At 62.4% G+C, this 115343-nt stretch carries 96 protein-coding genes and 1 pseudogene (2 of these 97 cut by a window edge); 58 read left to right on the plus strand and 39 right to left on the minus strand.

What is annotated here, in order from left to right:
- From EOB80_RS05285 to EOB80_RS35825, 11 genes and pseudogenes are all read left to right on the plus strand, one after another.
- Positions 1-241, plus strand: partial view of a c-type cytochrome gene (locus EOB80_RS05285; RefSeq protein ID WP_245466250.1) — the 3' portion only. It extends 809 nt beyond the left edge of the window; only the last 241 of its 1050 coding nucleotides appear in the window; the start codon falls outside the window, past its left edge; its stop codon occupies positions 239-241.
- Between the two features lie 38 nt (positions 242-279).
- A pseudogene (locus tag EOB80_RS05290) lies at positions 280-1612 on the plus strand (sorbosone dehydrogenase family protein).
- 441 nt (positions 1613-2053) lie between these two features.
- A complete protein-coding gene (locus EOB80_RS05295; RefSeq protein WP_127317809.1) occupies positions 2054-3034 on the plus strand; it encodes a helix-turn-helix domain-containing protein in 981 nt (326 codons plus the stop codon).
- 103 nt (positions 3035-3137) lie between these two features.
- Entirely contained in the window at positions 3138-5165 is a 2028-nt protein-coding gene (locus EOB80_RS05300; RefSeq protein WP_127326902.1) for a hydantoinase/oxoprolinase family protein, read from the plus strand.
- A 3-nt stretch (positions 5166-5168) separates the two neighbouring features.
- The gene (locus tag EOB80_RS05305) at positions 5169-7136 is read left to right on the plus strand and encodes a hydantoinase B/oxoprolinase family protein (RefSeq protein WP_127326903.1); all 1968 of its coding nucleotides are present in this window, start codon (positions 5169-5171) and stop codon (positions 7134-7136) included.
- A 162-nt stretch (positions 7137-7298) separates the two neighbouring features.
- Positions 7299-8150 (plus strand): FAD binding domain-containing protein, encoded by an 852-nt coding sequence (locus EOB80_RS05310; protein WP_127326904.1) that lies wholly within the window; start codon positions 7299-7301, stop codon positions 8148-8150.
- 50 nt (positions 8151-8200) lie between these two features.
- Positions 8201-8626 carry a (2Fe-2S)-binding protein gene (locus EOB80_RS05315; protein ID WP_245466251.1) on the plus strand — a complete coding sequence of 142 codons (426 nt, stop codon included), beginning with the start codon at positions 8201-8203 and terminating at the stop codon, positions 8624-8626.
- A gap of 9 nt (positions 8627-8635) precedes the next feature.
- Positions 8636-10984, plus strand: coding sequence for a xanthine dehydrogenase family protein molybdopterin-binding subunit (locus tag EOB80_RS05320; RefSeq protein ID WP_127317795.1), 2349 nt, complete (start codon positions 8636-8638; stop codon positions 10982-10984).
- 12 nt (positions 10985-10996) lie between these two features.
- Positions 10997-11728 (plus strand): LamB/YcsF family protein, encoded by a 732-nt coding sequence (locus tag EOB80_RS05325; protein WP_127326905.1) that lies wholly within the window; start codon positions 10997-10999, stop codon positions 11726-11728.
- A 94-nt stretch (positions 11729-11822) separates the two neighbouring features.
- Entirely contained in the window at positions 11823-13205 is a 1383-nt protein-coding gene (locus tag EOB80_RS05330; RefSeq protein ID WP_127326906.1) for an aspartate aminotransferase family protein, read from the plus strand.
- Positions 13202-13870: a nuclear transport factor 2 family protein gene (locus tag EOB80_RS35825; RefSeq protein ID WP_127326907.1), complete on the plus strand. Its 669-nt coding sequence runs from the start codon at positions 13202-13204 to the stop codon at positions 13868-13870. Before EOB80_RS05330 ends, EOB80_RS35825 begins: the two co-directional genes overlap by 4 nt.
- 116 nt (positions 13871-13986) lie before the next feature.
- On the opposite strand, the gene EOB80_RS05340 is transcribed toward EOB80_RS35825, so the two are convergent.
- The 10 genes from EOB80_RS05340 to EOB80_RS05385 form a co-directional block, all read right to left on the minus strand.
- Entirely contained in the window at positions 13987-15180 is a 1194-nt protein-coding gene (locus tag EOB80_RS05340; protein ID WP_127326908.1) for an ABC transporter substrate-binding protein, read from the minus strand.
- Between the two features lie 43 nt (positions 15181-15223).
- A complete protein-coding gene (locus tag EOB80_RS05345) occupies positions 15224-16315 on the minus strand; it encodes a branched-chain amino acid ABC transporter permease (RefSeq protein WP_127326909.1) in 1092 nt (363 codons plus the stop codon).
- 4 nt (positions 16316-16319) lie between these two features.
- Positions 16320-17225 carry a branched-chain amino acid ABC transporter permease gene (locus tag EOB80_RS05350; protein WP_127326910.1) on the minus strand — a complete coding sequence of 302 codons (906 nt, stop codon included), beginning with the start codon at positions 17223-17225 and terminating at the stop codon, positions 16320-16322.
- Position 17226: 1 nt separating this feature from the next.
- On the minus strand, positions 17227-17961 hold the full coding sequence (locus EOB80_RS05355) for an ABC transporter ATP-binding protein (protein ID WP_127326911.1): 735 nt from the start codon (positions 17959-17961) through the stop codon (positions 17227-17229).
- A complete protein-coding gene (locus tag EOB80_RS05360) occupies positions 17958-18710 on the minus strand; it encodes an ABC transporter ATP-binding protein (RefSeq protein ID WP_027163992.1) in 753 nt (250 codons plus the stop codon). Before EOB80_RS05360 ends, EOB80_RS05355 begins: the two co-directional genes overlap by 4 nt.
- A gap of 249 nt (positions 18711-18959) precedes the next feature.
- Positions 18960-19931, minus strand: a complete 972-nt coding sequence (locus EOB80_RS05365) for a biotin-dependent carboxyltransferase family protein (protein ID WP_127326912.1) — start codon at positions 19929-19931, stop codon at positions 18960-18962.
- On the minus strand, positions 19921-20796 hold the full coding sequence (locus EOB80_RS05370; RefSeq protein WP_127326913.1) for a carboxyltransferase domain-containing protein: 876 nt from the start codon (positions 20794-20796) through the stop codon (positions 19921-19923). The genes EOB80_RS05365 and EOB80_RS05370 overlap by 11 nt, the downstream gene beginning before the upstream one ends.
- Positions 20797-20805: 9 nt before the next feature.
- On the minus strand, positions 20806-22170 hold the full coding sequence (locus EOB80_RS05375) for an acetyl-CoA carboxylase biotin carboxylase subunit (RefSeq protein WP_127326914.1): 1365 nt from the start codon (positions 22168-22170) through the stop codon (positions 20806-20808).
- A complete protein-coding gene (locus EOB80_RS05380; protein WP_013533152.1) occupies positions 22170-22403 on the minus strand; it encodes an acetyl-CoA carboxylase in 234 nt (77 codons plus the stop codon). Before EOB80_RS05380 ends, EOB80_RS05375 begins: the two co-directional genes overlap by 1 nt.
- A gap of 66 nt (positions 22404-22469) precedes the next feature.
- Positions 22470-23192 carry a LamB/YcsF family protein gene (locus EOB80_RS05385; RefSeq protein ID WP_127319967.1) on the minus strand — a complete coding sequence of 241 codons (723 nt, stop codon included), beginning with the start codon at positions 23190-23192 and terminating at the stop codon, positions 22470-22472.
- Between the two features lie 135 nt (positions 23193-23327).
- Here EOB80_RS05385 and EOB80_RS05390 point away from each other — a divergent pair, with 135 nt between their 5' ends.
- Entirely contained in the window at positions 23328-24233 is a 906-nt protein-coding gene (locus EOB80_RS05390) for a LysR family transcriptional regulator (RefSeq protein WP_023808975.1), read from the plus strand.
- Between the two features lie 259 nt (positions 24234-24492).
- Here EOB80_RS05390 and EOB80_RS05395 read toward each other — a convergent pair whose 3' ends face one another.
- Positions 24493-25233 (minus strand): NAD(P)-binding domain-containing protein, encoded by a 741-nt coding sequence (locus EOB80_RS05395; RefSeq protein WP_127327072.1) that lies wholly within the window; start codon positions 25231-25233, stop codon positions 24493-24495.
- A gap of 361 nt (positions 25234-25594) precedes the next feature.
- On the opposite strand from EOB80_RS05395, the gene EOB80_RS05400 reads away from it, so the two are divergent.
- Entirely contained in the window at positions 25595-26194 is a 600-nt protein-coding gene (locus EOB80_RS05400; protein ID WP_127326915.1) for a TetR/AcrR family transcriptional regulator, read from the plus strand.
- Positions 26195-26386: 192 nt separating this feature from the next.
- Here EOB80_RS05400 and EOB80_RS05405 read toward each other — a convergent pair whose 3' ends face one another.
- From EOB80_RS05405 to EOB80_RS05415, 3 genes are all read right to left on the minus strand, one after another.
- A complete protein-coding gene (locus EOB80_RS05405) occupies positions 26387-27526 on the minus strand; it encodes an alpha-hydroxy acid oxidase (RefSeq protein ID WP_127326916.1) in 1140 nt (379 codons plus the stop codon).
- Positions 27527-27629: 103 nt separating this feature from the next.
- Positions 27630-28727 carry an isocitrate/isopropylmalate dehydrogenase family protein gene (locus EOB80_RS05410; protein WP_127326917.1) on the minus strand — a complete coding sequence of 366 codons (1098 nt, stop codon included), beginning with the start codon at positions 28725-28727 and terminating at the stop codon, positions 27630-27632.
- 25 nt (positions 28728-28752) lie between these two features.
- Positions 28753-29496 carry a glucose 1-dehydrogenase gene (locus EOB80_RS05415; protein WP_127326918.1) on the minus strand — a complete coding sequence of 248 codons (744 nt, stop codon included), beginning with the start codon at positions 29494-29496 and terminating at the stop codon, positions 28753-28755.
- A gap of 141 nt (positions 29497-29637) precedes the next feature.
- Here EOB80_RS05415 and EOB80_RS05420 point away from each other — a divergent pair, with 141 nt between their 5' ends.
- Positions 29638-31134: an aldehyde dehydrogenase family protein gene (locus EOB80_RS05420; RefSeq protein ID WP_127326919.1), complete on the plus strand. Its 1497-nt coding sequence runs from the start codon at positions 29638-29640 to the stop codon at positions 31132-31134.
- A gap of 97 nt (positions 31135-31231) precedes the next feature.
- On the opposite strand, the gene EOB80_RS05425 is transcribed toward EOB80_RS05420, so the two are convergent.
- From EOB80_RS05425 to EOB80_RS05465, 9 genes are all read right to left on the minus strand, one after another.
- Positions 31232-32128, minus strand: coding sequence for a LysR family transcriptional regulator (locus EOB80_RS05425; protein WP_027036279.1), 897 nt, complete (start codon positions 32126-32128; stop codon positions 31232-31234).
- A 125-nt stretch (positions 32129-32253) separates the two neighbouring features.
- Positions 32254-33753 (minus strand): sugar ABC transporter ATP-binding protein, encoded by a 1500-nt coding sequence (locus EOB80_RS05430; RefSeq protein ID WP_127326920.1) that lies wholly within the window; start codon positions 33751-33753, stop codon positions 32254-32256.
- Between the two features lie 3 nt (positions 33754-33756).
- Positions 33757-34851: a strictosidine synthase gene (locus EOB80_RS05435; protein WP_127326921.1), complete on the minus strand. Its 1095-nt coding sequence runs from the start codon at positions 34849-34851 to the stop codon at positions 33757-33759.
- Complete coding sequence (locus EOB80_RS05440; protein ID WP_127326922.1) at positions 34848-36965, minus strand: SMP-30/gluconolactonase/LRE family protein; 2118 nt, start codon at positions 36963-36965, stop codon at positions 34848-34850. The genes EOB80_RS05435 and EOB80_RS05440 overlap by 4 nt, the downstream gene beginning before the upstream one ends.
- Positions 36966-36977: 12 nt before the next feature.
- Complete coding sequence (locus EOB80_RS05445; protein WP_127326923.1) at positions 36978-37994, minus strand: sugar ABC transporter substrate-binding protein; 1017 nt, start codon at positions 37992-37994, stop codon at positions 36978-36980.
- Between the two features lie 35 nt (positions 37995-38029).
- Entirely contained in the window at positions 38030-38983 is a 954-nt protein-coding gene (locus tag EOB80_RS05450) for an ABC transporter permease (protein ID WP_236383139.1), read from the minus strand.
- A gap of 393 nt (positions 38984-39376) precedes the next feature.
- Positions 39377-40201, minus strand: coding sequence for an alpha/beta hydrolase (locus EOB80_RS05455; protein ID WP_164762534.1), 825 nt, complete (start codon positions 40199-40201; stop codon positions 39377-39379).
- 10 nt (positions 40202-40211) lie between these two features.
- Positions 40212-41693, minus strand: a complete 1482-nt coding sequence (locus EOB80_RS05460; protein WP_127326925.1) for an NAD-dependent succinate-semialdehyde dehydrogenase — start codon at positions 41691-41693, stop codon at positions 40212-40214.
- 16 nt (positions 41694-41709) lie between these two features.
- Complete coding sequence (locus EOB80_RS05465) at positions 41710-42936, minus strand: iron-containing alcohol dehydrogenase (protein ID WP_127326926.1); 1227 nt, start codon at positions 42934-42936, stop codon at positions 41710-41712.
- Positions 42937-43112: 176 nt separating this feature from the next.
- Between EOB80_RS05465 and EOB80_RS05470 the strand changes: the two genes are divergently transcribed.
- The 10 genes from EOB80_RS05470 to EOB80_RS05525 all read left to right on the plus strand — a co-directional run bounded on the left by EOB80_RS05470 (position 43113) and on the right by EOB80_RS05525 (position 56950).
- The gene (locus EOB80_RS05470; RefSeq protein WP_127320435.1) at positions 43113-43814 is read left to right on the plus strand and encodes a GntR family transcriptional regulator; all 702 of its coding nucleotides are present in this window, start codon (positions 43113-43115) and stop codon (positions 43812-43814) included.
- 11 nt (positions 43815-43825) lie between these two features.
- Positions 43826-45418, plus strand: coding sequence for a sugar ABC transporter ATP-binding protein (locus EOB80_RS05475; protein ID WP_127326927.1), 1593 nt, complete (start codon positions 43826-43828; stop codon positions 45416-45418).
- Positions 45415-46404, plus strand: coding sequence for an ABC transporter permease (locus tag EOB80_RS05480; protein WP_245466266.1), 990 nt, complete (start codon positions 45415-45417; stop codon positions 46402-46404). Before EOB80_RS05475 ends, EOB80_RS05480 begins: the two co-directional genes overlap by 4 nt.
- A gap of 54 nt (positions 46405-46458) precedes the next feature.
- Complete coding sequence (locus tag EOB80_RS05485; protein WP_023808960.1) at positions 46459-47409, plus strand: substrate-binding domain-containing protein; 951 nt, start codon at positions 46459-46461, stop codon at positions 47407-47409.
- Positions 47410-47481: 72 nt separating this feature from the next.
- Positions 47482-48075, plus strand: coding sequence for a DJ-1/PfpI family protein (locus EOB80_RS05490; protein ID WP_013533129.1), 594 nt, complete (start codon positions 47482-47484; stop codon positions 48073-48075).
- Positions 48076-49395: 1320 nt separating this feature from the next.
- Positions 49396-52089: an AMP-binding protein gene (locus EOB80_RS05505; RefSeq protein WP_348629497.1), complete on the plus strand. Its 2694-nt coding sequence runs from the start codon at positions 49396-49398 to the stop codon at positions 52087-52089.
- On the plus strand, positions 52086-53069 hold the full coding sequence (nadE, locus tag EOB80_RS05510; RefSeq protein ID WP_281057943.1) for an NAD(+) synthase: 984 nt from the start codon (positions 52086-52088) through the stop codon (positions 53067-53069). Before EOB80_RS05505 ends, nadE begins: the two co-directional genes overlap by 4 nt.
- Before the next feature lie 3 nt (positions 53070-53072).
- Positions 53073-55094, plus strand: a complete 2022-nt coding sequence (gene asnB / locus EOB80_RS05515; RefSeq protein WP_127326930.1) for an asparagine synthase (glutamine-hydrolyzing) — start codon at positions 53073-53075, stop codon at positions 55092-55094.
- Complete coding sequence (locus tag EOB80_RS05520) at positions 55091-56644, plus strand: AMP-binding protein (RefSeq protein ID WP_164762524.1); 1554 nt, start codon at positions 55091-55093, stop codon at positions 56642-56644. Before asnB (EOB80_RS05515) ends, EOB80_RS05520 begins: the two co-directional genes overlap by 4 nt.
- Positions 56645-56683: 39 nt before the next feature.
- Complete coding sequence (locus EOB80_RS05525) at positions 56684-56950, plus strand: acyl carrier protein (RefSeq protein WP_027036262.1); 267 nt, start codon at positions 56684-56686, stop codon at positions 56948-56950.
- Between the two features lie 59 nt (positions 56951-57009).
- Here the strand turns inward: EOB80_RS05525 and EOB80_RS05530 are convergent, their stop codons facing one another.
- The 7 genes from EOB80_RS05530 to EOB80_RS05560 form a co-directional block, all read right to left on the minus strand.
- Complete coding sequence (locus tag EOB80_RS05530) at positions 57010-57702, minus strand: class I SAM-dependent methyltransferase (RefSeq protein WP_127326932.1); 693 nt, start codon at positions 57700-57702, stop codon at positions 57010-57012.
- Positions 57703-57812: 110 nt separating this feature from the next.
- Complete coding sequence (locus EOB80_RS05535) at positions 57813-59075, minus strand: polysaccharide biosynthesis/export family protein (RefSeq protein ID WP_127326933.1); 1263 nt, start codon at positions 59073-59075, stop codon at positions 57813-57815.
- Complete coding sequence (locus EOB80_RS05540; RefSeq protein WP_127326934.1) at positions 59062-60321, minus strand: hypothetical protein; 1260 nt, start codon at positions 60319-60321, stop codon at positions 59062-59064. The genes EOB80_RS05535 and EOB80_RS05540 overlap by 14 nt, the downstream gene beginning before the upstream one ends.
- Positions 60318-61322, minus strand: coding sequence for an SDR family NAD(P)-dependent oxidoreductase (locus EOB80_RS05545; RefSeq protein ID WP_127326935.1), 1005 nt, complete (start codon positions 61320-61322; stop codon positions 60318-60320). Before EOB80_RS05545 ends, EOB80_RS05540 begins: the two co-directional genes overlap by 4 nt.
- Positions 61323-61407: 85 nt before the next feature.
- Positions 61408-62082, minus strand: coding sequence for a sugar transferase (locus tag EOB80_RS05550; RefSeq protein WP_127320481.1), 675 nt, complete (start codon positions 62080-62082; stop codon positions 61408-61410).
- Positions 62079-63215 carry a DegT/DnrJ/EryC1/StrS aminotransferase family protein gene (locus tag EOB80_RS05555; RefSeq protein WP_127326936.1) on the minus strand — a complete coding sequence of 379 codons (1137 nt, stop codon included), beginning with the start codon at positions 63213-63215 and terminating at the stop codon, positions 62079-62081. Before EOB80_RS05555 ends, EOB80_RS05550 begins: the two co-directional genes overlap by 4 nt.
- Before the next feature lie 39 nt (positions 63216-63254).
- Positions 63255-63977 carry a sugar phosphate nucleotidyltransferase gene (locus EOB80_RS05560; protein WP_127267498.1) on the minus strand — a complete coding sequence of 241 codons (723 nt, stop codon included), beginning with the start codon at positions 63975-63977 and terminating at the stop codon, positions 63255-63257.
- Positions 63978-64488: 511 nt separating this feature from the next.
- Here EOB80_RS05560 and EOB80_RS05565 point away from each other — a divergent pair.
- Positions 64489-65163: a response regulator transcription factor gene (locus EOB80_RS05565; RefSeq protein WP_127326937.1), complete on the plus strand. Its 675-nt coding sequence runs from the start codon at positions 64489-64491 to the stop codon at positions 65161-65163.
- Here the strand turns inward: EOB80_RS05565 and EOB80_RS05570 are convergent.
- Positions 65156-66898: a PAS domain-containing protein gene (locus EOB80_RS05570; protein ID WP_127326938.1), complete on the minus strand. Its 1743-nt coding sequence runs from the start codon at positions 66896-66898 to the stop codon at positions 65156-65158. The genes EOB80_RS05565 and EOB80_RS05570 overlap by 8 nt on opposite strands.
- Positions 66899-67111: 213 nt before the next feature.
- Here EOB80_RS05570 and EOB80_RS05575 point away from each other — a divergent pair, with 213 nt between their 5' ends.
- A complete protein-coding gene (locus tag EOB80_RS05575; RefSeq protein ID WP_127326939.1) occupies positions 67112-67819 on the plus strand; it encodes a helix-turn-helix transcriptional regulator in 708 nt (235 codons plus the stop codon).
- Between the two features lie 80 nt (positions 67820-67899).
- On the opposite strand, the gene EOB80_RS05580 is transcribed toward EOB80_RS05575, so the two are convergent.
- The 7 genes from EOB80_RS05580 to EOB80_RS05610 form a co-directional block, all read right to left on the minus strand.
- Complete coding sequence (locus tag EOB80_RS05580) at positions 67900-68940, minus strand: glycosyltransferase family 2 protein (protein ID WP_127267494.1); 1041 nt, start codon at positions 68938-68940, stop codon at positions 67900-67902.
- The gene (locus tag EOB80_RS05585) at positions 68937-70304 is read right to left on the minus strand and encodes a lipopolysaccharide biosynthesis protein (protein ID WP_127326940.1); all 1368 of its coding nucleotides are present in this window, start codon (positions 70302-70304) and stop codon (positions 68937-68939) included. Before EOB80_RS05585 ends, EOB80_RS05580 begins: the two co-directional genes overlap by 4 nt.
- A 183-nt stretch (positions 70305-70487) precedes the next feature.
- A complete protein-coding gene (locus tag EOB80_RS05590; protein ID WP_127326941.1) occupies positions 70488-72719 on the minus strand; it encodes an exopolysaccharide transport family protein in 2232 nt (743 codons plus the stop codon).
- Between the two features lies 1 nt (position 72720).
- Positions 72721-74718, minus strand: a complete 1998-nt coding sequence (gene asnB, locus EOB80_RS05595) for an asparagine synthase (glutamine-hydrolyzing) (protein WP_127326942.1) — start codon at positions 74716-74718, stop codon at positions 72721-72723.
- Entirely contained in the window at positions 74718-75941 is a 1224-nt protein-coding gene (locus EOB80_RS05600) for an O-antigen ligase family protein (RefSeq protein WP_245466253.1), read from the minus strand. The genes asnB (EOB80_RS05595) and EOB80_RS05600 overlap by 1 nt, the downstream gene beginning before the upstream one ends.
- A gap of 32 nt (positions 75942-75973) precedes the next feature.
- Positions 75974-77182, minus strand: a complete 1209-nt coding sequence (locus tag EOB80_RS05605) for a glycosyltransferase family 4 protein (protein ID WP_127326944.1) — start codon at positions 77180-77182, stop codon at positions 75974-75976.
- 511 nt (positions 77183-77693) lie between these two features.
- Entirely contained in the window at positions 77694-79457 is a 1764-nt protein-coding gene (locus EOB80_RS05610; protein WP_127326945.1) for a calcium-binding protein, read from the minus strand.
- A 454-nt stretch (positions 79458-79911) separates the two neighbouring features.
- Between EOB80_RS05610 and EOB80_RS05615 the strand changes: the two genes are divergently transcribed.
- Together EOB80_RS05615 and EOB80_RS05620 are read left to right on the plus strand one after the other, a co-directional pair.
- A complete protein-coding gene (locus EOB80_RS05615) occupies positions 79912-81663 on the plus strand; it encodes a type I secretion system permease/ATPase (RefSeq protein WP_164762535.1) in 1752 nt (583 codons plus the stop codon).
- A complete protein-coding gene (locus tag EOB80_RS05620) occupies positions 81656-83032 on the plus strand; it encodes an HlyD family type I secretion periplasmic adaptor subunit (protein ID WP_127326947.1) in 1377 nt (458 codons plus the stop codon). The genes EOB80_RS05615 and EOB80_RS05620 overlap by 8 nt, the downstream gene beginning before the upstream one ends.
- A gap of 162 nt (positions 83033-83194) precedes the next feature.
- On the opposite strand, the gene EOB80_RS05625 is transcribed toward EOB80_RS05620, so the two are convergent.
- Complete coding sequence (locus tag EOB80_RS05625; RefSeq protein WP_023808937.1) at positions 83195-84145, minus strand: LysR family transcriptional regulator; 951 nt, start codon at positions 84143-84145, stop codon at positions 83195-83197.
- 93 nt (positions 84146-84238) lie between these two features.
- Here EOB80_RS05625 and EOB80_RS05630 point away from each other — a divergent pair, with 93 nt between their 5' ends.
- From EOB80_RS05630 to EOB80_RS05775, 30 genes are all read left to right on the plus strand, one after another.
- Entirely contained in the window at positions 84239-85144 is a 906-nt protein-coding gene (locus tag EOB80_RS05630) for a dioxygenase (RefSeq protein WP_127326948.1), read from the plus strand.
- 3 nt (positions 85145-85147) lie between these two features.
- Positions 85148-86107 (plus strand): VOC family protein, encoded by a 960-nt coding sequence (locus tag EOB80_RS05635; protein ID WP_127326949.1) that lies wholly within the window; start codon positions 85148-85150, stop codon positions 86105-86107.
- Positions 86104-86763 (plus strand): dienelactone hydrolase family protein, encoded by a 660-nt coding sequence (locus EOB80_RS05640; protein WP_127318890.1) that lies wholly within the window; start codon positions 86104-86106, stop codon positions 86761-86763. Before EOB80_RS05635 ends, EOB80_RS05640 begins: the two co-directional genes overlap by 4 nt.
- Positions 86763-87824 carry a maleylacetate reductase gene (locus EOB80_RS05645; protein ID WP_245463614.1) on the plus strand — a complete coding sequence of 354 codons (1062 nt, stop codon included), beginning with the start codon at positions 86763-86765 and terminating at the stop codon, positions 87822-87824. Before EOB80_RS05640 ends, EOB80_RS05645 begins: the two co-directional genes overlap by 1 nt.
- 26 nt (positions 87825-87850) lie before the next feature.
- Entirely contained in the window at positions 87851-89125 is a 1275-nt protein-coding gene (locus EOB80_RS05650) for an ABC transporter substrate-binding protein (RefSeq protein ID WP_127266438.1), read from the plus strand.
- A gap of 59 nt (positions 89126-89184) precedes the next feature.
- Positions 89185-89901, plus strand: a complete 717-nt coding sequence (locus tag EOB80_RS05655; protein ID WP_127326950.1) for an ABC transporter ATP-binding protein — start codon at positions 89185-89187, stop codon at positions 89899-89901.
- Complete coding sequence (locus EOB80_RS05660; RefSeq protein WP_127318884.1) at positions 89901-90602, plus strand: ABC transporter ATP-binding protein; 702 nt, start codon at positions 89901-89903, stop codon at positions 90600-90602. Before EOB80_RS05655 ends, EOB80_RS05660 begins: the two co-directional genes overlap by 1 nt.
- Positions 90603-90669: 67 nt before the next feature.
- Complete coding sequence (locus EOB80_RS05665; protein ID WP_127326951.1) at positions 90670-91533, plus strand: branched-chain amino acid ABC transporter permease; 864 nt, start codon at positions 90670-90672, stop codon at positions 91531-91533.
- An 8-nt stretch (positions 91534-91541) separates the two neighbouring features.
- A complete protein-coding gene (locus EOB80_RS05670; RefSeq protein ID WP_127326952.1) occupies positions 91542-92591 on the plus strand; it encodes a branched-chain amino acid ABC transporter permease in 1050 nt (349 codons plus the stop codon).
- The gene (locus tag EOB80_RS05675) at positions 92591-94345 is read left to right on the plus strand and encodes an FAD-dependent monooxygenase (RefSeq protein WP_127326953.1); all 1755 of its coding nucleotides are present in this window, start codon (positions 92591-92593) and stop codon (positions 94343-94345) included. The genes EOB80_RS05670 and EOB80_RS05675 overlap by 1 nt, the downstream gene beginning before the upstream one ends.
- Before the next feature lie 10 nt (positions 94346-94355).
- Positions 94356-95246: an intradiol ring-cleavage dioxygenase gene (locus tag EOB80_RS05680; RefSeq protein WP_127326954.1), complete on the plus strand. Its 891-nt coding sequence runs from the start codon at positions 94356-94358 to the stop codon at positions 95244-95246.
- Entirely contained in the window at positions 95246-96064 is an 819-nt protein-coding gene (locus tag EOB80_RS05685) for an SDR family NAD(P)-dependent oxidoreductase (RefSeq protein ID WP_127326955.1), read from the plus strand. Before EOB80_RS05680 ends, EOB80_RS05685 begins: the two co-directional genes overlap by 1 nt.
- 63 nt (positions 96065-96127) lie before the next feature.
- Entirely contained in the window at positions 96128-97435 is a 1308-nt protein-coding gene (locus tag EOB80_RS05690) for an ABC transporter substrate-binding protein (RefSeq protein WP_127326956.1), read from the plus strand.
- A 25-nt stretch (positions 97436-97460) separates the two neighbouring features.
- Positions 97461-98189 (plus strand): ABC transporter ATP-binding protein, encoded by a 729-nt coding sequence (locus tag EOB80_RS05695; RefSeq protein ID WP_127326957.1) that lies wholly within the window; start codon positions 97461-97463, stop codon positions 98187-98189.
- Positions 98186-98914 (plus strand): ABC transporter ATP-binding protein, encoded by a 729-nt coding sequence (locus EOB80_RS05700; RefSeq protein ID WP_127266428.1) that lies wholly within the window; start codon positions 98186-98188, stop codon positions 98912-98914. The genes EOB80_RS05695 and EOB80_RS05700 overlap by 4 nt, the downstream gene beginning before the upstream one ends.
- Positions 98901-99764, plus strand: a complete 864-nt coding sequence (locus EOB80_RS05705; protein ID WP_127266427.1) for a branched-chain amino acid ABC transporter permease — start codon at positions 98901-98903, stop codon at positions 99762-99764. Before EOB80_RS05700 ends, EOB80_RS05705 begins: the two co-directional genes overlap by 14 nt.
- Positions 99761-100786 carry a branched-chain amino acid ABC transporter permease gene (locus EOB80_RS05710; protein WP_127266426.1) on the plus strand — a complete coding sequence of 342 codons (1026 nt, stop codon included), beginning with the start codon at positions 99761-99763 and terminating at the stop codon, positions 100784-100786. Before EOB80_RS05705 ends, EOB80_RS05710 begins: the two co-directional genes overlap by 4 nt.
- Before the next feature lie 12 nt (positions 100787-100798).
- Entirely contained in the window at positions 100799-101815 is a 1017-nt protein-coding gene (locus EOB80_RS05715; protein ID WP_127326958.1) for an alcohol dehydrogenase catalytic domain-containing protein, read from the plus strand.
- Between the two features lie 27 nt (positions 101816-101842).
- Entirely contained in the window at positions 101843-102631 is a 789-nt protein-coding gene (locus tag EOB80_RS05720) for an alpha/beta hydrolase (RefSeq protein WP_127326959.1), read from the plus strand.
- Between the two features lie 26 nt (positions 102632-102657).
- On the plus strand, positions 102658-103878 hold the full coding sequence (locus EOB80_RS05725) for an acyl-CoA dehydrogenase family protein (RefSeq protein WP_127326960.1): 1221 nt from the start codon (positions 102658-102660) through the stop codon (positions 103876-103878).
- 81 nt (positions 103879-103959) lie between these two features.
- The gene (locus EOB80_RS05730) at positions 103960-104490 is read left to right on the plus strand and encodes a flavin reductase family protein (protein WP_245466254.1); all 531 of its coding nucleotides are present in this window, start codon (positions 103960-103962) and stop codon (positions 104488-104490) included.
- A 391-nt stretch (positions 104491-104881) separates the two neighbouring features.
- Positions 104882-106417, plus strand: a complete 1536-nt coding sequence (locus EOB80_RS05735) for an FGGY-family carbohydrate kinase (RefSeq protein WP_127326962.1) — start codon at positions 104882-104884, stop codon at positions 106415-106417.
- A complete protein-coding gene (locus EOB80_RS05740) occupies positions 106414-107190 on the plus strand; it encodes a DeoR/GlpR family DNA-binding transcription regulator (protein WP_127269804.1) in 777 nt (258 codons plus the stop codon). The genes EOB80_RS05735 and EOB80_RS05740 overlap by 4 nt, the downstream gene beginning before the upstream one ends.
- The gene (locus EOB80_RS05745) at positions 107187-108896 is read left to right on the plus strand and encodes a glycerol-3-phosphate dehydrogenase/oxidase (protein WP_127326963.1); all 1710 of its coding nucleotides are present in this window, start codon (positions 107187-107189) and stop codon (positions 108894-108896) included. The genes EOB80_RS05740 and EOB80_RS05745 overlap by 4 nt, the downstream gene beginning before the upstream one ends.
- Positions 108897-109319: 423 nt before the next feature.
- The gene (locus EOB80_RS05750) at positions 109320-110330 is read left to right on the plus strand and encodes a sugar-binding transcriptional regulator (RefSeq protein ID WP_127326964.1); all 1011 of its coding nucleotides are present in this window, start codon (positions 109320-109322) and stop codon (positions 110328-110330) included.
- 33 nt (positions 110331-110363) lie between these two features.
- Positions 110364-111020 carry a DUF2291 domain-containing protein gene (locus EOB80_RS05755; RefSeq protein WP_127269798.1) on the plus strand — a complete coding sequence of 219 codons (657 nt, stop codon included), beginning with the start codon at positions 110364-110366 and terminating at the stop codon, positions 111018-111020.
- Positions 111017-112558 (plus strand): sugar ABC transporter ATP-binding protein, encoded by a 1542-nt coding sequence (locus EOB80_RS05760; protein ID WP_127326965.1) that lies wholly within the window; start codon positions 111017-111019, stop codon positions 112556-112558. The genes EOB80_RS05755 and EOB80_RS05760 overlap by 4 nt, the downstream gene beginning before the upstream one ends.
- Positions 112559-112584: 26 nt before the next feature.
- Entirely contained in the window at positions 112585-113715 is a 1131-nt protein-coding gene (locus tag EOB80_RS05765) for an ABC transporter permease (protein ID WP_127326966.1), read from the plus strand.
- A 32-nt stretch (positions 113716-113747) separates the two neighbouring features.
- Entirely contained in the window at positions 113748-114695 is a 948-nt protein-coding gene (locus tag EOB80_RS05770; RefSeq protein WP_023756738.1) for a D-ribose ABC transporter substrate-binding protein, read from the plus strand.
- Between the two features lie 96 nt (positions 114696-114791).
- Positions 114792-115343 carry the start of an FGGY-family carbohydrate kinase gene (locus EOB80_RS05775; protein ID WP_127326967.1) on the plus strand. It continues 1008 nt past the right edge of the window, so 552 of the gene's 1560 nt are visible here — the first part of the coding sequence; it begins with the start codon at positions 114792-114794; the stop codon falls past the right edge of the window.

The raw sequence follows: 115343 nt of genomic DNA on the forward strand, positions 1-115343 counted from the left end.
TCCGGCATGCCTGGGTTGCCACGGTCGTCCGGACCGCAACCCCATCTATCCGGAACTGTCCGGACAGCCCGCCAAATACATTGCGACCCAGCTCGAGCTTTTCCGCGAGGAAAAGCGCGGCGGCACGCGCTTCGCCCATCTGATGCGCAACGCTGCTAAAAACCTCTCGGACGAAGATATTGCCGCATTGGCCGCCTATTTCGCGCAAATGTCGCGTGCCGCCGCAACCGGAACGCCCTGATGGCGTTACGTCACTGTCCCAATCCTCGGGAATATCCAATGCGAAAAATTCTGGGCGTCTTACTCGTCATTGTCGCCTTCGTCATAATCGCGGGGGCGGGCTTGTTCTTCTTCTCGCGCGAACAGGCCACCGTTCCGATCGAGCAGACCTACGGTCCAAACCCGACGCTTGCCGAACCCAATCCGACCTGGATACCCACGGTCCACGTTGCCGAGGCGACCCCTTGGCCCCAGGGCAAGATGCCGGTCGCCGCCAAGGCTTCGCCGTCAACGAATTCGCTGGCGGCCTCGACCATCCGCGCTGGCTGCACGTGCTGCCCAATGGCGACGTGCTGGTCGCCGAAAGCAATGCGCCGCCAAAACCTGACGAAGGTTTTTCCATACGTGGCTGGTTCATGAAACTGTTCCAGAGCCGGGCTGGCGCCGAGGTGCGGAGCGCCAACCGTATCTCGTTGTTACGCGACGAGAACGGCGATGGCGTGGCTGAGACCAGGACAGTCCTCCTCAGCAGCCTCTTCTCGCCCTTCGGCATGACGCTGCTCGACGGCAAGCTCTATGTCGCCAATGCCGACGCGGTCGTCGCTTTCCCCTATCGCGATGGCGCCACCGAAATCATGCTCCGTCCGAGAAGATCGTCGACCTTCCAGCCGGCCGCAATCACCATTGGACCAAGGACGTCATTGCCAGTCCGGACGGAACGAAGCTCTATGCCACCGTGGGCTCCAACTCCAATGTCGGCGAAAACGGCATGGAGGAGGAAGAAGGCCGCGCCGCCGTGCACGAAATCGACCTCGCGACGCGGCAGACGCGGCTCTTTGCGTCGGGTCTGCGCAACCCGAACGGCCTCTCCTGGAACCCTGAAAGCGGGGAACTCTGGGCGGTCGTCAACGAGCGGGACGAGATCGGCAGCGACCTCGTTCCCGACTACATGACATCGGTCAGGGATGGCGCCTTCTACGGCTGGCCCTACAGCTATTTCGGCCAACACATCGATGTCAGGGCGGAGCCACCGCGTCCGGACCTCGTCGGCAAGGCGATCGTGCCCGACTACGCACTCGGTGCGCACACCGGGTCGCTTGGGCTCACCTTCAACACCGCCGACCTGTTCGGCCCGCACATGAAGAATGGCGCCTTTGTCGGCCAGCATGGTTCATGGAATCGCATGCCGCGAAGCGGCTACAAGGTGATCTTCGTGCCGTTTGCCGACGGCAAGCCGTCGGGGCCGCCGCAGGACGTGCTCACCGGATTTCTGAGCAACGATGACAAGGCATTCGGCCGTCCGGTTGGCGTTGCCATCGACCGAACTGGCGCATTGCTGATCGCGGATGATGTGGGCAACAAGATTTGGCGGGTTATCCCGGCGGCCGACTAGGCCGGCGCAGCTTCGGCGCGTGGAAGGGTTTGGGCGCATGCCAAAACGACCGAGGAGCCGAGCGGATCGGCGCCATTTTTGGCGAAACAGGTTTCTCGGCCGGGGGCTCGTGCACAGTTGCCTGGCGAAGAAGTTTCGGATGCGCGCTGTGTCCCGCCATCCTCATCGCGCGAAACCAAACACGGCGACGACCGTGCCCAAGGTGCACGAGCCGGTCGAGGCCGATGCATGGTTCCAATTTGGCTTGCGGTTTGCGCGCCCAAGGCTGGTTTGATCAACTGCACACCAGGACCGTGACGATAACTGAAACCATCGCGAGCTCCGGCCCTTGGGCCAAGCGGCCACATAAGTTTATTCGTTTTTGACCAATACGCGCCGGCGGATTCCTGTAATCTTCAGAAAAACACCGGGCTAACCGGGGCCAACCAGAAAGGTCGGGGAATGAAATACGTCGTCGATACGATCGGCGGTCCCACAGGCGGTGATGCCTGGCAAGCCGCTGTTACCGAAGCCTATTTTCCGCTCGACACCGAGTATCGGAACCGTCGTGAATTTTCGGGCACGTTGGAAACCTTCTCGCTTGGGCTCGTCAGCGTGTCTAAAATGCGCTGCGATGCCGTAAGCTATCGCCGCCATCGCCGCCACTTCCTCAACGAACGTGACGCCAGCCTGCTCATCACCATCCCGGAGATGTCGGAGGTGAATTTCTCGCAAGGGTCGAGGACCGTCAATTGCGGTCCGGGGGGCTTCCTCGTTGAGAGGGGAGACGCGCCTTACGAATTCTGGCACGGCAAGCCAAACGCGCTGTGGGTCCTGAAGGTGCCATCGTCGAGCGTTCGGGCGCGGATCGGGTCTGCCGAACGGCTCAGTGCGCTCAGTTTCGACGCGACCCAGGGCGTCGCCGCGCTCTTCCTCGACACGGTGCGAACCACGATCGGCCATGTCGATGAGATCACTGAAGTCGCTCGTGAGATGATGGGCAGGCACATCCTGGAAATGCTGTGCCTGTCGATCGTGAGCGACGATCGCGTGCTGGACAGCAGCATCTCGTCGATCCGGGCCGGCCATTTGCATCGTGCCGAGCAGTATATTCGCGACAATCTGAAGAATTCCGGCCTCGGCCCGCAGGCGGTGGCCGATGCCTGCGGGATTTCCCTGCGTTACCTGCAGGTTCTTTTCCAGGACAGCAACCAGTCGATCAACGGCTTCATCCGCGACGCCCGGCTTGAACTTTGCGCCGAGGAACTGATGTCGGTGACCAACATCAGCAGCGTTGCCGAGATTGCTTACCGCTGGGGCTTTGCCGACCAGTCTCAATTCTGCAAGCATTACCGGACGCGGTTCGGTTGCGCACCGACCGATACCCGTCGCGAAGCAGCGAACCGGGCAGGCCGCGCTTCGACCTCAAGAGAGCGGCACTAGACCCGGTGAAATCCGGGCCAATTCCATAATCTATTGCGACGCCGCCCCGGCAAGGGCGGCGAAAGCCGGGCCTTGCCCGCAAATATCCCGCGAAGGAACTGTCATGAGCAGAATAAGAGTTGCCGTCGATGTCGGAGGGACTTTCACCGACATCTGCATCATGGACGAAGACAGCGGCGCGATCCGCATCGAGAAGACCGCCTCCACGCCTGACGATCCCATGCAGGCGATCATGAATGGCGTGGAGCAGGGCCGCATCGATCTTTCGGAGGTGACGCTGTTCTCTCATGGTACGACGGTCGCCACCAATGCGCTGATCACCCGCCGCCTGCCACGCACCGCAATGGTCTGCACCGAGGGTTTCCGTGATGTTGTCGAGATCCGCCGCGCCAACAAGGAAGACCTCTGGGACACCTACAAGGATGTCGCCAAGCCCTATATCCCGCGCCGCGACCGGTTGACAGTCCGCGAACGGGTCAGTGCCGAGGGCACGATCCTGGAAGCACTGGACGAAGAGGCCGCTCACCGCGTCGCGGAAATTCTCGTCAAACGGCAGGTCAAGTCCATCGCTGTCTGCTTCATGAACTCCTATGTCAACGGCGCCAATGAGCGCCGCATGCGTGAGATTCTGAAGAAGGCCATGCCGGATCTGCCGGTTTCGATCTCCTCGGAGGTGATGCCGGAAATCTTCGAGCACGAGCGTTTTTCCACCACCATGGCCAACGCCGTCTGCGCCCCGGTCGTCGTCGACTACGTGTCGCGTCTCGGAGAAAAGCTTGCCGCAGCCGGATACAAGCGCGATCTCCTGTTGCTGCACAGCGGTGGCGGGGTCATGACGCCCGCGAGCGTCAGGGATTTCTCGGCCCGGCTCGCGGGATCCGGCATCGCCGCCGGCGCGATCGCAAGCCGCTTCATCGGAAATCTCTGTGGCTTCCCGAACTCGATCGGCTTCGACATGGGCGGCACCAGCACCGACGTCTCGCTCGCATGGAACGGGGAGTCGCGCATCACAAAAGACTGGTACATCGAATTCGGATATCCGATCCGCTTCCCCTCCATCGAGGTGCTGACCATCGGCGCAGGCGGCGGGTCGTTGGCATGGCAGGACGAGGGCGGCAGCTTGCGCAACGGACCGCAGTCCGCCGGCGCCTTTCCGGGCCCGGCCTGCTACAAGAATGGCAACCGCACCGCCACCAACACCGATGCCAATGTCGTGCTCGGCCGTCTCGGCACCAGCCTTGCGGGCGGCAAGATCACGCTCGACCCCGCCCTGGCCGCCCAGGCGGTGCAGGAGACTGTGGCGACACCCTTCAGCATGGAACTCCACCAGGCGGCCGAGGCGATCATCGCCGTCGCCAACGCCAATATGGGCAATGCCGTGCGGCTTCTCTCCATCAGCCGGGGCTATGACCCACGCGACTTTGCGCTCGTCGCATTCGGCGGTGCAGGCGCTTTGCACGGAGCGGCCGTGGCGAAGGAGCTTTCGATTCCAACCGTGATCGTGCCGCCCAATCCTGGCGTCACCTCCGCGCTCGGTTGCCTTCTCGTCGACGTGCAGCATGATTTCTCCGAAAGCTTCATGGCCGATGCTTCGACGGTCTCGCCCGCCGAGATGCAGGCGGCCTTTGTTCTGATGGAAGAACAGGCCGTTGAGCGCCTGACCCATGAGGGCGTGGCGCGCGAAGACATGGCGCTGCAGCGTACGGTCGAGATGATGTACCAGGGCCAGTGGCGATCGCTCGCGGTGTCAGCCCCGGCGCGGATCGAGAGCATCTGCTCGCTGATAGAGGCATTCCACAACGAGCACGAACGCGAGTTCAACTACCGCCGCGAAGAGGCGCCGGTGTCGATCTTCCGCATCGCGGTCAAGGCGATCGGCATCGTACCGAAAGCCGAGATGCCGCGGCATGAAGTCTTGCCTCATGTGCCCGAGCCGCTCGGCCGCCGCGGCGTCTGGTTCGACGGCGTATCTCATGATGCGGCTGTCTATGAACGCGACCAACTCGGGGCCGGTGCTGCCTTTGCGGGACCCGCCATCGTCGAACAGTTCGATTCCACCACCGTGGTTCCGCCGGGAATGAGCGCGACCGTCGACGGCTTCCTGAACATTCTCATCGTGACGAAAGGCTGAGACATGACAAAGCTGATTGAAACGAGCCCTGGCCTCGATCCGGTAACGTTCGAGGTGCTGAAGAACTCCTTCATCACCACCGTCGACCAGATGGCCGAACAGATGCTTCGCACCTGCTATTCCTTCGTCATCTACAACCGAGACTTTTCGAATGCCCTGCACGACGCCGATGGCAACTCCGTCGCCCAGGGCAACTACGACATCGCGGTCCATGTCGGCACACTGCACAACACGTGCAAGGAGGTGATCCGGGTCTTCGAAGGCGACATGGCACCCGGTGACGTCTACGCAATCAACGATCCCTATGCCGGCGGTACGCATTTCAGCGATGTTCGGCTCGTCCGGCCGATCTTCGACGAAGACAAACTGATCGGCTTCTCACAGTCGAACGGCCACTGGTCGGATCTTGGCGGCTCGGTGCCGGGTTCCTTCGACGTCACCGCCCGCGACATGTTTCGCGAAGGCCTGCGGATCACGCCGTTGCGCCTTTTCCAGCGCGGCCGCTTCTGCTCCGACGTCGCCAACATGATCGCGGCCAACACGCGCGATCCCGCATCGATCATTGGCGACATCCATTCCCAGGCGCAGGCGACGCAGGCCGCCGAGCGCGAACTGTTGCGGCTGGTCAAGAAGTACGGGCGCGGCCAGGTCATGCGCGGGATGGAGGAGGTTCAGGACTACGTCGAACGTGCCGTGCGAAAGCGTCTCGCGGAGTTGCCCGACGGCACCTGGGAGACGGTCGACTACATCGACCGGGATCTCGGTGCCGGCGAAGGCATGATCCCGATCCGCATCAAGATGACGATCAAGGGCGACACGATCCACTACGATTTTACGGGAAGCCATTCGACCATTGCCTCGATGTACAATTCCGCCCCGGGCGCGACCTTCTCGGCCGTGGTCGCCGGCATGAAGACCTTCTTTCCGGACCTCCCGCTCAACAGCGGGTTTTACCGGATGATCGAGGTAACCGCGCCAAAGAACAGCATCGTCAGCGCGGAATGGCCGGTGGCGGTGACCGGGTTCCTGATGCCGTTCGAAAAGATCATGAACGCGATCTTCGAGATGTGGTCGAAGATCATGCCCGAACGCGCTATCGCCTGCGCCTTCAACCTCGAATATCTGCTGGCCGGGGGACGGGACGCGCGCAAACCCGAAAAGCCGATCTTCATGTTCTACGAATGGCTGCCCGGCGGTTGGGGCGGGCGTAACGGCAAGGATGGTGCCGACGTCACCACCGCCTGCTTCGGAACCGGGCTGATGTCGCAGCCGAACGAAGGCAACGAGCGGGTGAATCCCACTCGGACACTCGAGTTCCAGATCAAGCAGGATTCAGCCGGGCCCGGCAAATGGCGGGGCGGCGTCGGCGTGCAGAAGACTTCGTTGCTGCTTGAGGCTGAAAATGCCGTCATGTCCTATATTTGCGACCGCGAGCGCGCTGTCGTCTGGGGTGTCGAAGGAGGCCTGCCGTCGATGCCCCACGGCTTGACCATGAAGCGCGCCGGAGAAGAGACCGAGATTTGGCTCGGCTCCGTATTCTCCGATTACTCCGTCCACACAGGCGATCAGTTCGCTCGTCCGACGGCCGGCGGCGGCGGTTTCGGCGATCCATTGGAGCGCGAGCGCCGCAAGGTGATGGAGGACGTGATCGACGACTACGTTTCCCTGGAGCGCGCCAGGACTGATTACGGCGTGGTGATCCGCGAAATCGACCGCGACCTGTGCCAGTACGAAATCGACGGGACGGCAACCGAAGCCTGCCGTGCCGACATCCGGGCGAAACGGAAGGACTGGGCACGCATGGATCCCGAGGAGGTCGCGCGCAAATACCGCTCCGGCGAGATCGATACGCTCGATGCGGTTCGGCACTATGCCGTGATCCTCGACTGGGAGACTGGCGAACTGCTCCCCAAAACCACCGCCCAGTTCCGGGAAAGTTTTGAGAAACGGACCGTCGCCCACTGGGTCTGAGCACTAACGAGCGCGCCGCAATCTTGCGGGCGCTCGCGGGATGCCCGAGTTATCTGTTTTTTCGATACGATATTCAAAGAATTACTATTTCACAGGAGCCTAAAGCTGGAGCAACAATGCTGCAGCGCCGCGAAAGTTGGCTGCTTCCGAGGGGTATGACAGATGGCACCAAGCGTGGAACGATCGTTCACCGCAGCCAGCACGATTGAAGAGGCGATGGCCGCACGCCGGCAAGGCGCGGCGGTGCTTGCCGGCGGCACCTGGATGATGCGTGATCCACGGCGCGGGGTCGATCTTCCCGAGGCGGTGGTCGCACTCCACCGAATACCCGCCTTGTCCAAGGTCGAAATCGAACCGGACCATGTCGTGATCGGCGCAGCCGTTACCCATGCAGTCCTTGGCCGTGCGTTGCACGGGGCAGTGGGCTTCGAAGGTCTGGTTGCCGCGGCGGAGAATGCGGCCAATCCTGGCATCCGAAAGGTCGCCACCGTGGGCGGCAACCTTTGTGCCCTCGACTTTGCCGCCGCCGATCTCCCCCCTGCGCTTCTCGTCTGTGAGGCGACGGTGGAACTGGAGACGTTCGAAGGCCCAAAACTCATCGGTATTTCGGATTTCCTCGAAGACAGGCACGCGCTGCTGGCCGAAGCGATTGTGACGAGAATTCATCTGCGCCGCGACCTTGTCGCCAGTGCTCATATCCGCCTGCCGCTTCGGAAAGCCGGCGACTATCCGGTCGCCATCGTCTCGCTTGCGGTAGACAAGGACAAACGATGTCGCATCGCCGTCGGCTCGGTGGAGCTGGTAGCGCGGCGCTGGGCGGCGCTCGAACAGGCCATGGCGGCGGACTCGGCCTCTGCGTTCGATCCGGAACGCGCCGCCGGGCTTGCGCTGGAGCACAATGATTTTCAGGGCCGCGACGGCAAGGAAGCGGAGGGTTGGTACCGGCGCCAGGTTCTTGCGCCACTGGTCAAGCGCGGTGTTGCCGCACTTCTCAAGACCGGGGGCCTGGCATGACCGTGATATTCCAGCTGAATGGCGAGGACTGCCGCTTTGATGGCGATCCGATGACGCCGCTCGTCGACATCCTGCGGCAGGAACGATTCCTGACGGGGACCAAAGCCGTGTGCCGCGAAGGCTTCTGCGGCGCGTGCACCGTGCATGTCGACGATGAAGCGGTGCCGTCCTGCCTGAAGCCGATTGGCCTCGTCCAGGGATGCGCGGTGACGACCATCGAGGGATTGAGTTCCGGAAACCAGGCGCTGCACCCGCTCCAGGCCAATTTCGAGGCGGCCGATGCCGTGCAATGCGGCATGTGTTTCCCGGGAATGGTCATGAGCCTTTCGGCGTTCGTGCGCGACAATCCGCATGCGAGCCGTCCCGAAATCAAGGCCGCGATGGTCGGCAACATCTGCCGCTGCACGGGATATGAGCGGATCGTCGACGCCGTGGCCGACTGGCTCGACCAAGCGCGATGGCTGGCCAGGTGGTAGGCGGCATCCATGTCTGAGCTGTCCGCCACGGTGATGAACCTTCCCCGCCGCGATGCGCAGGACAAGCTGCGCGGGCGCACGAAATACACCAACGACCGGGTTCGCCCCGACATGTTGCATGCCGTGCTGCTGCGGTCGACCGTTGCCGCTGGGCGGATCCGCAAGCTCGACGTTTCGGCAGCACTTCGCTGTCCTGGTGTGCGCGCGGTGGCGACCGGCGCCGATGCGCCAGGGCTGTACGGCATCGGCATTGCCGACCATCCGCTCCTGGCCATCGACACGATCCGCTATCACGGCGAACCAATCGCCGTCATCGCCGCCGAAACGGAGAAGCAGGCGCGGGCGGCGCTTGCAGTCGTCGTGCTTGAGGTCGAACCGCTGGCACCGGTGTCCACCATGGCCGAAGCGCTCCAGCCCTCCGCCCGTCTCGTTCACGAGGGCTGGCGCGGCTATGAGGTGATCACCGAGGGCGGTGCACGTGCCGGCAACATCGCCTGGGAGGCAAAATCCAGTCGCGGCGACGTCGATGCGGCCTTCTCCCGTCCCGACATTCGCATTGTCGAGAGCAGCTTCACCGTCGGCCGGCAGAACCATGTGCCCTTCGAACCGCGCGTTGCCATCGGCTCCTGGGAGGACGGCCGTGCTCACATACAGACCTCGACGCAGGTGCCTTGGACTGTGCGCAACGTCACCGGAAGGGTCATGCAGCTTCCGCCCGGGCGTGTGCGGGTCACTGTACCCCCTGTCGGCGGCGGGTTCGGCCTGAAATTCGATGCGTCCATCGAGCCTATCACGGCACTTCTGGCGCGGATGACCGGGCGCACGGTGGTCCTGGAAAATACCCGGCAGGAAGAGATGGCAACCTGCCTCTGCCGCGAGAATGCGGAAATCCGCATCCGGTCCGCTGTCACCGCCGAAGGATACATTGCCGGGCGCGAGGCGGTCGTGCTGATGGACTGCGGCGCGTATGGAGGCGAACAGGTTTTTCTGACGACGATGACGGCGCACACGCTGGGCGGCAATTACAGGGTTGGCGCCACGCGGCTCGTCAGCCGCGCCGTATACACCAACACACCACCCAACGGTGCTTTCCGAGCTTGCAACGGCGTCTACAACACATTCGCTTTGGAGCGACATACCGACGAAATCTGCGATGCGCTAGGCTTCGACCCTATGGAGTTCCGGAAGAAAAATGTCCTGGGAGATGGCGATCTCGGTGCCACGGGCCAGGTTTTCGAGGCCGATGTGCTGGGTCCGATGCTCGATCGCATGGAGGCGTTACGCGCCAGTACCGGTACATCAGAGGCCAAGGCCGACGGCAGGCTCTATGGAATTGCAACCACGGTCGGCACATGGTTCGTTTTCGTCGGGCCTTCGGCGGCGACGGTGAATTTGAACGCCGACGGTAGCGCAACGCTAGTCACCTCGGGTGTGGAGATCGGATCCGGCACGATGGTGCAATCCCTGCCGCAAATCGTGGCCGGGCAACTCGGCCTCGCTCCCGACCAGGTGATCGTGCGCGAAGCCGATACGGATGCCGCCGGTCTCGATGTCGGCGTTGGCGGTGGGCGCACCACCGTCTCCATCGGTGCGGCAAGTGTGGCTGCCTGCGCGGAAGTGCGGGAGAAGCTGCTGCGGAGCGCCGGTGAGATGCTCCAGACCCGACCGGAAGACTTGGTGCTGCGGGATGGTCGTGTCGAGATCACGGGACGTCCCGGTTCCGGCATGTCGATCCCCGCTGTCGTCGCCCATGCGCAGGCAACCACCGGCCCGGTCACCGGAAGCGGAGCTTTTACCGCCAGGAACACTCCGGCAATGTCCGGCTGCGCGATGGGGCACTTCATCGATGCGCTCGACATCCCCGTCTTCGTCGTTCACGAGGCCGAGGTGGCGGTTGATCCGGACACCGGTCATGTCGAGGTGCTGGCCTATCGCGTGGTGCAGGATGTCGGCCGCGCACTCAACCCGCGCGCGGTCATGGGCCAGATACAGGGTGGTGTCGTGCAGGGTCTCGGCTACGCCCTGCATGAGGAGGTGACGATCACCGCTGACGGACGCATCGCGCAGGACGATTTCGAGACCTATCGCCTGCCGCTGGCGCAGGACGTGGTTCCGGTCGCCGCCGACCTCTACGAGGGCGCACCGTCGATCGGGCCTCTAGGCACCAAGGGCGCGGGCGAGGTCCCGATCCTGGCCGTGGGCGCGGCGATCGGCTGCGCTGTGGCACGCGCTATCGGCAAGCCGGTGCGGCAGCTACCACTGACGCCGCCGCGCGTGCTTCGACTGCTGCACGAGCGCGAACCGCCGCCGGAATTCCCGCACATCGCCCCCGGCTGGGCGTCGAACACTCTGGGCTGAGGCAAGCAAACCATGGTCACCCTGAACTGCGACATGGGGGAAAGTTACGGCAACTGGCGTTTCGGCGACGATGCCGGCATCATGCCTCACATCGATTGCGCCAACATCGCATGCGGCTTCCACGCCTCCGATCCATGGACGATGCTGAAGACCGTGCGGCTCGCGCTTTCGCACGGAAAGAAGGTTGGCGCGCATCCGTCCCTTCCCGATCGCGAGGGATTCGGCCGGCGCGAGATGAAACTTCAACCGGAGGAACTGACAGCCGCCTTCCTCTACCAGATCGGTGCGCTGACAGGAATGCTGGCCACCGAGGGCGGGCAGCTCAGCCATGTCAAGCCGCATGGCATCATCTACGGCATGGCCGCGCACGACATGGACACTGCCCGGGCAATTGCCGCCGCGGTCAAGCCGTTCGGCGTCCCGCTCTTCGGCCTGGCGGGAACCTGTCACGAGACGGCAGCAGCCGAACTCGGCGTTGCCTTCGTGGGCGAGTTCTTTCCCGATCTTGCCTACGCTCCCGGCGGCAGACTGATCATCCCGCGCGTCCAGTCGGCCATCGACCTGACGCTTGCCGACCGTCGCATGGTGGGGGCGCTTACCCGACGCGAACTCGTCACGACAGACGGTACGATCCGCCCGGTCGACTTCGACACCGTCTGCATCCACTCCGATCCGCCGAATGCGCGCGACGTCGCCGCGCTGATGCGGCGGATCATCGACACCCATTCCAACAGCCTGCCATGATTCGTTTCCCGAATCGTGAAAGCTCCACGCATGGGATCGAGGACTATCTCGAACTCACCGCCCGAACCATTTCCCCAAGCCGCTGAGCACTTCCATGGATGCGCTTTCCAACTCTCTCGCCGCCGCCGACATCGCCACCACCATGCACCCCTACACAAACCTGCGTCAGCACGAAGAAACCGGGCCGCTGATCATCAGCCGCGGCGACGGCATCCGCGTGTATGACGAACGCGGCAAGGAATACATCGAAGGGCTCGCCGGGCTGTGGTCGGTGGGCGTCGGCTTTTCGGAAAAGCGGTTGGCCGACGCTGCCTATCAGCAGATGCTGAAGCTGCCCTACTACCACACCTTCTCCTCCAAGGCGCATGAGCCATCCATCCGGCTGGCGGAGAAACTCGTGGAGATGACGCCGGAAAACCTGACGCGTGTCTTCTTCACGTCGTCGGGCTCGGAAGCCAACGACACCATCGTCAAGATGACGTGGTTCATGAACAACGCGCTGGGCCGGCCAAAAAAGAAGAAATTCCTGGCACGGACCAAGGGCTACCACGGCATCACCGTCGCCTCCGGCAGCCTGACAGGCCTGCCGGTCAACCATCGCGACTTCGATCTGCCGGCGATTCCCGTTCGCCACCTGACCTGCCCGCACTTCTATCGCTTCGGCATGGAAGGCGAAGACGAAGCCGCCTTCACGGCGCGCCTGCTCGCCGAGTTGGAAGCGGTGATCGCGGAAGAAGGGGCTGACACCATCGCGGCCTTCATAGGAGAGCCGCTTATGGCAGCCGGCGGCGTTCTGCCACCACCGGTCGGGTACTGGGAAGGCGTGGAGAAAATCTGCCGGGCAAATGATATCATCCTGGTAGCAGACGAGGTGATCTGTGGTTTCGGGCGGCTTGGTACGCCCTTCGGCGCTCAGAAATACGGCTTCACGCCTGATATCATGACGGTCTCCAAGCAAATCACGTCGTCTTATATGCCCCTTGCCGCCGTCATTTTCTCCGATGCGATCTATCAGGCGATCGCCGACAACACCGCCACGATCGGCAATTTCGGCCACGGCTTCACCGCGTCAGGACATCCGGTCGCCACGGCGGTCGGTCTCGAAAACCTCGCCATCTTCGAGGAGCGGGACCTGATCGGAAACGCGGCCCGCCTTGAGACGTCGTTCCAGGCCGGCATCCGCTCGTTCGCCGATCACCCGCTTGTCGGCGAAGCGAGGGGCACCGGTCTTATCGGCGCCGTTGAACTGGTGGCAGACAAGGCGACGAAACGCCCCTTCGCCAAAGTTGGGCGTGCAGGAGCTATCGCAGCAGGGATCGGCCACGAGGAAGGCCTCATCTTCCGCGCCATCGGCGACCAGCTCGCGCTCTGTCCGCCGATGATCTCGACAGAAGACGATGTGAAGGAAATCATGACGCGCATGGGCCGGACGCTTGAGCGCCTGACCGCTGCGGTCGCCAAGGAGGGACTTGAATGACCCGCATGAAAGCCGAACCGGTCGTCCATATCGACGACGAACGCTTCCGGGTCACCGAATGGCGCTTTGCCACCGGGGCCGAGACCGGCTGGCACATCCATGGCCATGACTACGTCATCGTGCCGCTTACGGACGGCAAGCTCGGTCTCGAAGGCCCGGACGGCGCGCAGTCGCAAGCCGCTCTCACCCAAGGTGTGCCCTATTCGCGGCGGACGGGTGTGGCCCACAACGTCATCAATGCCGGCGATGCGCCGCTCGCCTTCCTGGAGGTCGAGGTCGTTGAAGCCGGCGATCTCGCAGCCAGGCGGCTGGCCGTGCTCGACCGGTTCCTCGCGGCCTGGAACGCCCGCGACGTGGGCGCGCTGATGGACTGCATGGCTGAGAATTGCGCTTTCCACGGCTCGGCTGGACCCGATGCCGAAGGGCGCAAGCATATGGGGCGTGACGCCGTGCGCGCCGCCTATGCAGCGCTGTTCGATGCCTTCCCGAAAGCCGCGTGGACCAGGGGACGGCACGTCGTGACGGGCGACACCGGGCTTTCATCATGGCGCTTCGTCGGCACCACGGCAGCGGGGCAGAAAATCGAAGTCGACGGCTGCGATATCTTCGCTTTCTCGGGGGAGCTCATAGCGCTCAAGGATTCCTACCGCAAAGCGCGAGGGTAGCGAAAATCTGAATTCATCGGGCGACAAGGGCGGCCCAAGCGGGCCGCCCTCGTTTTTTGTCCAAAAGCAAGATCCTCAAAGGACGAAAGGGCCGGGCTTACCCGGCCCATCTTCTCCTACTTGAGCAAGGCTTCCATCGGTACCGGCTCGGAAATCGTCCAGTTGCCTACAACACCCGGCTTGCCGGCCTTGGTCTCGACGATCAGGTACCGTGTCTGGTTCTGGTGATGTAGTTCCGGCGAGAAGGTACGAGGCCCGAACAGCGTCGGCTCATTCTTCATCTTTTCCAGCTCCGCGACGACCGCGTCGGCATCGGCCGTGCCTGCACGCTCCACCGCCTTGGCCCAGACGTCGACCATGACGTAACCCGGAAAGACATACTGGCTCGAGGGATCGGCGCCTGTCTTCTGCTTGTAGGTGGCATTGAACTTCAGCACGGCCGGATTGGGATCGTCGCCATAGATCGATCCCTGAACGGGGACGTAGAAGTTCGTCAGATCGGGCACAGCCGAGAGCCAATAGCTACCGTCGACGCCCGATCCATTCAGGATCATGGAGTTGATACCCGCGGCGCGAAGCTGCTTGATGGCCGAGACAGCGCCCGGCATCATCGTGCAAAGCATGATCGCATCCGGCTCCTTCGGCAGAGACTTGATGCGGGTGATCTGCGCGGCGATGGAGGCGTCCTCGTTCTTGAAGGTGTCTTCACCGACAAGCTTCGCGCCCTGGGCTTCGAGCTTCGGCATCATCCAGTCGAAGCCGTCGCAGATGCCCTTGTTGTAGGCCGTCCAAGTATCGAGCAGACGGTAGAAGTCCTTTGCGCCCTTTTCCTTGAATGCCCACTCGGCCATGGTTGCGCCCTGCACGGCCGCCAGCACCGACGCGGAGAAGCTGTGCGGGCCGACACCCTGGATACCGGCCTTGACCGATTCCGCGCACAGGAAGAAGGAGATACGGCCCGCGTCCTCGGCCGCGAGCGCAGCCGGCGATCCGAAGTCGTAGTCGCAGGACACGACCACGAGATCCGCACCCTGGTCGAGCACGGAGAGGCCCGCCTTGGCGCCTTCGGCCCGGTCGGACTTGGTGTCGGCCTTGACAACCTTGATCTGCTTTCCAAGCAGGCCGCCAGCCGCATTGATCTCGTCGATGCGGATCAAGGCCGCCTCCTGGGCAGGCTTGTCATAGGCTTCCATAAAGCCCGACTCCGCAGTGGCGAAGCCGATGACGATAGTCTTGTCATCGGCCAGCGCCGGATATGCGATGGACATCGAGGCCAGAGCGGTTGCGACAATTCTCATTTTGTATGTCATGCACGTCTCCTTTTTTGTTTTCCGGTCGGGCTTGTGCCGCCGGTCACTTGTTGCGACTGCTGCGAGGTAAGGTGAGCTCGCGGTTGCCCATGAGTCCGGATGGGCGAAGCGCGAGGATCACGATCATGATGACGCCGAGGGCTATTTCCTGGACCCCTTTCGGGAGGGCGAAAGTGGACTCGCCGAGCGATACGCCTGCCTCCAGCCAGCGCAGCGCCTGGATCAGGGCGGACAGCAGGACGACACCCACCACACCCCCCGACAGGCTGCCCATGCCGCCGACGACGAGCATGGAAAGGGTGATGAAGGTGAGACCGAGATAGAATGTATCGGGTGTGACCACGCCGATGGAATGAGCCATAAGCGCACCGCCCAGCCCCATCACCGCGCCCGATACGACGAACGCCACGAGTCTTTCCCTGGGAATGTCGATACCGGAAGCCGCGGCGGCGGTGGGTTCGTCGCGGGCAGCACGAAGGGCCAGGCCGGACCGGGAGATCGCGTGCGCCCAGGCGATGAAGATTGCGACCACGGCGCCGATGAGATACGGCCAGATCATGCGCACGATCGGAATGCCGACGACCGATGAGGTCGCTCCGGTCACGCTCTCCCAATTGGAATAAATGGTGTTGATCATGGCGAGCATCGCGAAGGTCGCGATCGAAGCCGCGATGCCCGATAGCCGCATCAGCACCCGCCCGAAAATGAGAGCGGCGAGGGCGGCGAACAATGCCGCCAGCACAGCCGATTGCCAGTACGGCAAACGGGTCGCCAGCAGCCATTCGGGCAATCCCGGCAGCGAACCGCGTTTCATCATCGGATTGATGGTTAGCCATGCGGCCGCGTAGGCGCCAAGGCAGGTGAAGCCGATATGCCCGAAGCTGAGAACGCCCGAATTTCCGATAAAGATGTATAGGCCCACGACGAGGATGACACGGACGAACACGTCGATCACCGTCTGGTTGAAGGGCCGCGATCCGGTCATCACCGTGATCAGCGCGATGGCCAGCAGCAGCAGAGAAAGCAGGACCGGCGTCAGGATTGTGCGGCGGGCAAGCGCGAAGCGGGCGGGCTTTCGCTCGGCAGCCGCGGCACCGGCAGCGGTAGAGTTGGTGAGGGAGGCGGCGACACCCATGAAATCAGACCCTTTCCTTGGTGCCGCGCGCGGCAATAAGCCCTTGCGGGCGGAAGAGGAGAACGAGGATGACCGCTCCATAGACAAAGGCATCGCGGAACGGCCGGGCGTCGATGGGCAGCATGACCTGCATGATCACCGAGGCGGCACCCAGCAAGAAGCCGGCGAGCACGGCTCCCCCGAGGCTGCCGAGGCCGCCGATGACGGTGGCGATGAAGGCCATCAACATGATCGAGGCGCCCATCTGGATGTCCAGCGTGCCTGTCTGGGCGCCAAAGATCAGTGCAATGGCGGCGGCCAACGCGCCGGAGAGCGCGAACGCGCCCATGATAACCCGGTTCGCACGCACACCCAGCATGCGGGCCATCGAGAAGTTCTCGGCCGCCGCCCGCATCTCCAGGCCGAAGCGGGTTTGACGCAGGAACAGTGTCAGGCCGATCAGGATGGCCATCGTGGCGACGATTGTTATGAGCTGGAGGAGGGGAAGCCTGGCACCGAGGATCTCCACCGGCTGGGACAGTTCGGGCAGCAGCGAGATCGATTTCGGCCGACTGGAGAAAAGCATGAGCAGGAAGTAGCGAATGACGAAACCGAGCGCGAAGGAGGCGATCATCATGGTTGCCGGATTTGCCTGGCGGAACCGCCTGAAGACGACGACTTCGCACAGCACCGACAGCCCGGCCCCGCAGAGGAGAACGAAGGGCACCAGCAGGTACCACGGCAATTGGCCGGCGAAGACGATGGCCATGGCGTCTGTTGAGGGCCATAGCAGCGCGAAGACGCAGAAGGCGATGACGTCGCCATGCGCGAAGTTCACCAGCCGCATCACACCGAAGATGAGGGCGATGCCAAGCGCGCCCAGCGCGTAGAGCGAACCAAGCGAGAGTGCGTCGAACAGGATCTGGAGCATCTCAGTGGTCCTCGTAGCCGAAATAGGCAGCCTGGATCGCCTCGCTGTTGCCGAGCGTCCGCGCGTCACCATCGAGCACGATCTGTCCGCCACGCATCAGGATCATCCGCCCGCCCACCATCATCGCCCGGGCCGAGCTCTGCTCAACGATCAGGAGCGTGAGCTGGCGCTGCGCACGCAGCGCGATCAGCCGCTCGTAGACCTGATCGTTGATGTTGGGGGCGAGGCCCAGCGAAGGCTCGTCGATGGCTACAAGCCGCGGATTGGTCATCAACGCGCGTCCGATGACCAGCATTTGCTGCTGCCCGCCGGACAGCAATCCCGCCTGCCCATGCCGTCTCTCTTTCAGCATCGGGAAGGTTGCGTAGACGGCTTCGAGTTCGTCGGCCGCTCGGCTGCGCCAGCCGCGTTCGCGGGCGTGCATGCCGGTTCCGACCAGAAGGTTCTCTTCGGTCGTCAGCGAGCCGAAGACATCGCGCCCCTCCGGCACCATGGAGAATCCGAGCCGGGCGATGTTCTCCGGCGCCTGGCCGGTGATCTCATGACCTGCAAGGTCGATCCGGCCGCCCGCCACCGGCGTAACACCGGCGATCGCGCGCAGCAGCGAAGACTTCCCGGCTCCGTTCGGGCCGGTGATGAACAGGATTTCTCCCTCGTCCATGGAGAAGGAGACATTGCGGACCGCCGTGAGACGGCTATAGCGGATGGTGATATCGGAAAGGGCGAGCAGGCTCATTCCATCGCCTCCAGCACAGGCAGGTCGGTGTTCGCGGCCGTGCCCATATAGGCGTGGCGCACCTTCTCGCTGTCGCGGATCGCGGCAGGCGGCCCTTCCTCGATGATCGCTCCGGAATCGAGCACGACGATATGCTGGCAAAGGCCGAGCACCAGCCCGACATTGTGCTCGATGAGCAGGACACCACAGCCGAGATCGCTGGCGATATGTCTTATCAGGGCCGAAAGCTCCCGCGCCTCCAGCGCGCTCATGCCAGCCGCGGGCTCGTCGAGCAGGATGTACGCGGGCCGTCCCATCAGGGCGCGGCCAATGGCGACGCGGCGCTCGTCCGTATATGGCAACGTTCCGGCGATGCGGGTGCCCAGCGCACCGATGCCTATCCAGTCGAGCATCGCTTCCGCTTCGGCGATGGCAGCGCGCCGGCTCATTCCCAGACCAACGCCGGTTACCTCCAAATTGTCCAGCACAGGCAGGTCGCGGAAGAGCCGCCCACCCTGGAAGGTGCGGGCAATGCCGCGCCGCCGGACCTGATGCGGCTTGAGACCTGTGAGTGCTGCCCCGTCGAGCTTGATGGTGCCTTCCGTCGGTGCCTGGAAGCCGGTCAGCACGTTGACGAGCGTGGTCTTGCCAGCGCCATTCGGGCCGATGAGGCCACTGATGCGGCCGGGCGTAATTTGGAGGTCTACCGATGACAGAGCCTTCAGCCCCGCAAACGATACCGAGACATTCTCCGCGCTCAGATGACTCATGACCCTTTCCTTCTTTCTACCGACGGAAAGGCGCGAAGCATCCGGCCTTGCGGCCAGTCACGTTGCAAATGTCTTCCCCTGTCGGTTCCGGCGGTCTCTGGCGGACTGCTCGGGTGCCAAATTCACGCCGTTGCCCGGCGTCGTCTTGTCGTTTCGCGCACCGGATTTTGTCTTCCGCCACGCACGGTCGGTTTTGGCCGGCCGATCTCCTCGCCACCGGCTCCTCCGCCGGCATTTTCCCGGCTGACGTCAGCCGGCCAGATGCCCTTCAGCACGCGCCAGCGCGGCGCGCTGTTCGGTTCGCGCGGCAAGCGCGTCTTCCAGCGTCACCGGAACGAAGCGCGCCGGGGTGTGCGGCTGGAGCTGGGCGATAAGGTCCATGTCGGCCGATATCACCACGCCCAGCATCATGTACCCGCCACCCGAAACCGCGTCCCGGTGAAGAACGATCGGCTCCGTGCCACTCGGCACCTGGACGGATCCGTAGGGATAGCAGGCATCGACGATGTTCGAGGGATCGGAGCCCGCACCGAAAGGCTGCTCGCGCTCGACGAATTCCAGCGGCGTCCCACCCCGGAAGCGATAGCCGATGCGGTCGGCTTCGGGTGCGACCTTCCAGGTTTCCTCAAAGAACCGAGTGCCGGCAGCTTCAGTGATCCGATGCCAGTACATGCCGGGAAGCATTCTGAGTTCCGCCGGACTATTGCCCGCGCGGCGCAGATTTGCAGGCAGTGAAAGACCGGCTTTGCCGGAACCTTCGCCGAGGGGAAGCTCATCACCCGTCTTCAGCGTGCGGCCCTGATGGCCGCCGAGTGCGCCCAGAATGTAAGTCGAGCGCGAACCGAGAACCACGGGTACGTCGATACCGCCGGAGACGGCCAGATAAGCGCGCGCGCCGCCCTTGAGGAAGCCGAAGGAAAGCCGGTCACCGGCCTTCACCGGAAAACTTTCCCAGGTCGGCCGTTCCTCGCCATTGAGTTTGGGGGGGAGTTCTCCTCCCGTGACGGCGACGACCGCGGATTGGGTGAATTCGAGTTCGGGGCCCATGAAGGTGGCTTCGAGCACCGCGGCACCCGGATCGTTGCCGACAAGCAGGTTTGCGATGCGTGTGGCAAAGCGGTCCATGCCGCCGCCTTCGGGAATGCCGACATGGTAGTGGCCTGGTCGGCCAAGGTCCTGCACGGAAGTGGAGAGGCCGGGAGAGATTACCTTAACGGCCATTGATAAGCTCCATCAGCTTTGCATTGGTGCCGTAAATATCGCTGTTGAAGTCCTTCAGGCTGAAGGTGCACTCGCGAACCGTCGGCTGCCACCGATTGGCTTCGATTTCCTCCAGCGTGGCGTCGTAGTCATCGCGGCCAATGGCCTTGAACTTGACGATGTCGCCTGGCTTGAACAGGCACATATCATCGGAGAGGTAGCGCACCTTCCTGGTCGGGTCGTAGATCGGAGCCGGGGTTATGCCATACATCTGGTAGCCGCCAGCGCCGCGCACCGAATAGATCGCTGCAAAGCAGCCGCCATGGCCAATGGTGAGCTTGGGAGTGTCGGTGCGTGGACGCAAGTATTTCGGCGCCTGAATCTGTTTCTTGCGCTCAACCATCTGGTACAGGAAGGGGAGTCCGGCGACGAAGCCGACCATGGACACGAACCAGGGCTGGCCGGAATAGGCCGTGATAAACTCTTCCACCGTGGCGTAGCCGTTGATGCGTGCCGAATATTCAAGATCGGTGGAGGAGGGGTCCTGATGGCGCTCGCGGAAGCGCAGGCAGGTTTCACGCGTCCATGGATCCTGGAAATAAACCGGCAGTTCGATGATCCGGGTCTTCAGCACCGGGTCCGCCTTCGAGGCCGCCTCTTCCATCGACTTCAGTTCGCTGAGCAAATCCTGCGGCTTGACGATGTCGGGGTTGAAGCGAATCTGGAAGCTGGCGTTGGCTGGGCAGATCTCGGTGACACCTCGGATGCCTGCCGTACGCACCGCGTTCGTCATCGAAAGGCCGGTAAAGAAGGAGGTGAGCGACATTTCTTCGGACACCTCGCCGAAGATATGTTCGTCACCGCCGAAGTTGAATCGTATCGACATCGGTCCTCCTTAACCCGCCAATGCTGCGGCGTTTTCGATGAGCCAGCCTTCCAGCCAGCGGGTATGCACGTCTCCCGCCCGTACCGCCGGATCGGCGGCCAGCGCAAGAAACAGCGGCTTGGTGGTCTTGAGCCCGCCGATCTTCAACTCGTTGAGCGCGCGGATCAGGCGCACTATCGCCGCCTCGCGCGTCTCTGCATGCACGATCAGCTTGGCAAGCAGCGAGTCATAGAAGGGCGGCACCTGATAGCCTTGATAGAGCATCGAATCGAAGCGTACGCCCGGACCGCCGGGAATGCGAAGCTCGGCCACCTGCCCGGGGAATGGAGCGAACTCCTTCGCCGGGTCTTCGGCATTGAGCCGGACTTCGATCGCATGCCCCTTGACGGAGACATCGCCTTGCCGAATCCGCAGCTTCTCGCCGCCGGCGATGCGAAGCATCTCCGCAACGAGGTCGATGCCGGTGATCGCTTCGGTGACCGGGTGCTCGACCTGGATACGGGTGTTCATCTCGATGAAGTAAAAGCGATCTGCTTCATCGTCATAAAGATACTCTACCGTGCCGGCACCAGAGTATTTGACCGCCTTGGCCAAAGCGACCGCCGAAGCGCAGAGATCCTCGCGCAGCCTGTCTGAAAGTGCGCGAGACGGCGCCTCCTCCCAAACCTTCTGGCGTCGCCGCTGCAGTGAGCACTCCCGCTCGTAGCAGTGAATGGCATCGCTTCCGTCCGCCAGCACCTGCACCTCGATATGGCGGGCCTTGCCGATCACTTTTTCCATGTAGAGGCCACCGTCGCCAAAGGCGGCGAGGGCTTCTGCTTCGGCCTGAGGAAAGGCTTGTTCGAACTCGGCGAGCGAGTTGGCGATGCGGATGCCCCGCCCGCCGCCGCCTGCCGCCGCCTTGATCATCACCGGAAAACCGGTTGCGGTCAGCACCTCGTGGCCAGCCTTGAGGCCCTCGACCCGGCCAGCCGAGCCAGGCACCACAGGGACACCTGCAGCGGCGGCGGCCGATCGCGCCGAGACCTTGTCTCCCATCATCCGGATCGCATCTCCCGACGGGCCGACGAAGACCAATCCAGCGCCTGTGACCGCGTCGGAAAACGCGGCATTCTCGGCAAGGAAACCATAGCCAGGATGAACGCTGTCGCAACCGGTGTCGCGGGCAGCCTTCAGAATTGCTTCGACATTGAGATAGGACTTCTTTGCTGCTGGTGGGCCGATGTTGACCGCTTCGTCCGCAAGCTGGACGTGGAGCGACTCGGCGTCTGCGGCCGAATACACCGCCACGGTGGCGATCCCCAAATCTTGCGCGGCCCGGATGATCCTGACCGCTATCTCGCCCCGGTTGGCAACCAGAAGCTTTTTCAGCATCAGTCGAGATCCGCGATAGGTGCGCCGGCCATGATCGGGTCTTCATTGTCGGCAATGAAGCGGATGTTCGTACCGGCCGTCTCGGCCCTCACTTCGTGGAACGACTTCATCACTTCGATGAGGCCGATTACGTCTCCGGCGGAAACCGCGTCGCCATCCGCCTTGTAGGGCGGCTGGTCTGGCGAAGCGCTGCGATAGAAAGTGCCGGGAAGAGGCGAAAGAATCTGGGCCATAAAAAGCTCCGGAAAACTGCAGACAGACTAATTTGGAACCGCCTGCGCGGGCGGGTTCGGTCGAGTTCAGTGCCAGGGAGCGATTGCGGTGCGCACGGCCCTGGCTATTTCGATGGCGTTCGGCGTATCGGAATGCACGCAGATGGTTTCGCAGCGTACGGGAAAGAAACTGCCGTCCTCTGCCGTGCCCTCGCCCTCCCTGATGGCGCGCACGCACCGCTCGGCCATCTCTGCGGGGTCCTTGGCGTCATGAACGCGTGTCAAGATCAGCTTGCCGGAGGCATCGTAGTCGAGATCGGCATAGAACTCGGCGACGAATGGGATACCGCGCTCTTGATAGATCTTCTCATGCAGGGTGCCCGTCATGCCGAAGAGGGGTACGCCGAAAATCTCTGCCGCGTCGCACACGCCATGGGCGATTGCCTCCTGCTGCATGGCCATGAAGTAGAGGCTGCCATGCGGCTTGATGTGGTGGAGTTCCACACCCTCGGCCCTGAGGAAGCCGGCAAGCGCTCCCACCTGGTAAATGATGGTGTTCCTGACTTCTTCGCGGGTCATCCGCATCTCGCGCCGGCCGAAACCCTGAATGTCGGGCAAGCCTGGATGGGCGCCGATCTTTACGCCACTCGCCTTGGCGCTGCGGACGGCGGCGTGCATGTGATCCGGATCGGAGGCATGAAAACCACAGGCGACATTGGCAACGTCGATGATGGGCATCATGCCCATATCATCGCCAACCTTGTAGAGGCCAAAGCTTTCGCCCATGTCGCAGTTTAGCGTCACCGCCATCGCATTGTTACCCCTCGAAGCTGCCGTCTTTGCGGCGTTGCAGCATTTTTTGCGCATGTGAGGGCGTTTGTGAAATAGTAGTTTATTGATTGTCATATCAAAAAAACAGATAATGGTTCTGGGCCGGAGCGCACCATGACCATCACCTTGAAACAGCTTGATTATTTTATCGCGACCGCCGAGAGCGGACAGGTCAGTCATGCTGCGGTGGAACTCAACATCTCGCAATCGGCCGTCACTGCGGCGATAAAGACGCTTGAGGCTGACCTGGGCGTACGGCTTTTGGAGCGTAACCACGCTGGCGTAAGACTGACTATGGAGGGCGCGCGGTTCCTTGAACATGCGCGTGTTATCACCGGGGCCGTCGCTGCCGCCGTCCGAAGCCCGTTGCGCGATAGGAAAGGCCTGGCGGGCAAGCTGCGGCTTGGCATGACCTACACGGTCGTCGGCTACTACATGTCGCGCCACTACGCGCGGTTTCGAAAGACCTATCCCGAGATCGAGGTCGAGGTGCTGGAATTGCCTCGAGACGCTCTCGAAAGCGGCTTGATGTGCGGGGATATCGACATGGCCGTGATGCTGGTGTCCAACCTGGAACACACCAAGGAGTTGGCGCAGGAGGTCTTGATGCGGTCGAACCGCCGGCTCTGGCTTTCGGCTGATCATCATCTGCTCGCGCGGCGGGAAATCAGCCTCGCCGATGTGGCGGCGGAAGACTATGTCATGCTGACGGTGGACGAGGCACGCACGACAGCCGCCCGTTACTGGGATGCCGCGGGCCTTTCGCTCCGCGCCGTCCTTACCACCAGTTCGGTCGAGGCCGTGCGGTCGCTCGTGGCTGCCGGCATGGGGGTCACTGTCCTGTCCGACATGGTTTACCGCCCCTGGTCCTTGGAGGGGCAGCGCATCGAAGTGCGCGGGCTTGTCGAGCCCATCCCCACTATGGATGTCGGCCTGGCCTGGTCGCGGGACAGATCAATCGAACCGGCAGCGGCGGCCTTCCGGGCCTTCATGTCCGTGACCATGGGCGGCGGCGGCTAACCGCCTGCCGTCAGGCAGGCGCTATGGCTCAGGCTCGCTGGTTGAGCAGCAGAGCGTGCCGCGCGTGGGAGTTGATGCCTCGCATCATCAAGGGGGATTTCACCTTTGTCGCAAAAAACGCCAAGGGCTTCAGAAAACTCTAAAGAGCCGGTTCACGCCGGCCTCGTCATCGTCGTCTGGCAGGTTGTTCCCGACAAACAGAAGGAACTCTTGGACAGTCTTCTTGGTCACCACCTCGGGTCGGAACCGGAAAAGTCTCTCATTGGAGGGCGGTGACTTCACGGTTGCGGGCTACGATCTGCTCGTGGCGGAGGGGGGTCGTCGCCTCCATGAAGCCCTTGATCAGTGCGTCGCGAGCTCCGGGTGCGCGCGCCTTTTCCGCCGTGGACAGCGCATGCTGAAGATCAGGCAACGTCAGTTCCGTGCAGTAGGCTGGCGTGCCCGGTTGCTGGCGCCAGGAATTCGCGAGATCGCCGGCATCAAATGCGTCGAAACCGGTCTCGTCCACCAGTTCGCGTGCGATCGCTTTGGCATGCGCATCATCGCCTGCGACGGGGATCGCGATCCGTCCGGCCGTTCCGGCCGCTGCGCCACCTTCGGCGAGCGTTTGGGCGAGGACCGCATTGAACGTCTTGACCACCGGCCGGCCGAGTTGTTCGCTGGACCAGACGCTTTCCGGCTTGCCATCGTCAACCTCCGCGATGTTCCCGTCGCGCATAGGATAATAATTGGAGGTGTCGATCACGACCACGTCGGCTGGTACATCGGCAAAGATGTTGGCGACATCGGGAATCTTCGCAAACGGGATCGATAGAACGATCGCCTCGACATCCCTGGCTGCTTCGTGCGCGGCAACCGGGAGCGCACCAACCTTCATCGCCTTCTCGCGGATGTCATCAGGCCCCTTCGAGCCCGCCAGCTTCACCGCGTGTCCGGCCGCTGTCAGCTTTCGTGCGAGGGTGGTGCCGATATTTCCCGCGCCGATAATGCCGATGTTCATGTCGATTTCCTTCCAGATAATTGTGATTATGAGCTCAGCGCACGATGCGCGGATCGATCCCGTGTTGAGCGGGACATCCAGATGGTCGCGCAGGGTGGTGCCGCCATAACCCCCGATGGAACAGCCCGCCTCGAACTTCGTATAGCTCGCGCGCGGCATCGACTGCGCGCGCCAGGCCCCAGGCAGGTTGCCGTGCCGTTGCCCAGATGCATGCCGGTATCATCTGCCTGACCATTATCCTCGTTTCGCCGGCTCATGCCGACCTGTTAGAACAGTCGACCACCGGCTATATGGAGACTGTCTCCGCTTCGACTTTAGATACGGACAGTGTCTCCGATCTTCAAGGGTTCAAAGGTCAGTCATGTCTCAATCGTCGATCGCGTCAGCCCTCCGCAGGGACGCGCAACACAATCGGGCGCACATTCTCGAGGTGGCGCGACAAGCGTTCGGCAACGACAGTATTGACGTTTCGATGGATGCTATCGCGAAGCTGGCGGGCGTGGGGGCAGGGACGCTCTACCGCCATTTTCCAAACAAAGACGCCCTCCTGGCTGCGCTGCTAGTTCTTCACTATGAAAGCCTCGACCATCGTCGCGTTGAAATCGAAGCCGGGGAGAGCGATGCAGGCCGCGCACTCGAACTCTGGGTTGAAGCTCTCGGCGACTGGATGCTGGCTTATGAGGGCTTGCCTGAACCGTTACGGGCCGCTTGCCGAGTAGAATCCCCGCTGACGCCGACCTGCCATGCTGTCGTCGCGACGACGGAGCGAATCCTGAAGGCTGCACAGGACGAAGGGCTTGCACGACGGACGATGACCGGGCGCGATATTTTTTTCGGAGCACTGGCGATCGCTTGGGCGAGCGGCGCAACGGCAGCGGGCGAAGACACTCGGAACGTGCTTCGCGACGTCCTGAAGAACGGATGGATGGAACCGAAAACAGCACCGGGCGGCGGAGTTTAGTCCGCCTATCCGACTGCGCAGCCTTTCGAATTTCATAACGCTGTCGCCAGCGCGTGTGCATCAAACAAACGCTTTCTGAATGGCTGCCGTAGTCTGGATGGACGGCGGCTTTTGGGCCTGGGAAGAGCGGCGTGCGAGGGCGGCAATTGGTGGCTGAAACTTTGCGACCAAGCGTGAGCACACGTCTTGGCGCTATGCTATGATTTCTGATCCCGCTTCCTGAAAACGGGGGATTCCGCAGAGCCTGAGGCAAGTCACCACTTCGTCCAGGATGATATCGAGTGCCTTGGCCACACCGGACTCGCCAGCCACGGCGCCGAACAGGGCGGCCCGGCCGATCGCCGCGACGGTGGCGCCGCGTGCCTTGGCCTTGATGATGTCCGTGCCCGTGCGGATACCGGAATCGATGAGGATCGGGACTTGGGCGCCAAGTGCCTCACGGATGGCGGGCAGGGCATCGATGCTCGATACAGCACCGTCGAGCTGACGGCCTCCATGGTTGGACACCCAGATGCCATCGGCACCAGCCGCGACCAGTCGCGACGCGTCGCCCGGGTGCAGGACGCCCTTGACCAGCAGCCGGCCTTTCCACCAGTCGCGGATCTGGCGGAAATCGTCCCAGTCGAAACCTGCATGGAGGCTGCCGCCAACACGCGCGGCGATCGTCAGGCCGGCGCTGTTGTCACCGAGATAGCCGCGGACGTTCTCGAACTGGGGCAGACGACCGCGCAGCAGGCGCAGCGACCAGCCAGGATGAAGCATGCCTTCCCAGAGATGCCGGGCCGAAGGCCGCAGTGGGATGGATATGCCGTTCCTAAGATCCTTTTCGCGCTTGCCCCCGGCTTGCAGATCAACGGTCACCACCAGCGTCGAATAGCCAAATTCTTCCGCTCGCCTCACCAGTTGGCGATTGAAGTCGAAATCCTTGAGCACGTAAAGCTGGAACCACAGCGGCCCCTGTACGGCTCGCGCCATGCCTTCGATGCTGGCCGTGGCCATGGTGGAGAGTGTGTAGGGGATGCCGCGAGCGGTTGCCGCCCTCGCGATGGCAATGTCGGCTCCGGGCCTGACCAGCGCGCAGGAACCCATCGGGCTGATCACGAGCGGTGTCGGCAAGGTCTCGCACCAGAGCGTCGTGGAAACGTTCGGATGCGAAACATCGGTAAGCACGCGCGGCAAAAGTCTGATCTTTTCGAAATCGCTTCGGTTGGCGTTAAGGGTGAGTTCCTGCCCCGCCCCGCCGTCGATGAATTCGAAGATGGATTTCGGCAGGCGACGACGGGCAAGCCTGCGAAAATCCTCGACCGAAACCTGGCGATCGAGAGCGCCCATCTCAAGCCTCGCCCTCGTGCCGGTCGGCAATGAATATCCGGCGCATGAGCGTCTGGCCGACCTTGCGAGGCCCAACAAGATCTATCTTCACCTTGATCATCAGTCACGCCGCTGCCGCGAACCGGTCGCAGATCGAGCGGGTTATCTCGCTGGTCGACGCCCTGCCTTTCAGGTCGGCGCTCAGGAGCCCGTTGGCCAGGCAGTCCTCGGTCACGCGACGGATGCGCGCCGCGGCCTGGTTGAGCCTCTCGTCGCCATGCTTGTGGCCGAGCCAGTCGAGCATCGAGGCTGCCGACAGGATCGTCCCATACGGATTGGCGATACCTTGGCCGGCAATGTCGGGCGCCGAGCCGTGCGCGGCCTGGAAGAAGCCGTTGGCCGCGCCGATCTCGGCTGAAGGCGCCATGCCCATCCCGCCCACCGTCGCAGCGGCGAGGTCGGACAGGATGTCGCCGAACATGTTCTCGCTGACGACGACGTTGAAATGGCCCGGTTTCAGCACGAGATGCATCGCCATGGCGTCGACCAGCGCGTGCTCGGTCGCGATATCGGGATAGTCCTTCGCCACTTCGTCGAAGACGGAGCGGAAGAAGGCATAGCTGCGCAGCACGTTGGCCTTGTCGCAGCAGGTGACCCGGCGCACGCCGTCACGGGGCGCGCCGCCCGACTGGCGCGCCAGTTCGAAGGCCTTGCGCACGATGCGCACGATGCCGGATCGGGTCTGCACCAGCGTGTCGACCGCCACTTCGCCGCGCAACAGGGCGCCCGATCCCCGCGCGGCGTAAAGCCCTTCGCTGTTCTCGCGCAAGATGATGTAGTCGATATCGCCGGCCTTCACTCCGCTCAACGGGCTAGGCACGCCCTCGAAGAGCCTGATGGGGCGGACGTTGGCATAGAGATCGAGTTCGAAGCGCAGTCTCAGCGTGAAATCCAGGCCTGCTTCGGTTCCATCGGGATGGACGACGCCCGGCAAGCCGCCCGCACCATGCAGGATGGCGTCCGCCGCGCGGCAGGCCTGGAAGGTCGGCTCGGGAAAGCTCTGGCCGGTCTTCAGGAAATGCTCGGCTCCGGCCGGGTATTCGCTGAAGTGCAAGGGGTTGCCGGGACCAAGCGCTGCTTTCACCACTTGAACCGCTGCGGCGCAGACTTCCGGGCCGATGCCGTCGCCATGCACCACGGCGATTTCGTAGACAGGCTTCATCGCCAACTCCCAAATGGTCTAACGCTCAGATGCACTTGCCGCCGTCGACATTGAGGTCGACGCCGGTGATCATGCTGGCCTCGTCGGAGCACAGGAATGCCGCGGCGTTGCCCATGTCCGCCGGCGTAGACAGCCTGCCGATCGGAATGGTGGCGACGACGCGGGCGCGGTTTTCCTCGCCGGAGCCGATGAAGGTGGACAGAAGCGGCGTGTCGCCGGCAACCGGGTTGATGGCGTTGACGCGGATGCCGAAGGGGGCGAGTTCCACGGCCATGGCCCGGGTGGCGGCAATCGCCCAGCCTTTGGAAGCATTGTACCAAGTCAAATTCGGGCGCGGCGAGACGCCGCCGGTGGAGGCGACGTTGAGGATGGCGCCCGATTTGATGGATTTGAAATGCGCAACGACCGCACGGGCGCCATTGTAGATGGATCGCATGTTGACGTTGGCGATCCGGTCGAACATCTCTTCGTCCATCGTCTCGAGCGCCAGGGGCGGCTGGGCCACGCCGGCATTGTTGACCAGTATGTCGAGACCGCCAAAGGCCGAGCGGGCCAGGTCTGCCGCCGCTTCGAAGCTTGCGAGTGTCGAGACGTCGCCAGTGATTGGCCGCACATTTTTGCCGACTTCGGCAGCAACGCGGGCCGCGGCGGCCTCATCACGGTCCATCAACACGACCCGCGCACCTTCGGTGACGAATTTCCTGACGATGCCTTCGCCAAATCCCGAACCGCCGCCAGTGACGACAGCGACCTTGCCAGCAAGTCTCATATCTGCTCCTCCGTTGCCGGCACCATCGGGGAAGTCGCGTACATTGCACAGTCCGATTATCTGAACGCCCTTTTAGCTTTCCTTGTTTGAGGTCGACCGGCGTGGGAGGCATAGTCGCCACGGAATTGTGAGGAGGAAGGGATGACGCTGAATTTCGACCCGCGGGCGAAGGCCACGGCGCTCTACCACGGCGAATTCCGGCCGATGTTCGTCGGCGGCAAGTGGGTTCCGGCACAATCCGGCCAGGAGATGCAGGCGCTCAACCCGGCGACTGGCGAAGTGCTGGCCACCGTCCCGCGTGGCTCGGCCGCCGACATCGATGCGGCGGTGGCCGCTGCGCGCACGGCTTTCGAAGGGCCGTGGTCAAAATTCTCGCCCTATGAGCGGCAGTGCGTGCTTCTGCGCATCGCCGATCTCTTCGAGACTCATTGGGAAGAGCTCAGCGTTTCCGACACTCTCGACATGGGACTGCCGATCACGCGCACGCTCGCCAACCGGCGGCGCGTCATCGGCATGCTGCGCTTCTATGCGGGCATGGCGACCGCGCTGCATGGCGAATCCATAGACAATTCGATCCCCGGCGAGATCGTCAGCTTCACAAGGCGCGAGCCGGTGGGCGTTGTCGGCGCGATCATCCCCTGGAACGCTCCGACCGCCGCGTCGATCTGGAAGATCGCGCCGGCGCTGGCCACCGGCTGCACCATCGTGCTGAAGCCCTCGGAGGACGCCTCGTTGACGCCGCTGCTGATCGCCAGGCTGATGCAGGAAGCCGGCGTTCCCGACGGCGTCGTCAACGTCGTCACCGGCACCGGGGCGGAGGCCGGTGCGCGGCTCGCTGAACATCCCGACGTCAACAAGATCGTCTTCACCGGCTCGACGCTGACCGGGCAGGCCATCGCGCGGGCGGGCGTGACAAACCTCAAGCGCGTTTCCCTGGAACTCGGCGGCAAATCGCCGATCATCGTCTGCCGCGATGCCGACATCGACAGGGCTGTTCCTGTCGCCGCGATGGCGGTGTTCGTGCATTCGGGCCAGATCTGCATCGCCGGATCGCGGCTGTTCGTGGCGCGCGAAATCCATGACGAATTCGTGCGCCGGGTCGCCGAGTTTGCCGGCAGGCTTCGCATCGGCCATGGCATCGAGGCGGAAACCGAAATCGGCCCGCTCATCAATGCCAGGCAGGCCGGCAAGGTGGTGGGCTATATCAAGGCCGGCCGCGACGAAGGCGCGGAACTGATAGCGGGCGGATCTCGACTGACGGGCGAGCCCTACGACGGCGGCAATTTCATCGCGCCGACCGTCTTCGGCGCGGTGTCGGACAATATGACCATCGCGCGTGAAGAAATCTTCGGTCCGGTGATTTCGGCGATGCCGTTCGACACGCTCGACGAAGCCGTGGCGCGGGCCAATGCGACGCCCTATGGCTTGGCAGCCGGCATTTTCACCACCCATCTGGGCACCGCGCACAAGCTCGCCCGCCGCATCAAGGCCGGCTCGGTGTGGGTCAACATGTACCACGCCATCGACCCGGCGGTGCCGTTCGGCGGCATGAAGATGTCCGGCTACGGCCGCGAGGGCGGCATCGAACATCTGCATGAATATCTGGAGACCAAATCGGTCTGGATCCAGACCGACTGAGGGTGCGCTGATATTCAGGTGAGGCCGGGCTGCGAATGACGGCGTTCCCGCACTATTCTCGGCGCTCGTGCTAGGTGCCTGTCCGAAGGCGCGATGCTCAGTTTGCCAGTTCGCGCAAATTGGTGCGGATGAGGTTCATCAGCTGTTCGGAGAAGGAGTGGTGCACATAGCCCCGCGCGGTGATGATGCCGACGGAGCGGTGGGCGTCGCGATGGTCGATCGGCACCACTCGCATGCGCTCGTCATTGCGCGAAATGGCGATGCCGGGCACCACGCAGACGCCAAGTCCCGAACACACCAGCGCCACCGCCGTCTGTGCGCTTTCGACCTCGTATTGCGGCTTGAGCTCGATGCCTTCCGCCGCCGTCAGCCGATCGACAAGGCCGCGCACGGCGGTTTTGCGGTTGAGCAGGATGAGCGGATAGCGCAGCAGGTCGGAGAGCAGCAGCTTCTTTTCGCCGCCGTATATTTCCGTGGGAATGCAGGCCATCAGCGGATCGTCGAGGATAGACTCGAACTGGAAGTCCGTCAGGTTTGGCAGTTCGGGGCCGATGTAGAACTCGACCTCCTGCTGTTGCAAAAGGCCAAGCGCGGCCTGCGGCGGGCTCTCGATGACCTCGACGATGCTGCGGGGATAGCGCAACTTGAATGTCGCCAGGATATCGCCCAGCCGGCTTGCCGCGAGCGTCGGGGCGCAGGCGATCTGCACCTTGCCCTTGCGCCGAGCGGCGACCTCCGTCAGCCGGTCGAGGCTGGTCTGCACCTGTGACATCACATTGGCGATCTCCTCGAACAGGATCTGGCCTTCCGGCGTCAGGCTTGCACGCTGTGCGGTGCGGATAAACAGCGAGATGCCGATCTGCTCCTCAAGGTCGCGAATCTGCATCGAGACCGCCGATGGCGAACGATTGCTCTCCTCGGCAGCACGACGGAAGCTGCCGTTTTCGGCGGCAAGCAGGAACGTCTGCAGAAGTTTGAGGTTGATGCTGGGCATATCCGCTCGGGCAGGGTGATCTGGCCCTTTGACCTATTCAGACGCGGAACCGATTGCAAGGCAATAGGACCGGCCAGACATTGGGCCTGGCTTGACCGGCAAAAGTGTCTCTCTTGTCGCGCCGCTCAATGAACCGCGGCGAACATGACGCGCTCCTCGGTGGCCTCCGACAGCATCATCTCCTCGACCACGCGGCCGCGCTTGACCACCAGAATGCGATCCGAAACAGCGAGAATTTCAGGCAGATAGGACGAGATGACAACGACGGCCATGCCTTGCTCGGCGAGATCGCTGATGAGCTGGTGGATCTCGACGATGGCGCCGACGTCGACACCGCGTGTCGGCTCGTCGAAGATCACCAGCCTCGGCTTCTGGATTAGCGATTTGGCGATCACGACCTTTTGCTGGTTACCGCCGGAGAGCTCGATCATCCGGGCTCGGTCGCTGGTCTGCCGCAGGCTCAGGCGTTCACCCCATTCGCGGGCAAGTTGCCTGGCCCGCGCCAGCGACACCATGGAGACGGGATTGGCGCCCTCGGTCAGTTCACCCATTTGCAGGTTCTCGCCCGCGGTCATGGTTTCGAAGAAACCGTCGACCTTGCGATCCTCGGTGACATAGACGATGCCGTCGCGCACCGCAGGCCTGGGCACCCGGTAGCGCACCGACTTGCCGAGCAGGCGGATCTCGCCGCCGTGGAAGATGTTGCGCTTCAACAGTCCAGCGACGACCTTGGCCATTTCGGTGCGGCCGGCGCCGACAAGGCCGAACATGCCGGTGACCTGGCCCGAAAACACCGAGAAGGAAGAGTTGCGCACCAGGCTGGCGCAGGACAGGTTCTCGACCGAAAGCACCTTGTCGCCATAGGGCCGCGCCGTGCGCTTGACCTCGCCATGCAGCGTTTCGGTCAGCGTACGGCCGACCATGGCCTGCACGATCGAAGCGCGGGTGAAGCCCTTGGCTTCGCCGGACGCGACGATCTCACCATCGCGCATGACCGTGATGCGGTTAGCGACGGCAAGCGCCTCTTCCAGCGCATGGGTGATGAAGATGACGGCGATGCCCTCCTTCACCAGCCGCTGCAAAAGTTTGAAGAAGTGGCTTTTCTCTTCGGGCGTCAGCGTCGCGGTCGGCTCGTCGAAGATGATGACGCGGGCCTTGTGGTGGACGGCGCGCGCGATCTCCACCATCTGCTTGTGCGCCGCGCCCAGCGTGCTGACCTGCGCGGACGGGTCGACCTGGAAGCCCATGCCGGCGAGGAACTGCCGCGCCTGAATATAGAGGCCGCGCAACCGGTTGAACATCTTCTCTTCGCCGAGATAGAGATTCTGCGCCACCGTCATGGCCGGCACCAGGTTGGTTTCCTGGAACACCATGGCGATGCCAGCGCGCAGCGCTTCGGCGGGCGTGGCGAAGGACACATCCTTGCCGTCGAAGGTCATCTTGCCCTCGGTCAGCTTGAAGACACCGGCCATGACCTTGGTCAGCGTCGACTTGCCGGCGCCGTTTTCTCCGAGCAGCGCATGGATTTCGCCCTTGCGCAGGTCGAAATTGACATTCTTGAAGGCCGGAATGCGCGCGAACGCCTTGGCGGCGTCCCTGAGTTCAATGATGTTGGCGTCCGACATCGCTTAGCCTCGCTTGCCACTGGCGGCGCTCGCCACGCGCACGATCCGCGATCCGCCGCGCGAGGCGACCAGAAGGTCATCGCCCAGCTCGCAGGCGCTCAGCGTCCCGTGCACCTTGCCGTCGGCGCGCGAATGGAAACTCGACAGCGGCTTCATGTTCTGGTCGCAAAGGACCACCAGCCCGTAGGACCTTGTCACCGCGTATGGCTTCAGCACGTTCATCTGCTTCAACTGGCTGCCTTGCATGGGCTCGCGATAGTCGCGCCATGACCCGAGCGACGGCGCCATCCAGTAGGCCTCGGGGACTTCCGCCAGCATGCGGGTGCGGTAGGTGTCCTCGCGCAGGATGAACTCCACCAGCTGGTTGCGCACGGAATAGAAGGTCAGCCAGTAGCCGGCGTTGAAGGCCGGAGCGATGCGCGCGGGGTAGGCCGGCAGATGCTCCAGCACGGGCAGCGTCGCCTTGGTGGCAAGGTCGATCGCCAGCACGCGGTGGCGCCAGGCCTCCGAGACGTAGATGCGGTTGGAGCCGGTGGTGGCGATGCCGGCCGGCCAGGCCAAGCCATCCCTGATCAGCTCCAGCCGGCCGTTTTTCAGATCGAGCCGCCAGACCGAACCGGATACGCTCTTCTGCATCAGGTCGCGACGCCAACCGCTCGCCTGCACTGAGGCCGAGCCGTTGGCCACCAGCAAGGTGTTGCTGTCGAGGAAGGTGAGAGCGGTGATGCAGGAGAGGCGCCGAGCCTCCTCGCCCGTCGCCTCGCGCCCGTCATGCAGGCCGCCGCGGATGACGACGCCCTTGCCGTCGATGGCCATCGCGGTCATGCCGCGGGCATGGGCGAGTGCTGTGATCTCGCCCGGAAATTCCTGCAAGGTTTCGGCATGGCCGTCGGCGCTAAAGCGCATCAGCCGGTTGGCGCTGCTTGCCAGGAGGCCCTTTTCGGTGCGCACGAGATTGTCGGCCTCGGCGAGGCCGGCGAATTGGCCGGCTTCCTCCAGTCCTTGGTTGGGCAGCAACGGCCCGTCGAGCGTCGGCACGGTCACGGCCCACTCGCCACGGCCGAGAAAGCGGTCAAGAAGCTGGTTCAAACCGCTCATGACTTTTTGCCCCAGTAGGAATCCGAGCTGAACCAGTCGGGATCGACGCCTTTCAGGGGCAAAGTGCCCATGCGGTTGTTGAAGATGCCGCAGAGATAGAGGATGCCCTTGTGCTCGCGCATAGAGGTGATCATCGGATGCTTCTCGCCGGCCTGGTCCCACAGGCTTTCGAGGATCTGGCCGTTTTCGTCGAAGCGCAGCACGCAGCCGGTGTTGAGATTGGGCATCAGCCACGCATCTTCCGATACGCGCCGCGCCATGCGGCGGCGGAAGCCCGGCATTTCAAGCGAGAGATCCAATGCCGGCGTGCGCATGCCCATCAGGGCCAGCCAGTAGGTGCCGTCGGAGGCGCGGTTGATGTTGTCGGGATAGCCGGGCAAGCCCTCGATGACGCGCTCGACCTGGCCCTTCTTCGGGCCATCGAAATAGTAGCGGCTGATGCGGCAGGCCCAGCTTTCGGCGAACAGCACCGACTGGCCGTCGAAGGCCGTGCAGATGCCATTGGGGAAGACGAGGTTTGACAGCAGTGTGCGTGTCGAACCGGATTTGGGATCATGGACGATGATGCGTCCGTTGCCGCGGCTTTCCAGCGCGTCGGCATACCAGTCGTGCATCTCGAAGCGCACTGTCGCTTCCGAGAAGACGATGCGGCCGTCCGGCAGGATGTCGCAGTCATCGGCGAGCTTCATGGTGGAGTCGTCGACCACCGAGGTCAGTGAGCGGTTGGTCTCGGCGGTCAGCAGTTTTACATCCCCGGCCGGCGAGACCTGGTAGAGGCCCATGCCGGCGACGCAGATGACGAGATTGTCGTCGCGGTCGAAAGCCATGCCGAGCGGCGAGCCGCCAATATGTGCGAACACTTCGCTGTCGGTGTAGTGCGGCGGCTGGAAGCGCAGGATATCGCCTTGGCGGCTGCCGGTGTAGAGGCGGTCCTGCCGGTCGAAGATCACATCTTCCGCGCCGTCGAGAAAGCCGAGGCCGATGACGCCGACGTCCTTCAACCGGTCGTTCACCGCCATCGGCGCGCCGGGCGCGGTCGAGATCGCCTGCGGCATCTTGGCGAAGGTCGGCGAGATGTAGACGCTGCGCAGGATCTTGTGGCGGTTCTTCACCCAGCGTACGTCGAGAAGCACCGACAAGAGCAGCACGATGCCGAGGATCAGGAAATTGACCGGGCCGGGCACGGCCAGCGCAAGCAGGCTGTTCGACAGGACAAGCACGAAAACGGTGCCCATCAGCGCCTTGGCGACCGAGCCGCGCCCGCCGCCGAGCGAGATGCCGCCGAGCACGGTCGCGGTCAACACCTGCAGTTCGAGCCCGGTGCCGATGTCGGAAGCAGCACTGCCGATGCGGGCCGAGAAGAAGAAGCCGGAGAGCGCCACCAGCACCGAGCACAAGACATAGGCGCTGAACAAGATGAAGCGCACATTGATGCCGGCATTGTAGGCAGAGCGCCGCGCGCCGCCGACCGCGAACAGCCGCCAGCCATAGCGGGCGCGCGACAGCACGAGATGGATGATCAGCGCGATGACGACGAAGACCACAAAGGATGTCGGCACGCCCCAGATCGTGCCGAAACCAAGGAAATCATAGGCCGGCGAATCCGAACCGCTGGTGACGATCCGCGTCGAGACCTGCGGGAAGACGATGTCGAAGGTCGAGCGGTAGATGATGAGCGTCACCAGCGTGGTGAGAAAGGCCCGCATGCGCAGGAAGCCAACCAGGAAGCCGTTGATGGCGCCGCAGACGACGCCGAGGCCCAGGCACGCCAACAGGCCGGTACCAAAGCTCCACTGCTCGACATTCATGCCATAGAGCGTGACCAGCACGGCGAGCGCGAAGGTCGACCCGACAGACAGATCGATGCCGCCCGATACCATGACGATGGTCATGCCGAGCACCACCAGGCCAAGCTCGGCGGTCTGGCCGCTGAGATTGGTCAGCGTCGCCAGATCGAAGAAGCCCGGCACGATCGAGCCGAAGATCGCGCACAAAATGACCAGCGCCGTGAAGGGGATGACGCTGTCGATCCACTTCTTGGTCAGGATCTCCCCGACCACGTGGTCGGGGAGCAGGCGGTAGCGCCAGCGCACAAGGCTTTCGGCCATGCTCATCAAGGAAGTCCGTTACTTGAGCTCGTCCAGCTTCCAGCAATTCCTGCCGGTCGCATTGGCCTTGTCGACGCGGGTGATCGGACCGAAGAAGATGGTCTTCTCGCTGCCCGCTTGCCGGTCGGGCTGCTGCAGCAGCTCGGAAATCTGCTGTGCGGCGATCTCGGCCTGGATCGGGGCATTAAAGTTGAAGATCACATCGAGCAGCCCGTTCTTGATGCTCTCGCAGCCTGTGGCGCTGCCCGCGCCATTGGTAACGATCGTCACCTGGTCCTGTTTGCCGGCGGCCGCGACAGCGGCGCCGGCGCCGACCTCGGCATTGTCCCAGATGCCCATGATGCCGCATAGGTCCGGATGCTGCTGGAGGACCGTCTCGGTGATCTGGCGGGCCTTTTCGCTCATGTAATCGGCCGGCTGGTCGGAGACGAGCTGCAGCTCGGGATTGGCCTTCAGCACTTCGTCGATGCCGGTGCGCATGTAGATGTTGGCGGCACCCGTCTGGACGCCGGCGAGCCAGACCACCTTGTGCGAGATGGCATTGGGCCCGGTGCAGTGCTTGGCCAGCTCGCCCATTTCGAGACGGCCCATTTCGATCCAGTCATTGCCGACATAACTGTCGGTCTGGGTGGCCGACTGCATGTTGACCTGCAGTACCTTGATGCCGGCGGCCTGCGCCTGTTTCAACAGGCGTGCGTAGGTCTGGACATCGGGGTTCTGCACGATGATCAGGTCCGGCTTCTCGGCGATGGCGCCCTGCATGGCGCGAATGCCGGCATTGGTGTCGCCGGAGGGATCGCGCACTTCAAGGGTGAAGCCGTAGCGTGCCGCGTGACGCTGCCACACCACCACCCATGCCTGGTTGAGGTCCATGCCCTGCGAGATCGGCACGAAGATGACCTTCTTGCCCTTGAGCGCCTCGAGATACGTAGAGCGGCCGACCTGATCGGTCTCCTGCGCCGTGGTGATTTTCGCCGCGCCCAGCAGCGCGAGCGCTGTCATGCCCGCGAACAGGCAGTTCTTGAACAACTTCATGTTTCTCCTCCCAGATTTATGTCTCGGTTCTTGTTTCAGATGTCGCCGCTTTGCGAGGTCTGCTCGTCGCGCGGATTGATGATGGCGTCGATCGCCAGCGCGCCCAGCAGGATCACGCTCTTGATCAGATTCTGGCTGGTGTAGCTAAAGTTCAGGATCGTCATCCCGTTGGTCAGGATGCCGACCAGGATGGTGCCGACGATGACGTTGCGTACGCCGCCCTGGCCACCGGAGAGGCCGATGCCGCCCAGCACGACCACCAGCAGGACGTCGTAGATCAGGCTGGAATTGTAGAGGCGCGTGTCGATGCCGGTGACCAGCCCCAGCATGATGATGCCGGCGGTATAGGCAATGAGGGCGCTGATGACATATTGCGTCACGATGATCGGGCGCGTCGGCAGCCCTGTGGTGCGGGCCGCGTTCGGGTTGTCGCCAGTGGCATAGACCAGCCGGCCGAAGCGGGTCTTCCTCAGGAAGAAGCCCATGAGCGCGGCCACCGCCGCGAAGATGATCACCGACATCGGGATGCCGAGGATGGTTCCGTTGCCGACGAATTTCAGCCAGCCAATATCGGAGGGGGCATAGAGCACGTCGGACGCAAAGACGATGCGGCCAGAGCCGTAGACCGAGGATGCGATGGCAAGGGTGGCGAAGATCGGCGGAATTTCGGCCACTGCCACCATGACGCCGGTGAACAGGCCGATGACCGCGACCAGGATGGCGCCGCACATGATGGCCAGCGTGAAGTCGACGCCCCAGGTGGAGATCCAAATGCTGAAGGCGACGCCGACCACCATCACCGCCACCATGGTCAGGTCGATGCCGCGCCCGACGACGATGAACCCCATGCCGACGGCCAGCGTGCCGAGGATCGAGACATTCTTGAGAATGGCAAGGATGTTGCCTTGGCTCAGGAAATTGTTGAGCGTCGCCGAGAACACCAGGAACAGGACGGCCGAGATCGCGCCGACGACGAGTTCCTGGGACATTTTGATGCCCAAGCGCGCGGTGTCGGATTTGCCCGAACCAGCCAAGTCAGTTCCTCCCTCGCTGCCGGTTTGAACCAGCGGCGTGCCAAAGCGGCCTTGCCCCAGGGGCTTTGCCGCGACGACGTTTCCTCCACAGCCCTAAGCCGGCTGCTTGCGTTAAGACCATCGCGACTCAGGGCGGCAGGGGCAATTTCGATTTTCTGATGCGCTGTGCAGTTCGTCAGTGTGGAGAAAGAGGATGAGGAATCGTCGCTTGTGTCCTCTGCCGGATTTCACCTGCCGCTAAGCTCAGTCCGATGCCGGTAGCGTGCCGCGATCCCGTGACGGTACTTTCTTGAGTGACGGGAGTGTCTGGCCCGGCAGTCAAGCGGCTCTGCTTCCCCAGGTTCCGTCCTATAGGCCGTTTCCCTCGATCATCGCCATCAGGCAATCGCCACATTGTGTGCCGCTGATGCCCAGATCACGCACGCTGTTCATGTGGTTTCGGTCATTCAGGCGGAGGTCGCAGACAAGGTGCCCCTGCGCGCGCAAGCGCTTTCCGAAGTCGGCGGCCTGCTGGTGAAAAGGTGACGTTTCCTGATCTCCCACGAGAATGGTCGCTGCGGTCTCCGGGTCATGCCACCGCGTCATTGGGGTGAAGGCAGCTGCCTCCTCATCGGCGATTCCGATTAGCGGCTGGAGGAAGGACGTCTGAAGGGGCTTGAGGTCGTAAAGGCCGCCTAGCAGCAGCGCCGCACGTATGCGCGATGGCATTGGCGTCTTTTCGAACAGGAATGTGGCCAGGTGTGCGCCCGCCGAATGACCACTTACGCTTAGCCGGGCAGGGTCACCGCCATGAGCGGCTATATTGTCCAGCACCCATTGTTTGGCGCGCCGGACCTGGGCGACGATTGCCGCCATCCTGAATTCGGGCATCAGCGCATAGTCGACGATGACCGCGATCGCCCCAGCTTTGGTGACTGTGTTCGCTACATAAGAATAGTCGCTCCTGGAGAACATGCGCCAGTAGCCGCCATGGATGAAGATGTGCACGGGAAGATCCCTGCGCGCGCCGGGCGGAAAGAAGAGGTCCAACCTTTCGGCCTTGCCCTCGCCATAGGCGATATCAGCCGACATCGGCAGGGTCGCCCGGGTTTCGGCGCTGCGGCTTACTATGTCGGCCACGATATCGTCAAAGTCGGCCACATGGTCGCGCGTGCGGAAAGGGTCCTTTGACATGACTGCCGGTTCAGAAGGTGACGGCAATATATTTAGCCTCCATGAACTCGGCGATGCCGTGGTGCTGGCCGCCTTCGCGGCCAAGGCCACTCTGCTTGACGCCTCCGAATGGTGCGGCCGGATCCGACATCAGTCCTCGGTTGAGACCGATCATGCCGGCCTCGATCCCCGACGCCACCCGCATGCCGCGTCCAATATCGCGTGTGTATATATAAGCGGCCAGGCCATATTCCGTGTTGTTAGCATGTGCGATCGCCTCGGCCTCGGTGTCGAAGCGTGTGATGGGTGCTACCGGGCCGAAAATCTCCTCGTGCGCCATCTCCGCGTCGGGCGGCACATCGGACAGCACTGTGGGCGGATAGAAGAATCCTTCTTCCTCCGAAATTGACCCGCCGCAAAGCACCTTGGCTCCCCGGCCCACCGCGTCCTTGACCAGGCGGTCGATCTTGTCGACAGCCTTTCTGGTGATCATCGGCCCGCATTCTGTGTCTGCATTCGGTCCCGCTCCCACCTTAAGTGCCGCCATGCGCTTGCGGAGCCCGTCGGCAAAAGCATCATAAATTCCCGATTGTACATAGAGGCGATTGGCGGCGGTGCAGGCTTCGCCGGCGTTGCGCATCTTGGCGATCATTGCGCCGTCGAGGGCGGCGTCGAGATCGGCATCGTCGAAGACGACAAACGGGGCATTGCCGCCGAGTTCCATCGAACAGGAAATGACATGCTTTGAAGCCTCGCCGAGCAAGGTTCTGCCGACACCCGTCGACCCCGTGAAGGACAGCTTCCTGACGCGCGGATCGGCGAGCATGGCCGAAGTAAGCGGCCCGGGACTGGTCGTGGTCAGCACGTTGACGACACCGGCAGGCACGCCGGCTTCGCTGTAGAGTGCCGCCAGCGCATAGGCCGTCAGCGGTGTTTCACTTGCCGGCTTCAGGACGACAGTGCAGCCTGCCGCCAGCGCCGGTGCGATCTTGCGGGTCGCCATAGCGGCCGGAAAATTCCACGGTGTGATCAGCACGCAAATTCCGATCGGCTCATAATCGACCACGATGCGATTGCTGCCGGAGGGCGCGGTGCCGAACTCACCGGTGATGCGGACCGCTTCCTCAGCATTCCAACGGAAGAACTCGGCGGCGTACGCCACTTCGCCGCGCGCGTCGCGCAACGCCTTGCCGTTCTCCAGCGAGATCAGCATGGCAAGCGTTTCCGAGCGTTCGACCATCAGTTCGAAACAACGCCTGAGGATTTCCGAGCGTTTGCGCGGCGCCGTCTCCCGCCATCCTTTGGCCGCCTTGGCCGCCGCCTCGACGGCGGCGGTGGCGTCCTCGACCGTCGCATCGGGAACTGCCGCGATCACCGCCCCGGAGGAGGGATCGACGACGTCGATGAGCCGACCGTCGGAGGACGGCCGCCAAGTGCCGTCGATGTAAAGTCCGTGCGAAAAACCGCGCACGTCATAGCCATCCTGGTCGAGTTGCTGAGCCTTCAAATTCATCGCTTTGTTCCGTTTTTCACATAACGCAGGCGGCGAGGTCGCCGTCATAGGCAGCCTGGACGAGGCGTCGCATCGTGCCGAGATCGAAGGCACGCGGATTGTTCTTGATCAGGCGGTCGATGCCGAGCGCTTGCTCGGCGGTCCAGTCAAGCTTATCGGCGGGGAGGCCTAAATCCGCCAGTGTCGGCGTAATACCGATCGCCGCGAACAATCGCCTGATCTCTTCGATTGTGGCGGCTGCCATCTCGGCGGCGGTTCTGGCCTTGGTCTCCAAGCCAAGTGCCGCGCCGATCTCTGCCATATCGTGAGCGGCGACGCGGCTGTTATAGGTCATCACGTAAGGCATCATTGTCGCTACGCCCAAACCATGGGCGGTGTGGGTGAGGGCGCCTGCCGGATATTGCACGGCATGTGCCGCCGCCGTGCCGGCGGTGCCGAACGCGCAGCCCGCCGCCAGAGCGCCCATCATGACATCGGCGCGCGCGTCGGCATCGGTGCCGTCGCTGCAGGCTTTCTCCAGGCTCCTGCCGAGCAGTTTTATCGCGAGCAACGCGAAATGGTCGGTCAGCGCAGTCTTGCCGATGAAGACATGCTGTTGCGGCAGATTGGGGTCTTCACCGCGCCGCATGGCGGTGAAGGCCTCGATCGCATGGGTCAGCGCGTCAGCGCCGGCGATCGCGGTCAGGCGAGGCGGACAGGTCATTGTCAACTCGGGATCGCACAGAGCGACGGCGGCGATAAGGTGAGGGCTCGATATGCCCACCTTGAGCGTCCGGTCCGGGTCGGAAATCACCGCGACCGGCGTCACCTCGGAGCCGGTGCCGGCCGTGGTGGGCACGGCGATCAGCGGCAGTGTCGGACCCGGCACCTTGAACTCCCCGTAATAGTCCTGGAGCTTGCCGCCATGGCTGAGCAGCAGCGTGGTGCATTTGGCGAAATCGAGACAGCTGCCGCCGCCGATGCCGATCACCATGTCCGGTCCGAACCCCTTCGCTTCCTTGACACAGATGCCCACCGTGTCGCGTGGCACGTCGGGCAGAACGTGATCATGCACGAGGACTTCGATCGAGGCCGACCGAAGGGACTTGATGATGTCGGTGAATACCATTGTGCCCGCGAAACGCTCATCGGTGCAGACCAGCGCGCGTCGGCCGAACCGGGCGGCGACCGTCGGCAGCACATGGCGCTGCCCCTTCCCGAACAGGATTTCACGCGGCAACCGCAGGGCGGCGAAGAGGGTCATGATCGGTCCTTTGACGGCGGCTGACTGGAAACGGATGCATTGAATGCGGTCTGGATCGGACGGTCTAAGAGCGTGTCTCTCGCACTTAAAACATATCCGCTTTTAAATCGTATAGGATATAGGATTGTATCTGCGGAACCATCGTGTTAGCAGTCCTCACTGTCAAGAGGCAAAATATGCAGACCGCAAACTTACCCGACCCAAGCGACGCCACCATTGGAGCTGGTCGCATCCAGCGCGCCAACAGTCTCGTCGAAGATGTCTATGAAGCCATCTTCGCGCAGTTGATGGCGCTGAAGATCCCACCAGGCTCACGCATTACAGTCGACAGCCTGGTCAAGGAATTCAACGTCTCGCACACGCCGATCCGCGAAGCCCTTGGCCGGCTCGAAGGCGAAGGTCTGGTGCTCAAGACGCATTTGATCGGTTATCGTGCCGCGCCCCAGATCACCCGGCGCCGTTTCGACGAATTATACGAGATGCGTCTGCTGCTCGAACCGCATGGCGCCGCAAAGGCCGCCGCAATGATGGACGAGGCCAAGCTCAATGTGTTGCTCGAAGCCGCCGGCGTGATGTCACGCCGCGAAGGCAAGGATGATCGCGTACGCTATTCGAACTTCGCCAGGCAGGATGCGATCTTCCACGACAAGGTCTTGGAGTTTTCTCAAAACGAACTCATCCGCGAGACGTTGAGCCACCAGCACACGCACTTCCACATCTTCCGCCTGATGTTTCATGCACGTGTGACCGAGGAGGCACTTGACGAACACGAGGCGATCCTTGCCGCGTTCGGCTCTGCCGATCCCGATGCCGCCGCAAAGGCGATGCGCATCCATATAGAGCACTCGCGCGATCGCCTGCTCCCGGCATTCGATTGAGGTCGGAACGGATGTCCATTGCCGCGAATATCGCCGGGGAGGGCGGGAGCACGTTGTCCAGCAATGCGCATGGTTCGCTCGAACCGGTGCTGCGCGCCCAGCAATTGTCCAAGCAATACGGCCCGGTAACGGTGTTGTCGGACGTCACCCTAGACGTCCTGCCCGGTGAGATCCACGCCATCATTGGCGAGAACGGTGCCGGCAAGTCGACGTTGATGCGACTGCTGTCCGGCTATGTCGAGCCAAGCCGCGGCACATTGTCGATGAGCGGACATGCGGTGAAATTTGCCAAGCCCAGCCAGGCACAGGATGCCGGTATCGCCTTGGTCCATCAGGAGATCCTGCTCGCAGAGGGGCTCACGGTCACCGACAATCTGTTTCTCGGGCGAGAGCTTTCGCGTGGCCTGGTCGTGGATGACCGCACCATGCGCCGGCTGGCAGCCGAGAAACTGGCGCAGATCGGTTGCGTGGTCTCGCCGAGGGCACTGGTGCGCGACGTCTCGCTGGCAGACCGGCAGATGGTGCAGATCGCTCGCGCTCTGCTTGACGACTATAAATTGGTTATCTTCGACGAGCCGACCGCCGTTCTGACCGGTGGCGAGGTCGAGCGCCTGCTGGAGATCGTCCTGCGACTGAAGGCTCACGGCATCGCCGTGCTGTATATCAGCCACCGGTTGGACGAGGTGCAACGGGTGGCCGACAAGGTGACCGTTCTGCGCGACGGCAAGATGGTCGGCACCTATCCCGGCAAGACGCTGAGCCAGATGGATATGGCCCGGCTGATGGTCGGTCGCGAACTGGCCGCACTCTATCCTGAAAGGACCGCAGCGCCTTCGGATGTACCGATGCTGAGCGTGAGGAACGCCTCCGTTCCCGGCTATGCGGAGGACGTGTCGTTCACGGTCCACAAAGGCGAGATCCTCGGGTTCGCCGGCATGGTCGGCGCTGGCCGAACCGAACTCTTCGAGGGCATTATCGGCCTGCGCCCGGCGGCCGCCAAGGTCGAACTTGAGGGCAAGTCGATCCATTTCCAATCGCCGCGCGCGGCGATCGACGCCGGCGTCGGTTACCTGACCGAGGATCGCAAGGGCAAGGGACTGCTGCTGCAGGAGCGCTTGGCGCCTAACCTGACGCTGTCGGCGCTCGGTGTGTTCCATCCCGGCCTCTCGATGGGTCGGCGCCGCGAAGCGGAGGCCCTGGAACAGGCCGTGGAGGCATATGACATCAGGCTGAAGAGCCTCGGCGCCAAAGCGGGCCAGCTTTCCGGGGGCAATCAGCAGAAGCTGCTGCTGGCGAAGGTGCTGCTGACCGATCCTTCGGTGGTCATTATCGACGAGCCCACGCGTGGCATCGACATCGCCAACAAGGCGCAGATCTATGCCTTCATCCAGGAGCTTGTGGCGAAGGGCAAGGCCTGCATCGTCATCTCTTCGGAGATGCAGGAATTGATCGGCATCTGCGACCGCATCCTGGTGATGCGCGAAGGCCGCATCACCGGCGAGGTCAGCGGCGCCGAAATGACCGAAAGCAACGTGGCGGTACTGGCGACCAGTGGCCCCAAGCCAGGGCCAAAAGCCAAGGGAGGCACAGAATGGCTGTCATGACCGAATCCGCACCCGGGCGTCGCGCCCTGGATCTCAATGTCAGTTGGACCGACATCGGACCCTTCCTTGCGCTGGCGGCCCTCCTGGTCGTGGGTTACCTCATCAACCCCGATTTCCTGTCCGCCACCAATCTCGCCAACGTCATCACTCGCAGCGCCTTCATCGCCATTATCGCGGTCGGCGCGACATTTGTGATCTCGTCCGGCGGGCTCGATCTTTCCGTCGGCTCGATGGCCGCCTTCATCACCGGCATCACCATCATGTTCATGAACACGGTGGCGCCGCATGCCGGTATCTGGGCTATTCCCGCCGGCATGGCGGTGGCGATCCTGGTCGGCCTGCTGTGCGGGCTTGCCAACGGCCTCATCGTCACGGTCGGCAGGATCGAACCGTTTATCGCCACGCTGGGCACGATGGGGATTTTCCGGGCGCTGATAACCTATCTGACCGACGGCGGCACGATACCGATCGACCGATCGCTGCGCGAGGCCTACCGGCCTGTCTATTTCGGCACGGTTGCCGGCATCCCGGTTCCAATCCTCATATCCATCGCCATCGCCGCGGTCGCATCCTTCATCCTGTACAAGATGAAATACGGCCGCAAATGCGCGGCGGTCGGCGCCAATGAGGATGTCGCCCGTTATTCCGGCATCTCGGTGATCAGGACACGGACCGTCGCCTATATCGTCCAGGGTGTCTGCGTGGCCATTGCCGCGATCTGCTACGTGCCGCGCCTGGGCGCCGCAACGCCGACGACCGGACAGCTTTGGGAACTGCAGGTCATCACCGCAGTGGTGATCGGCGGCACCGCGCTGCGCGGCGGCAAGGGCCATGTGTGGGGAACAGTCGCCGGCGCCGTCATCCTGGAGCTCATCGCCAACCTCATGGTGCTGTCGGACTTCGTCTCCGAATACCTCGTCGCCGCTGTTCAGGGCGTCATCATCATCATCGCCATGCTCATCCAGCGGTTTTCGAATTCGAAATAGCGCCGCGTCCGGACCACGCGGATCAACGTTCTTGTAGGTCCAAGGGAGAAGACAATGTTCAGTAGAAAATGGATTGCGGCGGCGACACTTGGCGCGCTGCTGCTGGCCGGCCAGGCCATGGCGCAAGACAAGAAGGTCATCGCGGTGTCGATACCGGCAGCCGACCACGGTTGGACGGCGGGCATCGTCTATCACGCACAAGCGGCGGCCAAGGAAATCAATGCCGCGTTCCCGAACGTCGAGGTGGTCGTGAAGACGTCGCCGTCCGCGGCGGAGCAGGTCAGCGCGCTTGAGGACCTGTCGGCCAGCCGCAAGCTGGACGCTTTGGTGATCCTGCCTTACAGCTCGGAAGAGCTGACTCAGCCGGTCAAGGCTATCAAGGACATGGGCACGTTCATCACCGTCGTCGATCGCGGTCTGACTGACGCCTCCGTCCAGGATCTTTACCTCGCCGGCGACAATATCGCGGTTGGCACCAACACAGCCAAGTTCATGATCGACAAGCTCGGCGGCAAGGGCGACGTCGTTGTGCTGCGCGGCATTCCGACCGTCATCGACGACGAGCGCATCAAGGGCTTCCAGGACACGATCAAGGGCACGAACCTGAAAGTCCTCGACATCCAATACGCGCATTGGAACAGCGACGAGGCCTTCAAGCTGATGCAGGACTATTTGGCCAAGTACCCGCATATCGATGCGGTCTGGGCCAATGACGACGACATGCTGCTTGGCGTGCTCGAGGCGGTCAAGCAATCGGGCCGGACCGATATCAAGCTGGCGCTCGGTGGCAACGGCATGAAGGACATCGTCAAGAAGGTGATCGACGGCGACGCCATGACGCCGGTCGAGACGCCATATCCGCCGTCGATGATCAAGACCGCGATCTACATGACCGTCGCCAACCTGATCGGCCAGGCACCCGTCCGTGGCACCGTCAAGCTCGACGCGCCGTTGATCACCCAAGCCAACGCCAAGGAATACTATTTCCCTGACTCGCCATTCTAACCCTATCCGATTTCACCGAAAGGCAGGGCGCGGTCTGCGCCTTGCCTAGCTCAAACACTGAGAGGAAGAGCCATGCCAGGCAAAAAAATACTGATGCTGACCGGTGAGTTCACCGAAGAATACGAAATCTTTGTCTATCAGCAAGCCATGGAAGCCGTCGGCCACACCATCCACGTGGTATGCCCGGACAAGAACGCCGGAGATCTGATCAAGACCTCGCTGCACGACTTCGAGGGCGACCAGACCTACACCGAAAAGCTCGGCCACTATGCGCTGATCAACAAGACTTTCTCGGAAGCTGAGAGGCAGCTCGATCAATATCACGCCGTCTACTGCGCGGGCGGCCGCGGCCCGGAATACATCCGCACCGACAAGCGCGTGCAGGCGATCGTGCGCCATTTCCACGAGGCCAAGAAGCCGATCTTCACCATCTGCCACGGTGTGCAGATCCTGATCGCTGTCGACGGCGTGGTGCGTGGCAAGAAGGTCGCAGCACTCGGCGCCTGCGAGCCTGAAGTGACACTGGCGGGTGGCACCTATATCGACCTGTCGCCGACCGAGGCCTATGTGGACGGGACAATGGTTTCTGCCAAAGGCTGGACGGCGCTTGCTGCGTTCATCCGCGAATGTTTGAAGGTGCTGGGAACGGAAATCCGCCACGCATAGGCTTCTGGAACCGACGCATTCCCCAAGGGATGCGTCGGTTCTCTTCAATAGCGCCTCCATATCCATATCAATTCGGTCGGGATCGCGGCTGCCGAGCGCACCGATATAGGCGAGATGCTCAAGGAGTGCCGCCTGGTTGCGTTGCTTTCGTCCTTCTTGTGCTGGCGCGCGTCGTTGTTTCGGCGCCCGGATTAGAGGTCGTGTCGTCGACCGTGCGGCCCGTCGTCGCCCCAAGCGATCACGCTCGGTGCCGAGGTCCGGTGAACAAGTTCCCATAAAACCTGACGACCGTTCGATCGGCGCTCAGGCGCGACGTCACCATGAAAGCGGGATGCGCCTGAGTTCAGGCCTGCGTCAGTGAAGCTGGCATCGCGGCAAATGGTCTCCCAGCGTCCGGGTTGGTCATCGGCCTGACGAAAAGAACGGCGTCTAGGAACGATTCCGGCCGGCTGCCGTTGCCTAACATTAGATATCTCTTATGGAAGTTGCGAAATGCCGCTGTGTCAGAATCTATGCCCTCTTGAAATGACTTTCAAATGCCCGCGTTGCGGATTGGCTTTGCTGAAACCCGGGCGCTGGTTTCAGGTTGCATCCAAATATCGCTGCGAGGGATGTCACAGCGAAATCCGGATTACTTATCCCGACAAGATTGCACTGTTCCAGAAGTATGCGGCGCAGCGCGAGGCTCCACCTCCGCCAAAGCATAGCTCAGTCCTGACCAAGTCATTCAGCGGCTAGGCCATGGTCCTGCCAGGGGCGGCGGGGCGACTGAACGCTGACTGCCGGCGGCAGGGTTGCCTGTTGCATGGAACGAAATCCGTTCCCTGCGGTTGGAAGGTCATGCCTCCAGCTACACGCAATTGAACCGGCCATGCCCTGCAGTCAGGAGCAGTGATGCAAACATACCTGGTAGAGCAAATGGAAGGGGACGACGTGGTTGCGGCGAGTAATGTCAATGCGTCCAGCCCGTTCACGGCGGCGACCATATCAACAGGACGCCAGGTTACCCTGCGGACATGGGAAAACAACTGGGTTCGTGTCACGGATGAGCTTGGAGGGGAAGTATTCGCATACTGCTTCGTTTCAGGCACTGGCGGAGCGGACCGCAGCGCACAGCCCGACACTTCGGTAAGGTAGCACAGCCGAGCGAGCGCAGGCTGGCATGCTCAACTTCGAACGATTTAAGCGATCAAGACCGCCTCGCGCATCATCCGAATGATTGATGAAAAGATCATGCCGCGGGGCGATAAGCGGCAACAATCCTAGCGTGGGGCCCTTATGTCTCTGGCGCATTTAGAATCTTCGAGGGCGATTCAAACGGTGCAGGCTGACTACCAAGCGGTGGTCTCTTGTCGATGGTCAAAAGTTCCCGATCATGCTCTTGACGAGGGCGGGCCCGTTCTACGTCTGCATCAACGGATGGGAACTGGCTTCGTCGATATTCCTGTCTTTGATCACCTGAGGGAAATCGCCGGGCGTTATTCCGAGAAATTAGCCGCCAGCGACGGCACCAACCGACTGACCTATTCCGAACTTTTTCGGGCGGTCGAGGCCTTGGCCAGCCGGATTGAAGCCGTCGTTCCCGACGGAAATGCGGTTGGAATACTTCAGGCCAACTCGGTCTGGTACACCGTTGCCATGCTGGCCAGCATGGCATCCGGTCGACCGTCGGTGCCGCTTAACGTGCGAGATCCGGACTCGCGCATCAACGAAATCGTCGCCGACGCGAGGCTCTCCGCCATAATTGGCGACAAAGGCCTCCACGGCCTTGATCTGCCCCAGCACGTTGCCCGGATCGATATAGCGCAATCGTTGCAGGCAACGCTTCGTCCAGCTGGACACCGTACCGTTTCTGTCGATGCACCGGCAATCGTGCTTTATACCTCCGGCAGCACGGGCCGCCCCAAGGGGATTGTCAACAGCCAGCGGAGCTTGCTGTGCCGGGTGCAGCAATATGTCGACGCGTGCCACATCAATGCGCAGGATGTTTTCTTGCCCCTGACCGGCCCGGCAACCATCGCCGGTTGTCGGGAAATACTTGCCGCTCTTCTTACGGGTGCTACGTTGCAGCTTGTGGAGGTCGAAGCCGTCGGCCTGCGCGCGGTTCGCGGCCGCATGCAATCGGAAGGCGTGACGATCACCTATCTGGTGCCGGCATTGCTTCGCGCTCTCCTGGCGGATGAGCCCGCGGACGCCTTTGGTTCACTCAGGGTTGCCCGAATTGGAGGCGAGAAGGTGTCCTCGGCCGACATCCGCCTGGTGCGCAAGGCTGTCCCGCCAAATTGCTTGGTGCAGATCGGCTATTCATCGACGGAAACGACTGGATCGCAGTGGTTCTTACCGCACGATTGGCCGGAATTCGATTCTTCAGCTCCCGTCGGTTGGCTGCTTCCGGGAATCAGCTTCGCGATTGTCGATGAAGAGGGTTACCCGGTTCAGCCCGGCAAGATCGGAGAACTGTCGATCAGAAGTCCGTATGTCGCCCTTGGATATTGGGAAAACGGGGCAGTCGTTCCGTTTGAAATAGATCCCGACGACCAGACGCTTCGCATCTTTGCGACGGGCGATCTTGTGCAAATTGGGAGTGATGGCCTGTTGCGGATCATCGGTCGCAAAGGGCGCCAGATAAAGGTCAATGGGCGGCGCGTTGAGCCGGCCGAACTCGAACGGGTTCTGCGTGGCGCGCCGTCGGTGAAGGATGCCGTGGTTATCGTCACCCCGGCGAATGAACTGGTTGCGTTCGCCGTCCCTCACGCCGGGGCGGGAGCCAGTTTTTGCGATGAGCTGCGCCAACTTGCCAGGACAAAATTGCCGCCGGCGCTTTGCCCGCTGCGGCTCCATGCAAGCGCCGAGATACCGCGACTGGCCAGCGGAAAGATCGATATGGCAATGCTGGCTGCAATCGACCTTTCGGTTCGGGAAACAACGCCCCCACCGCAAATCCCCCATGCGGGAAATGAAGTTCCGGCTCATCAGATCGTACGGCGTGCCTGGACCAAGGTCCTCAAGACGCGGGTCGCCCTGGGCTGCTGGGATGAAGCGGGGGGAGATTCGCTGAAGCTGCTGCATTGCGTGATGGAAATCGAAAGCGCGATCGGGCAGGAGCTCGGATTGGAAGCCTTCACGGTTGGAATGAGCTTCGATGAGATGGTTGCAGCGGTCATTTCCGCTCAAGGAGGCGGCGAGCACGCGCCTGCCTGGAAACACGAGCCTCCACTGCTTTTCCTTTTCCCCGGTTCGGTCGGCTATGGTCCGAGCCTTGCTTCGTTCGCATCGGCAATAAGCAAGGTCGCCAGGGTGTCTCCCATCAGATATCCGGCCCTGGGCATGATCCTGCAAGGTCAGAACACTGTCGCCGCAATGGTCGAAGCTGCAATCGATCATATCAACCGCGTGCAGCCTACCGGCTGTGTTCGCCTGCTTGGCCACTCGCTCGGAGGAGCGGTCGCTTTTGAGGTTGCCGCGCGTCTGCTTGATCAAGGGCGAGCGGTAGCGTTCACGGGCATTCTGGACACCAGTCTGGTTGGCGAGCGCAGCAAGCGTTGGGAGACCATTACCCGGACATTTCACCGGATCCGAACCAATCGTATATCGGCTAGTCGGGTGGCGTGCCGCGCGCTTGCCAAGGTCGCGGTCAAAATGCACTGCGAATCCCGGCTTGCCAGCTTCCTCGACCGCTATGCCGAGGGTCAGTTCAACCCGACGAGCTTCAGAACCAAACTGGAACTGCAGGAGGTTCTGCGGGCGCGCGCCTTCTTCCAATGGCTGGCAGAACCCAGGCCGATACTGCCGATCACCGGCACCTTGTTCCGTTGCGCGCGGCCCGGAATGCCGCTTGCACTCGGGTGGGACCGGGCATTCGTCCATCTGGACGTCATTCCGATCGCCGGCACTCACATCGACATGGTCGTGGAGCCCCATCTGACCATCAATCGCCCGCTCATCGAAAACGCTGTGACCGAGACCTACTCTTCAGTCGAGTCACGCCAACAGGAGGCAGTGTCATCGACCTGATCGGGGAATTCAGCAGCGATGTGCTGGCGCTCGATGCCCGGCTGGAGATCGATCGCATCGTCGAGACTTTGCGCGAACAGGTTCTCGGCACACAACGGCGTCGCGGAGTGGTCGTCGGGCTCTCCGGAGGCATCGACAGTTCGGTCGTCGCAACGCTGTGCGCACGGGCGTTCGGGAAGGACAAGGTGCTCGGCCTGTTCATGCCGGAGCGCCATTCGTCAGGCGACTCGTTGAGGCTTGGCCGCAGCGTCGCCGGGCAGCTTGGCATCGACACAATCCTTGAAGATATCGAGCCGGCGCTTGAAGGCATTGGCGCCTACGCCCGACAGATCGAGGCCATCCGAACTGCCGTCCCTGGATATGGCGAAGGCTGGAGATGCAAGCTGGTCATGACATCGGTGCTGGAGAGCAGCGGCCTCAATATCACGCGCCTTACGGTCGAGGATCCGCACGGAAAGATCGACACCGTGCGTCTGTCGCCGGCGGCTTACCTGCAGATCGTCGCTGCCACCAACTACAAGCAGCGGGTTCGCAAGATGACCGAGTATTATCATGCGGACCGCCTCAACTATGCAGTGGCAGGCACGCCAAACCGGCTCGAATATGACCAGGGCTTCTTCGTCAAACAGGGCGACGGCGTCGCCGATGTGATGCCTATCGTCCATCTCTACAAGACCCAGGTTTACCAGCTGGCGGAATATCTCGGCATTGACAAGGAGGTGCGAACAAGGCCGCCGACCACGGACACGTTTTCCATGGCGCAAACCCAGGAGGAGTTCTACTTCGCCTTGCCCTATCAGCTGATGGATTTGTGCCTCTACGGCATGAATCACGGAATTTCGGCCGGCGTGGTTGCCGCCGCCGCTGGCCTCACTGCCGCGCAAGTCGAGAAGGTCTATAAGGATATCGTCAGCAAACGCCGCGCCGCCCGCTATCTTCACGCACGGCCGCAGCTGCCCGCTGCGATGGACAGGGATTGACCCATGTGCGGCATCGCCGGAATTGTGGCGCTGAACGCGGCTGCGGAGCCTCCTTCACGAGCCGCGCTTCTGAGAATGGCAGCCGCGCTCTCCCATCGAGGTCCGGACGAAAGCGGCCTTTATCGCGACAGGCGAGCGGGGCTGGCACATACCCGCCTGTCGGTCATCGATCTCTCGACCGGACAGCAGCCCCTCGCCGACACAGGCAATACCACCTGGATCGTGTTCAACGGCGAGATCTTCAATTACGTCGAGCTGCGTGACCAACTCATAGCCCTGGGACATCGTTTCCGCACCCGCAGCGATACGGAGGTCGTCGTGCATGCCTACCGCGCCTGGGGTGTGGGCGCGTTCGAGCGGCTGAACGGGCAATGGGCACTCGCCATTTGGGACTCGCTGACAGGCCGCCTCGTCCTGTCGCGCGATCGGTTCGGCATCTGCCCGCTGCATTTGTGCGAACACGCTGGCCGCCTGCATTTCGCCAGCGAAGTTAAGGCCATCTTCGCAGCCGACCCGGCGATACCGCGGGCCTTCGATCCGGCGGGGGTCGACCAGACTTTCACGCTGTGGACGGTCGTACCGCCGCAAGGCGTATTTCAGGGGATACAGGAACTTACCCCCGGCCATGTCCGCATCTATGACAATGGCAGCGTTCGTGAGCACGCTTTCTGGAAACCTTGCTATCCCGAGAGCGAGGACCTGGCCCATGGCACCTTCAGGGGCTCGCTGGAGGATGCGGTGGACGAAGTGCGCGGCGCCTTGCAGGCCGCGACGGCGCTTAGAATGGTCAAGGCGGACGTGCCGGTCGGCTGCTACCTTTCCGGCGGGCTCGACAGCTCACTTGTCGCCATGCTCGGGAGGCGCTTCGCCGGCGCGCCGCTCCAGACTTTCTCGTTGCGTTTTGCTGACGCCGAATATGATGAAACCCGTTACCAGCGGCTGGTTGCCGGTGCGAGCGGCGGCGAGCACCACGAGGTGATGGTTTCGCGCGGTGACATCGCCGACATCTTCCCGGATGTGATCCGTCATGCCGAGCGTCCGATTCTCAGGACCGCGCCGGCGCCGTTGTTCCTTCTCTCGAGGCTGGTGCGCGAACATGGCATCAAGGTCGTGCTGACCGGCGAGGGGGCCGACGAGATGTTCGCCGGCTACGACCTGTTCCGTGAAGGCAAGGTTCGCCGCTTCTGGGGGCGGCAGCCCGCATCCGCCCGACGCGCGCGACTGCTGGAACGCCTGTATCCTTATCTGAGCCGCTCGCCGGTCAAGCAGCAGGCGATGGCGCGCCAGTTCTTCGGACACGGTCTCCATGCATATAGTGCGCCCGGCTTCGCGCATGATACCCGCTGGCGCACCACCAGCGCCATCAAACGGCTGTTCTCGGCCGACATGCACGCCGAAGCGGCGCGCCACGACGCAGTGGCGGACCTGCTCTGCCGTCTGCCCGAAGAGTTTCCACGATGGGGTCCTCTCGCGCAGGACCAGTATCTTGAGATCAGGACGCTGATGTCGGGCTACCTGCTCTCCTCTCAGGGTGACAGGATGCTGATGGCCCACTCCGTCGAGGGGCGCTTCCCGTTCCTGGACGACAGGCTCGTGGCCTTGGCGAATTCGCTACCGGCCGACTACAAGCTGCGCATTCTGGATGAGAAACACGTGCTGAAGCGTGTGGCGAAATCGATCGTCCCCGCGGAAGTCGTGGCCCGCAAGAAGCAGCCCTACCGGGCGCCCAACGCACTTTGCTTCATGGGCGATAGCGCACCCGCCTATGTCCGCGAAGCACTCTCGGAGACTGCCCTGCGCGCGGCGAATGTCTTTGATCCGAACTCGGTCGCGCGCCTGCTGGACAAATGCGCTGCCAAGACCGGCGATGGCGATCTGTCCAACTCGGACAACATGGCGTTGGTCGGCGTGCTGTCGACGCAGCTCCTCCATCAGCAGTTTGTCGCAAGCCGTCCATCAAGCGGGCGTGCGGTCGACCTCAGGATAGATGTCGATCGCCTGCACAGGGAAGAGGTGCTGGTATGATGCATGGCGCCGTCCCTCTGCTGCACGACTACCTCAGCCATTCGGCCGGCCGGCTCGGCGACAAGGTGGCGCTGGTGTGCGGCGGGCACCGGCTCGCCTATGATGAGCTTGAGACACGTTCCAACGCGGTCGCCCATCATCTCGTCACGTCCGGGGTCGCCCCCGGTGACCGCGTCATGATCTTCGCCGACAACACCGTCGAGACCGTGGTCAGCTTCTGGGCGGTTCTCAAGGCGAGCGCCGTTGTGTGCATCGTCAATCCGCTCACCAAGAGCGACAAGCTGGGGTATTTGCTCAACGATTGCCTGCCGGCAGCATTGATCACCGACAAACATTTGCAGGCAATCTTTACTGAACCGGCGCGTAACTGTCCGTCGCTGCGGCGGCTCATCGTCTCCGGTCCGGTGGACGTCGCCGAGCTCCGGGGATTGCCGCATGCCGTGCGCTGGGATGAGGCGGCTGCCGGCCACGGCAAAGCGCCGGCCCGCCGCCGCATCGATATCGATCTCGCAGCCATCATCTACACGTCGGGCTCGACCGGCGAACCCAAAGGCGTGATGCTGACGCACAGGAACATGATGGCAGCCTGCACGTCGATTGCCTCGTACCTCGAACTTGGCGAAGACGATGTGATCCTCAATGTCTTGCCCCTGGCCTTCGACTACGGCCTCTATCAGATGATAATGGCATTCCGTACCGGGGCGCGCTTGGTCCTCGAGCGCTCGTTTGCCTTCCCCGCACAGATACTTGCGATCATCGAAAGGGAGAGAGTTACAGGCTTTCCCGGCGTGCCAACCATCTTTGCGGCGCTGTCGGATCTCAAGACGCTGAAGGCAGATGATTTTGCAAGCATAAGGTATGTCACGAACACTGCCGCGGCACTGCCGCTCAAGCACATTCGCCTGCTCCAGGAACTGTTTGCCGATGCTCGCATCTATTCGATGTACGGCCTGACCGAATGCAAACGCTGCACCTATCTTCCGCCGGAAGATCTTGCGCGAAAACCGTTGAGCGTGGGGATCGCCATCCCGAACACCGAAATGTGGATTGTCGATGAGGATGACCGAAGGGTCGGTCCCAATGTCGTCGGCCAGCTGGTCATTCGCGGGGCAACGGTCATGAAGGGCTACTGGGGTAAGCCGGAGGCTACCGCGAGGAAGCTCAAGCCTGGCCCTTTGCCCGGCGAGCAGGTTCTGTACACCGGCGACTACTGCCGAATGGACGAAGAAGGCTACCTCTATTTTGTCGGCCGCAGCGATGAGATCATAAAATCGCGGGGAGAAAAGGTGGCGCCCAGGGAAGTCGAAAACGTGCTGATGGAAATCCCGGGAGTACGGGAAGCCGCGGTCGTTGGAGTTCCCGACGACCTGCTAGGGCAAGCAGTGAAAGCGTTTGTCGTCATGGAGCAAGGAACGATCATGGGCGAAAAGCAGCTGCGGATGGAATGTCAGAAGCGGCTGGAAAACTTCATGATTCCGAAGTCCATCCAAATTGTGTCCAGTCTACCGATGACGGACACGGGCAAGCTCAAGAAAATAGCGCTTTCATAAAGCGACACCTGGAAATCATTTGGATCGGAGGCCAATTCAATGCTGAGCACGAACAACAGAATTGACACCTACAGCGATCAGATACGCGCCTTTCTGGCGTCAAACTTCTACGTGGCCGACCCGCGTGCGCTGGAGGTTGAAACGTCGTTGCTCGACCAGGGCATCATAGACTCGACTGGAGTGCTTGAAGTTATCGGCTTCGTCGAGGAGACATTCGGCATCACTGTCGAGGACAGCGAACTTCTGCCTGAGAATTTCGATTCCATCCAGGGAATTGCACGTTACGTCCTCAGCAAGGAAAACTGATCGCCGGGCTACGGTTTAAGGGCGTCTTCCCAACCGAGCGCGCAAACCCATGGCGCGGCTCACGCTGGCGCTTTGGCCCGTGCACAAACCACCCTGGCTTCACCGGCTTTGTTTGCAACCGTGCGAATGCTCTCGTAGGCTTTGGAACGCTCAACCAAACTCATGACCTGCCGGTCCTGGCCAAGCCCGACCTCGAAAAGCAGCATGCCACCTTGCCGCAGATAGCGCCGCGCCTCCTTGATCACCCGCATGTGAATGCTCAGGCCGTAAGGCCCGGCAGCGAATGCCTCACGTGGTTCAAGTTCCATCAGGTGCGCGCGGTCGTTTTCGAGCCGCTTCTCGGAGATGTAAGGCGGGTTGCAAACGACCAGATCGATCGTGCCTTCGAGCTCCAGACCCGAGAAGGAATTGAACAGGTCGCCCTGCAGCACCGAAATGCGTCCGGCCAGGCCAAGATGGGCGACATTCCGGCAGGTGGTTTCGACACAGCTGTCAGTGAGATCGCTCGCCCAGACGCGCGCGGTGGGGACCTTGTATCCAATGGCGCAGGCGAGATTGCCCGCTCCGCAGCACATGTCCACGACACGCGGGACCGGCCGATTAAGTTCACGAAGCACATTGAGGGCGGTGCTGCCGAGCAATTCCGTCTCCGGGCGAGGGACGAGCACGCCGGGCGCGACAACCAACTTCAGCCCCATGAAGCCGATGCGGCCGGTGATGTAGGCGCTGGCGACATCTATTTCACCAATCACGACAACCCCGCTTTCTTGATTTTCCCATGCCCGATTTCTCGACGCCCGGTCTTCATGCCGTGAGGCGAGGCATCAGCCTCATCGTTCCCGGCTCGGTTCACGTCGCGCAACTACTGGATCGCCGCGCTCTGCAGGTCGCTGCTGAACCTCACCTCGATGGTGTCTCCAGGCGCGACCTCAGTGTCCTGGTCGACCGGTCGACTTCTCGACGCGTCCCCGGCTCTACCGGTTATTGTGATCCGCGCCTGGAAGGTTTCGCCGGCGACCGGCAGCGGAAGAGCGGACGCCCCTGATGGCTGAAGCTTCTGGCTGGCTGCGTGGAGCCTTGCAGTGGTCTCGGCGAGGCGAAGGTCGGTGTCCCTCAACTCGTTCAGAAGGCCGATCCTTCGTTGATTTTCATTGCGTTCCTGCTGCCTGACGAAGTCTTCCTGCTGGCGCCGCGTTCTCATGAGTTCGACCGAGGTCTCGAGCGCCCGGCTCGACGACATCAGCACCGCACGTCTGACGTCGGCGAGCCTGCTGTTGGTCAGGTTGCCCGATTCGAACGATTTGGTGACCCGCGCCAGATCGTCCTCATCCTGTTTCACCGCTGCCGCTTCCGTCTGCTCGCGCTTGAGCAGAACCTCGACCTCAGCCTCGGCATCCTTGGCGGTCTTGTCGAGATAGCTTTGCTCCTGTTGAAAATTGTTCAGCGAAATTCTGAGACCCTCCGCTTCCGCCTGCGCGACCGCCGATATCAATACGTTCGACAGGGGCGAGCCCTGCGGCGGCTGCATGTCAAATTCTGCCTGGTTCTGAAGTTCGGCGCGGATACGGGCGCCATGAAAGTAGTCCCTGATGTAATCCCCCCAGATCGACTCGTAGTCGCGTCGCAGATCAACGGGATCAGGTCCGCTTTGGCTTGCCCGCGACCGCAGAAGGCTGAAACCGCCGGCGACCGCAATCGCCTGCCGGACTGTCATGAGTGGCCGGTAAGCCTGCTGCCCTGGCGTCAGCACATCGCCAGTCACGTAGATCGGCCGGTACTCCGCGATCACGGCCGTGACGTCGCTCGGCTTGATGACGATCATTTGCTCCCGTCCATCAGGCAGACGCTGGTGGACGATCTTGGTTGGCAGCACCGCTTCCATGCGCGTCTGCAATTCGGCCGGCGTCAACCCGCCAACCGGGATCATCCCGAACTCGGGCAGCGCGATCGAGCCATCCATCTGGACAACCGCGCGTTGCGTTCGTTCCGCTATGGAGGCAATTCCTATCTCCACCGTGTCGCCGGGGGAGAGCTTGTAAGCCACCGGCGCTTCGGCCGCGGTTGCGCTGCTCAAGGCCAGGCACCCGGCAAGCGCTGCAAAGGAAATTCGGCTAATGAAGGCCATTGATGGCAATCTCCCCTTGTTTCAGATCCGGCTGCTGCGGCCAATCGAGATGGGCGACGAATTCGTAGACCGGCCCGCCCGGCACCCCCCAATTGCTCGACCAGATCACTTGCGACCCATCGGGGGACGGGGAGGCGTGTGTCTCGCTCCAATAGTCGAACGGAGCGTTTCGCGTCTGCACGATCCGTCGGACCTCTCGACTGCCGTCGACACGCAGCGCGATCACCTCGCGCGAGTATGGAGCCCAGTCCGGCTGGCTTCGAACCTCCTCGGGATTGCCCCCGTAACTCATAAATGCCCATTCGGGCCTGTTCAAAGCACGCAGCGATGCATGCTCGGCCTCGCCGAACTTCATGAGCGACATGACCTTTCCATCTGACAGCCGACGCTTGATCACCTGATATTTGTCGGGGCTGGATTTGCTGATTCCGACGTAAATTTCGCTACCATCCGCGTCGAGAGTCATATCGCCATGGCCGGGCCGATGATGGTCCTTCCACGTCTGGCGCAAGGTGCCGTCGATTGCGAAAATGGCTCGCTGCTCGGTGCCGTCGGCCAGGTTTTGGAAACACAGGATGTTTTCTCCAAGCGGAGAAATGGTGCAGGAACTGGTCGTTCCGGCAACCTGGGCGAGATTGATGTCCGGGTATTTCAGACGCCGGTCGAGATCATATGCGAAGGCGACGGCAGCACCATCATCGCGGGTCGCGCGTACGGCAATGCGGCTGCCGTCACGACTTGGATTTCCCTTGGACGGGCCGAATTTGAGATCCCGATATTTCGCAGCGGCAAAAACTATGTCCTCACGATTGCTGCGGGGCGCCCAGGTCGAGATATTCTGATCATCGACACAAATCATCAGATCCGCGTTTCGAGGGTGCCATTCGCACTCACCCGGCTTGTTGCGATGGAACAAAGGAACGTAGTTTTTCCCGTCGAGGAAGCACATGCCGTTGCAGCCGTTCATGAGGACGAGGAGGCTCTGATCGGCATTCCACGCTTGCGCGCTCGAGTACCGATGACTGCAATATATTTTGCCGCAGACAATTCCGCCGCCAAGAGCTCCGGGCTTGGTGATCCGAGTGAAGCTGATCCCTGTCGCCGGATCGGTTGCAGGTTTCAGGTAAGCGGGCAGATCCATTGCCGGCTCCGTGCCTGCCGCACCGCTCGGCCGGTTTCCGGCTGTGTGTAGCGCCAGCAGAGCGGCCATCAGCAGCACAGCCGGTATGAGCCGCGGAAAGGTCATGTCATATAGCTCATTTCGCGACGGACGCGGCCCTCGCTGAGGCGCGAACGCCACCACTCGATGGTTCTTTCCAGACCGTCACGCAGGCTTGTATGCGCCCGCCATCCGACTTTACTTTCAAGGTCCGAGGAATCGGCGAGCAACGCGCGAACCTCGGAGTTCTGCGGCCGCATCCGGCTTTCGTCGCGACGGACCGGTTTCCTGGTGCCACTCAACTCGAGCACCAACTCCAAAACGTCCGAGACACTGACGGCGCGCTGGCTGCCGGCATTGTAGGCATGGCCAAATTCAAGCTCGGCGGCCCCTGCCGCCACAAATGCCGCCGCAGTGTCTTCCACAAAGGTAAGGTCGCGGATAGGGCTGGTGTCGCCGACCATGATCGCCGGACAGTTCTCGTCCAGAGCCTGCCTTATGATGGTCGGCACGATGGCCCGCTCGCTCTGGCGCGGCCCGTATGTATTGAACGGTCGCAGGATGACCACCGGCACATCGAAGGACCTGGCATAAGACGCTGCCATCATGTCCGCGCCGATCTTGGATGCGGAATAGGGGGACTGTCCCTGCAACGGGTGGGATTCGTGGATCGGCATGGTCAGAGCGGTGCCATAAACCTCGCTTGTGGACGTATGCACAATGCGCTCGGTTTCCCAGTGGCGTGCCGCCTCGAGGACATTCACGGTGCCCAGCACATTGGTTTCCACATAGGATTGGGCAGCCGCATAGGAATAGGGAATCGCAATCAGCGCAGCCAGATGAAACACCGCCGCCTGGCCGCGCACGATCCGGTTGATGAACGCGCTGTCACGAACGTCCCCACGAATGCATTGCAACTGGCTTCGAACGTGGTCGGGCAAATCATCCAGCCAGCCATGGCTGTCGAACGAGTTGTAGAGGGCCAGTGCCGTGACATCGGCGCCTTCGCGTACCAACGCTTCCGTGAGGTGGGATCCGATAAATCCGTCCGCACCCGTGACTAGGACCTTCCTGCCGCGATAGCTCACGACCGTGCACTCCTTCGATCGTGTGAGCCGTCAAACTGGCGAACGAACAACAATCCATTCATGCCAAACTCCTCGCTTGCCAACTCTACCCACTTGCCGCGGGAGGCAGGGACACACCGAAAACCGCCCTGAAGCCCCGCATTATCCAGACGAGGTCCGATGCAATCGTGCGCCGCGGATAGTAGGCGAGGTCGATCGTTGCCTTGGCCGGGAACAGGACCTCTCGATAAAACAGGAGCGGATCAAGGGAGGGCGGGTAAAAACAGGCTTCGTGACGGAAGAGAACCTGGGTCGGGCCGAGCAGGCCAGGCTTCCACTGTAGGACAGCTTCATTGCCGCCGCGGAAACAATCGGCGAAGGCAAGGCTTTCCGGCCGCGGCCCGACAATTGCCATGTCCCCCGTGAAAACGTTCCACAGTTGGGGCAACTCATCAAGTTTCGTTGCCGCGAGAAAACGGCCTACCCGCGTCATGCGGCTGTCATCGTTCATGGTCAGCGCAAGCCCGAAAGGATCGGCTGTTGTCTTGAATTTGCGGAACTTGTACATGCGAAACGGCTTTGCGCCGGCGCCCAGGCGCGTCTGTGCGAAAAACACCGGCCAACCACCTTCGACAAAGAGTGCAACGGCAATCAGGAGCATCAGTGGAGCGAGTACCATTCCCGCTGCTGCAGCGAGGATGATGTCCATCGCGCGTCTGGCAATTCCGTGGCTGGTGCCAGCTACGGCGGGCCGATGCATCGTCACGTCGAGTGCGTTCATGCCGCGGCTCCCGCACGCCCGCTGCTTTCAATCGCGGTGGCTAGTGCAACAACCACCGACTCGATCGCACTTGCCGTAATTTGCGGGTGTAGTGGAATCGTCAGCTCCCGCTGCGCGAAGTCCTCGGTCTTCGGCAGATGGATTTCACTGAACATTTGGCGATAAAGCGTCATCTGGTGCACGGGCGTATAGTGGATTGTGGTCTGTATTCCCTTCGTTCGCAGATGGTCGATCACCGTTTGCCGGTCGACGTCATGCGGCAGGAGGACAGGCATGATGTGGTAGGCCGAGGTCCGCGGTTTGCCGAACGGGACTGTCACAGCCGAGCAGTAATCTGCGATCAGACGCCGATAGAGGACGACCAATATGCGCCGGATTTCATTCCATTCCTGCAGATTTTGAAGTTGGACCAAGCCAATAGCGGCGCGCAATTCGTCCATGCGATAATTGAAACCGAGCATCGTCACGTCGTATTGCGGCGTGCGGCTGTTCAGCCGCTGATGCGTGCCACTGGTCATCCCATGTCCGCGAGCCTGGCGGATCGTTTCACGGAGCTGTGCATCCCGGGCGATAACGGCCCCACCTTCCGCGGTGGTCATGTTCTTGTTGCCGTAGAAGCTGAAGGCCGCGGCCGCACCGTAAGTCCCCACCTCCTTAAGGCCGGGAGCATGCGCGGCATCCTCGACGATATGCAGTCCTCGCACACGGGCAAATCTCTGCCATTCTTCCCGGTCGGCAAGATAGCCGGCAAAGTGGACGAGAATGACAGCCTTGGTACGTCCGGTGCATTTGGCCTCCGCGTCACTTAGGGACATCAGTGGCACTTCGGCCGACTCTATGTCGACGAATACCGGTGTTGCTCCTACGTAGAGCACTGCATTCGCGGTCGCCACGAAGGTCAGCGAGGGAACCAGCACTTCGTCTCCGGGGCCGATCCCAAGTCCATGGAGAATGAGATGCAGGGCGGCGGTGCAAGAGCTGACGGCGACGCAATCGACCGCATCATGCACGGCTGCGAAGGCCTCTTCAAAGGCTCTTACCTGGTCCCCCATCGTCAGCCACCCACTGTCGACAACTTTGGCCAGGGCTGCCTTTTCCGGAAAGCCAAGAATAGGAGCGCTGACCAAGAGCATTACGACCTCCTCATGTTGGCGCGGCAGGGCGTTCAGCCCTCAAGCGGCCGCTGCCGAGACCTCGATCGATGCGGACTGCTCTTCCCAGGCAATCGTTTGTGCGTTTTGAAAATCTTCAACGCGTCCGATATCCAGCCAAAGCCCGTCATGTTTGTAGACGTGCACATTCGTGCCGTTTTGCATCATCTGCAGCATGAGGTCGTCGAATCCGAAGGCGATGCCGTCAGGTATAAAACGGAAAACATCTGGATTCATGCAATATATACCCATACTTACCAGATGAGACAGCGTCGGTTTTTCGCGAAATACCTGGACAGTATTGCCGACCTCGTCGATGACGCCGAAGTCCATCTTGATGATGCGGGAAGCTGTGGCTATGGTGACTGGATCCGTATGAGTCCGGTGTGACGCCACAAACCGGCTGAGACTGAGATCGGTAAGTACGTCCCCATTGAGAACAATGAACGGCTCGTCCAGTTCTTCCCTGATCAGGGAGAGCGGGCCAATGGTGCCGAGAGGTTCCAGCTCCTGGGTATAGCGTATCCTTAGATTCCACTGTGATCCGTCTCCGCATACGGTGCGGATCAAGTGCCCCAGATAGCCGGTCGTGACGTAGACTTCCTGAATGCCGTTCCGTCGCAGCCACTTCAAAAGCAATTCAAGAACCGGTCGAGCACCGATCGGCATGAGAGGCTTGGGCAAGATGGATGTGAAAGGCCGAAGGCGTGTTCCCATTCCACCGCACTGAATGACCGCTTTCATCTCGTCCTCCTATTGATACGACTGTCGCGGTGTGATGGGTCCAGCCCACCCGGCCGGAAGGTACGCCAGTGTTGGTGTCACCTCTCCGGAGTGCAGCGATGGTAAGTGGCGCCCGAGAAGGCGTCGTCGTGCATTTGAATGGCACGTTCCCGGCGTTTTGATTTCAATATTCCAGCCGGAAGGGCATGGGCGCGGCAGGGTGATCAATCAGGGCTGGGAGCTGTAGCCGCTTGAATGGCAATTACCTGTGCAGATTTTCGGCGTCGGTAACGACCTTTTCGCAAAGGCATCGCCACCGTTCGTACGAAAAAAACACTTCAATATCTGGCCCTGAAATGCGTGCGAGTGTAAGCTATATTAGAAAGTTGAAATATGCGGATGGGCGGCGGCGAGCGTCGACATACGGGGGATCAGCGGGCGGCTGATCTGTGTTGGGTCACCGTGCGGTCCATCCAGACGGAGGTTTCGGCAGCTAGGGACACATGCGGGGCTGCCAAAAAGTGGGTGGTTCATGTATCGTATTATCATCGCCGACGATCACGGCTTGTATCGTCGTGGGCTGCGACTGGCATTGATGGCCGGCATGCCAGACTTGGAAATATTCGAAGCGGCGTGTTTTGAGACCGTCATAAGCCTGCTTGAAGATCGGGCGCCCGTTGATCTCGCCATCCTCGACCTGAACATGCCGGGACTGTCGGGTCAGGATGATCTTCGCGACGTCTTACCGGCTCATCCCGACACACGGTTTGCAATTGTTTCGGGGACCGATTCACGCGCCGAGATTCTGACTGCCCTTTCGATTGGGCTTCATGGCTATATCGTAAAGTCCCAAACGGACGAGGAGGTGGTCCTGGCGGTGAACGAAATCCTGGCCGGCCGTATTTACGTTCCGGCACTTCTTTCACAAAGGCCCAAGGAGTCGGTACGCCTTCCATCCGTGGCTCCCACGCAAATGCCCCACAGGACCACCAGCGTCAACAATCTGGGCAGGCTTACGTCCAGACAGAAGGAAGTCCTCAGGTTGATGGCCGAAGGTTACTCGAACAAAGAGATTGCCCGCTCTCTTGAAATTGCAGAAGCGACGACGAAGATTCATGCCGCCGCCGTCCTGCGCGAACTTGGGGCACGAAATCGGACAGAGGCCGCGGTTCTGCTGAAGACATGGGCCGCCAGAGACGTCAACTAGCGCCGATTGCTTTTGGCGGCAGCCGGACCGAATATTTCAGTCCGTGATCCAGCATCTCAAGCTTGGAAGAGTGGCCCACGATAGGTTCACCGTCAGCTCCAATAATCAACGACCCAAAGCCACGCCGAGCCGAGGTGGAGACCCGGCGCTCTCCCGATTCCGACCATTCAAACACTATGTCGGCGCCGGGCTCTTGGGCTGCGAATTGCCACACGACCTCGATCCGGCCTGCCGGAGTGCCGAGAGCCCCATGCTTCACGGAATTGGTCGTAAGTTCGTGAACGATCATTGCGAAGCTCTCAGCCGAACCCTCTGCCATTTTTACTTCGGGTCCACTGATCGAAATGTTGTGCGTCCCCATATAGGGCTGCAATTCCTGAGCAATGAGGTCACGGAGGGAAGCCGACAGGCTGCCATCGCGTGAAAGAAGCAGATGCGTCGCCTGGAGTGCGCCGATTTTTTCGATCAGTGTCTGCTTGTAACGGGCAATATCGTTGTCGGGGGCACCGACCATATTTACAAGCGCCGTGATCACCGGAAACAGATTGTTGAGCCTATGGCGCTGTTCAAGCATGGCCCGCTCTCGCTTCTTCGCCGCAGCCCGCAGCAGAATGGTTATGCGTCGATCGGTGAGATCCGCGGCGACTCCTATTCGCTGTGCACGACCGTCGCGCAATTCGTCCCGGCCCCGAAGAGCAATCCAGCGGATATGCCCGCCAGCTCGCCTGATGCGGATCTCCGCATCATAGTTGGCGCCTGATGCAAGCTCTCCCGGGGCCGTCAGATTAGGCAAGTCGGCCGGGTGAACGACAGCGGCCAATTCCTGCAATGGACGGCTCGGCGCGGGTGCCAGTCCCATCATTTCCCAGAACGCCGCTGAGCCATTCACGGATCCGCTCTCGAAATCTATACGCCACGTTCCCAACCGGCTGGACGACAGTGCCAGGTCCAACCATTCCTTCTGAGCCCGGAGTGCCTCGCGGGCGGTTCGCTCTCCAGATATATCGTCCACCATTACAAAGATGCTTTGAGGGAGAGCATCGGCTGGCACGGCCAAAGACAGCGCCAATCTTGTCCACAAAACCGTGCCGTCCTTTCTCAGGAGACGGATCTCCGAGCCGAAAGAAGTCGTGTCTTTGAGACTAGTCAACGCTTCCGCCAAAGTGTGGTTGTCGTCAGGATGGACGAGTGCCCTGAGCGGCAGACTCGAAAGCTCCTCCTCGACATACCCTGTCATCTCACAAAGACGTTTGTTGGACCGTTGCAACTCTCCGTTCTCGCTCATGTTGGCAAAGCCAATGGCGGCACGTTCGAATGCCCAGCGATAACTGTTTTCGGTCGCCTCCAACGCCAGGAGTCTAGCCTCTGCAACCTGCAAAAGGGTGCGGTAGTCCTGCCTCTGCCGGTGGAAAGTCAGGGCGATCATCCCGCCTGCAACCAGCAGCAGAATGGCCCTAATCCAAACCTCGACGTCAATTGGGTTGCTCAGGATATCCCGCGCCAACAAGCCGACGGCCACCATCACAAACGTTGCCGCAAGGGCAATCAGGCGATCTTCGAGATATGAGATGGCAATAATGGTGGGAACAAATTCAAAAAAGCCGATGTCGTATGCCATGGAGGCGGGCAGCGCCGTCTCGACCGCAAGTGTCGCGATCAGGAGCGACATCGAGGCAAGGTGGGTTAGCAACTTGCTTGAGCTGTTCGGATGCAAATTGAGCGAAAGCAAACGCATGTGCCAGACTATAACCTTCTGACTAGTCCGTCGAGATTAGACCGAAAAGCGTACAGACTAGTCCGACCGCAGGATTGTTCCCTGGGATTGTAGCGCGCATTTTGTCCGATGTCGGGGGCGGATCGGACCGCAATTCTCCAAGCGACCTGACTGACATGTTGAAGGCACCTCCTTTTGACAGGGAGGCGTTGCCGTTTTGCGGGAGGTAAGAAAATGGCACTGGTTGGTAGGCAAGATGATGGAGTTCTTGGTCGCCAATATGGAGGTTTCGGGGGAAAGCCCGTCTCGGCCTTGAGAACGCAGGGTGGCCATAGTTCCGCCTGGCACCAAGCACCACAAAGGTTCGACGGCGTGGCCGTCGAGCCAAAGCAGAGCAGCCTTGCATCTGTTGTGGGAATGCTTGATCGCATCGGGTGTGGCTATCTGATCCTGAACAGCGACAGGAAGGTCATGGAGTGGAATTCAGCCGCTCAAAACACCTTGGAGCGCGAGGGCGAGGCAGCTGATACGGCCGGCAAGGTGTCGGTTGCTCTGAGGCGGCTGATCGCAAACGTGCCGGGGAATTTTCTTCCCGGCACGCTTTCATGGGTGGTGATCCGCGGCATGGGCGACAGGCCCTTGGTTTTGAACGAGAAGGGCATAGCAACGCCTGACGCGACGAGTATCGTGGCGCTGCTGGATCGTGAAAACAGGTCCGGGCCAAATCCCCAGACGCTGCAAAGAATGTTTGGTCTGACGAGTGCCGAAACGCAACTCGCGCTGCGCTTGGCGCAGGGCGATGCCCCTTTGGAGATAGCCCGCAAGCGGCGCTTGAGCCGGACCACGATAAGGTCACAGCTGGCGTCGCTGTTCGCCAAGACCGAAACTCGGCGCCAGGCGGAACTGGTAGCTCTTCTTGGGCGCATATGCGTCCTGCCGTGAGATAACGGCCGTACCATGCGCGCGCAACAGGCTTGTGCGCGCGCAATCTGTTGCCGGCGTGCTTGTCCGCCAGACTCACCCTACCGCCGTCGTGTGCGCACCCGGCCCAATCTTGGGCGGATTGCAAACACGTGGTTAAGCACGTGCCAGCCCGCCACCTTCATGACGGAAGGCCGGAAGATCTGAATCCCGTCCAGGAACGTAGTCAACCAGGACTGCTGGTGGAACCTCATGGGAATACGAGCGACCCGCAATGCCCGCAGCAATGTCTCGGGAGGCGGGAGATGGTTGCGGTCCTTGATGAGATTCCAGTTAAGCTGTTTGACGGCGAGGGTCACTTCGTCGACCTCGCGGAAACTCTTTGACGTTGTAATGCTTGGATGGTTCGTTGCATCGTAAAAGGTAAGCGGATCGCTTATCGCCACCATGTCCCCATGGCTGGCTAGATCGACGAAGAACAGTTGATCCACTCCGGCCGGAATCTCTTTGTGCGTGCGCATCAAGCAGCCGGCACGAATGACGTCGCTGTTGATCAACAATGTGGATGGAATAATCCCCAGGCAGCGTGTCGCACGCACCAGATAGAGGTCCATCAGGCACTGCTGGCTGGAATAAAGCGAGATCGGTTCCTGCTCCTTGGGGACTTGGCGAAATCGCACTCGCTTGTCCTCGATTATGTTTGCGGCTGACGTCATGAAGGCGACTGAGGGATACTGTTTGGCAACTTCGGCGAATGTCCTGAGTGCACCTGGCGCAAGCCAGTCATCGTCATGCAGCAACTTGATCCATCGTCCGGAGCAAGCCAGCATAGCGTTGTTGGTGTTCTCCACCTGACCGCGACCTCGACTGTTTTCGATAATGCGGATGCGAGGTTCGCTCCGTGCGTAGTCGGTCACGATAGCCCAGGTCTCGCCCTCCGGTCCCTCGTCGTCGCTCACGACCAACTCCCAATCGGAGTAATCCTGGCCCAAGACGCTGTCGATCGCCCTGCGGATCGTATCCGGTCGACGAAAGGTTGGTATCCCGACCGAGATAAAAGGGCGTGACCATGAGACATCGGCCCGGTCATGCTGGGTGACCGCAACTGCCGCTTGAAGGTTGTCAATCGACGACGAATTCATGGTGTTTTTTCCTCGAGACATTCATGTTGGACGCACGTTGCAGCGCCTGCTGGTTGAGGGTCGTGGGTCAACAGGTACAGTGATGCTGCCATTTTCAGAGCGAAACCCGACGCGCCGCCGGCGGCCATGAAATAGATGACGGTGACTGGCTGCCAGCCCGCCTGGGCGCCGGCGAGCAGTGGGCCAAACACGAGAACCGCCCGTGCGAGGTCGATGACCAGTCTTGTTCCTTGCCGCCGTAACAGAGCGGGAACGTCGCTGAGCGGCGTCGACAACGCCTGTGCCGCGCCCATCACCGCCAGTGCGGTCATGATTTCCGCAGTGGGCATCCAAGGCTCGCCCAGAAGCGGAACGACCACATAAGGCGCGGCGAGGCCGAGCAGCAAGATCGGCACCGCGGTAAAGGCGGCGGCCAGCAGGAGAAGCCCGCGCGCCACACCCAGCAGGTGTCCACGATTGCTGTTCCGGTTTGCTTCGGCGACAAAAACATTGCTGAGCGGTGTGGCGATCAGCGTCACCGGACCGGTGACCAGCCGCGCGGCCACGCCCAAATATCCGGCAAATGCGGTGCCGAACAGCCCGCCGACAAGGACTGCTGGAAGATTATTGATTGCTATGCTCGCGAGCGTTGCGGGAATATCGAACAGAGGAAATTTGTATTCCCGCCGAGCCTTTTCCAGCACCGCACGCCAAGGTGCCCAGGCGATGCCACGCAAATCCTCCCAACTCATCACCCGACAGCCGATCAGCCCGATGAAGACGAACTGGCTCAGAATATGCGCATGGATCATGGCTTCGCCGCCGAGGTTGGCGATGCCGAAAGCCAATTGCAGTGCAGCCATGCTCGCCGGCAGGATCAGGCGCCCGAGAGCAAAATCGCGCAAAAGCCCGGCACGCAGACTCCAGCAGTTCATGGCTTCGACCAGACCTGCGCCTCCCATTCCAATCGGAATGAGCCAGGCGAGCGAGCCGAGGCGATCGGGAGCAAGGTTCGACAGCATCTGTCCGGCCGAAAAGGCCAGGACGGTCGTCACGAACACAGCCAAGAGAATAAGCTTGACCGTCACATAGGCCTGCGCGCTCCCCTTGACCCCATAGAGCGAAGCCTCGAAGCGCAATGCCGCGACCCCGGCGAGTATATTCACGATCGACAGGTAAATCGTAAAGACGCCGAAATCGGCCGGCGAATAGAGCCGCGCCAAAACCGGGATTGCAGCAAGAAGGGTGAGCTGGCCGACAATCGCCATTGCCGACACTCCGCTTGCCGCACGAATGATCGAGCCGATCGGGCTCGGCCGAACAACGATGATGGCTGTGCCGGCCGCAGGAACCGTCTTGGGTCTCAGAAGGTCGCTTGGTGCCATCGGTTCGCGCTTCCGAGGGAGGCAAATATCGGGGATTGCCGGAGCCTACGATGCACACCGGACCTTGCCATCATTCACCTGAATGACGCGCTCTGCTGACAGGCTGCACCGTGAATCGTCCTGGCCGCTCCCTGGATGAACCGCCCTCGGATCGTTCGTTGCCCAAGGACGAGCCTGTGGCCGTCATGCTATTTGCTCGCGCAAGAGGTCAGCGCTGTCCTCGAGCCGATATCCGGCATGTTTCTTCAGATTCACGCGCGTGAGGACACTGCCGACAGGTATCGCAAGAGAACCGTTGCCCTGAAGGAGTTCCAGCACCCCGCGAGCGAGGGTGCGTGGCGTTTTCCTCCACCGGATGGCGAAAAGAACCACGTCCGCCCATCCGGGCAGAAATTTGGCTTCCGGCCGCCCCAGCGCCGACGGCAGGTTTATGATCACGATGCGATAGGTCGCGTGCAGATCCGCCATCACTTTGCCTCCATCCTCGCATGATAGCAGCGCCAGCAGGTCGTCCGACGGAGCGGCGGTCATTACGTCGATCCCGATTTCATGCAGCCTGGCAACGGCACCTTCCAGGTCGCAGCGATTGCAAACATAGTCAGCGAAGGAATGGCGGTTCTTGCGCTCGCTGAACTGGTGCAGGAACTCGAGCGTGAGCTGAACGCCCTTCCGTTCAAGATCGACCAACAGGACTCGACCGCCCAGTCGCGTGCCGGCGAGCGCCAGGCTCCACGCGAGTTCGGTCCCGCCATCCTGCGGCACGCTGGAGGTGACAAGCGCCGTGTACGACGAACGAGCCCTTAGCGCATTTGGTGCCGCCGCGATCAGCAACGACGTCACGGCGCGGCTATATGCGGACCTGCGCTCCCCCAGCACGAGGTTTCGCAGTTGTTTGGCATGCATTCCGCATGCTTCGGGGATCTGCCCCATACATGGAACCTTGAGCACCGCTTCCGCCTCGGCCTCGCCACGGAAAGTCCGGTCAAAATGATTGCGCATCGTGACGTACATCGCCCCAAGGATAGCGAATAGGATCATCCCGGGGGGAACAAGGAAGATGGCTGGCAATGTCTGCGGGATAGTCGGCGGCCAAGCCGCAGACAGGATCGAAATTCCAGCCGAGGGAACTCCGATACGCCGCGTCAAATCCTGTTGTCGACCAAGGAGTTCGTTATATCGCTGGGTCAGCAGGCTGACCTGCGGCTCGAGAGCCCGCAAGCCGGAAAGCCGGCTGGCGGTGTCGGCCATGACCGCATCCAGGATGTTCTTTCGGCCTTCGAGAGCGGCGATCTGTGCACGGAAAATGTTTGCATCGGCAGCAATCTTGTCGACGCCTTGTTCGATCTTGCTTTGCGTCGTGGCTCTGAGTTCCTGGTCTGCCGGCGCGAGAACCTGTCGAGCCGCAAGGTCGGCAAGTTCAGGCGCGCCAATAGCTTCGGCCAGGGTGATGAGAGTGGCCCCTTGCTCTCGAAGCTGCTGGACGTACCGTAGCCGAGATTCCACGGCGGCGAGATCCGCCTTTGACATCGACAATTGCTGGCTGAGGTCGGCCCGTTCCCTGGCTGCATTGTCCGCCGAGCCTTGGTCGATGGCTCCGTGGCTCAGCCGATATTTCTCAAGGCGGTCAGCCGCTGCCTGCAGATCATTTTGCAGCCCGGGCAGACTGGCGGTGATTGCATCGAGCTCTTGCTGGTCGGATGCCTGCCTTTTCTTCGTTAGGGTGTCGACATAAACCTGAGCGAATGTGTTGGCCACGAGCGCCGCCCGCGCGGGGCTGTCATCGGCGAAAGCGACGGAGATCACTCTCGATCGCAGCTCCTGCCCGACCCGCATGCCTCGCCGCAAAGCTCTCAACTCGGAGGCATCCACGGCTTGTGGACCGTTGGCTGCCTGGTCCGCCCCTGGCCACAGCCGGTCCAGTAGACCGTCGGCAAGTGAGCGTGTCCTCGGGGGAGGGGTGGCAGACGGTTCAAGCCGGGAATTCCTGCTAGCGGAATTGTCCTGTCCGGTTTCCGCCGCACCTGTCTTGCGCAGTGCCGCCATGACGCGGCGCAGGTGATCTTGCGACGATAGCATCGTGATGTGGTCATCTATGCTTGAATCAACGAGGTCCTGCGAAGACGGGGCGCCGACGGGCAGTGAACCGCGCGAGGGGGCGTCGACGATAAGCTGGGTTGTTGACTCGTAGAGAACTGGTCGAAGGCTTCCCAGCAACCCCGCCAACAAGCCGCCCAACACAGCGAAAGCAATAATAGACCATTTTCTCCTTGCCAAAATCACGAAGAGTTGGCGCGACGCGGTGGGCGGCTCGACATATTCACGCAATGACCGCACGTGCACTCTGCCTTCGAGAACCGGTGCTGGCAGTTGATTGACCCGTGGCAGCTGGATCGGGCTGATTGCGGAACCTACCATCTTACACTCCTGCCAGGTCGAGTTCATGAGTTGGGCCGGTTTGCTGTGCTTGCCGATTGGCCTTGCTCCGCCAGGCCTGGAACATCAACGCGGACCACAATTCGCGGGAGCGGTTCTGGCCATCAATGTGATCGCGCCAGCAGGCGTCGATCTTCGCGGTGTCCAATACGTCACTGCTTTCGGTTCGCATATCAGCGAGAAGATCGGTGGCCCAGTTGCGCAGCGGACCCCGCAGCCATCCAGCGATAGGGACATCGAAGCCTTGTTTCGGACGCTCGATCAGGTGCTGCGGGAGATAGCGGCGTAGCAATTGGCGAAGGATCCATTTGCCGGCGCCATCACGAACTTTCATGTTGGATGGCAGCCGCCAGGAGAATTCGACAACGCGGTGGTCAAGGAGAGGACACCGACCCTCAAGGCTGTTGGCCATGGTGGCACGGTCCAGCTTCACCAAGATGTCGCCAGGCAAGTAGCCCGCCATGTCATCGTAGAGAAGACGGGAGAGCAGGTCGTCAAGCGGCGGATCGCCGTAGCCGTAGGCTGGTTCGGTCGGCCGCTGAGATCCCAGGTTTTCAGCCTGTGGCCGCGCCAGCCGCTGAAACAATTCGTCTTCATTCGATGCCGTGAGCAGCCGGGCGAGGCGTTCCATTCGGTCGCTCCGGATAAAATGCCTCGCGCTCGCAGAGAGCGGCAGTTTGCCAACGACATCGTCACGTCCGGCGCGTGCGAAAAAACCTGCTCCTGCCGCCAAGGTTCGGCGCAGTTGTCGGGGCAGGCGTAGGTGCCGTTTCAGCCGCTCCGCCATAAAGTGGCGCCCGTATCCTGCGAAGCATTCGTCACCGCCGTCGCCCGACAGCGCTACGGTGACGTGCTGACGAGCGAGCCTGGCAACAAGCAAGGTCGGTATTTGCGATTCATCGGCGAAGGGTTCATCCCAGGCCTGGGGCAACTCGGGAATGACGTCACGTGCGGCGCTTGGCGAGAGGTGAAGTTCGGAGTGGTCGGTACCCAGATGACGGGCAACGGCCGCTGCATATGGAGCTTCATCAAAGCCGCCCTCTGCGAACGAGATCGTGAAGCTGCGAACCGGCTTGCAGGATTGGGCCTGCATCAAGGCGATCACGGCTGAGCTGTCGATGCCCCCCGACAGGAAGCCGCCCAAAGGGACGTCGGCGATCATGCGTTCCCGCACAGCCAGCCGAAGCCGGTTGTCCAGTTCGTCAATGAGGTCTTCGTCCGTGCCGATGACGGGGTTCCGTCGCCCATCGGCAGCGACGTCAGCCAGCGACCACCAGCGGTGAACGCTTTGGGAAAGACGGTCCGCGCTGCGGTCTTCGGCAAAATTCGCCGCCGTGACGGAAAGGACGGAACCAGGCGGCAGTTTGAATACGCTTCGCCAGATGCAGCGATGGTCCGGCACCCATCCCGTCGAAAGCATTGCCGCGGCGGCATCAAGATCAAGGTCGGGAGAAAAGCCCGGAAAGCAATTGATCGCCTTCAGCTCAGAGGCGAAAACCAGCGCATCTCGGATCGATGCGACATAGAGGGGCTTTTTGCCCATTCTGTCGCGGGCCAGATGCAGGGTTCTTGTCTTGAGATCCCACAATGCGAAGACGAACATCCCGGCAAAGCGATTGAGGGCGGCCTCAAGCCCCCAATGCTCGATTGCGCACAGCATCACTTCGGTGTCGCTGGCGCCTTGAAAGGTTTGGCCCGCACTCTCGAGTTCGCAACGCAAATCGCGAAAATTGTATATCTCACCGTTGAAGGTGATCACGTACCGACCGCTGGCGGAATGCATCGGCTGGTGCCCGGCGGCTGACAGGTCGACAATTGCCAACCGCCTGTGGCCCAGTGCGATTCCAGTTTCGCGGTCGATCCAGAGCCCCTCGCCGTCCGGCCCCCGGTGACGCAGCGATGCAGTCATCCGCCCGATCGCTCCGAGCGGCTTTATGTCCGCGGCGTCGGAAGCCAATAGAATTCCCGCGATCCCACACATTAGGACACCCTCGGTTCAGCAAGCTGCCGCCGAAGTGCGGTCGGATTTCCGGCAACGAGGCAGAAAGCCAGCGAAAACCACACGATCGGGTGGCGGATGATCAGGTGAGGCATGCTGAAGATTATCGTCGAGACACCAAGCACCAGCAGGGCGTCGAATCCCGCTCGCCAGGCGAAGGACATGGCGGCGCCCACGATCCAGACCAACGCCATCACGGCAAGCAATCCGCCCTGCAGGTAAAGGTCGAGAACGGTATTGTGCGCTTCGAAAGGTCGCTGCAGAAATTGACGGTCGGCGACGGGCGGCCGCTCGAGGTGGGGGCCAGGACCCAGTCCCAGGGAGCCGGATTTCAATCCTTTTTCCACAGCCTCCTGCCACAAATAGAGCCGGAGTTCGAGCGTTTCGATGGTCCCTTCCCCGCCTTCGTCTTTGGTAAGGCTCTTGGCAAAATTGGCGACGCTGGTCTCCTCGGTGAGCGCGTACGGCGTCATTGCAAGCGCTAGAGGCAAGGAACCCGCCAACAGCAGAATTGCCGCCATGCGGGGCATGCTGGCGCGGCCACTCGTTGCTATCCATGCACGAAGCCGCAATCCGATAAAGATGAGACAGCTCAGGATGCTGGTGTAGAGATAGGTGTCGCTCTTCGTCAGCCGGCCGACATAGAAGGTCAGGAGCAGGCATGAGAATGCAAGCAAACGAGCCCATGGGTTGCGGGTGGTCGTAGCAAGATGCAAAGCCAGTGGGCCAAAAAGCGCGCAATAGAGCGCAAGTTGGTTCGGGTTCTCGGACCAGCCACGGAACCTGTCCCAGAACCAGGGATCAACGCCGGACTGGTGGGCTACCCCAAATGCCAGTCCCAGCTGAATTACGAAGCTCCCGTTGGCGATGGCGATCACCCACCACGCACTGCGGCGAAGGTGAAGATCGGCGTCGGGCTCCGCGGCCGCCAAGCATGTGAAGCTTGCCAGCAACACATAGGCCATAACGTCATGTACCAGCCCGGTCAGGTAAAGGACGGTGGTCAGGTAGCCGACGATCGTACCGATTCCCAAAGCCAGCGACAAGATCAGCCAGAAGCTCGCAAGCTGGACAAAAGCGGGCGTGACCTGGAGATGACCGCCGGCGAGTATTCGTCCAATCGCCAGAACGATCCAGATCGCGATGAACAATTCGCCATATCCGAGCGGCAATCCCGGAACGCCCAGTTGCGTCGCATAAGACATCGCAACTCCCAGGGCGAGCAAGGCGTCCCGGATCATTGATGTGCCCCGCCTCGGTGATTTGCGAGGCCGCCTCCAAGTCCGACGGCAGGGAGCGGTCGCATGTGCCCCGCGCGGAGTGTGTTGTCGTAAAGGTCGCAGTACTGGTCGACCACCAGTGGCAGGGCAAATTGCCTCCGGACAAGTTCAACAGAACGGGCGCCCATCGCCTTGGCCGCCGCGCGGTCGGACAGCAAGTCTATCGTTCGCGAGGCGAGGGCATCGGCATCATGCGGCGCAACCAGGTAGCCATTCCATCCGTCTTCGACGACGTCGCTGCAGCCAGGCATCCTTGAGGCTACGATGGGCAATCCCGCCAGCCCCGCCTCCAGCAATACACGCGGAACCCCCTCGCGATACTGAGTGGGAAAGGCGAATACATCGGCCATGCCAAGGAGATCGGCGACATCGCGTCGTGGACCCAAGGCCAGCACATGAGGTGCATGCCGATCGAGCTCCGATTTGTCGATTGCGAATGAGCCCTCGGATTCTCGTGGGCCGACGAGCACAAACCGCGCCGCGGGCCTTGCGGACAGGATGCGGGGGATCGCATTGAGAAGGGTCGCCACGCCTTTCTGGCGCGTCAAACGGCCGACGAAGATCACCACTTCGGCGGACTGAAGGCCGAGGTCCTTTCGCATCTTCGTTGCTGAGGACCCGAGATGGCGCACCGTTGCGAACGCATCGACATCGATTCCGGAACTGCGTATCAGTCGCGAAGTTCCGCGGCCGATCAGCCGAAAGCGCTCGAAGAACAGTTGGTCGTCGCGATTTTGGAATACGGTCGCTGCCGTCCAGGAAGACGCAAGCCATTGCAGTGCGCAATAGACCGGACGCAAGGCCAGGGCTCGAGGCTCCAGCGATGAGAACGTCCACCCCAGTCCGTTGATGGTGCGAATGACCGGAACAGTTCCCTGTACCGAAAGGGGCGTCAACAGATTTGGCTTGGTGTCGAAGCTCTGGATGATGTCAGGCTGAAGCTCCTGCATCAAGCGGCGCATCGTTCGGAGAGTGCGCCATTCCCCGCCTCCGCTTGCAAAGCGGTCGAAGGAGAACCTGTGATGCGAAATGTCATGCCGAAGAAACGGTACGGGAGAACCGCTCGAGACCGCCGTAACGCGAAAGCCTTTCTCTCGCAGCGCGATGAGGAAGGGAACTCTCAAGGCGTGATCCTCGCCTCCCACGCAGACCAGGTGCGGGTTCATCTGCCTCTCCCAAGCGCACTGACCGATTGGCTCTCGATGCTGCCATGGCCCGGTTTCATCACCTCTGAGCGCATGCCGCCCGAGTGCACGCTAGGGGGACACCAGGTGCCTGTCCTCGTCCGTTTGAATGACACAAGGGATGTTTGGAAGGGTAGCGACCAGCGAGGCGAGATTCCCTCGCGATTGCCGGAGCGTTCATGCGACTCGTGTCTTGCGGGATGAGCGCGGTGCTTGCCTGAGCCGGTAGGGGTGGCTGGTCTGCATCACCTTGGTTGTCCAAGGTTTTCGAGTGTCCAATTGCGGCGGCGCGGTGCCTGAGCTCCGCGGTTCGCTGATGGCAAAAAATCTTTGACGCGTAGTTGCGCTGGGCCGTCAAGTCGGCCCTCGGCCTGCGTGGCCGGTCTTCAGGACGGAACCGGCACGTCAGCTGTTGGTCCACTCATCCGGAACATCTGTCGGCGAGGCCCAGGGGCCTCGCCGACTTCTTAGAGCATTTCTTCGCTGGGCTGGTTCAGGTGACCAGGAAAGACGATGCGGTAATCGACAGATGCGGAGAGAGGCTCGCGAAATGGATCTGGTTTGCGCCTCCGACGCCGTCGCTGTCGAAAGAAAGAGCTCCCGTCGAACTGTTGTAGACAATGTGATCGGAACTGTCATGCGCGGCTTTGCCGGCAAAGAAAGCGTCCGACGAGAGGCCCCCCTGATCGAGACCGGCAAAGATGGAATGATCGAGGTGGATTTTGTCCTGGGCTTTGTTGAAATCAGTGATCCTGTCGACATTTCCGTCGCCAAGAGCGGTACTGAAAACGAAGACATCACTGCCGCGGCCGCCGGTCAAAGTATCGGCTCCACCGCCGCCGTCGATCTTGTTGGCGCCGGCGTTGCCTTTGACGGTTTGAGCGAACTCATTGCCCGTCAGGTCGATCGCGGCCTTGCTGGACGCCTTGCTGGTCGCGAGTTGTTCGATGTGAGAGCCAGCCGATAGGGCGAAACTCACAGAGGCGAGGACTTTATCGATGCCGCTGCCCTTCTGCTCCACCACCTTGTCGTGAGCATTGTCGACGGAGTAGGTGTCATTGCCACCATATCCGGTCATCTTGTCGGCGCCACCGCCACCATTGATCTTGTTGGCGCCGCCATTCCCGTAGATGGCTTGGCCGAATTCATTGCCGGTCAGGTTGATGGCCGTCCTGCCCCCAGAGCTAGCAGTGGAGAGCTGCTCGATATGTGAGCCCGCAGAAAGAGCGTAGCTGACCGAGGCCATGACCTTGTCAGTGCCGCCGCCTGGCGCTTCCATCACCTTGTCACGAGCGTTGTTGACAAAATATTTGTCATCGCCCGTCGTGGCGTGAAAACGATCTGCGCCGCGCGTGCCATGGAAGACATGATCGCTGTCCGACGGGGCCGGCGCGGCCGGAACCGGAGCGGCGGCGTCTGTCGGAGGCGTAGCCGGAGCAGGGGCGGCGACGTCGGTTGGAGGCGGGGTCGTGGTATCGATCGGATCGGTTACTGGGGGGGCGGCCGAGCCACCGGTGCTTTGGAGATTGTGCTGTTGGAACAAAGCCTGCAACTCCGGCGAATTTTCCAGAGCTGTGTCACCGTTCTGCGAGCCCCAGGCATAGGCATAATCGAAGGCAGGCGACGGAACCAGTGCTGCCCAATGATCTATCATCGTTTGCATCTGTTCCGGCGTCGGCATCTGATGCTTCCCGCCCGTGTCGGTGGTCCAGTTGCCACCGCCAAAAGTCTGATAGACCGGAATGATTTTGTCGATGGGGATGCCGGACTTGACGGCCGCAGCCACGGCCCTGTCGATCATGTTGTAGTCGACCGTGCTCACGTCATCGCGCACCGGGTAGGGGTCCAACCCATAGTAGTCGATGCCGGTATTTGCCGGATTATACGTGTTGGAAAAATCCGGGTTTGTTGGAGAGCCCATATTCATCATGGTGATGAACGTCTTGGCGCCTGGAAAATGGGAATGGATCCAGTCCGACTCCGCCTTCAGGGTTTCGGCACTTGCATATGTGCCCCATCTGCCGGTGGGATCTGGCTCGTCCATCAGGAAGAACCCGAACACCTTGGGATTGTTGAGAAAGGGCGTAACTTGTTCGATGAAAGAGGAGGTGACGCCGTCGTGGGCGCTGAGATAGACGAGGCCTTTCATGCCGTCCGGCAAAGCATTGACCTGCGAGAGATATTGAACATCGACCAGGTTGAACCCGGCGGTTGCGACTTCGGTGGCTGATCCACCGGACGCATAATGGAGTGTCATCCAATGATCCTTTGGTTGATTCGACTTATGCCCCGCGTCTGCTTAGGTGATTGCTACATTAGGATGAAATCAAATACGAAACACAGCGGGATAGAATGTTTGATTGATCTAAGTTGTTGCTCAATAGCAGGTATTTTGCTCAGCCGACCGTGGCACCTTTGAAAGTGTTTGGGAGCAAGGACATACGCCTCTTTTGCTGGCTCCGTTCTGACCAATTCCTTTAGCGAAAATCGTCATCTTTCGGGAAGTTATCCCCAGACAGGGAGACGTCGGCCGTCGCGTTTCGCTGGTTCACGCCACGAATCGGCTGCATTTTCCTCAAAGTCGACGTATGTAAGCAGAGCGTAATAAGGGGGGCGACGGATAGCGGCTGCTATGCGCACTAAGAAAGGTTTGAGCCATTACAACTTACGGAAGTAACGGCGCGGCAGTGTCGCGCGAACGGCCGCTGGTCATGAAAACATCGGGGGCCGGATCTCCCGAGCTACGTTCCGCCATTCTCGCCTGCATGCCTGGGCTGCTTGGCGTGGCCCTGTTCTCGGCAGTGATAAACATTCTCGCTCTGACCGGTTCGGTCTACATGCTGCAGATCTATGATCGCGTTCTGCCGTCGCAGAGTGTTCCCACCCTGGTGGGGTTCACGATCGGAATGCTGGGCCTGTATGCCGTATACGGGCTTCTGGATTTCGTGCGGCTTCGCGTGCTGGTCCGCATCGGCAGCCGGCTCTATAGGAACTTGCAGCAGAAGGTGTTCTCCATCTCCCTGTCCCTGCCGCTCAAGGCAGGGCGTGATGCGGACCGTCTGCAGCCTTTGCATGATCTTGACCGACTGCGCGGCTTTCTCTCCGGAACGGGACCCACGGTCATCTTCGACGCCCCGTGGATCCCCTTTTATCTGCTGATCATTTATTTGCTCCATCCTTCGCTCGGCCTGCTGGCGACGGTCGGTGCGATCGCCGTGGTCCTCTTAACAGCGATTGCGGAAGTGTTTAGCCGAGGCCCCGCCGCGCGTGCCTCGGAGGAGCTGCTGTCGCAGCGGGCGCTTGCCGATTCCGGCCGCCGCAACGCCGAAGTCGTTCACGCAATGGGGCTTTCTGGTCGACTGGCTCGACGCTGGAGCGACGTCAGCCGAGCCTATCTCGCCCAGCAGGAACGTCTCTCGGACGTCGTTGGTGGCGCCAGTTCGCTGTCGAAGGCCCTGCGGATGGCGTTGCAGTCCTGTGTTCTCGGTCTCGGCGCTTACCTGGTGATCGGCGGCGAGGCTTCACCTGGGGTGATCATCGCATCTTCCATTTTGCTTGGCCGCGCCTTGGCTCCGGTCGATGCTGCGATCGCAAACTGGAGAGGCTTTCTGTCGGCCCGGCGCAGCTATTCCGAGCTGGCGGCGGTCATGGCGGCATTCGGCCGCCAGGACGAGCCAATGGAGTTGCCTCGGCCGCAGGCGCGGTTTGCGGTCGAGCAATTGACCATTGCGCCGCCCGGCTTGCCAAAGCCAACCGTGGTCAATGTGAGCTTCCATCTGTCGAGAGGCGCTGGGATGGCCGTAATCGGCCCAAGCGGTTCCGGCAAGACAACTTTGGTGCGTTCGTTGGTCGGGGTGTGGAAGCCGCTCCATGGCTCGGTGAGATTGGACGGCGCCTCTCTCGATCAATGGAACTCGGAACAACTCGGCGCCCATATCGGCTACATGCCGCAGGATGTGGAGTTGTTTGACGGCACGGTAGCAGACAACATTTCGAGGTTCCGAGGCAAGACGGATCCAAAAGGCGTCCTTGCGGCGGCAAGAGCAGCCGGCGTCGAGAAAATGATAATGCAACTCCCCCAGGGATTTCAGACCCGCATCGGCGAGGGCGGAGCGGCCCTGTCGGCAGGGCAGAGGCAACTCGTGGGTCTCGCCCGAGCACTTTATGGCGAGCCGTTTCTTGTCGTGCTCGACGAACCGAACTCGAACCTCGACGTGGACGGGGACGCTGCCCTGGCCGGCGCCATACGGGCAGTGCGTCAGCGCGGAGGCATCGTCATTGTCGTTGCGCATCGTCCCTCAGCTCTCGCCAACATCGATCAGGTACTGGTTATGTCGAATGGAACGGTTCACGCCTTTGGCTCGCGCGAGCAGGTCTTGGCGAACGTGCTCCGACCTTCACCGCCTGTTTCACCTCGGCCAGCTTCTTTGGCGCCGATACCGGGTGTTGCCGGGCATGCATGAAGCTCTGCTCGAAACATTCGTCGCCTTCTCATCGTATGCTCGGACCCTTCGTGGCAGCAAACCGCCTGCCGTGAGCGCGCCAGATCTGTCGGACGGTATACGGGCCAACCTGATATTCGGCTTGGCGATTACCGGTCTGCTGGTTCTTGGCGGTGGCCTGTGGCTGGGGTTGACCAACATCGCCGGCGCTGTGGTTGCACCAGCCACCGTGGTGGTGGAAACCAACGTCAAGAAGGTCCAGCATCAAACCGGAGGCACAGTGGGCGGGATCTTCGCGCAGGACGGAGATCATGTACGAGCCGGCGACGTGCTGGTCAGACTGGATGACACGCTGACTCGTGCTAACCTGCAAATCATCAGTGAGGATCTCGATCGCGCGACCGTCCGCCTCGCCCGGTTGGAGGCCGAGCGCACGGGCCTGGCGGAAATGCAGCTGCCGGCCGGCCTGAAGGCGCGAATGAACCAGCCGGAGCTGGCTGCGCTCGTCAATGGCGAGCGCGCTCTCTTTGAAACGCGCGCTTCGGCTTTGGCTGGACAGAAGGCACAGTTGAGAAGCCAATCCCAGCAACTTGAACGTCAGATCGACGGCCTTAAGGCGCAACAGAGCGCGGTGGATGAATCGGTTGCTCTGCTGAACAAGGATTTCGCGGACGTTGATTCCCTCTACGCCAAAAAACTCGTCTCCAAGGAGAGGCTAAGCAACATCAAGCTGGATGCCACCCGGGCCAGGGGAGAATCGGGGCGCCTCGCTGCAGCAGTAGCTGAAGCGCAGGCGCGCATCAGCGAAACGGGGTTGCAGATGCTGCAACTGGATGACCAAAGGCGCACTGACGTGACGACCGAACTCCGCGAGACGGAAGCTAAGCAGACCGAACTCAACGAACGGAGGATTGTGGCCCAGGATGAATTGACCAAGACAACGATCCGCGCGCCGCAGTCCGGAACGATACAGGAATCGGCTGTCCATACCGTCGGCGGCGTTATCGCGCCTGGCGAGATGCTCATGACCATCGTACCTGATGCCGATGATCTTGTGGTGGACGCGCTGATCCCGCCGTCGCGGGTCGACGACGTCCGCCCGGGGCAGCCGGTATCGATCCGTTTTCCGGCGTTCGACGTGGGAACCACTCCGGTCTGCCAGGGGTCAGTGAAACACATCTCGGCAGATCTAATTAAAGATCCGCAACGTCAGCTTTCCCATTTCTCGGCGCGTATCAAGGTTGAAAGCAAATCGAACTGCCTGACCGAAGCGAAGGTGCTGAGGCCAGGTATGCCCGCCGAGGTTCATATCCGCACCGATGAACGCAATGTCTGGTCCTATCTGTTGAAACCCTTTGTGGATCAGATGTCCAAGGCGTTTACGCAGTGATGGCGAGGAGCCAATAGGATGTCGGGATTTCTGGCGGCCCGACGGCTTTTGGGGGCGGGCGGCCGTCGAGCCTAACCGGCGACGCGGGGATGAAGCGCCTCCGGCTGGAGGAAACATGCGCGTTATGTGACGCCACCGCATCATTCGAATAGCGAGGCTGGATTACCGCCCCCAGACGACGGCATTCTCGTGCCGTTTGATGATGTGCTTCAGATTCTCGAAGGCGGTCGTGACGTGGCCGGCGAAGCGCTCTGCCGCGGGCGAGCGTGGCCCGCTGACCCGGCGCAGGATTCCAAGCGAGCGGCTGGGCTGCGGAATTTCATAGGGCAGCACCGTCACCCGGTTTTCCTTGCGCTGCGCGAAGACCACCGAGAATGGCAGCACCGCCAGCGCATCGGTTTCCGCAAGGAAGTTGATCACGCTCATCAGCGAGCCTCCCGAATAGCGGACGTTGAGGTCCGACATGCCGATGCTCATCAGGATCATCTGCAGGTCCGACATCAGCGGAGAACCGGGTAGGGGGGCAACCCAGGGAAAGCTGGTCAGGTCATGCGCCCTGAGGCGGCGATTTCGCAGCAGGGGATGGTCGGGCCGGCAAGCCACGACGTTGCGTCCGGGCAGGATTTCCGTGAATTCGAAGCCGGGTCCCAGGTCGAGCACGCCGATCGGCACGATCCCGAGATCGATCTGGTTGCTCTCCAGCGCCGCGACCATCTCGGGCAGGTTCATGTAGCTTTGCTGGACGGTGACCTCGGGCTCGAGCTTCTGGAATTCTCCGATCATCCGGCTGATCATCGCATCCATGAAGAAAGGCACACCGCCGACACGGACGACGCCCTTGGTGCCTTTCATGAAGCCCTGCACCGCATCCGACGCCTTGCGCGACGCGGTGATGATCGTGCGGCCCTGCGCCGCCAGCTGGAAGCCGAGCGGTGTCGCCTGCAGCGGCCGGCGGCCCTTGAGGAAAAGCGGCTCGCCCACCCGTGCCTCCAGCATGGCCAGCGATCGGCTGACTGCCGGCTGGGTCAGGCCCAGCATAGCGGCTCCTTCCGACACGCCGCCTGCATCCAGCACCGCGGCGAGCTGCATGAGGTGGCGCTCGTTCAGCTTCATAGCAAAACGCTATACAAGGGACGCCACATCTCATCAAGCATCGCGTCGGGCCGTGCTATCCCGCTTGGCAAGGGGAAGGGAGGCCCCGGCGGAATGCACGGCCAGCACGACCCGAAGCGAGATGAATTCCCCAAGGCGATCTCGACGCAGGCCGAGGAATTCTCACGGCGCCTGACGGCAATGGGCCAGTCCCGCCTGGCGGCGGCGGCACAGGCAGCCGTCGACGGTTTGCACGCGCTGATCGTCGAGTTGCGGCCCTCCGGCGAGGAATTCCGGCAGGCGATCGATTTTCTGACCGAGGTTGGCCACTACGCCGATGCGCGGCGCCAGGAATGGGTGCTGTTCGCCGACGTCCTGGGCGTGTCTTCGCTGATCGAGGATCAGAACAGCCCGCGCCCTGTTGGGGCGACCCCAAACACCCTGGCCGGCCCCTTCTACCGGGCCGACGTGCCGGAGATGCCGCTCGGCGCGAACATTTCGCGCGATCACAAGGGTGAGCCGCTGGAAGTTGCCGGCCGGATCGTCGCGCTCGACGGCGCGGGGATCGGCGATGCGGTGGTCGAGATCTGGCAGGCCAATGCCGAGGGTCTCTACGAGAACCAGGAACCTGATAGGCAGCCTGAATTCAATCTGCGCGGACGCTTCCGTACCGATCCGCAGGGGCGGTTCCGCTTCACGACGGTGAAGCCGAAGGGCTACACGCTGCCGTCGGACGGCCCAGTCGGCCAATTGATGTCGGCACTTGGCCTTGGCCTCGAGCGGCCGGCCCACATCCATTTTCGCGTCTCGGCGGAGGGCTTCGAAACGCTGACGACCCACATCTTCGACCGGTCGGACCCCGCGATCGGCCGGGATGCCATCTTCGGGGTCAAACCCGAACTCATGGCCGAGTTCCGCGCGCTGCCGCCCAACGGAGGAAAACGGAAGCACGCGCTCGACCTCAACCTCGTGCTCTGCCCGCAGCGGCGGGGCGAAACCGAAACCTCTGGGAGGAGATGACCGATGGCACGTGTCAGCGGCTACCACCATTTGACGCTCTCGACCGACAGCGCTCAGGAAGATTTTGATTTCTATACCAAGGCACTGGGCCTGCATTCGGTCAAGCGCACCGTCTTGTTCGATGGCGTCATCCCTGTCTACCACCTCTATTACGGCTCGCCCAACGGCGATGCCTCGACGATCATCACCACCTTCCCGTTCCGCAAGCCAGGCGTCTATGGCCGCCGCGGGTCCAACCAGTCGCGCACCATCATGCAGTCGATCCCCAAGGGGGCCGTGGATTTCTGGGTCGACCGGTTGAACGCGCGCGGCATCGAGGCCATCAAGATCACTCGTTTTGGCGCCGACCGTGCGGCTTTCGCACATCCCTGCGGCATCCCGCATGAGCTGGTGGAAAGCGACAGGGATCCACGCGCGCCCATCGCCAACGAAACGCAGGGCATCGGCAAGGCCCACGGCATCAAGGGAATCTACGGCGCCGTGGTGGCGGTGATGGACCGCACCGCCATGGACGACTTCCTGACCATCGCATTGCCGATGGAGAAAGAGGCCGACGACCACGAAGGGCTGGTGTTCCGCGTGCCCGACGCGGCCGGCGTCGCTCAGCGCGTGGAGGTCATTGTCGACCGCGACAGCCCGCAGGGCACCTGGACGCTGGCGGGCGGCACGATCCACCACCTCGCCCTGAACACCGGCGACGAAGAGAACCAGTTGAAACTGCGCGCCCATATAGAGGGCCTCGGCTTCACCGATATTTCGGAGCAGAAGGACCGCAACTACTTCAAGTCCTGCTATGTCCGCTCCCCCGGAGGCGCGCTGTTCGAAATTGCCTGGACCACGCCCGAAGGCTGGGCCAAGGACGAGCCCCCGGGCCAGATAGGCAAGACGCTGGTCTTCCCGCCATGGTTCAAGGACCGCGAGAGTGAATTGCAGGCCGGCCTGGAAGAGGCGGATTTCGCGTGAGTTCAGGCAGCGGTCCGCTCCGGCTTGGGCCAAGAGGCCCGGAGGCGAAGGCGATTTGCGTCTTCGTCCACGGCCGCGGCCAATCGCCCGAAGAGATGCAGTCGCATGTGCTGTCGCGGCTTTCTGCGTCCGCCGTGGCCTTCATCCTGCCGCGCGCACCGCTCGGCATGTGGTGGGAGGCGCGTGCCGTCGACCCGTTGACGCCGGTCGCCCGGGCGCAGCTTTCCGACGCGCTCGACCACCTTGCGGCCGCAATGGTCGCGGCGCGGGCCGAACTGCCCGGACTGCCGCTTCTTCTCGCGGGCTTCTCGCAAGGGGCGTGTCTGTCGATCGAGTATCTCTGCGCGGGGCTGCCGCCGCCGGACGCTCTGGCGGCCTTCACGGGCTGCCGTGTCGGTGTTCCGGCGGACGAAAGATCCGAGGCGGCGCCGGCCGGAATGCCGATCTATCTTTCCGGCGGCGATGCCGATCCCTGGATACCGGTCTCGGCGTTTGCCGATGCCGCGCAATCGCTGGGCCGGTTTGGCGCGAGCCTGCGGGCCGATCTGTTCCCGGGCCGCGGCCATGAGGTCTCGGACGCCGAGATCGCCATGCTGGGCACGATCCTCGACGACCTCGCGGCCGGGCGTGGCCCGCGCATGGAGGCGGCGCGATGATGGACAGCTTCACCTTTCCGGGCCTGACGACACGGGTGGTCTTCGGTGCCGGCACCATGGCTCGCGTCGAAGAGGAAGTCCGGCGGCTCGGCCATGACAAGGTGATGGTGCTGTCGACACCGCACCAGATGGGCGATGCGGAAAGACTGGCCGCAAGCCTTGGTGGCCTCGCGGCCGGGATCTTTGCCGGCGCGGTCATGCATACCCCTGTCGAGGTCACGGAACAGGCCGTCGATGCCTTCCGCAGCAGCGGCGCTTCGGCGGTCGTCAGCCTTGGCGGCGGCTCGACCACCGGGCTCGGCAAGGCCATTGCCGTGCGCACCGGCGCCGACCAGGTGGTCATTCCCACCACCTATGCCGGCTCGGAAATGACCGACATCCTCGGCGAGACGGCGGCCGGCGAGAAGACCACCCGCCGCTCGCCGGACATCCGCCCCGAGACGGTGATCTACGACGTCGATCTGACATTGAGTCTGCCGGTAGGTCTCACCGTGACCTCGGCGATGAACGCGATCGCTCATGCGATGGAGGCCTTCTATGCCCCCGACCGCAATCCGGTGATCGTGCTGATGTGCAGGGATGCCATGGTTGCCTTCCGGGACGGCATTCCAAGGTTGATCGGCAATCCGCAGGAGCGCGCAGCGCGGACGCAGGCGCTCTATGCTGCGTGGTGCTGCTCGACCGCGCTAGGCTATGTCTCGATGGCGCTGCATCACAAGCTGGCGCATGTCTTCGGCGGCTCGTTCGATACGCCGCATGCCGAAACCCACGCCATCCTGCTGCCCTACACGACCGCCTTCAACGAAGCGGCAGTGCCCGATCTGCTGCGCCCCATCGCCGAAGCATTCGGCGGCGGCTCGGCGGGCGGCGGGCTCTGGGATTTCGCACAGTCGGTCGGTTCTCCGCTGAGCTTGAAGGCGATCGGCATCGAGGAGACCGATCTCGACCGCGCGGCGGCGATCGCGGTCAAGAATGCCTATGCCAATCCGAGGCCAATCGATCCGGGATCGATAAGGGAACTCCTTCAGGTGGCGTGGGAGGGACGCCGTCCGGGGGCTTGAGAATAAAACAATAGGGAGGAACTACAGTGATCACAAGACGCAGCCTACTGAAAGCCTCGGCGGCGACAGGCCTGGCGCTGGCCGGTTCGCGCCTGGCGACGCCGGCCATCGCGCAAGGCGCCAAGATCCGCCTGGGCTATGTTTCGCCGCAGACCGGGCCGCTTGCCGGCTTCGCGGAGAGCGATGCCTACAACATCAAGGCCTTCCTCGCTTCCGAGGCGGGCAAGAACTTCGAGGTCATCGTCAAGGACAGCCAGTCGAATCCCAATCGCGCGGCCGAGGTGGCGAAGAGCTTGATCGTCGATGACGAGATCAACCTGATGCTCGTCGGCTCGACACCCGAGAACACCAACCCTGTGGCCACCACCTGCGAGGCGGAGGGCGTGCCGGTCATCTCGACGATGGCGCCGTGGCAGCCCTGGTTTATCGGCCAGCAGGGCAATCCGGCCGATCCGGCCTCGTGGAAGCCTTTCAACTTCGCCTATCATTATTTCTGGGGTCTCGAAGACATCATCGCCGTCTACACCGGCATGTGGAAACAGCTTTCCACCAACGGCAAGGTGGGCGGGCTGTTCCCCAACGATGCCGACGGCAATGCCTGGGGCGACCCGAAGAATGGATTGAAGCCCGGCCTCGACGCCGCCGGCTTCAGCCTTGCCGATCCTGGCCGCTATCAGAACCTTTCGGACGATTTCACCGCGCAGGTCAACGCCTTCAAAGCCGCCAATGCCGAGATCGTTACCGGGGTGGTCATTCCCCCCGACTTCACCACCTTCTGGAACCAGGCCCGCCAGCAGGGCTTCAACCCCAAGGCGGTGACGGTCGCCAAGGCGATCCTTTTTCCGCAATCGGTCGAGACGCTCGGCGATGCTGGCCACAACCTCTCGTCCGAGGTCTGGTGGTCGGCCTCGCATCCGTTCAAATCGTCGCTGACGGGCGAGAGTTCGGCCGAACTCGCTGCGGATTTCACCGCCAAGACCGGCCGTCCCTGGACCCAGCCGATCGGTTTTGTCCATTCGCTGTTCGAGGTGGCGGCCAATGTCATGGGCCGCGTGTCGGATCCAACCAATGCCGAGGCGATCGCGGCGGCGATAGCGGCCACCGACATGACGACGGTGGTGGGCAAAGTGGCCTGGAGCGGTGCGGGATTGCCACCTTTCGCCGCGAAGAACGTCTGCAAGACACCGCTCGTTGGCGGGCAGTGGCGCAAGAAGGCCGGTGGCGGCTTCGATCTGGTGATCGTCGAAAACGCCGGCGCCTCCGAGATACCCACCGCCGGCAAGATGGAAGCCCTGGCCTGACGCTGCCGAGGGCGGCTGATACCGCCGCCCTCGTTCGGCGCGACCCAAGGATGACAGTGATGATACTCAGGCTGGAAAACGTTTCGAAGTCCTTCGGCGCCCTGAAGGTTGCGGATTCCGTGACCGTCAGCGTGCCGCGCGGCGAAGCGCTGGGCATTATCGGCCCGAACGGCGCGGGAAAATCGACGCTCTTCAACCTGATCACCGGCAATCTGTTTGCCAATGAGGGGCGCATCGAATTGCTCGGCCGCGACGTGACCCGTGCTCCGGCCATGGAGCGGGTGCGCATGGGCGTCGGCCGCAGCTTCCAGATTCCGCAACCTTTCGAGGGGCTGACCGTGTTCGAAAATCTCTTGACCGCTGCCGCCTTCGGCCGCGGCGGACGCGAGGCCGAGATGGTCGACGATTGCGCTGGTATCCTCGAGGAGACGGAGCTTCTCAGGAAGGCCAATTTCGTGGCCGGCTCGCTGAGCCTTCTCGACCGCAAGCGCCTCGAACTCGCCCGCGCCCTGGCGACAGGCCCTGAGCTTCTGCTTCTGGACGAGGTCGCCGGCGGTCTGACGGAGGGCGAATGCAAGGCCCTGGTCGCGACAATCAAGGCGATCCACGCCAGGGGCACGACAATCATCTGGATCGAGCATGTGCTGCACGCCCTGAATTCGGTGGTAGAGCGGCTTCTCGTGCTGGATTTCGGGCGTGTGATCGGGATCGGTGCGCCTGATGAGATCATGGCCTCGAAGGCGGTTCGCGAAATCTATCTGGGGCTCGAGGTCTGATGCTGGAAACGCGTGGCCTCACCGCGAATTACGGCCAGTTCCGGGCGCTGTTCGGTGTGGATATCAGCGTGGCCGCAGGCGAATGCGTGGCGATCATCGGCGCCAATGGCGCCGGGAAATCCACGCTGATGCGCTCGATCACGGGCGTGATCGGCAACGAGCCCGGCATGGTGCTGCACAGGGGCGAGCCGATCGGCGCGCTGTCTTCGGCCCAGATCATGAAACGCGGCATCGCCATGGTGCCGGAGGGGCGCCGGCTGTTCCCTTCGCTCACCGTCGAGGAAAACCTGCTGGTCGGCGGGCAGGCGCGCAAGGTGCCGGGGCCGTGGAACCTCGACGCCGTCTATGACCTTTTTCCGATCCTGCGCGAGCGGCGCAAGAGCCCCGGCACCGCGCTCTCGGGCGGCCAGCAGCAGATGGTGGCGATCGGCCGGGCGCTGATGTCGAACCCCCAATTGCTGCTCTGCGACGAGATCAGCCTCGGCCTCGCGCCCGTCGTCATCCGCGACATCTACGCTGCCCTTCCCAGGATCCGCGAAAGCGGCGCCGCGATCGTGCTGGTGGAGCAGGATATCGGCAAGGCGTTGGCGGTTGCCGACCGCGTCTACTGCATGATGGAGGGTCGCGTCACGCTGGCCGCCAGGACGGCCGAGGTCACGCGCGAAGACATCCATTCTGCCTATTTCGGGGTGGCGTCATGACCAGGGATCCGAGATTCCGTCATCTGCTCGCACAGCGCTCTCATGGCCTGATCGAGGTGGCGCGGCGATGATCTGGCTGGACACTCTCGTGCAGGGGATTCTGCTGGGCGGGCTCTATGCCCTGTTTGCAGCGGGATTGAGCCTCGTCTTCGGCATCATGCGGCTGGTGAATCTCGCCCATGGCGACCTCATCATTCTTGCCGCCTATCTGGTTTTGATGGGCGTCACGCTGCTCGGCCTGTCGCCCTGGATCGCTGCCCTGGTCGCCATGCCGGCGATGTTCGCGCTCGGCTGGCTGCTGCAGGCCGCCGTGCTGAACCGCGTACTGGGCAAGGACATCCTGCCGCCGCTTTTGGTCACCTTCGGCCTGTCGGTCGCCCTGCAGAACGGCCTGCTCGAGGCCTTCTCCGCCGACAGCCGCCGTATTCCGGTGGGCGCGTTGGAAGGGGCATCGCTCGATCTCGGGCTGGTCACGGTGGGGATCATGCCGCTGATGACCTTTGCCTCGGCGATCGTGATGATCATTGCCCTGAACGGGCTCTTTTACAACACCGCGCTCGGCCGTGCCTTCCGCGCCACCTCGGACGACGCCGTGACGGCGGGGCTGATGGGGATAGAGCCGAAGCGGATTTTCGCGATCGCCACCGGGATCGCCATGATCGTGGTGACGCTGGCGGCCCTCTATCTCGGCATGCGGGCAAACTTCGATCCTTCGATCGGGCCGGCGCGGCTGATCTATGCCTTCGAGGCGGTGATCATCGGCGGCCTCGGCAGCCTATGGGGAACGCTCGCGGGCGGGATCATCATCGGCGTGGCGCAGACGTTTGGTGCCGCGCTCAATCCGGAATGGCAGATCCTGGCCGGCCACATCGCCTTCCTGGCCGTGATGCTGCTCAAACCGCGCGGGCTTTTTCCGCGCGCAGTGGATTGAGGGGCGGCATGTATCGACTGACAACCCGCACCCGCGCCGGAACCGTAACCGCGATCACGGTGCCGATCGTCATCGTCGCCGCGCTCGCGCTGCCTGCCGTGGCCTCGCGGGGCGTCATACAGGATCTGTTCTTCATCCTCACCATGCTGACGCTGGCGCAGATATGGAACCTTCTGGCGGGCTATGGCGGCCTGGTCTCGGTGGGTCAGCAGGCCTTCGTCGGCATCGGCGCCTACGCGATGTTCGCCGGCGTGATCCTGCTTGGCTGGAATCCGGTCCTGGCGATCCCACTGGGGGGGCTTGCGGCGCTGGTGCTGGCGGTTCCGACGGCCTTCTTCGCATTCCGTTTGCAGGGCGCCTATTTCGCCATCGGCACCTGGGTGATCGCTGAAGTGACGCGCCTGCTGGTCGCGCAGTGGAAGGCGCTCGGCGGCGGCACCGGCACTTCGCTGCCGCGCGAGGCGACGAGCAGCATCCTGGGCACCGATGCGATCAGGGCGCTGTTCGGCGTCCGCGAGGCCGCGGCACGCGACATCCTGGCCTACTGGCTGGCTTTGGCGTTGGTCGTAGCTGTGACCGGCGGCATCTATTGGCTGCTGCGCAATCGCCTCGGGCTGGCGCTGGCGGCGGTGCGCGACAATGTCGACGCGGCGCAATCGGTCGGCGTCGATACCGGCCGGCTCAGATGGGCGGTCTTTCTGATCGCCGCGGCCGCCACCGGGCTGACCGGCGCGCTGATCTTTCTGCAGACGGCCCGCATCTCGCCGGGAGCGGCCTTTGCCGTCACCGACTGGACCGCCAACGTCATCTTCATAGTCGTCATCGGCGGCATCGGCACCATCGAGGGGCCGATCCTCGGTGTGCTGGTCTTCTTTGCGCTGCGCTCGGCGCTGGCCGACTACGGCAGCTGGTACTTGATGACGCTCGGCCTCATCGCCGTCGTCGTGATGCTTTTTGCACCAAAGGGGCTGTGGGGCCTGATCGCGTCCCGCAAGGGCCTGCACCTGTTTCCGGTTCGCCGCAGGCTGACCGGTCCGAAGATCGAGGGAGGAATTTAATGGCGGATATCGAAACCGACGTGCTGATCGTCGGCACTGGCCCGGCCGGCTCGGCCACCGCCGCGCTGCTGTCCAGCTATGGCGTCGCCAACATGATCGTCAATCGCTATCGCTGGTTGTCGAACACGCCGCGTGCCCACATCACCAACCAGCGCACGATGGAAGTGCTGCGCGACCTTGGGCCGGAGGTAGAGGCCGAAGCCATGATGCACGCCTCCCCGCAGGAGCTGATGGGCGAGAACGTGTTCTGCGAAAGCCTGGCCGGCGAGGAGATCGGCCGCATGAAGAGCTGGGGCGTCCATCCGCTCTCCAAGGCCGAACATCTCCTGTCGTCTCCCTGCTTCATGAACGATCTGCCGCAGACCTTCATGGAGCCGATCCTGTTCAAGTCGGCCTGCGCCCGCGGCACGCAGGCCCGCATGAGCACGGAATATGTCAGCCATGTCCAGGATGCGGACGGCGTGACCACGACCTGCCACGATCGGCTGTCGGGCAAGGATTTCACCGTGCGGTCGAAGTTCCTCGTCGGCGCCGACGGCGGCAACTCGCTGGTGGCCGAGCATCTGGGCCTGCCGCTCGAGGGCAAGATGGGCGTTGGCGGCTCGATGAACATCCTGTTCAGGGCTGATCTCTCGAAATATGTCGCCCACCGGCCGAGCGTCCTCTACTGGGTCATGCAGCCCGGCGCCGACGTCGGCGGCATCGGCATGGGTCTCGTGCGCATGGTGCGGCCGTGGGACGAATGGCTGATCGTCTGGGGCTACGACATCAACCAGCCGCCGCCTGAAGTGACGCCGGAACTGGCCACCAGCGTCGCGCGTCAACTGGTCGGAGATCCCGCGCTCGAGATCGAGCTCCTGGGCGCCAACACCTGGACCGTGAACAATTGCTTCGCCACGCACATGCAGAAGGGGCGGGTGTTCATCATGGGCGATGCCGCGCACCGGCATCCGCCCTCGAACGGGCTCGGCTCGAACACATCGATCCAGGACGGGTTCAACCTCGCCTGGAAGCTTGCCAAGGTCGTCAAGGGGCAGGCGGGGGTCGGGCTTCTGGACAGCTTCTCGGCCGAGCGCGCACCGATCGCGCGCCAGATCGTGACACGGGCGAACCAATCCATCGCCGAATTCGGACCGATCTTCGAGGCGCTCGGCATGGACGGCGGCGTGGATCACGACAAGATCCACAGGAACATGGAGGCTCGCGCCGATGCGACGCCCGTCGCCGAAGCGCAGCGCGAGGCGCTCCGCAAAGCCATCGCCTTCAAGAAGTACGAGTTCGACGCCCATGGCGTCGAGATGAACCAGCGCTATGCCTCCGGCGCGGTGGTGACCGACGGCCAGGGCGAGCCGCCTTTCGAGAAGGATCGCGAGCTGCACTATGCGCCGACAACGTGGCCCGGTGCGCGCTTGCCGCATGTCTGGGTCTTCGAGCGCTCCGGCAGGAAAGTCTCGACGCTCGATCTTTGCGGGCATGGCGAGTTCACGCTGTTGACCGGCATTGGCGGCGAGGCGTGGGTCGCAGCGGCGGAGACGGTGGGCGCGGAGCTCGGTCTGCCGATCCGCAGCCATGTGATCGGCCCGCGCCGCGCGATCGAGGATCATACCGGCGACTGGGCCGGCGCGCGGGAGATCCGCGACAACGGCTGCTTGGTCGTTCGTCCCGACCATCATGTTGCCTGGCGTTCCGAAACGCTGGCGGCCGATCCGGCGGCCGAACTGCGCCGGGTCTTGAAATCCGTTCTGGCGCGCTGAGGAGGATCGCATGATCGATGAACACGAATCCGGCTATTTCACCGAAGCGAACTCGGCCGAGGTCGTGGTGGCGCGGAACAGGAACGCCAAGGACGAGCGGCTCAAAGAGGTGATGGAGGTCATCACCCGCAAGCTGCACGAGGCGGTGAAGGAGATCGAGCCGACACAGGAGGAATGGTTCGGCGCGATCATGTTCCTGACGCAGACAGGCCAGATCTGCAACGAGTGGCGGCAGGAATACATCCTGCTGTCGGATGTTCTCGGTGTCTCGATGCTGGTCGATGCGATCAACAACCGCAAGCCGTCGGGCGCCTCGGAATCGACGGTGCTGGGACCCTTCCACGTCGCCGACGCCCCCGAACTGCCGATGGGCTCCAACATCTGCCTCGACCAGAAGGGCGAGCCCATGTTCGTGCATGGCCGCATCCTCGATACCGAGGGCAAGCCGATCGCAGGCGCCAAGATCGACGTCTGGCAGGCCAATGACGAGGGCTTCTACGACGTGCAGCAGAAGGGCATCCAGCCCGACTTCAACTTGCGCGGCGTCTTTTGCACCGGCCCGGACGGGCGCTACTGGTTTCGCGGCGTGAAGCCCAAATACTACCCAATCCCGGATGATGGCCCGGTCGGCAAGCTGCTGGGCGCCCTGGGGCGTCACCCCAATCGTCCGGCGCATCTCCACTACATCGTCGAGGCCGAGGGCTTCGAAGCGCTGACCACGCACATCTTCGACCCGGACGACCCGTACATCGATTCAGATGTCGTCTTCGGCGTGAAGAAGAGCCTGCTCGCCGAATTCCGCAAGGTCGAGGACGCCGAAGCTGCCGCCAGGGTCGAGGTTGCGGCCCCGTTCTACGACGTGGAGTTCGATTTCGTGCTGTCGCACAAGGGAGGAAACTGATGGCCGCACTTGAAAAGATGTTCGATGTCAGAGGCAAGTCGGTGATCGTCACCGGGGGCGCCAGCGGCATCGGGCAGGCCTATGCCGAGATCATGGCCGAGCACGGGGCGAAGGTCTGTATCTTCGACCTGAACCCTGCCGGGCTTGACACGACCGTGGCCGCGATCAGGGCGGTGGGTGGCGATGTCTGGGGCCAGGTTGTCGATGTCGGCGACCGCGCGGCCATGGCCGCAGCCTTCGACAAGGTCGCCGGGAAGGCGGGCTCGATCGATGTCGTGTTCGCCAATGCCGGGATCGATGCCGGGCCGGGCTTCAACACCCCGACGGGCGAAAGGAACCCCGAGGGCGCCATCGAGAACCTGCCCGACGAGCACTGGGACAAGGTGATGGAGATCAACCTGACCTCGGTCTACACCACGATCAAGCATGCCGTCCGGCACATGAAGCCGAATGGCGGCGGCCAGATCATCGTCACGTCGTCCATTGCATCGCTGATCAACGAGAGCATCGTGGGCACGCCCTACATGCCCGCCAAGGCCGCGGTGAACCATCTCGTTCGCCACATGGCGATGGAGCTCGGCGCCTACAACATCCGCATCAATGCCATCCTGCCCGGACCGTTCATCACCAACATCGCCGGCGGCCGGCTGCGCAATCCGGCGGACCGCAAGGCCTTCGAGGCCCAGTCGCTGCTCGGTCGGATCGGCGACCCGGAAGAGATCAAGGGCCTGGCGCTTTATCTGGCGTCGCCGGCCGCGTCTTACGTCACGGGCTCGCTGATCGTAATCGATGGCGGCTCACTGCTGAGGATGACCTGAAGCCGCTTTGAACTGAGACCGGTCCCGTGGGCCGGAGAAACTTAACCCAGGGAGGAACCGACGATGAGCTACTACAACAGACTGGTGAAATCGGGCTTGCGGCCCAGCCGCCGAAGCGTCCTGAAGGGGATTGGAGCCGGCCTTGCGGCCAGCACGCTTGGCATGCCGGCCTATGTGCGCGCCGCGACGGCGGGAAAGATCAAGCTCGGCTATCTCAGCCCGACGACCGGACCGCTCGCCCTCTTTGGTGAAACGGATGGCTACACCTTGCAGAAGATCCGCGCCCTGCTCGGCGGCCAGCTGCAATGCGCCGACGGCAATACTTACGAAATCGAGATTCTTGACCGCGACAGCCAGTCCAATCCGAACAAGGCATCGGAAATCGCCGGCAATCTGATCCTGAACGACGAGGTGCATCTGCTCGTGCCGGCCTCGACCACCGACACGATCCTGCCCGCGGCCGAGCAGGCCGAGCTTTATGAAACGCCCTGCATTTCCTCGGGCGCTCCCTGGCAAGCGGTGATCATGCCGCGCGGCGGCGGCAAGCAGACCTTCGACTGGACCTATCATTTCTTCTGGGGCCTCGACGAGGCGTTGAACACCTTCGTCGGGCTCTGGAACCATCTGGAGACCAACAAGAAGGTCGGGATGCTGTTCCCCCAGAACATCGACGGCGAGACCTGGGGCAACGACGAATATGGCTTGCCAGCGCCGACCCGCAAGGCCGGCTACGAGGTCGTGGTGCCCGGCTATTTCCAGCCCCGCACCAATGATTTTTCCGCACAGATCGCCGAGTTCAAGAAGCAGGGCTGCGAGATCATCGGCGGCATTACCTATCCCGACGATCTGAAGACCTTCGTCACCCAGTGCAACCAGCAGGGCTTCAAGCCGAAGGCGGTCACGGTGGCGGCGGCGCTCTTGTTCCCGGGTGGCGTCGAGGCCATGGGTCCTCTAGGCAACGGCATGTCCTCGGAGGTCTGGTGGACACCGGCCTTCCCGTTCAAGTCGTCGCTGACCGGCCAGGTCAGCAGCGACATCGCCAGCCAATGGGAAGCCGATACGAAGCGCCAGTGGACGCAGCCGCTGGGCTATTCGCATGCCTTGCTCGAGGTCGCGCTCGACATACTGAAGCGCTCTTCCAATCCGCTCGACCGTGCGGCCAATCGTGACGCTCTGGTCGCTACCGATCTGCAGACGCTGGTCGGTCATATCAAGTTCGACGGCTCGCCCCACAAGAACATCTGCAAGACGCCGATCTTCGGCGGCCAGTGGGTGAAGGGCGAGAAATGGCCTTATGACCTGAAGATCGTCGACAACACTGTCAATCAGCTCTTCGCGCCGCAGCAGCCTATCCAGCCGATCGCCTGGTGACATGAGCGGGAACGCGGGCAGAGTTATGGGTAAGGAAATCCTGCTGAAAGCGCACGGCGTGTCGAAGTCCTTCGGCGCTGTCCGCGTCCTGCATGAGGTGAGCTTCGACGTGCATCGGGGCGAGGTGCTGGGCATCCTCGGCCCGAATGGGGCGGGCAAAACGACGCTGTTCAACATGATCAGCGGCGATTTGAAGACGTCCGGCGGCGAGATCCAGCTCGGCGACACCGCGCTTCGCGGCGAGCCGCCCTTCCGGCGCTGCCAGATGGGGATCGGGCGGACCTATCAGATCCCGCGTCCCTATTCCGGCATGACCACCTTCGAAAACCTGCTGGTCGCCGCCGCTTTCGGCGGCGGCCGGTCCGAGAAGCAGAGCTATGCTTTCTGCGCCCAGGTCCTGCGCGATTGCGAGCTCTCCGACAAGGCCAATGTCTCGGCCGGCGCGCTCACTCTGCTCGATCGCAAGCGGCTGGAGCTGGCGCGCGCGCTGGCGTCGGATCCGAAGCTGCTGCTTCTGGACGAGATCGCGGGCGGCCTGACCGACGATGAATCAAAGGCATTGGTGGCGCTGGTGCGCCGCATTCGTGACCGCGGCATCACCATCGTGTGGATCGAGCATGTGCTGCACGCGCTGCTGGCGGTGGCCGACCGGCTGTTGGTACTGAACTTCGGCGAGAAGATCGCAGAAGGCGTGCCAGCCGAAGTGATTGCGCTGCCCGAGGTCCAGCGCGTCTACATGGGGATCGAGGCATGACGGCCGTTCTTTCCACCCACGGGCTGTTGGCCCGCTATGGCGATTTCCAGGCGCTCTACGGCGTCGACATCGAGCTGCACCAGGGTGAGGCCGTGGCCTTGATCGGCGCCAACGGGGCAGGAAAATCCACACTCCTGCGTTCGATCATGGGCCTGCTCCCGGTTGCGCGCGAGATGGTGCTGCTGCACGGCGAGGCCGTTGGCGGCACCACCACCGACCGCATGGTGCAGAAGGGTGTCGCCATCGTGCCGGAGGGCCGTCGGCTCTTCACCGGCATGTCGGTCGAGGACAATCTGCGCGTCGCCATCGACCAGGCCGCGCGCATGGGCGCCAAGGGCGGATGGACGCTGCCGCGGTTGCACCTGCTGTTCCCGATCCTAAAGGAGAAGGCCCGCACGCAGGTCCAGAGCCTCTCGGGCGGGCAGCAACAGATGGTGGCGATCGGCCGCGCACTGCTCTGCCAACCTCGCGTGCTGCTCTGCGACGAGATCAGCCTTGGTCTTGCGCCGAAGGTGATCCGCGAGATCTATGCCGCCTTGCCCGAAATCCGCGCCACCGGAACGGCGATGATCGTGGTCGAACAGGATGTAGGCCTCGCCCGAACCGCCACGGACCGCCTCTACTGCATGCTGGAGGGGCGCGTGACCCTGACCGGCAGATCCGCCGAGATCACGCGTGAGCAGATCGGCAAAGCCTATTTTGGAGCAGGCCATGGAGTGGTTTGACGCCTTGGTACAGGGAGTCCTGCTGGGCGGCATGTATGCCCAGTATGCGCTCGGCATGGCGCTGATGTTCGGCGTCATGCGGATCGTCAACATCAGCCATGGCGATCTGGTGATCCTTTTGTCGCTGATAGGCATTTCGATAGCCACGGCCTGGGGTCTGGGACCGCTGCCTGTGCTGATCTTACTGGTGCCGCTCGCGGTGCTGATGGGCTGGGTGCTGCAGAAGGCCGTGCTGAACCGCGTGGTGGGCAGCGATCCGCTGCCCTCGCTGATCGCCACCTTCGGACTGTCGATCGCGCTGCAGAACCTGATGCTGCAGATATGGTCCGCGAACAGCCGATCGCTGCCCGGCCATGGAATAGAGAGTCAATCCATCGAGATCGGCGGTATCTATGTCGGCCTCCTGCCGCTGATCGTGCTGGCCGTCGCCACGGGGTTGACAGGAGGCCTCGACCTGACTCTGAAGCGCACGCGCTTCGGCCGGGCGCTCCGCGCCGCGTCGGCCGATGTCGAGGCAGCGGCGATGACCGGCATCAATCCGCGCGCCGTCTATGCGATGGCGACAGCGGCAGCGGTCGGCATCCTCGGCTTTGCAGCCGTCTTCCAGGCGTTGCGGTCGACCGTCGCGCCGGCCGACGGACCTGCCCAGCTGATCTATGCCTTCGAAGCGGTGATCATCGGCGGCATGGGGACGGTATGGGGCGCCTTCGCCGGCTCGATGGTCCTCGGCATCTCGCAGGCCATTGGCTTCCGCATCGATCCGGGCTTCGGCGTGCTCGCCGGACATATCGTCTTCCTGATCGTGCTGGCGACCCGCCCGCAGGGCTTGTTCGGAAAGGCATTGTCATGAGTGCGATCCCCTATGTGGCAACCGAGGTGCCTGAGGTCCTAGTCCAACGCCAGACCCGGTCCGGTCGCATCGCGATGACGCTGGCTGTGCTGGCGCTGATCGGTGTCGCCGCCATGCCATGGTGGGCCTCGACCGGCACGATCCGGTCGATTCTGGTGCTGTGCTGCTACATCGCCGTCGCTCAGATGTGGAACCTGCTCGCCGGCTATGCCGGCCTCGTCTCGGTGGGTCAGCATGCCTTCATGGGAGCGGCCGGCTATGCGCTCTTCGTGTTGGCCCAGACTTACGGCATCAATCCGTTTGTGGCGGTCTTCCTTTCGCTGCTGGTGCCGGCCGCGCTGGCCGTGCCGATCTACCTGCTGCTGCATCGCCTGGATGGTCCCTATTTTTCGATCGGCACATGGGTGGTGGCCGAGGTCTTCCGGCTGACCGCCTCGAACCTGCCGCTCGTCAATTCCGGCGCGGGCATGTCGCTTCGCGTGATGAAGGACTATTCGGCCTTCGAGCGGAATGTCGCCATGTCGCTGCTCTGCGCGGGGATGCTGCTCGTCACGCTGGGCGGCAGCTACTGGCTGCTTCGCTCGCGCTTCGGCCTTGCGCTGATCGCCATGCGCGACAATCCGGTCGCGGCCGCAAGCCAGGGCGTGAATGTCGTCAAGCTGCGCTTCCTGATCTACGTCGCGTCGGCGGTCGGCTGCGGTCTTGCCGGGGCGATCTATTTCATGGCGCAGCTCCGCATCACCCCGGGTTCGGCCTTCGATCCGATGTGGGCCAACGTCGCGATCTTCATCGTCATGGTCGGCGGAATCGGCTCCATCGAGGGCGTTCTGATCGGATCCCTGATTTTCTTCATCGCGGACCGCTGGTTCGGCGAATACGGCGCGACTTATTTCGTTGTCCTCGGCCTGATGACGCTTCTGGTCGCGCTCTACGCCCGGACGGGCATCTGGGGCCTGATCTCGAAACGGTGGGATGCACCATGGTTCCCGATCCGACGCAAGCTCGTCGACCCGAACCGCTGACGAGGAGGATTCATGAAAGCCGCCATCTTCGATAGGGTCGGCGTCCCGCTGCGGATCGGCACGGTGCCGGACCCGACGCCGGCACCGGGCGAGGTCGTCTTGCGTGTCGCCGCCTGCGGCATCTGCGGCAGCGATCTGCATATCACCGAGGACCCCGTGCCTTTCGGCATCGAGGCAGGCTTCGTGCTCGGCCATGAATTCTCTGGGGACATCGTCGCGGTCGGATCGGAGGCAACAGGCCTTCGGATCGGTGACCGTGTCGCCGTCGCGCCTATGCGCGGTTGCGGACACTGCGAAGCCTGCGAGCGCGGCGATCCGGCGCGCTGTCGCGAGATGGAGCTGATCGGCGGCGGCTATGCGCAATACGCGACCGTGGCCGCGCGCCAGTGTCATATCCTGCCCGACGATGTGGCGCTCGAGGATGGTGCGTTGGCCGAGCCATTGTCGGTCGCTCTGCATTGCATCGTCCGCTCGGGCATGAAGCCGGGGGATCGAGTCGCCATCCTGGGCGCCGGGCCGATCGGACTGCTCGTCGCCTTCTGGGCACGGCGGATGGGGGCGTCGCGTGTCGTGGTGGCCGACATCCACGGTCATCAGCGCGAGCGTGCGCTTGCTCTCGGCGCGACCGGCTTCGCGCTTTCCGGCGAAAAGCTGACCGAGAACCTCGCCGATCTCTGCGGCGGAGCGCCAGACGTCGTCTTCGAATGCGTCGGCAAGCGCGGCCTCATCGGCGCGGCGGTCGAAGCGGTGCGGCTGCAGGGCACGGTGGTTGGCGTCGGCTTGTGTATCGGCGGCGACGAATGGGATCCGTTCATTGCGCTGACCAAGGAAGTGAACCTGCTGTTCTCGGTCTTCTTCCATCAGCGCAACGAATTCGGCGTCGCCCTCGATGCGCTGCGCGGCGGACCTTTCGCACCGCAAGCTCTGGTCACCGACCGGATCGACCTCTCGCCAGTTCCGCAGATATTCGAGAGCCTTCGCCGCCGCACCACGCAATGCAAAGTGCTGATACAGCCGGACCTTGTTTGAGGCCGCACCTGTTTGAGGAGAGTGAAAATGGCCGTTCAATTCGAAACCCTCGAATACGATATCGGCGGCACGGAAACGGTGGTGAAGGCCATCGGTAGAGGCAAGCCCGTGCTGTTCCTGCACGGCGCCTCGACGCTTGAAGGCTTCGACTTCGCGGAGGGCCTCGCCGACCGCTTCCGCGTGCTCTGCCCGAGCCATCCGGGCTTCGGCTTTTCTGGCCCGGCGCCGCATGTGGCCGGGATGTCCGACATGGTTCTGCACTACCTGAACCTGCTCGATGTTCTGAACCTGCCGGAGAAGCCTCATCTCATCGGCTTTTCCATGGGCGGCTGGATGGCGACCGAGCTCGCCGGCCTTGCGCGCGAGCGTTTCGACAAGGTGGTGCTGATCGCTCCCGCCGGGCTCAACGACCCCGCGCATCCGGCCACCGATCTGGGCGCGGTCGCGCCGCAGGAGCTGCCGGCCTATCTGGCGCATGACGTCTCGGTGGCGCTGCGCTATTTCCCGGACGGCTCAGACCCCGCCTTTGCCGAGGCCTTCGGCGCCGACCGCGTCCGCGAAGGCGACACGCTCGGCCGGCTGCTGGCGCCGTTCGGCATGGGCCATCCTAACCTGCGGCGCTTTCTGGTGCGTATCGCCAATCCGACGCTGGTCGTCTGGGGCACCAGGGACCGTCTGCTGCCGGCTGGCCAGGCGCCGCTCTTCGTCGAAGCCCTGCCCGACGCACGCCTGATCCTGGTCGAGGATGCCGGCCATTTCGTCATGCAGGAGAAACCCGAAACACTCAGGAAGATCGGCGATTTCCTCGCCGGCTGACCGCATTTGAAAAGGAGGAGAAGACAATGAACAAACCCATCAAGCACGGCTCGTGGGGGACGACCACCGACTATCGCGACTTGCTCAGCAAGATCACGGAGATCGGGCCGGCCCTGGAAGCCAACACCACCGCCGATGAGGAGAATGGCGAACTGACTGCGGCCACGTTCGAGCTGCTGAAGCCGCTGCGCATGTCGCATATCTTCGCCGCGGAGAGCCTCGGCGGTGCGCAGCTGCGACCCACCCAGGGTCTCGAACTGCTGGCGGCGATCACCTGGCACTCTGGGGCGGCTGGTTGGGTTTCCATGGTGCATTGCTGCATCGGTGCGATGTCGGCAGCCTTTCTGCCGGACAGCGCGGTCGAGCGGTTGTTCGCGCCGGGCACCGAAAACCGGTTCTCGGGGCAGGGCGCGCCGCTCGGTATGCTGAAGAAAGTCGATGGCGGCTACCGGCTGAATGGCAAGTGGAGCTATGGCAGCGGCTTCAGCCACGCCACCTACAGCCACAGTGCCGCCTTCGTCGACGACGGCACCGGCAAGCCCGCCAAGGACGAGAAGGGCAACTTGATCATCATGTGCGCCCATGCCCCGATCTCTCAGCACAAGCAACTCGGCAATTGGGACGTTCTGGGCCTCGGCGGCACCGGCAGCATCGACTATGCGGCCGAGGACGTCTTCATCGCCGACGATCTCGTCTTCCCGATCCTGACCGCACCGCCGCTGCGTCAGAAGGAGTTCTTCAGTCTCGGTGTCGTCGGCCTCGCCGCAATCGGGCATACCGGTTGGGCTCTCGGCACTGGGCGGCGGATGCTGGACGAGATCGCCAAGTTCGCCCGCAGCAAATCGGGTCGCGCCGGCCTGATCGGCGAGAGCGAGAAGTTCTGGCACGATTATGGCCGCGCCGAAGCCCGCTATCGCGCTGCCCGCGCCTTTGTCTTCGAAACCTGGCGCGACATCGAGGCGACGGTCGAAGCCGGCAACAGCGTATCGACGCGGCAGATCAGCCTTGTCCATCTGGCCAAATCCGAGATTCACGAGGTTGGCGTCGATATCTGCAACTTCGCCTACCGCGCGGGCGGCGGCGCGTCGCTGCGCGCCGGCGTGATCCAGCGCACCTTCCGCGAGATGATGGTGGCTGCCAATCATTTCACGATCGCGCCGTCGATCGTCACCTCGGCTGGTCGCGACATCGGCGGGCTGTGGAGCGATCGCACCTGGCAGTTCTACGACCTGATCGAGAAGAAGTAGTCGCAAGGGCCGGACGGCGGACGCCGTCCGGCCCCTATTTCACGCTGCAGAAGAGAGACGTCGATGAGCTTCCCGCATCCGATGACCAACGCCTTCCGCGAAGCCTTTCGCCACCATCCGGCCGGTGTTGCAGTGATCACGGCCGATCCCGGCGACAGGCCGGTGGCGATGACCGTATCCTCGCTGATCTCGGTAAGTGCCGCGCCGCCGGTCGTCGCCTTCTCGCTCTCGATGAAATCGACTTCGTCCGAGCCTTTGCTGCGGGCCGAGACCATGGTGATCCACCTGCTGCGCTTCACTGATATCGACCTGGCGCAGCTCTGCGCGTCGAGCGGCGCGGAACGCTTCCCTCCGGGAGGCGCCTGGACGCGGCTGCCCACCGGCGAACCGCGCTATACCGGCGTTTCGACCTGGTTCCGCGCCCGTCGGCTCGGCGTCCTGCCGATCGAGGGCGCGACACTGGTCGCGGCCGAACTCCTTGACGGCGAGGTACAGCCGGACGAGGTCCCCCCGGAGGCGCATTCGCTTGTTTATCTCGACCGTCGCTGGCATCGCCTGCACAAGGAACTGGACGGGGTGGCTGAGCTTCTTGAGTCGTCGCGTTTTCTTTGAACGGCGCCGAAGCGGCGCGGGTTATCAGGTCGTTGCGCAGGAACTCGCAAAGCCAGTCGAAGCGCGTTCGGCGTCAATCGTACCGTGCTCTCTGGCTCACAGCGCGGGGTTGAAGCCTATCCGGCCAGTTGGGCACTAGCCGGAACTTCGTCCGCATCGGATGCGGTACGAGGGGATGGCAATTTTCGTCGCAGATGACGTCAGACATATCCGCAAAATATCTCACGTATTGACGTTAACTTAACATGCTACTATGGTCTTTTTACCGCGTCGGATGCGTCGCTTTTGTATCACCGTTGCTCGTTGATTGTCGTCATGCCTGTCATCCCTATCCCAACCTGCAGGTTTGCCTTGCAGCGCCCTTCACCAGTTGCTGAAAGCGGCGGCGCCCATGCCCAGTTTGCTCGGAATCGATAACGGTCTCACGGTCACCAAGGCGGTGATCTTCGATGCCGATGGCACGCAGTTGTCGGTGGCGCGTCGGCGGGTTCCACAATCGATACCCCATCCGCATTGGGTGGAGCGCGACATGGCCGGCCTCTGGCAAGCGACCGGCGATGCAATCAAGGAGGCGATTGCCCTTTGTGGCCGCCCGGCGGACGACATCAGGGCGGTGGCGGCGACCGCGCATGGCGACGGCCTCTATTTGCTCGACAAGGATCGTCGGCCGCTAGGGCCTGGAATCCTGTCGCTCGACAGCCGCGCTGGCAAGATTGTCGAGCGATGGTCGGCGGACCGGGTCTTCGAAGATGCGCTAGGTCGAACAGGCCAGGCGCCGCACGTTTCGGCTCCGTCGGCGCTGCTGGCCTGGATCAGGAAGAACCAACCCGACCGCTATGGCCGCATCGGGCATATACTGGCCTGCAAGGACTGGCTGCGCTTTTGCCTGACCGGCACGATCGGCACCGACCGTACCGAGGCCAGCACCTCATTCACGGATTTCCGCACGCAGGATTACGCGCTGGAAGCGATGCGCATCTTCGGACTGGACGATCTTTTCGACGCGCTGCCGCTGATGGCGCATTCGGCCGAGATCGCCGGCCACGTTACCGCCGAGGCCGCCGACATGACCGGCCTTGCCAAAGGGATACCGGTCGCGAGCGGCCTGCATGACGTAACTGCCTCCGCACTTGGCATGGGCGGCCATGAGGAGGGCGTGCTTGCCATTGTCGCCGGGACCTATTCCATCAACGAAGTGGTCTCTTCGCAACCGCGCGTCGATCCGCGTTGGCTCTGTCGCAACGCCATCGACGCCGGCCGCTGGAACAACATGGCGATCTCGCCGGCCTCGACCGCGAACTACGATTGGTTTCTCGACACGTTCTGCCGCTCGGAACAGGAGAGGGCATCGGTCGGTGGTGGCTCGATCCACGAGGTTTTGGCGGCAGAGATCGACGAGGCGCTTAAAAAGCGGTCGACCATCCTGTTTCATCCTTATCTGTTCGGCTCCCCCTTTGGCGATGTCGCCAGCGGCAGCTTTGTCGGCCTTCATGGCTGGCACAATCGCGGCGATATGCTCAAGGCGGTTCTGGAGGGCATTGCTTTCAATCATCGTACCCATGTCGAAGCCTTGCGCGACGGCTTTGCCATCAGCGAAATCCGCCTGACGGGCGGCGGCTCGCGCAATCCGGCCTTCGTCCAGATGTTTGCCGATGTGCTGAACGCCCCGGTCACCGTCACCTCGACCGACGAGGCTGCGGCGTTTGGCGCTGCGCTTTGCGCTGGTGCGGCGGTTGGCATCTTCGCGACGCCGCAAGAAGGCGCCCGGCAGGTCGGCATGACGGCGCGCCAATACGAGCCAGTGCCGGCCTCGAGTGCTGTGTTCAACGAGCGCTTTTCCCTCTATGGCCGCATAGCCGGTGCGCTCGTGCCGCATTGGCCCGACATCGAGAAGCTGGCGCGGCCAGACACCGAGGGGACCGCATGATCAAGGCCGACGAACGACGCGAAGAGATCGCCGACTATGTGATCAAGCTCGGCCAGGTACGCATCGACGATCTGGTCGAGCATTTCGGCGTATCGCGCATGACCATCCACCGGCACATCGACCGGCTGGCGCAGCAGGGCGTGTTGCGCAAGCTGCACGGTGCGGTCACGGTTCAGCCTTCCGGTCTCTACGAAAGCGCCTTCCGCTACCGGGTGACGGTCAACCGGGCCGAAAAGGATGCTCTGGCGCGGACAGCACTCGATTATATCGAAGCTGGCCAGGTGGTGATGCTGGACGATTCGTCAACGGCAAATGCGGTCGCTACGCTCCTGCTCGACGTCAAGCCGCTGACCGTCATCACCAACTCAGTGGCGACGGCTGCACTGCTGACCCATGTCGACGAACTCGACTTCATCTGTCTCGGCGGCCAGTACCACAACACCTACAACGCCTATATCGGCATCGTCTGCGAGAACGCGGTGGCACAGCTTCGCGCCAATGTGCTGATCTGTTCGGCTTCGGCCATCACCGGGACCACCGCCTTCATCCAGGATCCCAATGTCGTGCGGGTCAAGCAGGCGATGATGGCCGCATCGGTCAAGCGTATCCTTCTGATCGACCATGCCAAGTTCGACAGGATCGCGCTGCATGTCTTCGATGATCTGACCAGCTTCGATGTCGTGCTGGCGACCGAAGGCCTGGGCGATGCGCGGGCGCAAGCCCTCGAACGGGCCGGCGTGAAGCTGCGCATCGTCAAGACGAAAGCGCCATGAGCTCGAGCGAAGCAATACGTACGGAAAATCCAGCCGGGCGTCTGGCCGCCGCCGGAGCCGGGGAGGTCGACGTCGTCATTCTTGGCGCCGGCATCAACGGGGCAGGGCTGTTTCGCGATCTGTGCGCGCAAGGCGTCAGCTGCCTGATCGTCGACAAGGCGGATTTCGGCTCCGGCACGAGTGCTGCGCCGTCGCGGCTCATTCATGGCGGTCTGAAATATCTCGAAACCGGCGAGTTCAGGCTGGTGGCGCAGTCGACGCTCGAACGCAATTTGCTTTTGAAAAACGCGCCGCACTATGTCAGCCCGCTGCCGACCGTCATCCCGATCTTCTCCTGGAGCAAGGGCATGCTGGCGGCGCTGCGGACGCTGTTCGGCTCGACCAGCGCGCCGCGCAGCCGTGGCGCCGTCCTGATCAAGATCGGCCTGATGATCTATGATTTCTATGGCTCGCGAAACCAGGTCATGCCGCGTCACCGCATGGTCGGGCGGCGCCAGGCGCTCAGTGAGATGCCGGCGCTCGCCCCCTCGATCGTCGCCACCGGCACCTACTACGACGCCAAGATAAGCCACCCCGAGAGGCTCGTGCTCGAACTGATCCTCGATGGGCTGCAGGCAAACGAGGCCTCGGCCAGCGCGAACTACACGGCGCTGGCGAAGTCCGCCGATGGCGTGCTGACCTTCCAGCCGGAAAACGGCGCGGCCTTTTCGGTGCGGCCGAAGCTGGTGGTCAATGCCGCCGGTCCATGGATCGACGATGTCAACGATTCGCTAGGCGCGCCGTCGAAGATGATCGGCGGCACCAAGGGCTCGCACATCCTGTTGAAGCACGACGAGCTGGTCAAAAGCCTGGCCGGACGCATGCTGTATTTCGAAGCCGATGACGGCCGCATCTGCCTTGTCTACGACTATCTCGGCCTGGCGCTGGTCGGCTCCACCGACATCAAGGCCGACAACCCCGACGCGGTGCGCTGCGAACCTGACGAAGTCGAGTACCTGCTCGACAGCGTACGGACGCTGCTGCCGGGGATGGCGTTCGAGCGCGACCAGATCGTCTATGCCTATAGCGGCATCCGGCCGCTGCCGGCCTCGGATGCATCGGTGCCCGGCTTGATCAGCCGTGACCACTCGGCGCCCGTCGCCGATCCGGATCGGAACAGACCTTTCGCAGTCATCTCGCTGATCGGCGGCAAGTGGACGACCTTTCGCGGCTTCGCCGAGGAAGTCGCCGACACCGTGCTCGGCCGCCTGCAGCGCAGCCGCAAGGTGACGACGCAGACCATGCCGATCGGCGGCGGCAGGGATTTCCCGGCTGATGCTGCAGCGCGAGCAAGTTGGCTGGCTCTGGCTCACTCGGAGACGGGCGCTGGAGAACGGCGTCTCGAGGCGCTGCTGTCGCGATATGGCACCAGAGCCACGCAGATCGCCACACATGAGCCGGATGATGAGGGCCGACTGCCGGATTCAGAAAGCTACAGCCGATCGGAAATTGACTACATCGTCCGCACCGAGTTCGTCGAACATCTGGCCGATATCGTCATGCGCCGCAGCACCCTGGCGATATCAGGGTCACTGACGGGCCGGGATCTGCAGGAGATTGCGACGATTGCCGGACGGGCGCTGGGTTGGAGCGCCGGGCGCCTCGCAGAGGAAGTCGAGGCCGCAGCCCTGGAACTCGAGGACCGGAACCTGATGCGGCTGGGCTGATCATTCCGTCGCCGATGCTCTTTCCCAAGGCAATCCGGTCGGTTTGCCTAAGGATGCGTCGCATCCCCAATCGCTCAACTCACAGGTGGATTGGGATTTTGCCGATGTCAGATATCATTCTGGAGAAACAGCCAGTTAGCAAAAAATTAGATAGCCGATGGCTGTGCAATTCTACTGGCTCAGACGCGAAATAACACAGATTGACGTTAAATTAACATAGCCGTATGATCGAGTAACATGCTCACCTCCTAATGGGTCGATGTTGCCCGCCGAAATGCCGGCAGACCGGCGTTTCGGGAAGGGCGAGACCTGTGAATTCCCCATATGTGCATGCGCCAAATCCGGCGAGGGATTGACAGCGATGCAGGGATGTGAAAATTTTTGCACACAAAGATAATAATATCATCTCAGGGAGGAGATGTCTTGAAATCCGGCGGAGCCACTAACCGCGATCATGAGTCCAGCCTCGCCACCCGCGCGGCCTGGCTTCACTATGCCGGGGGTCTGACGCAGGCCCAGGTGGCCAAGCGGCTCGGCCTGACCAGCCTCAAGGCGCATCGGCTCATCACCCGGGCCACCCAGGATGGCCTTGTCAGGGTGATCATCGACGGCGATGTCGGCGAATGCATCGACCTCGAGCAGCAGCTGATCAATGCTTACGGGCTCGATTACTGCGAGGTTGTTCCTGATCTCGATCAGGACGAGCTGCCGCTGAAGGCGCTTGGGATCGCCGGCGCTCAGTTTCTGAAACGAGAGATCGATCGCGGCGAGGACATGCTGATCGGCGTCGGCCATGGCCGTACCCTTGCCGCAAGCGTCGAGTATCTGACGCGCACCGCCGCTGCCCATATCCGTTTCGTCTCGCTGCTTGGCGGCGTGACGCGCAAATTCGCGGCCAACCCGCACGATGTCATGCATCGGCTGGCCGAGCGGACCGGCGCGCAGGCTTATGTGATGCCGGTGCCTTTCGTCGCCAACACCGCCGAGGACCGTGAAGTGCTGCTTGGTCAGCGCGGCATTAGCGATGTCTTCGACCTCGCAAGCCGGTCCGACCTGATGTTCGTCGGCATAGGGACCGCCGAGCGGGAAGCTTCGTTGGTCGCTACCGGCATGATCGAACATTCCGAAATCGATGAGGTGAAACGCGATGGCGGCGTCGGCGAGCTGCTCGCCCACTTCTTCGACGACAAGGGGCGCCCGGTGGAAACGGCGCTGTCGGACAGAATTCTCGCGCTTCCGCGGGACCAGTTGAAGGGCCGCCGGATCGTCGCCGTCGCCGGCGGCAAGATCAAAGTGCGCGCCATCAAAGCGGTGCTCGAAAGCCGCTATCTGAGCGGCCTGATCACCGACGAGTCCACCGCTCGTGCCCTTGTCGAACAGAACAAACCCAATGGCGCGAAGCGCCATGTGAACGGAGGATCGTCAAATGCGTGACAAGCGCGGATCAGCCTTGCTGGCGGTTGCGTCATGAGCGCGAAAGCCGCCACCGCATCGACCAGGCCGGCTTCGCCCGCCCTGCGTCGGGCACTTGCCGGCGCCGCGGTTGTCGTCCTGCTCGGCGCCATGGCGCTCGACACCAAGGTGGTCAGGATCGGCTCTGCCGGCGATGTCCGCAGCGCCGTGTTTTCCGCCGCTGACTACGGCAAGTCGGAGTTTCCCAAGGTGCAGGCCGATGTCGAGGCACGCGCCGCCGACGCGGTGACGGTGGCTGCTGCTATCGCCAAGGACAGGGCGACGGCGGAAAAGGAATATGGCGTGCCGGCGGGCGTCGGACCGGTCATCTCGGTCAAGTTCACCGGTGTCGTCGGCGAAGGAAAATCCGGCATCTACAAGGTCGCCGTCGAAGGCGTGCCGGACACGCTGATGATCCGGGTGCAAACGGGACCGGCGATCAACGGCACCGAGCTTCGCGACGCCACCGGCAAGATCACATTCGGCCAGTTCACCAACCAGATCGAATACCAGGACGCCGGTTCGGCGCTGAACAACGAGATGAAGAAGGAAGTCCTGGCCAAGGTCGACACCAGCACCTTGACCGGCAAGACCGTATCGGTGGTCGGCGCATTCAAGCTGGTCAACCCGAAGAGCTGGCTGGTCACTCCGGTGAGGCTGGAGGTCAAATGAGCGCGGCTGCAGGCACCGGACCCGCGACCGGCGACGCCGTGCTTTCGGCGCGCAACATCGTCATGTCGTATGGCGGCGTTCATGCGCTCAAGGGCGTCAATTTCGACATCCATCGCGGCAAGGTCACGACGCTGTTCGGCGAGAACGGCGCCGGCAAGTCGACGCTGATGAAGATCCTGTCCGGCGTCGTCACCCCGACATCCGGCGACATCGTGCTCGACGGCAATCTTGTCAGCTTTTCCTCATCCTCGGACGCGCGCGATCGCGGCATCTCGATCATCCACCAGGAACTCAGCCTGGCGCCGAACCTCAGCGTTCGCGACAACATCTTCATGGGCCGCGAACTGCGCACCAGAACCGGCCTCGACTTCGCCGAAGAATCGCGCCAGGCGCGCGCGCTGATGGCCGATCTCGAAGAGGACATCGACCCGATGACTCTCGTCGAGGATCTGCGCCTGGGTCAACAGCAGATCGTCGAGATCGCGCGGGCGCTGTCGGTCGATTCACGCATCCTCATCATGGACGAGCCGACCTCCGCGCTCAGTGCAACCGAGGTCGAGGTGCTGTTCAAGGTGATCCGCGATCTGACCAGCCGCGGCGTCTCCATCGTCTACATTTCACATCACCTCGAAGAAGCGCTGCAGATCACCGACTACGCCGTTGTCCTGCGCGACGGCGCCATAACGGCGACGGCCGAGGCCAGGGACATCGACCTCGAGTGGATCGTGCGCAACATGGTCGGTGAGAACTTCGATCTCGGCTCGCCGCCGACCGGCCATGCGTTCGGTGAGGTCGCCCTTTCGATCGAGGATGTCAGCGTCGTTGACACTTCGGGCTCGGGTTATTCCGTCGTCGATCACTTGTCGCTGGACGTCAGGGCCGGCGAGATCGTCTGCATCTACGGGCTGATGGGCGCCGGGCGCACGGAGTTGCTGGAGGCCGTCGCTGGACGGGTGCCGATGGCGGGCGGCCGCGCGCTGCTGGAAGGCGAGGACGTCTCGGGGTTGAGCATTGCCCAGCGCATCTCCAGAGGGCTTGTGCTGGTCCCCGAGGACCGCCAGCGCGACGGGCTGGTGCAAACCATGACCGTCGGCCGCAATCTTTCGCTTGCCAGCATCGAGGCGTTCGCCAAGGGACTGTTTCTGTCCCGTTCCAGGGAGCGAGAGCTGGTCGAAGACTCGATCCGCAAGGTGACCGTCAAGACCGCTGGTGGCAACGCCATGATCGGATCGCTGTCTGGCGGTAATCAGCAGAAGGTCGTCATCGGCAAGATGCTGACGACCAACCCCAAGGTCATCCTCCTCGACGAGCCGAGCCGCGGCATCGATGTTGGCGCCAAGGCCGAGGTCTTCCGCTTGTTGAGCGAACGCGCCGCTCAAGGGCTTGCGGTCGTCTTCTCGACCTCTGAGGTCAACGAATGCCTCAGCATTGCCCACCGCATCGTCGTCATGCGGCGTGGCAGGATTTCAGCTGAATTCGGCGCCAACGCCACCAAAGAGCAGATCATGGCCGCCTCCGGCGAAGCCGTGGTCGCCTGATCACCAGAATTTCGGAGCCCAGACCCATGACCGACGTCAGCCAGGCCAGAAAACAGTCCAGTCCAAGCGCGAGCGAAGGCTTCGATCTCGCCAAGTTGCTGCTCGAGGGCCGGGCCTTCTTTGCCCTGATCGTCATCATCGTCGTCTTCTCGATCCTGTCGCCCTACTACCTCTCGGTGGCGAACTTCCTGACCATGGCTTCGCATGTCGCCATCTTCGGAATCCTCGCGATCGGCATGCTGCTCGTCATCCTCAATGGCGGCATCGATCTGTCGGTGGGGTCGACGCTGGGTTTGGCCGGCGTCGTTGCCGGATTCCTGATGCAAGGGGTGACGCTGACCTGGCTGGGCGTCGTTCTCTATCCGCCGGTCTGGGTGGTCGCGGTGCTGGCCTGCATGCTCGGCGCCGTCGTCGGGCTGATCAACGGCGTGCTCATCGCGCGCTTCAAGGTTCCGGCTTTCGTCGCCACGCTCGGCGTCATGTACATGGCGCGTGGCCTGGCACTGCTGATGACCAGCGGCCTGACCTATAACAATCTCGGCGGCAAGCCGGAGCTCGGAAACACCGGCTTCGATGCGCTTGGCTTCAACCGCTTGTTCGGCGTGCCGACGGGCGTCGTGGTTCTCGCGATTATCGCGTTCATCGGCAGCATCGTCCTGAACCGCACCGCTTTCGGGCGCTGGCTCTACGCCTCGGGCGGCAATGAACGCGCGGCCGAACTCTCCGGCGTTCCGGTCAAGACCGTGCAGATTTCCGTCTATGTGCTGTCGGGTATCTGTGCCGCTATTGCCGGCCTGATCCTGTCCTCGCAGTTGACGTCGGCTGGACCGACCGCCGGCACCACCTACGAACTGACGGCCATCGCGGCCGTCGTCATCGGCGGCGCGGCACTGACCGGCGGCCGCGGCAACATCCGCGGAACCCTGCTCGGGGCCTTCGTCATCGGCTTCCTGTCCGACGGTCTGGTGATCATCGGCATCTCATCCTACTGGCAGACAGTGTTCACGGGCGCGGTCATCGTGCTCGCCGTGCTCCTCAATGCCGTTCAGTATCGCCGCCGTAGCAAGCTCCCAAGCGCGACAGGTGGCCAACCGACTTCTCAGAAACGGGGGAAGGCCGAACCGGCCAATCCTGCCCAAGGGAAGACTGCCAGGTGAACTGGCAGCAACACCGCGTAATCATTGGAGGAATGTACATGAAAACCATGCTGAAAAGTCTGCTCGCCGCCGCGATGGTCGTCGGGTTCACGGCCGCCGCGTCAGCCGCGGGCCTGATCTCGATCATCGTCAACGATCCGGCCAACCCCTACTGGCTGACTGAGGGCAACGTCGCCAAGGCCGAGGCCGAGAAGCTTGGCTATACAGCCAATGTCGGCGCCCACAAGGGCGATACCAATACCGAAAGCAATTTGATCGACACCGCCATCACCAACAAGTCGGTGGCGATCATCCTCGATCCGGCCAACGCCGACGGCTCTGTCGGTGCGGTGAAGAAGGCGATTGCAGCCAACATCCCGGTGTTCCTCGTCAATGCCGAGATCAATCAGGAAGGCCTCGCCAAGGGTCAGCTCGTTTCCAACAACGCGCAGGGTGCTGCTCTCGGTGCCCAGCAGTGGGTGCAGGCCGTCGGCGAAAAGGGCAAATATGTCGAACTGCTCGGCGCCCCGTCTGACAACAACGCCGCCACGCGCTCGAACGGGTACGCGACTGTGCTGAGCCAGTACCCGGATCTCGAAAAGGCTGCTTCGCAGGTCGCCAACTGGGATCGTACCCAGGGCCACGACAAGATGCAGAGCATGCTGCAGGCCAATCCCGACATCATCGCCGTGATCAGCGGCAATGACGAGATGGCGCTCGGCGCGGTTGCGGCGCTGAAGGAAGCGGGCAAGCTCGCCGGCATCAAGGTCGGCGGCTTCGACGGCTCCCCGGATGCGGTTGCGGCGATCAAGTCCGGCGAACTGCAGTACACCGTGCTTCAGCCGGTCGCCATCTTCTCGGCCAAGGCCGTGCAGCAGGCGGATTCGTTCATCAAGACCGGAGCCACCGGCGCGGCGACCGAGAAGCAGCTGTTCGATTGCCTTCTCATCACCAAGGACAATGTGGACAAGTACACCGCTCCCTTCGTCCTGTCGGAATGAAACCTGCACAGGGGGTGTCCTAGCGGGCACTCCCTGCCTCTTCTACGAAATGACTGCCCTCGTGAACCGCCTTCGCAACCAACCGGAATTTGCGGCATGAAAGACCTGCTGATCGGCATCGACGCGGGAACGTCGGTGATCAAATCGATCGCTTTCGACCTGTCCGGGCGGCAGCTCGCCATGACGTCGGTGCCCAATAGCTTCGTCACGCTGGAAGGCGGCGGCGCCGAGCAGGACCTCGACCAGACCTGGCGCGACATGGCGCGGACCGTTCGCGATCTCGCGGCCAAGGTTCCCGACCTCGCGCAACGAACCGCAGCGGTGGCCATTACCGGGCAGGGCGACGGAACCTGGCTGATCGATGGCGACGGCTTGCCTGTCTCGCGCGCCTGGCTGTGGCTCGATGCCCGCGCCGGACATCTGGTGGACGAGATGCGCGCCGATCCTCGGGATCGCAGGCGGTTCGAGCTGACCGGCACGGGTCTCAATTCCTGCCAGCAAGGCGCCCAGCTTGCCTTCATGAAAAAAAACCATTCCGACATGCTGGAGCGGGCGGCGACCGCCCTGCATTGCAAGGATTGGCTCTACTTCAAGATGACAGGCGAACGCGCCACGGATCCCTCCGAGGGAACCTTCACCTTCGGCGAT

This window comes from Mesorhizobium sp. M7A.F.Ca.MR.245.00.0.0, from assembly GCF_003997415.1.
Taxonomy (GTDB): Bacteria; Pseudomonadota; Alphaproteobacteria; order Rhizobiales; family Rhizobiaceae; genus Mesorhizobium.

Bases quoted from the DNA above. Each gene is read 5' to 3' on its own strand.
- EOB80_RS05355 (WP_127326911.1), bottom strand. From the start codon at position 17,961: ATGAGCCTGCTCGCCCTTTCCGATATCACCATCCGCTATAGCCGTCTC.
- EOB80_RS05735 (WP_127326962.1), top strand. From the start codon at position 104,882: ATGCCCAGTTTGCTCGGAATCGATAACGGTCTCACGGTCACCAAGGCG.
- EOB80_RS05320 (WP_127317795.1), top strand. From the start codon at position 8,636: ATGTCTGAGCTGTCCGCCACGGTGATGAACCTTCCCCGCCGCGATGCG.
- EOB80_RS05660 (WP_127318884.1), top strand. From the start codon at position 89,901: ATGCTGGAAACGCGTGGCCTCACCGCGAATTACGGCCAGTTCCGGGCG.
- EOB80_RS05305 (WP_127326903.1), top strand. From the start codon at position 5,169: ATGACAAAGCTGATTGAAACGAGCCCTGGCCTCGATCCGGTAACGTTC.
- EOB80_RS05655 (WP_127326950.1), top strand. From the start codon at position 89,185: ATGATACTCAGGCTGGAAAACGTTTCGAAGTCCTTCGGCGCCCTGAAG.
- asnB (WP_127326942.1), bottom strand. From the start codon at position 74,718: ATGTGTGGGATCGCGGGAATTCTATTGGCTTCCGACGCCGCGGACATA.
- EOB80_RS05605 (WP_127326944.1), bottom strand. From the start codon at position 77,182: ATGAACCCGCACCTGGTCTGCGTGGGAGGCGAGGATCACGCCTTGAGA.
- EOB80_RS05730 (WP_245466254.1), top strand. From the start codon at position 103,960: ATGACCAACGCCTTCCGCGAAGCCTTTCGCCACCATCCGGCCGGTGTT.
- EOB80_RS05610 (WP_127326945.1), bottom strand. From the start codon at position 79,457: ATGACACTCCATTATGCGTCCGGTGGATCAGCCACCGAAGTCGCAACC.
- EOB80_RS05620 (WP_127326947.1), top strand. From the start codon at position 81,656: ATGCATGAAGCTCTGCTCGAAACATTCGTCGCCTTCTCATCGTATGCT.
- EOB80_RS05375 (WP_127326914.1), bottom strand. From the start codon at position 22,170: ATGCTGAAAAAGCTTCTGGTTGCCAACCGGGGCGAGATAGCGGTCAGG.
- EOB80_RS05485 (WP_023808960.1), top strand. From the start codon at position 46,459: ATGTTCAGTAGAAAATGGATTGCGGCGGCGACACTTGGCGCGCTGCTG.
- EOB80_RS05680 (WP_127326954.1), top strand. From the start codon at position 94,356: ATGATCGATGAACACGAATCCGGCTATTTCACCGAAGCGAACTCGGCC.
- EOB80_RS05310 (WP_127326904.1), top strand. From the start codon at position 7,299: ATGGCACCAAGCGTGGAACGATCGTTCACCGCAGCCAGCACGATTGAA.
- EOB80_RS05420 (WP_127326919.1), top strand. From the start codon at position 29,638: ATGACGCTGAATTTCGACCCGCGGGCGAAGGCCACGGCGCTCTACCAC.
- EOB80_RS05435 (WP_127326921.1), bottom strand. From the start codon at position 34,851: ATGAGCGGTTTGAACCAGCTTCTTGACCGCTTTCTCGGCCGTGGCGAG.
- EOB80_RS05470 (WP_127320435.1), top strand. From the start codon at position 43,113: ATGCAGACCGCAAACTTACCCGACCCAAGCGACGCCACCATTGGAGCT.
- EOB80_RS05475 (WP_127326927.1), top strand. From the start codon at position 43,826: ATGTCCATTGCCGCGAATATCGCCGGGGAGGGCGGGAGCACGTTGTCC.
- EOB80_RS05370 (WP_127326913.1), bottom strand. From the start codon at position 20,796: ATGTCGATACGATTCAACTTCGGCGGTGACGAACATATCTTCGGCGAG.
- EOB80_RS05350 (WP_127326910.1), bottom strand. From the start codon at position 17,225: ATGCTCCAGATCCTGTTCGACGCACTCTCGCTTGGTTCGCTCTACGCG.
- EOB80_RS05700 (WP_127266428.1), top strand. From the start codon at position 98,186: ATGACGGCCGTTCTTTCCACCCACGGGCTGTTGGCCCGCTATGGCGAT.
- EOB80_RS05425 (WP_027036279.1), bottom strand. From the start codon at position 32,128: ATGCCCAGCATCAACCTCAAACTTCTGCAGACGTTCCTGCTTGCCGCC.
- EOB80_RS05760 (WP_127326965.1), top strand. From the start codon at position 111,017: ATGAGCGCGGCTGCAGGCACCGGACCCGCGACCGGCGACGCCGTGCTT.
- EOB80_RS05765 (WP_127326966.1), top strand. From the start codon at position 112,585: ATGACCGACGTCAGCCAGGCCAGAAAACAGTCCAGTCCAAGCGCGAGC.
- EOB80_RS05745 (WP_127326963.1), top strand. From the start codon at position 107,187: ATGAGCTCGAGCGAAGCAATACGTACGGAAAATCCAGCCGGGCGTCTG.
- EOB80_RS05450 (WP_236383139.1), bottom strand. From the start codon at position 38,983: ATGTCCCAGGAACTCGTCGTCGGCGCGATCTCGGCCGTCCTGTTCCTG.
- EOB80_RS05770 (WP_023756738.1), top strand. From the start codon at position 113,748: ATGTACATGAAAACCATGCTGAAAAGTCTGCTCGCCGCCGCGATGGTC.
- EOB80_RS05415 (WP_127326918.1), bottom strand. From the start codon at position 29,496: ATGAGACTTGCTGGCAAGGTCGCTGTCGTCACTGGCGGCGGTTCGGGA.
- EOB80_RS05410 (WP_127326917.1), bottom strand. From the start codon at position 28,727: ATGAAGCCTGTCTACGAAATCGCCGTGGTGCATGGCGACGGCATCGGC.
- EOB80_RS05295 (WP_127317809.1), top strand. From the start codon at position 2,054: ATGAAATACGTCGTCGATACGATCGGCGGTCCCACAGGCGGTGATGCC.
- EOB80_RS05405 (WP_127326916.1), bottom strand. From the start codon at position 27,526: ATGGGCGCTCTCGATCGCCAGGTTTCGGTCGAGGATTTTCGCAGGCTT.
- EOB80_RS35825 (WP_127326907.1), top strand. From the start codon at position 13,202: ATGACCCGCATGAAAGCCGAACCGGTCGTCCATATCGACGACGAACGC.
- EOB80_RS05570 (WP_127326938.1), bottom strand. From the start codon at position 66,898: ATGCGTTTGCTTTCGCTCAATTTGCATCCGAACAGCTCAAGCAAGTTG.
- EOB80_RS05390 (WP_023808975.1), top strand. From the start codon at position 23,328: ATGACCATCACCTTGAAACAGCTTGATTATTTTATCGCGACCGCCGAG.
- EOB80_RS05630 (WP_127326948.1), top strand. From the start codon at position 84,239: ATGCACGGCCAGCACGACCCGAAGCGAGATGAATTCCCCAAGGCGATC.
- EOB80_RS05705 (WP_127266427.1), top strand. From the start codon at position 98,901: ATGGAGTGGTTTGACGCCTTGGTACAGGGAGTCCTGCTGGGCGGCATG.
- EOB80_RS05695 (WP_127326957.1), top strand. From the start codon at position 97,461: ATGGGTAAGGAAATCCTGCTGAAAGCGCACGGCGTGTCGAAGTCCTTC.
- EOB80_RS05535 (WP_127326933.1), bottom strand. From the start codon at position 59,075: ATGGCCTTCATTAGCCGAATTTCCTTTGCAGCGCTTGCCGGGTGCCTG.
- EOB80_RS05690 (WP_127326956.1), top strand. From the start codon at position 96,128: ATGAGCTACTACAACAGACTGGTGAAATCGGGCTTGCGGCCCAGCCGC.
- EOB80_RS05380 (WP_013533152.1), bottom strand. From the start codon at position 22,403: ATGGCCCAGATTCTTTCGCCTCTTCCCGGCACTTTCTATCGCAGCGCT.
- asnB (WP_127326930.1), top strand. From the start codon at position 53,073: ATGTGCGGCATCGCCGGAATTGTGGCGCTGAACGCGGCTGCGGAGCCT.
- EOB80_RS05710 (WP_127266426.1), top strand. From the start codon at position 99,761: ATGAGTGCGATCCCCTATGTGGCAACCGAGGTGCCTGAGGTCCTAGTC.
- EOB80_RS05565 (WP_127326937.1), top strand. From the start codon at position 64,489: ATGTATCGTATTATCATCGCCGACGATCACGGCTTGTATCGTCGTGGG.
- EOB80_RS05480 (WP_245466266.1), top strand. From the start codon at position 45,415: ATGACCGAATCCGCACCCGGGCGTCGCGCCCTGGATCTCAATGTCAGT.
- EOB80_RS05585 (WP_127326940.1), bottom strand. From the start codon at position 70,304: ATGGCACCAAGCGACCTTCTGAGACCCAAGACGGTTCCTGCGGCCGGC.
- EOB80_RS05330 (WP_127326906.1), top strand. From the start codon at position 11,823: ATGGATGCGCTTTCCAACTCTCTCGCCGCCGCCGACATCGCCACCACC.
- EOB80_RS05725 (WP_127326960.1), top strand. From the start codon at position 102,658: ATGAACAAACCCATCAAGCACGGCTCGTGGGGGACGACCACCGACTAT.
- EOB80_RS05400 (WP_127326915.1), top strand. From the start codon at position 25,595: ATGTCTCAATCGTCGATCGCGTCAGCCCTCCGCAGGGACGCGCAACAC.
- EOB80_RS05455 (WP_164762534.1), bottom strand. From the start codon at position 40,201: ATGTCAAAGGACCCTTTCCGCACGCGCGACCATGTGGCCGACTTTGAC.
- EOB80_RS05315 (WP_245466251.1), top strand. From the start codon at position 8,201: ATGACGCCGCTCGTCGACATCCTGCGGCAGGAACGATTCCTGACGGGG.
- EOB80_RS05615 (WP_164762535.1), top strand. From the start codon at position 79,912: ATGAAAACATCGGGGGCCGGATCTCCCGAGCTACGTTCCGCCATTCTC.
- EOB80_RS05540 (WP_127326934.1), bottom strand. From the start codon at position 60,321: ATGACCTTTCCGCGGCTCATACCGGCTGTGCTGCTGATGGCCGCTCTG.
- EOB80_RS05755 (WP_127269798.1), top strand. From the start codon at position 110,364: ATGAGCGCGAAAGCCGCCACCGCATCGACCAGGCCGGCTTCGCCCGCC.
- EOB80_RS05345 (WP_127326909.1), bottom strand. From the start codon at position 16,315: ATGGGTGTCGCCGCCTCCCTCACCAACTCTACCGCTGCCGGTGCCGCG.
- EOB80_RS05440 (WP_127326922.1), bottom strand. From the start codon at position 36,965: ATGAGCATGGCCGAAAGCCTTGTGCGCTGGCGCTACCGCCTGCTCCCC.
- EOB80_RS05445 (WP_127326923.1), bottom strand. From the start codon at position 37,994: ATGAAGTTGTTCAAGAACTGCCTGTTCGCGGGCATGACAGCGCTCGCG.
- EOB80_RS05685 (WP_127326955.1), top strand. From the start codon at position 95,246: ATGGCCGCACTTGAAAAGATGTTCGATGTCAGAGGCAAGTCGGTGATC.
- EOB80_RS05580 (WP_127267494.1), bottom strand. From the start codon at position 68,940: ATGAATTCGTCGTCGATTGACAACCTTCAAGCGGCAGTTGCGGTCACC.
- EOB80_RS05465 (WP_127326926.1), bottom strand. From the start codon at position 42,936: ATGACCCTCTTCGCCGCCCTGCGGTTGCCGCGTGAAATCCTGTTCGGG.
- EOB80_RS05395 (WP_127327072.1), bottom strand. From the start codon at position 25,233: ATGAACATCGGCATTATCGGCGCGGGAAATATCGGCACCACCCTCGCA.
- EOB80_RS05490 (WP_013533129.1), top strand. From the start codon at position 47,482: ATGCCAGGCAAAAAAATACTGATGCTGACCGGTGAGTTCACCGAAGAA.
- EOB80_RS05665 (WP_127326951.1), top strand. From the start codon at position 90,670: ATGATCTGGCTGGACACTCTCGTGCAGGGGATTCTGCTGGGCGGGCTC.
- EOB80_RS05600 (WP_245466253.1), bottom strand. From the start codon at position 75,941: ATGTCTTATGCGACGCAACTGGGCGTTCCGGGATTGCCGCTCGGATAT.
- EOB80_RS05300 (WP_127326902.1), top strand. From the start codon at position 3,138: ATGAGCAGAATAAGAGTTGCCGTCGATGTCGGAGGGACTTTCACCGAC.
- EOB80_RS05575 (WP_127326939.1), top strand. From the start codon at position 67,112: ATGGCACTGGTTGGTAGGCAAGATGATGGAGTTCTTGGTCGCCAATAT.
- EOB80_RS05635 (WP_127326949.1), top strand. From the start codon at position 85,148: ATGGCACGTGTCAGCGGCTACCACCATTTGACGCTCTCGACCGACAGC.
- EOB80_RS05720 (WP_127326959.1), top strand. From the start codon at position 101,843: ATGGCCGTTCAATTCGAAACCCTCGAATACGATATCGGCGGCACGGAA.
- EOB80_RS05520 (WP_164762524.1), top strand. From the start codon at position 55,091: ATGATGCATGGCGCCGTCCCTCTGCTGCACGACTACCTCAGCCATTCG.
- EOB80_RS05625 (WP_023808937.1), bottom strand. From the start codon at position 84,145: ATGAAGCTGAACGAGCGCCACCTCATGCAGCTCGCCGCGGTGCTGGAT.
- EOB80_RS05560 (WP_127267498.1), bottom strand. From the start codon at position 63,977: ATGAAAGCGGTCATTCAGTGCGGTGGAATGGGAACACGCCTTCGGCCT.
- EOB80_RS05675 (WP_127326953.1), top strand. From the start codon at position 92,591: ATGGCGGATATCGAAACCGACGTGCTGATCGTCGGCACTGGCCCGGCC.
- EOB80_RS05590 (WP_127326941.1), bottom strand. From the start codon at position 72,719: ATGGTAGGTTCCGCAATCAGCCCGATCCAGCTGCCACGGGTCAATCAA.
- EOB80_RS05670 (WP_127326952.1), top strand. From the start codon at position 91,542: ATGTATCGACTGACAACCCGCACCCGCGCCGGAACCGTAACCGCGATC.
- EOB80_RS05430 (WP_127326920.1), bottom strand. From the start codon at position 33,753: ATGTCGGACGCCAACATCATTGAACTCAGGGACGCCGCCAAGGCGTTC.
- EOB80_RS05385 (WP_127319967.1), bottom strand. From the start codon at position 23,192: ATGGCGGTGACGCTAAACTGCGACATGGGCGAAAGCTTTGGCCTCTAC.
- EOB80_RS05715 (WP_127326958.1), top strand. From the start codon at position 100,799: ATGAAAGCCGCCATCTTCGATAGGGTCGGCGTCCCGCTGCGGATCGGC.
- EOB80_RS05550 (WP_127320481.1), bottom strand. From the start codon at position 62,082: ATGAACGCACTCGACGTGACGATGCATCGGCCCGCCGTAGCTGGCACC.
- EOB80_RS05525 (WP_027036262.1), top strand. From the start codon at position 56,684: ATGCTGAGCACGAACAACAGAATTGACACCTACAGCGATCAGATACGC.
- EOB80_RS05340 (WP_127326908.1), bottom strand. From the start codon at position 15,180: ATGACATACAAAATGAGAATTGTCGCAACCGCTCTGGCCTCGATGTCC.
- EOB80_RS05460 (WP_127326925.1), bottom strand. From the start codon at position 41,693: ATGAATTTGAAGGCTCAGCAACTCGACCAGGATGGCTATGACGTGCGC.
- EOB80_RS05365 (WP_127326912.1), bottom strand. From the start codon at position 19,931: ATGGCCGTTAAGGTAATCTCTCCCGGCCTCTCCACTTCCGTGCAGGAC.
- EOB80_RS05645 (WP_245463614.1), top strand. From the start codon at position 86,763: ATGGACAGCTTCACCTTTCCGGGCCTGACGACACGGGTGGTCTTCGGT.
- EOB80_RS05555 (WP_127326936.1), bottom strand. From the start codon at position 63,215: ATGCTCTTGGTCAGCGCTCCTATTCTTGGCTTTCCGGAAAAGGCAGCC.
- EOB80_RS05325 (WP_127326905.1), top strand. From the start codon at position 10,997: ATGGTCACCCTGAACTGCGACATGGGGGAAAGTTACGGCAACTGGCGT.
- EOB80_RS05360 (WP_027163992.1), bottom strand. From the start codon at position 18,710: ATGAGTCATCTGAGCGCGGAGAATGTCTCGGTATCGTTTGCGGGGCTG.
- EOB80_RS05740 (WP_127269804.1), top strand. From the start codon at position 106,414: ATGATCAAGGCCGACGAACGACGCGAAGAGATCGCCGACTATGTGATC.